Here is a 99,657-nt window from a genome sequence, read left to right on the forward strand (position 1 = left end):
ATGACTTCGGAACGGGCTATTCTTCCTTATATTATTTAAAACAACTACCATTGGATATAGTGAAAATTGATCGTAACTTTATTCGTGAATTCCATTATGATCATGCACAGCCAGAGCGAACGATTGTAAAATCTGTTATTGAAATTGCCCATAGTTTAAATTTAGCAGTAGTTGCTGAAGGGGTAGAAACAGTAGAGCAAGAAAGTTTACTACAATCTATGGGTTGTGATTATGTACAAGGATTTTATTATGCGAAACCTTTATCTGTAGGAGAGTTAAAAGAAAAGTTAATTACAGATTTTGAATAAAAAAGAGAAGCCGGTAGCTTCTCTTTTTTTAATTCATTTTTTGTGAGTTTTTCATTAGTACTGGATAAAGAATAAGACCTAGTACGAACAATCCGATTCCTAAGAAGAACGTTTTTAAATCAGCCGTTCCGGTTTTGATAACCCAAATAGAGTATACAAATGCTAATGTAGTAATGACCCCATCCTTTATTCGAGAGCCAGGCATTATATCATACGTTTCTCCTGTAATAACTAATTTGAATTGGTACAGCGTAGAAACAAGGTATGGAATTAAATAAGCTAATGTTGCTACAACGATAGCGAAATTATAAGCTTCTGACACAGTACCAGAAATCGTTGAGAATAAGAAAATTTGCGTCATCACATTTGTAATAAATAATGATTTTGAAGGACTACCTTTTTTATTTGTTTTCGCGAAAAACTTAGGGAAAAGTCCATTCTTTGCTGCCTGGTAAGGTACCTCTGAACTAACAACGATCCAGCCAACTGTAGATCCAAATAAAGATACAAGTGCAAGTAAAGCCATGACATATGCGCCTTTAGTACCAATTGCTAAATTTAACGCGTCTACTAATGGCTTTTGCGATTCTTTTAAAGCATCTTGCGAGAGTGCTCCCATTGTAAGTAGAGTAATTGACATGTAAATAAGAAGAGCGATAATTAATCCGAAAATGGTAGCCTTTTTTACATCGCGCTGAGATTTTGCACGGTTAGAAAGCATAACTGCTGATTCAATACCGATAAACGCCCAAAGTGTTGCGATAGCAGCTGAATTGATTTGTCCACCTAACGAAATGGATTGTCCCGCTTCATTCATAAATGTTTGACCGTCTCCGAAATTAGAGGCATTGAAAATGAATAATGTAATTACAATAAACATTGTAAATCCGATAATCTTTGCAATGGTAGCAAGAAGATTCATATTCCCAGCTCGGTCAATATTTTGAGAAAGAATATATTGAATTCCCCATAACATAAGGCTACATACGAGGAAAGTTAATCCTTTTCCGAGTTCTAGTGAAAATCCGTTCATTGAAAAGAGAATTTGCTTACTTTGTAAAACTGGAAAGAATGTTGATAAATATCCAGCAAAGGAAATAATAACAGATGCGGTTGCAGCCCAGTTCGCAGCCCAATATCCCCATGCCATACTATATCCTGCAACTTTACCCGCTTTTTTTGAAGGGAACATTGCTTGAGCGTAACTTTGTGGTCCTGCCTTTAATTCTGGCTTGCGAATTGCTAAATTTCCAAATACGAGTGCGATCATAAATACGCCAAGGCCTGTAATACTCCATGCAAGTGTAGAACCCATTGGACCTGATACTTGTGCTAAATTCGCTGGGAGCATAAATACGCCACCGCCAACCATATTTCCAATCACAAAAGCTGTTAAAATCCATAATCCCCATTTTTTCGTTTCCATTTTTGTTAACTCCTTTGTAGTAAGTTTTGCGTAAACATCATTTTTTACTAGCTTTTTGACAATAAAAAAAGAGCCATGTAGATAAAAAATACCTACATGGCTCTTCGCCTAACGTAGGTACAACGGGAATAACCCTTGTACCTACGCGTAATTTTTCCGCTAGGTTTCAAGGGTTACGTATGATGATGATGTTTTTGTGCAAATGTAACTACAATTGTTGTATAAGTAAGCATAGTTCTTTGCTCCCTTTCTCCTCTGATTTTGAAGTTAGTATACTACATGTTTTTTTGAATGAAAAGAAAAATATAAAAATTTTTATAAAAATACGTTTTAGAGATTAAATATTTACCTGTATTTTTCCTATACTGGAAAATAAGTGAGAGATTGGCAGAAGAGTGTAGCATGGTATAATACATATAGAATTAGAAGGTGACAAGGGGCTATTGTAGATGATGAGTAAGTATGAACAAATTTATACAGCAATCAGCAAGTCTATTGATAATAAACAATTAAAAGAGGGATGCAAAATCCCATCAGAAACTGAATTAATGAAGCAGTATGAAGCAAGCCGGGGTACGGTAAGAAAAGCTGTAGATTTATTACAAGAGCGTGGATATGTTCAAAAAATACATGGAAAAGGTGTTTTTGTTTTAAAGCGAAAAAACATTGAATTCAACTTTGGTGGTATTGTAAGTTTCCAAGAAGAAAATGAACGTTTAGGACGTCATTGTATTACAGAAGTCGTGGAAATGGAGAAAGTAAAAGCGACAAAAGAGGTTGCAAAGCTATTAAATGTGAAAGAGAAAACAGAAATAGATCACATTAAACGCGTACGAAATATTGATGGAGAAAAAGTAATTTTGGATATCAATCATTTTGTATCGGAATATATTCCTGGATTAACGAGTGAAATTGCAGCGAAGTCTATTTATAAATACATTGAGAAAGAACTAGATCTTCATATTAGTTACTCACAGAGGGTAATTGAAGTGCAGCCATGTACAGAGGACGATAGAAAGTATTTAGATTTAAATGGAACAGACTATGTTGTCGTTGTGAAAAACTTTACGCATTTTTATGATGGAAGTCAGTTCGAATATACAGAATCACGCCATCGTTTAGATATTTTTCATTTTTCGGATGTGGCGCGGAGGAAGTAAAGAGGTGGAACAAACTATTGTTTCATCTCTTTTTTTATAAAAAAATAACAAACTCGTATATACGAGTGTTGACTAACTTATATATACGAGTTAATATGTAATTGTAAACGGTATCAAAAAAAGAAAAGAGGGACGGGAATATGGGGAAAGACTATCGTCAAACAGCAGAGGAAGTGTTGCAGTATATTGGTGGGAAAGACAATATTGAACAAGCTGCACACTGTGTAACGAGGCTCCGTATCGCTTTAAAAGATGAAAGTAAAATAGATAATGATAAATTGCAGTCTATTTCATTAGTGAAGGGAGCGTTTCATAACGCTGGGGTATTTCAAATTGTAATTGGTCCAGGAGATGTGGATCGAGTATATGCGGAATTGATAACGCTTGCAGGTATGAAGGAAGCGACAGTAGCTGACGTGAAAGACTCTGGAAACCAAAAGTTAAATCCAGCTCAAAAGTTTGTAAAAGTATTTTCAGATGTATTTATGCCGATATTACCAGCAATCGTAACAGCTGGTTTACTAATGGGAATTAACAATCTATTAGGGGCGAAGGACTTATTTTTTGAAGGTAAAAATTTATTAGATGTGTATCCAAACTTAAGTGGGCTTTGGGATTTAATTAATATGATGGCGAATACAGCATTCGTATTCTTACCAGCACTTGTCGGTTGGTCAGCAACGAAGCGTTTTGGTGGTAGTCCGATATTAGGGATTGTTATGGGATTAATGCTTGTGCACCCAGCCTTACTAAACGCGTGGGATTATGGAAAAGCAGCGACTGGTTTAGATGGACAAAAGATTGAGTACTTCGATATTTTAGGATTATTTCAAATTGAAAAAGTAGGGTATCAAGGTCAAATTTTACCGGTTTTAGTAGCGGCATTCGTATTAAGTAAAGTGGAAATCTTCTTAAAGAAACATGTACCGAATGCAATTCAATTATTAGTTGTACCCATTACGACGATTGTCGTAACTGGTGTGTTAGCATTAGGAATTATTGGTCCAGTTACACGTCATATTGGAGATTTATTAACAGCTGGATTAGTAGGTGTATATGAAACAGTACCAGTAGTTGGAGCAGTATTGTTTGGAGCATTATATGCACCGCTAGTAATTACAGGCATGCATCATATGTTTATTGCTATCGATTTACAATTAATTGCACAGCACGGTGGTACATTCATTTGGCCAATGATTGCTCTTTCTAACATTGCGCAAGGTAGTGCGGCACTTGCGATGTTCTGGATTTCTAAAAATCAAAATGATAAAAGTATGGCATCTACATCAGCAATCTCAGCATATTTCGGTATTACCGAGCCAGCTATGTTCGGTGTAAACTTACGAAATAAATTCCCGTTCTATGCAGCGATTATAGGATCAGCTACTGCAGCTATATTTATTACGCTAAATGGTGTATTAGCACCTGCTATCGGAATTGGTGGATTACCAGCATTTATTTCTATCATTCCGAAATCGATTCCAATATTTATTGTTGGAATGATTATCGCGGTTGTCATCCCATTTACGTTAACGTGGTTATTTGCAAAACGAGCAAAACAGAAGTAGGAGGAAGTTAAATATGAAGGATTGGCATAAAAGTGTAGTTTATCAAATTTATCCGAAGAGCTTTAATAGCTATTACAATAAAGAAACCGGTGATATAAAAGGGGTTACAGAGAAACTAGATTATTTAAAAGAACTCGGAGTAGATTATATTTGGTTAACACCGATATACCAATCACCACAAAATGATAATGGATACGATGTAAGTGATTACTACAGCATTGACCCATCTTACGGAACGATGGAAGAGTTTGAAGAGCTTTTAGAAGAAGCAAAGGCACGTAACATTGAAATTATGCTTGATATCGTTGTAAATCATAGTTCGACGGAGCATAAGTGGTTTAAAGAAGCGAAGGAAGATAAAAATAGTCCATATCGTAATTACTATATTTGGCGCGATGAAAAAAATAATTGGCAATCTAAGTTTGGCGGATCTGCTTGGAAATATGATGAGAAGACAGAGCAATATTTTTTACATCTATTTGATGAGACGCAAGCTGATTTAAATTGGGAAAATGAAAAACTTCGTGAAGAAGTATATGATATGATGCGTTTTTGGCTTGATAAAGGGGTAACTGGATTTCGATTAGATGTTATTAATTTAATTTCAAAAGATCAACAGTTCTTAAATGATGATGGAAGTACGGCGACAAGCGATGGCCGTAAATATTATACAGATGGCCCGCGTGTTCATGAATATTTACAAGAGATGAACCGAAGTGTTTTTGAAGGGAAAGATGTGATTACAGTTGGAGAAATGTCATCTACGACAATTGATAATTGTATTAAATATTCAAACCCTGAGCGCAATGAATTAAGTATGACGTTTAGTTTTCATCATTTAAAAGTAGATTATCCGAATGGAGACAAGTGGACACAAGCAGATTTTGATTTTATTAAATTAAAAGAGATTATGTCTAATTGGCAAATTGAAATGCAAAAGGGCGGAGGATGGAATGCATTATTCTGGTGTAATCATGACCAGCCTCGTATTGTGTCACGCTTCGGTGATGATAGAAAGTACCGAAATGAATCTGCAAAAATGTTAGCGACAGCTATGCATATGTTGCAAGGCACCCCTTACATTTATCAAGGCGAAGAAATCGGTATGACGAATCCTAAATTCGAGTCCATTGAGCAATATCGTGATGTAGAATCGTTAAATATATACGATATAAAGCGAGAAGAAGGATTATCAAAAGAAGAAATTATCGGGATTTTAAAACAAAAATCTCGTGATAACTCCCGTACTCCGATGCAGTGGAATGAAAAGATGAACAGTGGTTTTACAACAAGTACCCCTTGGATTTCAGTGGCTGAAAACTTTACAGAAATAAACGTAGAGAAGGCATTAGAAGATAAGGAATCTGTATTTTATCATTATAAAAAACTAATTGAACTAAGAAAAACATACGATGTTATTACAGAAGGAGAATATGCTATTTTAGATGGAAATCATCCTAAGATTTGGGCATACACACGTACTGTAAATGATGAAATATTACTTGTTATCAATAACTTCTATGGAGAAGAAATAACGTATGCTGTACCAGCACATGTTCAATTAGATGGAATGAAACAAGAAATACTACTGTCGAATTATAAAGATTCCAGCAAGGATATTACAAACCTTAACTTAAGACCATATGAATCCATTGTATATCGTTATACGAAATAGAAAGGTTGTATGCCCGCGTGGCATACAACCTTTTATTTTAAGACCCCGCTATACAAAATGTTGACCTCGACCTCAGGTTTGAATTTTACTTTTGCATAATCTTTATTCCAATTTTTTTTCTTCCATAAGTCAGGATGATAAGCAATGAGATGTCTACCAATTCCGAAAGCATCACAATTTGCTTTTTGTAGTTTGTTTGTTATTTTTTTCGCTTCTTTCGTAAGTTGTTTTGATAGTTCCTTATCCAGTTTTTTTCTGGCTTCCATTTTATAAATATTATCTCTGGGGGCTTCAAGTGCTATTACTTTTAGTTGGAGCTTAATGTGAGCATAAACATTTCCTTTTTTATCTGTTGTTATTTTTAAGTCTCGTTTTAACTTTCGATTGCTAATTTCCATTGTTAAATAATCAGATGTCTTCTCAGATTCATCATTAGTAAGTTTTTGGGTTATACGGGCACTTGTTCCCATTTTTCCGGTTAATAATACGAATAAAACAGATTGTTTTAAAGGTAAATGCCCAGTTAATTTATCTTTGTTAAATAAAACCAATCCGTTTGTAACTACTTCTTTTCCTTTTATTTTTATAGAAGGGAGGGTAAAGTCTTTACCGGGATCTAACATTTTTGTAGCAGCTGTTTCTAAAGTTTCTTTTGGAAATACACTCATATCTTCTAAGCTTTTCACTTTTTTCTTTAGAAAATCTCCAATTAGTAAATTTCCTACTTTCTTTTTTTCTAGTATCTCGGACGTTTCACCATCTACTGCAATAAGTTTTACTAAAGCAGTTGGGTTTGTTGGGTCCCGAAAGCTGACATCTAAATAGGGTAGTATACCTTTTTTTAGAATTTTGGTTCCTAGTAATTGAACACCATATTTAAAATAGCGAATGTTCCCGGTCACATTTTTTTTTAGGGCATCGCTTGTATCCCTTATGTTATGCCCGGTTGCTGAATGTATTTCATTCTCGAACGAAGATTGCTCTCCGCTTGAACTTTTTACGAGTTCAAGCGTTTGCTGAAGCTTATTCTCTTCCGTAACATCATATCCAATGCTATAAGCTAATCTCGCTTCTCTTAATGGTTCTTGATCCCAACAGCCAGAAAGGAGGGAACTAGTACATAATATAAAAAGTAATTTAACTCTTTTTTTGAACATACTGTTCTCCTTTCTTCTTTCTTATTACTGAATAAAGTAGAAATAAAAGAGGGAGAACAACGATGAAAATATAGGTGAACTTATCAGTGAAAGTTGAAATTACTTTTAATTCTTCAGGTGTATCTATAAATAAAGCTACACTAAAGGCAATAATACCAACGATTGGAACAGCCTTTTTATGATTAGCAAGGTTGAATATATGTCCAATTCCTATAGAAGCGGCACAGTAATAACTAGCAATAGAAGCTACAACAGTTATCATCCAAATTGGTATGAATAATAAATCAGTTCGGTCTATAATCCCGATATGTAAGGAGCGTAATAAGTAAGCAACTGGTTCTGGAATAAGCTCAACTTGTTTTGGACTAAATACGATAAAACAAATCCAAACAGTAAAAGTATAAAAAAGTGTTACAAATCCATTAGCGATAGAAATGGCCTTCAGTTTTGCGACAGAACTCCCGTTTACTTTTGGAAAGGCAATAAGAATAATTTCAAAACCATACATAGCTGTAATTGTTTCTTTCGATGCTTGAATAATATTCCACCATCCAGCCTCTGTAATGGGAAAAATATAAGAAAAATCAGCCCGGGAAAGCCCTAGGGCAATTAAAAGTGCCATAGGTAAAATGAGAATAGAGGCCATGACATAAAATCGTACGATGACTTTAAACGTATTATAAGCTACATAACAACAAGCTATTGTAAATAGGATGAGAATGGCAGACCAAGGAGTTGCCTGTAATATCCAAACTTTAATGACATTACAAGCGCTTAACATAACTGTCATACCGATAAGAGTAAAATAAAAAACATAAGCAAAACCTAATAGTTTGCCAAATTTATTACCAAATAGCATACAAACACTTTCATACATATCTGCATCAGGAAATCGTTTTAAGAAAAGCCACATAAGTAAAATAATAAGCTGAATTGCAAGTCCAGCGATGAGCGCAGAAATCCATCCACCACCTTTTGCTATTGGGTGAAGGCGGTTTGGGAGAGAAAGTATACCCACTCCGATTTGGCATTGAATAACGAAAAAGGTAAATTGAACTAGCGAAATTTTACTTTGCGTGTTTGTCACCGTCCTCATCCTCTCTCGTTACATGTTGGCGCTGCATTTTTTTCGGTTTTGGATCATGAGGTCTTTCCCAAAATGACCAAATTGGTAGTCTTACGAAAGAATCTTTCATATCTTTAATCCGCATCGGGGCAACAGGAGAAAGATATGGTGTATGAAAAGAATGAAGCTGACATAAGTGAACGAAAGTTATAATTAGACCGAATGATATCCCTACATATCCGAATATGGCAGCAAGAATCATTAATGGAAAACGAAGAATTCGAACTGCTGAACTCATATCGTTTGATGGGACTAGAAAAGATGAGATTGCAGTTAAAGCTACAACGATAATCATTGTGTAAGAAACGAGTCCAGCTTTTACAATCGCATCCCCAATTACTAAACCACCTACAATACCGATCGTTTGTCCAACACGGCTAGGCAGACGAATACCAGCTTCCCGTAATAACTCGAAAATTAACTCCATTAAGAGCGCTTCAAAAATAGGAGGAAGCGGTACTTTCTCTAATGAAGCTTTAATTGTATACACAAGTTCGAGCGGCAACACATCAGGATGAAAAGCGACAGTTGCAATATATAAAGCTGGTAAGAGAAAGGCAATTAAAAAACTTACTAAGCGAATCATTCGGACGAAAGAACCGACAATCCAGCGGTTATTATAGTCATCTGGTGATTGATAGAAAGCGAATAATGTAACAGGTACGATGAGTGCTGTTGGATCTCCGTCAGATAAAATAGCAACTCGTCCTTCCATTAAATTTGCTGCGACTCTATCTGGACGCTCTGTATTTAATTGCTGCGGGAAGGGTGAGAAAGACGTATCCTCTATAAATTCTTGTATGTATCCTGGAGGCATAAGTGCGTCCGTTTTAATCGTTTCTAACCTTCTTTTTACTTCTGTAACGAGATCTTCATTCGCTATATTTTGCATATAAGCAATTGCCACTTTCGTGTGCATTTCTTCACCAAGTGTGAAATATTTAACGACGACATTTGGACTTTTTATGAGTTTACGAATAGAAGCTAAATTGGTTGCTAAATCTTCTACAAAACCAGTATGCGCTCCACGTACAATACCTTCATTATCAGGTTCTGTTATATCTCTCTTTAAAGATAAAGCCGTTTCGAAAATACAAAAACTGTCGACATGTTCATGAAAATATAAGGATTTTCCTTGTAATAAAAGCTGTATCCCATAATTCAAATTCGTTTCTTTTTTCATATTTAACGTGGAAAAAGCTTTCTCTAAAGATAAATCAGACCGCGTTAATAATGGCTCAAGAGCTAATTGATGAATTAAATTTGGATCTGATAAAGATTCGATATATAAGATCGTTCCTTTTCCGTTTTGAAAAGGGAGATCTAATTTTTTTATATCATCAGAATGGAAAAGTTTATTTTCAATGTAATTAATGTTCTCCGGAAGTGATGGAAACATATGCTTTTTGTTATTATCTTGTTGTGGATTCGCCTGTTCATCCATATCTTCCATCTCCTTTACATTGGAATTACATCTGTTAATTTTTGTTTTTTGTGAGAAAATTATGCTTGGATTTTTTTGAAAAAGTAGCTTGAAAGTTACGTAACGTCATCTTTTATACTATAGAAAATAGGATATAGGGGATGATATAGATGACTTTGAGGCATATGTGGGGATGGAAAGAAATTTTATATTTATTTGTGTTTGTATTCGTTATTGTCCCAGTAACAGTTGAATCTCTTTTTTATGAATATGCTTTAAAAATAATAGGGAACTCATTATATGCTGGAGTGTTAATGGGATTTATAATGGCGTTGATATTTACTACTGTAGTTTATCTTTTTTGTATAAAAAGATATCAACTTTCATGGAAAGATATTGGAATTCGAAAGCTTTCATGGAAAGATTTTTTATGGACAGTTATAACATTGATTACCTTAATTGTAGTTAGTATTGCTGTATTAATGATAATGGAGAAAATGGGTATTTCTTTTGAAAATAGTAAAACGGAGACGGTTCAAAATGATAAATCAATATATTCATTCTGTATCGCGGTAATTGGAGCAGCAGTTATATCACCAATTTATGAAGAGATTTTATATCGAGGTGTTTTTTATACATTTTTCCGTGATAAATATGGTACATGGGGTGGAGTGCTTATAAGTTCTATAATATTTACTGTTGTTCATATTCCAACATATAACACATTACCAGTGAATTTTTTTAGTGGAGTAGTATTTGCGTGGTTATATGAGAAAACAAATTCTATTTTATCAGCTATGATTGCCCACGCACTATTTAATTTCATAGCAGTACTTCTCACATTTGTGTCGAATTAAGAAGATATATAGGAGGGATACATATGGAAATAGCAGTAGAACGAGTTTTTACAAGAGAGATTTTAGCGGGGGCAGCAAAGGCATTTCATGTAACAGCGGAAGAGAAGCCACTTGGAGATTTTGAAAATTATATTTTTAAGGCGAAGGGTGATGGTGGTGAAGATTATGTATTACGTTTAACGCACTCTTCTCATCGTTCAAAAAAAGAAGTCGAAGCTGAACTAGATTTTCTACGGTATGTTGCGGAGAATGGGGCAAAGGTAGCAGGACCTCTTTACTCAGTGTCTCAAAATCTTGTAGAAGAAATAGGAGCGGAAGATGGCACTTTCTTTTTTGCTTCTTTATTTACATATGCAAAAGGTGAGCAAGTAAAAGGAGAAGAATCGCCTTATTGGGGGGAGACTTATTTTGAAGCATGGGGAAAAGCAATTGGTCAACTGCATCGCCTAACAATGAACTATCCAAAAACAGATTATCGTGATACGTGGGAAGAAGATGAAAGTGGCATTGTGAATGAATTAGAAGATGATCAAGTGAAAAGGATTGCAGCGGTATTAATGGATGAAATAAAGGCTCTGCCAATTGAAAGGGAAACGTTCGGTCTTATGCACGGTGACATTCATCCAGGTAATTTTCATTATGATGGAAAAGAGCTAACAATCTTTGATTTTGATGATGCGGCTTATAATTACTTTATACATGATTTAGCGATGGTTCTCTATTACTCTGTTTTATTTACACCGTGGACAGTGGAGGAGAAGACTGATTTTGCTCGTAAACAGCTACAAGTGTTAAGAAAAGGGTACGAATATGAACATAAGCTGGCGGATAGTTGGTATGAATCGTTACCGCTATTTTTACGCTTACGCGATATAGGTTTATATGGCACGCTCCAAAAGAAGTTTAAGGGGAAAGATATGCCAGATAACTTCCGGGAATTATCTAAAGAATTATATGAAAGAATTATAAGCAAAGAAGCGATTGTGAATATATAATACATTTTGTTCAAAATAAAGTATATAAAATAAATATATACTTTGTTTTTTTATACAAAAATATGTTTGTTTTATTAAAATAATATTGTCATAGATTCGGTATACATTTATAATTTTTATATATTCTGAAAATTCTTTATAAAGAAGGAGGGGGAATATTGGAGGCTATCGTAAATTGGATAAATAATATTGTTTGGAGTCCAGCACTTGTTTATTTATGTCTAGGAGTAGGGTTATATTTTTCCATTCGAACGAGGTTTTTACAAGTAAGGCATGTAGGAGAAATGGTGAAGCTGACATTTAAAGGAGAAAAATCAGAGGCTGGTGTTTCTTCGTTTCAAGCGTTAGCGCTTTCGTTATCAGGACGCGTTGGGACAGGGAATATCGCTGGGGTAGCAACAGCGGTTGCATTCGGTGGACCAGGAGCTGTATTTTGGATGTGGGCAGTAGCCTTTTTAGGAGCAGGATCAGCTTATGTAGAATCAACACTCGCGCAAATATATAAGACGAAACATCAAGGACAGTTCCGTGGTGGACCTGCTTATTACATTGAAAAAGGTTTAGGTGTGAAATGGTATGCATTAGTATTCGTTGCAGCGACAATTATTGCAACGGGGCTCTTATTGCCAGGTGTGCAAGCAAATAGTATTGCCGTAAGTTTAGAAACAGCTTTTGGAATTAACACTACCGTATCAGGGGCTTTATTAGTAGTTGTATTAGCTATTATCATCTTTGGTGGCGTAAAGCGAATCGTTAACGTTGCACAAGTTGTCGTACCGTTTATGGCAGTTGGTTATATTTTAGTAGCTTGCGTTATTGTTGCTATGAATATTGAAAAATTGCCAGAAGCATTTATGTTAATTATAAGAAGTGCTTTTGCATTAGAAGCGGCTTTCGGTGGTATTATCGGTTTAGCAATTTCTTGGGGAGTAAAACGTGGTATTTATTCCAACGAAGCAGGACAAGGGACTGGACCACATGCAGCAGCTGCTGCGGAAGTATCACATCCAGCTAAACAAGGTTTAGTGCAAGCATTTTCCGTTTACATTGATACATTATTTGTTTGTTCAGCAACAGCATTTATGATGATTATTACAGGCATGTATAACGTGTTTGATGCAAGCGGAAAAAACTTTATCGTAAATAAATTAAATGGTGCTCAGCCAGGACCAGGATATACACAGGCAGCGGTAGAATCTGTTTTCCCTGGATTTGGAAACGGTTTCGTTGCAATCTCGTTACTATTCTTTGCATTTACAACAATTATGGCGTATTACTACATTGCAGAAACGAATATCGCGTACTTAAATCGAGATAAAGACCGTCCTTGGCTGTCTATGGTACTAAAGTTTGTATTTTTAGGAGCTGTATTCTACGGCTGTATAAAAACAGCAGCAACGGCTTGGGCTTTAGGTGACATCGGTGTAGGAATTATGGCATGGGTAAATATCATTGCGATTTTACTATTACAAAAACCTGCACTAGTTGCATTAAAGGATTATGAAAAGCAGAAAAAGGAAGGAAAAGATCCAGTATTTGATCCAGGGCCATTAGGAATTAAAAATGCTGATTTCTGGGAGCATGAATACGGGAAAGATAAGAAAGAAGAAGTATCTTAATAGAATAGAAATGGAGAAGCAAAGGGACAATCCCTTTGCTTTTTTTATGGACAAAATAAGGCTGGAAGTTATTTTTTTGCCCATTTTTGAATATAAAAAGAATGTACATGCTTTGTTAGGGGAAGGGGGGAGTATGTTGATAGAGTTTCGTAATGTAAATAAATATTATGGTACCTTTCAAGTTTTAAAAGATATTAATGTACAAGTGAAAAAAGGTGAAGTGGTAGTAGTTGTTGGGCCGTCCGGATCAGGAAAAAGTACGTTGCTACGGTGTATAAATCAGTTAGAGACAATTACAGATGGAGCGTTAATTGTACAAGGTACGGAAGTACACAATGCAAAAACAGATATGAATGAATTACGCCGAAATATTGGAATGGTCTTTCAACATTTTTATTTATATCCACATAAAACAGTTCTTCAAAATATTACACTAGCACCGATTAAAGTAAATAAAGTTTCAAAAGAAGAAGCTGAGAAAACAGCGATGTTTTATTTAGAGAAGGTAGGAATCCCGGAGAAGGCTAGTGTATACCCACATCAACTATCTGGAGGACAACAGCAAAGGGTAGCAATTGCTAGGGGGCTCGCAATGCAGCCAGAAATTATGCTATTTGATGAGCCTACGTCTGCCCTTGATCCAGAGATGATCGGAGAAGTACTTGATGTTATGAAAACGCTAGCTAAAGAAGGGATGACGATGGTCGTTGTCACGCATGAAATGGGATTTGCGCGAGAAGTGGCAGATCGGATCTTATTTATGGATGATGGCAAGATCATTGAGGATACAACACCGGCGCAATTTTTTGCAAGTCCTGAACAAGAAAGGGCGCGTCTATTTTTAAGAAGAGTGTTAAATCATTAAAGGAGGAATTTCATGCTTAAAATGAAAAAGTTATTTACGTTAATCGTATTCTCATGTTTATTCGTACTTGTCGTTGCTGGATGTGGAAGTAAAAAAGATGAGGCGAAAGAAACGAATACGAAGCAAGGCGGGGCTGTGGAGCAAATTAAAAAGCGCGGGAAGCTAGTAGTTGGGGTGAAGAATGATACGAACTTATTTGGATTGAAAAATCCTTCAACCGGGCAAGTAGAAGGGTTTGATGTTGATATCGCAAAGGCGCTTGCGAAAAAAATCCTTGGAGATGAAAAGAAACTAGAATTAAAAGAAGTAACGTCTAAAACGCGTATTCCACTACTGAAAAACGGTGATATTGATGCAATTATCGCAACGATGACAATTACGGAAGAACGTAAAAAGGAAGTAGATTTTTCAGATGTATATTTTAAAGCAGGGCAATCGTTACTTGTGAAAAAAGGAAGCGATATTAAAAATATTGATGATGTGAAAAAAGGTGTGAAAGTGTTAGCGGTAAAAGGCTCAACGTCTACAAATAATATACGCCAAAAATCTCCAGAGTCGACTGTATTAGAATTTGAAAATTACAGTGAGGCATTTACGGCGTTAAAAGCAGGGAAAGGCGATGTTTTAACGACAGATAACGCAATTCTTTACGGCATGGCAAAACAAGATTCGAATTATGAAGTTGTAGGGAAAATTTTCACGGATGAGCCGTACGGAATTGCAGTACAAAAAGGTGCAGAGGATTTAACGAAAGAGATTAATAGCTTGCTAAAAGATATGAAGGCGAACGGGGAGTACGACAAATTGTATGAGAAATGGATTGGGCAAAAACAAGAGAAATAAAGTGATAGTTTCATTAATGGAGCTTTATTCTCATCGATAAATAGTAAGAGGATGAGGGGGATGCTCATCCTCTTCTTGTAAAGAAAGAGGGGAGAATATGTGCCTGATTTTTCTATATTGACGAATAATATTGATATGTATTTAGAGGGCTTTAAATATACAGTTATGTCTAGTGTAATTGCGTTAATAGGCAGCTTTATTTTGGGAGTCATTTTGGCTGTAATGCGTATTGCACCTATTCGTATTTTAAATTGGATAGGATCAGCTTTTGTAGAGTTTGTAAGAAATATTCCACTCGTATTAATTGCATTTATATTTTATTTCGCTTTACCTGTAATAGGAATTACTTTAAATGGTTTTGTAGCAGGGACAGTAACGCTTACCGTATATACGGCAGCGTTTATTGCGGAAGTTATTCGCGCTGGTATTCTATCAGTCGCAAAAGGTCAGATGGAAGCAGCACGGTCTTCAGGATTAACGTATGTACAGGGAATGTATTATGTTGTTTTACCCCAGGCGATGAAAATCGTAATCCCTCCTTTAGGAAATCAATTTCTCAATTTAGTAAAAAACTCTTCCATACTCGGAATTATCGCTGGTACGGATTTAATGTATCAAGGAGACTTAATTTCAACGAAGACATTTGTTACGTTCGACGTCTATATATTTGTCGGGGTGTTTTATTTAATATTAACAATTCCGCTCAGTATGCTAGTGCGTTATTTAGAAAAACGCTTAGCAAAGGAGGCGGTGTAAATGGATTTTAAGGGAGCAATAACAGGTGATCATATTCTGTTTTTATTAAAAGGATTACTTATAACGTTAGAGGTAGCGCTCGTAGCAATTGTACTTAGCTTTATTATTGGTAGTGTAATAGGGATATTGCGCTACATGAAAATACCTGTCGCCTCACAAGTATTAGGAATTATCGTTGAAGTAATTCGAAATTTACCACTACTTTTAATTATATTTTTCACGTATTTTGCACTCCCAGAAGTAGGATTGAAATTAGAAATTATAACAGCTGTGATTGTTGCTTTAACAGTATTTGAAGCAGCAATGATATCTGAAATTGTTCGAAGTGGTCTATTATCGATTGAAAAGGGGCAGATTGAGGCTGCAAGATCTTCAGGATTAACGTATGTTCAAGCACTTTGGCATATTATTTTGCCACAAGCATTAAGGAGAATGGTCCCGCCGCTTGTTAGTCAGTTTATTTCATTGCTGAAAGATACATCATTAGCAGTTGGTATATCACTGCCAGAACTTATGCATAATGCTCAAATTATTAGCGGACAGAATGTAAATTATATGATTCCAACGTTTATAGTAGTAGCTTGTATGTATTTTATCGTAAATTATAGTTTATCAATTTTATCGAGAAGATTAGAACTCCGTTAACCCTTACAATATATGTAAGGGTTTTTTCCTTGTTTATCCTTATTTCCCTCTAATTAGAATCTGAATCTCGTTATAATTCGATTTTTTATATTATTTTATCAGAAAAGTTTTAATTTTATATAGAAATTGTAACCGCTTTCGTGTATATTTTTATTATCAGAAAATTTTAACAAGATATAGGGGTATCGGTAGGGGGAGGATTTAGATGCAGCAACCAACAAATGAGAAATTACATCGTACGATGAAGAGTAGACATTTATTTATGATCGCATTAGGTGGTGTAATCGGAACTGGTTTTTTCTTAGGTTCAGGTTACACCATTAATCAGGCTGGACCAGGGGGAGCCATCCTTTCATATTTAGTGGGCGGATTTATTATGTATTTAACAATGCTTTGTCTTGGAGAGTTAACGGTAGCAATGCCAGTTTCAGGCTCTTTCCAAAAGTATGCGACGAAGTTTATTGGACCAGGAACGGGCTTTATGATCGGCTGGCTATATTGGCTTGGCTGGGCAGTAACAGTAGGACTAGAATTAACGTCAATCGGTTTAATGATGAAAAGATGGTTTCCGAATGTTGATGTTTGGGTATGGTGTCTTGTATTCGGCGTTATTTTATATGCTTCAAACGCTATCTCAGCAAAGAGTTATGCTGAATTAGAGTTTTGGTTCTCTAGTATTAAAGTAGTTACAATTCTTGCATTTGTTGTTCTTGGTGGTAGTGCATTATTAGGTTTTATATCATATGACGGAAAAGAAGCAGCACCTCTTTTCTCTAACTTTGTAAGCGATGGTGGATTATTCCCGAATGGACTAGCTGCTGTATTACTTACAATGATTACAGTTAACTTCTCGTTCCAAGGAACAGAGTTAATCGGGATTGCAGCGGGAGAAAGTGAAAATCCAGAAAAAACAATTCCACGTGCGATTCGTAATACAGTATGGCGTATTATGTTATTCTTCATTTTAACAATGACAATTTTAGTCGGATTAATTTCTTGGAAGGAAGCTGGCGTAATTGAAAGTCCATTTGTAGTTGTATTTGATAAAATTGGTATTCCGTACGCAGCTGATATTATGAACTTCGTTATTATTACAGCATTACTATCTGTAGCGAATTCAGGATTATATGCGGCAACTCGTATATTATGGTCACTTGCAAATGAAGGAATGGCACCAACTTCTTTCAAAAAAGTAAATAAACGAGGTATTCCAATTACAGCGCTAGTCGTAACGATTGCGGTAGCAGGGTTATCTTTATTCACAAGCTTCCTTGCAGAAGATACAGTATACATGTACTTATTATCTATAGCTGGTTTATCAGCTGTATCAAGTTGGATTATTATTGCTCTATCGCAACTTCGCTTTAGAAGTCAGTATATAAAAGGCGGAGGAAAGTTAGAGGACTTAAAGTATAGAACACCGTTATATCCAATTGTTCCTATTTTAGCTTTAATTACAAATAGTATCGTTGTTATTAGTTTAGCGTTTATTCCAGAACAACGAATGGCGTTATACTGTGGTATTCCATTTATCATTTTCTGCTATATATATTATTATATGAGTAAGAAAAGGAAGAAACCGATGAAAGTGGAGATGGAAAATACAAATGAAACTAACAATCAAACACGATGATATAGAAGCAGATTTATCGTATGGTCCATTAGCGATTGGAAAAGAAAATGGGTATTCACCGTTACAATTACTCGTTTCTTCTATCGCAGGATGTAGTGCAATTGTCTTTCGAACAATTTTAGAAAAGAAACGTATTACATACGATACGTTTACAATTGAAACGAAAATTGGTAGAAGTGAAGCTTTATCAAAACCAGTTGAAAGTGTTCATTTGCACTATAAAATTAAAGCACAAAACATTACAGAAGAGCAATTGGACAAAGCGCTACAACTTGCAGTGAAAAATTGCACGATTGTTCAATCGGTAAAAGATAGTATAAAGGTTACGGAAACAATTGAATTAATAAAGTGAAACATAAAAACGTGAGAATACGGCTCTCACGTTTTTATGTTTTTAACAGAGGGGGAAGTATTATGGGCTGTTTAGGCTGTAAATTAGCAAACGAAGAGGAAAAAATATATAAAGTATATGAAGATGAGTATGTAACATGCTTTTTAGATCATGAACCTTTCTATCCAGGACATACTTTAATTGTGCCAAAGCAGCATGTTGTTGAAGTGGACGAATTAGATGATGTTATAGCGAAATCAATTATGGATGCTTCTAAGCTGATTGCAAAAGCGATTAAATCATTATATAAACCAGATGGAATTACAGTTTGTCAAAATGGTGGAATCTTTAATGAGTTAACGCATTACCATATGCATGTCGTACCGAGATATAAAGAGCGCTCGTTTGCCGAGTTTTATATGGTACAACTAGGAGAAAAGAAGAATCATAACTTGGAAGAGACACAGAATTTGCTACAAGAAGCGATAGAGCAAATACTGCTTACTAAAAAGGCTTAAGAGGAATGTTCTTAAGGGAACAGCCAGTAGAATCCTAATAAACAAAAGCCCAATTTCTCAGTTAAAATAGAGAAATTGGGCTTTTTTATTATATTATTAAATTTTATATATAAACGGATTTTGTAGTGTCACAAAGTATATTGCCCATTCGTTATATAGAGTGAGAGGAGGAATTATATGAAAGTCACAAACAACGATTATGAAAAGATGGAAGAGCTATACGAGTTGTACGAGCAAAAAATTTATTATGTAGCGTATTCCATTTTAAATAATATTCAGCAGGCTGAAGATGCAGTTCAAGAGACGTTTATTACTCTTTATAAGAATTTGGAAAAGCTCCATAGCTTGAATACTGAAGAGCTTAAACGCTACATTTTGAGGATTGCGAAAAACAAGGCGATTGATAGTTATCGGAAAAATAAACGACATGAAACATTTCTAGAAGAATATGAAAGAGAATCAATAGAAGCAGTAGATGAAAATATCGAAGAGTGGGAAAAACGTAAAATGTCTGAGGTTCAAATTGATAAATTGCTAAAAGAGTTAAACGAATCTAACAGACAGGTGTTTAAGTACAAAGTCTTCTATAACTTAACGTATCAAGAAATTTCAAGCGTTATGGGAATAACTGAGGCTAATGCCCGCAAGCAGTTTGAACGCGCTCGAAAACGAGTCCAAAATATGATAGGAGGTATACAACATGACGAATTCAAAGAACTCCAAAGAAATATATGAACTTGCTGAAAAAATTGCTTTAGATGATTTTGATAAACTCGAAGAACAACATGAATTTTCACATACATATACGCGCAAAAAGAAATTGTTTATGGAGGAAATGAAGCTGAAAGATGGACAACCGCAGAAAAAGCGTAAAAGACATCGTATGTTAATCGCTGCAGCTTGCTTATTGATCGGCATGCCGACAACCGTTTTTGGTGCAGTAAAAGTCTATAATATGATTGTCCAAAAACAAAATTACGAAGTAAATGTGTCGGTAACAAATAAGGACACGAAAAAGGCTGACAAGTGGTATAAATTGAAAATCGATAAATTACCAGAAAATATGGAAGCAATTGATGACTCTGCTATGAAATATTCATTTAAAGATAACTACGCAAAGGGTGGATTTTCATTCATTCTTTGGAGAGTAGGAAAAGATTCGAGTTTTAAAACGCTGTACTCAAAAAGCTACGAAGAGAAAGAAATAAATGGCAAGAAAGCAGTGATTGTCCATAGAGACACCGGAGGCAAAGAATTACCGTTTAACAGACAGGTCTTTCTGCTTTTTGAGAAAGAGGGGATTATGTTAGAAAGTTTTATTGGAGCCGATGTAAATGAAGAACAAATGATGGATGTCTTAGCGAACATTTCACTTGAGCCCACATCAAAGGAAAAGGCATCATCTATATCAAATTATGATGAAGATCGTTTTAGCAAAGCGAAAGAATCAACAAAACCGAGCGTTATTCCTTTGAAAAAAAATAGCAAACAACTATTTAGCGTAGGTCAAACGGTTCCAGTAACCATAGATAACATTGGGAGTAACAGCAAACTTGAATATGTTATCGAAAAAGTGGAAATCTTTGATTCAATCAAAGATTTTAAACAAGAGAACTTTAATGAATTGGGACTAGAAATACTAAGCGAGAATAAGGCTTTAGATCAGACGAAAAAATTGCTACCGTACAAACGAGATGTATATAAAGTTGGAAATGGTAAAGATTCAATTGACGAATTAGTAGAGTCAAAGTCCGTTAATCTCAAATTTGTCTACCTGACAACAACAGTGAAAAACATTGATAAACAGGCGACAAAAGAAATCTATATGCATCCACGCATACAAATGCTTACATCTAAAAATAATGCATGGAACTATGCTGGAAAAGATGGGATTGCCGAAAAAAGTATTATGACGGGCGAAGTTGATTATTTAGAACCTCACGGAGATGGAAAAAGCTTTTATAATATTGGTAGTATCACACCAGGGAAAACGGTGAAAGTTAACTTAGGTTATTTTGTAGATGAAGATAAACTAGATTCAATCTTCCTTGATGCTTTCAATTACAGAGGGACTGGCGACACTGAAAATATGAATGCGAAACATCGTTGGTGGTTTGACATTCGTCAACAGTCAAACAACTAGGAACAACTAGACTAAAAAGCTGCTTATATTTAGCAGCTTTTTTCGTCTTCATACATATGTAAAATTTCTTTCGCGCGCATACGTAAACCATCTATTAATTCTTTCGGTTTTAAAACTCTTGCATCTTTTCCAAGTCTATAAAATAAAGGGGTAATAAAGTTAATTTCTCCTTTATCTATTGTTGAATGTATATATCCTGTTCCGTCTTCGTTTACTACCACGAATTCTTCAAGGTAAGGAACGCTTTTACATTGGCGCACGCCTTCTGTCGTTAATAAAACATGTAACTGGGTAAGAATGTTTATGACGTTAGAGTTAGAGCCGAACCATTCTTCTAAATTCATGAACGTACTTTCATTTTCTTCTGTTGATAATATAGAAAGAATACGATCAACACGATACAGTAATACTTTTTTTCTGCTGAAGTCATAGGATGGTAAGTACCATAGCCCATCGTGAGCGTATACACCGATAGGATGAACATGTTTTGTTTTTATCCCCGATTTAGATTCATATTGAAAGTGTAAATTTTTATTTTCGATAGCCGCGGTTAACACTTCGTTTAATAGAGGGGTATCAATTGTTCTCTTCGGATTCCAAAAAGCGATATAAGAACGTATTTTATCAACTTTTGCTTTCGCATCATGTTGTAGAGAGCTATACAGTTTATGCGTAACGGAGTTGATTTCTGTGTTAAAAGGCAAGTCCCTGTAGTAGCTTAAAGACTGAAAAGCAAAAAAGATGGATACTGCTTCTTCTTCGGTAAATAAAATAGGGGGAATGACTTTATTCGTTAATACTTTATATCCTCCATTGCGACCTTGTTCTGCATAAATAGGTAATCCCATATCGCTTAAATCTAAAATGTATCTATGGACAGTACGAACGGAAATATTAAATTCATCAGCTATTTCTTGAGCTGTAAATGTTCTTTTTGTAGAAGCGAATATAAGAATATCTAATAAGCGTTTAGCTTTTGACAAATGTATCACCTTTTTCTTTTTAAACATGACATAAATTGTCGTGTTTTATTGATAGTATATTGATTACATCATAATGTAATCAAGATGAGATGCAAGGAGGAAAAGAGATGTCACGTGAAGTTGTTTTATTTATAGCCGCTAGTTTGGATGGATATATTGCGAAAGAGAATGATGATTTAGAGTGGTTAATGGAAACCGAAGGAGAGGGAGATAACGGTTATACAGAAATGTATGAAACGATTGATACAATAATTATGGGAAAAAGAACGTACGATTATGTAGTAGAGCATACGGAAACATTCCCTTACTTAGATAAAGCATGTTATGTTTTTTCTCGTTCAGAAAAAGGTTCAGACGGAAACGTGGAGTTTGTAAATGAAGATGTAGTGGAGTTTACTAAAAGGTTAAAAGCACAAGAAGGATCTAAAATATGGATGGTCGGTGGAGGAAGTCTACTGAGTGAGTTCTTTAAAAATAATCTAATTGATGAATATATCGTTACGATTACACCGCATATATTAGGTTCTGGAGTTCCATTATTTCAAGACAAGAATCCAGAAATTAATTTAACTTTAACCGATACGAAACGTTTTGGGCAATTTGTAAATTTATATTATAAAGTAAAATGATACAAAAACACGACTACCATCAATAGTCGTGTTTTTGTATAGAGGGTAATGAAATGATAAAGCAAGACCCGTGATCGACTTCGCTCGTTACAGTAACATTCCCGCCGTGTAGTTCTACAATTTCTTTTACGATAGATAGCCCTAAACCAGTCCCGCCTGTAGCTCGTGATCTTGCTTTATCAACTCGATAAAAGCGGTCGAAAATGTGAGGGACGTCTTCAGGCGGAATACCTTCGCCTTCATCTTCAATTGTAATGGAAATACGTTTATGTTCTTCTGTAACAGAAATATTTATATGAGAATGTTCTTTTGAATGTCTATAAGCGTTATTTAAAATGTTTATTATAACTTGTTCAAATCGCTGTTCATCTAAATTTACTAGCAATGTAGGAGGACAAGAGAAAGAAACTTTAATGTATCTTTCTTTATACATGGCATTTACTTTTTTGGCTATGCGAGTCAGGAGTGTGTGTAAATATATGTTCTTTACTTGAATAGAAAAGTTATGTTGTTCCATTTGTGCAAGTGAAAATAAATCTTGAACTAAGTTCGTAATATAATCAGACTCATCTTTTATAATAGATAAATATCGCAAACGTTGCTCAGGAGATGTGGTTTCTTTTAAAGCGATGTCAGCATAACCTCTTACGTATGTTAACGGTGTTCGTAATTCATGAGCAACACTTGCTAGAAATTCACTTCGCTCTGTTTTCATATAATGTAAATCATTAGCAAGCGTTTGAATAGACGATGCTAGTTCACCAATTTCGTCATTTCGAGTAGTCGTTAACGAAACAGATAAATCGCCTTTACTCATTTTTTCAGTGGCATGTTTCATGTGTAACAATGGTTTTGTTAACAACCGTGATAATAGAAAGATGGTGATGACTGTTAATAGAAACGTAATGACTCCGGCAATAATGAATTGTCTCGTTAGCCCGTTAACCATTCCCTCGATTGATTCTGTTCCGAGAAACATATATACATAGCCTTCCGTTTTTCCAGCCACTACAATAGGGCTAACTGTACATATATAATTAGATGTTTTCCAATGATTCTCTATAATTGCTCCATCATGATCTGTCCGTGTTTGCATCTTTTCAATATGCTTTTTTATCGTAGTATTTATTTCATTGGATTTAGCTAGCACATCCTTATTTGCATTTGTAATAACGACAGTGGTTTCGGCTTCGGATTCCATTAGTGCAACATGGGAGATTGTTTGTTTATCAAAATACTTTTCAAGGACATCTCGGTGACTATTTCCACGCTTTAATAAAGCCGTCATTTCTTCATTTACTCTATTGTTGACAAGGCTATAATAAAGCAAGACAAATAGAACACTTTCGATTAAAAGTGTAACAATTAAAAAATAAAATCCGAGTTGAATAGAAATTCGCTTCATCGTTTTGCTCCTTACTCTAGAGTATCAACCCATCGATACCCGACTCCGTAAACAGTTTTTAAATGGTGATCAATAGGGAAATTTACTTTTCGTAATTTATCACGCAAATTACGAATATGTGAATCGACTGTTCTATCTTCTGTATTTGTATTTAGTCCCCAAATTCGTTCAATGAGCTGATCACGGCTTAATACGTAGTTCACATGACGTAAAAATAATCCGAGTAAAGAGAATTCGATTGGAGTGAGAAGAAGCTCTTCATTATAGACGGAAACGAAATGCTTTGCCTCATCCCATAAAATACCGTGATATTGGATTTGCGCGTGTTGATTCGTTCGCCTTAAAACAGCTTCAATTCTTGCGAAAAGCTCTTCTTCATGGAAAGGTTTCGTTACGTAATCATCCGCTCCAAGTTTTAACCCTTGAATGACATCTACTGTTTGATCACGGGCCGTTACCATAATGATAGGAACGTTACTAAAGGATCGAATTCTTTTGCACGTTTCCCAACCATCAATCTTTGGCATCATGATATCGAGTAAAACAAATTTGAAGTTTCGATTTTCTATATGTGAAATAGCTTCTTCCCCGGATACTGCACATACGCAGTTGTATCCGATTGGAGTAAGATAAAGCGTTAATAATTCAAGCATTCTCGGCTCATCATCTACGAGTAGTATATCGACCATAGAGTACCTCCGCATTTGTTGTTATTACTTAAATTGTAAGTCAAAATCATGAAGAAATGGTGCAGATTATTATGCATCTGCATAATTTCTTCAGAATTGCTTGTTATTGTAAAGTTGAAATTCCATTTTAGGTAATCATATTGGCTCGAAAACGATTTATACGGAGGCGGTATAGTGAAAAAGATGACCCGAATTTTTGGGATAACAATAATTACAGCAGTTGGTCTTGCTGCATGTGGACAAACGAAAACGGATCATAAAAATCATGAATCTAAAGAAGAGAAAAAAACAGAGCAAAAGGAAATGAAAATGAATCAGGAAGTAACTGCGCCGAAAGAAATGAACGAAGAGGCATCGAATGATTTATTAACGACAAGTTTAAAAAATGTAACGAGATTAAACACAAACGATCCTTTGCAAATGGCAGTATTAACTTCGCAAACGATATGGCCAGCAACGCATAAAGAGAATCAGCCAGGCGCTATTATTTTAGTACCAGTAAACGAGTGGCAATTAGGCATTGCGAGTGCGGATCTTATTCATCATCCGAATAACGGGCCGATTTTATTTATAGAAAAAGAAAAGGTACCTGAAATGACGTTAAAAGAAATACAACGATTAAATCCGCTCGGAACGAAAGATGGCACACAAATTATGGTGATGGGGGATGTAGGTGCATCTATCCTAGAGCAATTGAAAGAGTATAAAGTAAAGCAAATAAAAGAAACGGATCCAGCTATATTTGCTAAAGATGTGGATAAAGAATATGCCGATATAACAGGAAGCTATCCAAATAGTGTTATTATCGGTGCGTCTGAAGAAGAAGGGCGTTTATATACAACACCAGCTGTAAATTGGATCTCTCATATGCCAGAACCGCTTTTATATACAGAAAAAGAAAAGGTGCCAGAAGCGACGATAGAGGCATTAAAGATGAGAAAAGATAAAGTGAATATATATGTATTAGGACCAGAAAAAATTATTTCAAAAACGGTAGAAAAAGAGTTAAGTAAATATGGGAAAGTAACGCGTATTAGTGGTGAAACCCCAACAGAAAATTCCGTTGCCTTTGCGAAATTTAAAGATACAAAAACGAAATTTGGCTGGGGATTCACCAAACCAGGTCACGGTTTATCATTTGTTTCAAGTAAAACACCAGACTTAGCAGTTGCAGGAGCACCTTTTTCGCATATGGGTAAACACGCACCTGTTGTATTGTTAGAAGAAGGAAAAGCTTCACAACCAGTGTATGACTTCCTTGCTAGTATTCAGCCGAAGTTTAAAGATGATCCAACACTTGGACCGTATAACCACGGCTTCTTATTAGGAAGTACGAGTGATATTTCATTTGAAACACAAGGCATATTGGATGAGAGGTTAGAGATTGTTCAGGAAAGTGGTCAAGGGCACGGTGGACATTAATAAAAGGAGCAAAGGCGCTACTGAGGTAGCGTCTTTTTCTGTAGGAAACTTTTACATAGCAAAAATCTCTCTACTCGTTATATAATAGCCTTCGTGCAGTCGGCCAGGTTTTCTTATGGAGAAAATCAAATGAGAAAAGAGTAGAGGAGTGGTATTTTGTTTCAAACGATAAAAAATGATTGGTTCTCCAATGTGAGAGGGGATGTACTATCGGGAATTGTAGTTGCTTTAGCGTTAATTCCTGAAGCAATTGCTTTCTCTGTTATTGCAGGCGTGGATCCGACCGTTGGATTATATGCAGCCTTTTGTATTGCAGTTACCATTTCATTTGTTGGCGGACGAACTGGGATGATTTCAGCTGCAACAGGTGCAATGGCATTATTAATGGTAACGCTCGTGAAAGATCACGGTTTGCAATATTTATTTGCCACGACAATATTAACGGGGATTGTTCAAATTATTTTTGGCGTGTTTAAACTGAGCTCATTTATGAAGTTTGTTCCTAAATCCGTTATGAGTGGCTTTTTAAATTCACTTGGAATTTTAGTTTTTACAGCGCAATTGCCACATTTTAAAAATGCGACTTGGCAAATGTATGCACTTGTCGCATTAGGACTTGCAATTATATATGTATTTCCACGTATTACGACGGCGGTACCGTCTACACTTATTTCAATTATCATCGTGACAAGTATTGCACTTATGAGCGGATTACAGTTAAAAACAGTCGGGGATATGGGAAGTCTGCCAAAAGAATTACCGTTCTTTAGCATTCCTAACGTGCCTTTTACACTTGAGACATTAGGGATTATTTTACCGTACGCAGTTATGCTTGCAATTATCGGTTTACTAGAGTCATTATTAACAGCTTCAGTTTTAGATGATATGACGCATACGGAAAGTAATAAACATAAAGAGGCACGTGGTCAAGGTATTGCAAACATTGTCGCTGGTTTCTTCGGAGGAATGGCAGGATGTGCAATGATTGGACAATCTGTTATTAATATTAAATCAGGTGGACGAGGTCGTTTATCAACATTTGTAGCGGGCGGATTTTTAATCGTATTATTGTTCGTTTTAGGTGACTATGTCGTTCATATTCCAATGGCAGCTTTAGTTGCAGTTATGATTATGGTTTCAATCGGAACATTCGATTGGAACTCTGTAACAACGATTCATAAAGTACCAAAAGGAAATGCATTAGTTATGATCGTAACGGTTGTGATTGTCTTAATTACACATAATTTAGCACTAGGTGTAATTATCGGAACAGTAATTAGTGCGGTTTTATTTGCATTCAATATGGCAAAGATTCACGTGAAACATTTATATATTGAAAATAAGAAAATATACGAAATTCACGGTCAACTGTTCTTTGCATCTACAGCAGATTTTATAAATAACTTTTCATTCAATGAAGATGTAATAGAAATTGAGCTGAATTTTACCCACACACACGTATGGGACGATTCAGCGGTAGCCGCAATTGATAAAGTTATCATGAAGTATGAGCAAAGTGGCGTGAAAGTAAGTATAACGGGATTAAATGAACGAAGCTCGAAAATCATTTCAAATTTAGCTACTTATAATAAAAGAATTGCAAGTTAGAAGCCTCCTTTTTAGGGGGCTTTATTATATAATACGAGTAGGATAACGAAAAGGGGATTCAGCATATGTACAAACAAATTATATTAGCATGTGACGGTTCTGAACATGCACTTCGAGCAGCGGAACATGCAACATATATTGCGAAATTTAATGAAGAAACAAATGTTGAAGTTGTGTACGTAGTAGATAATAGAACGGCAAAATCGGATATTATACAAGGTCAAACAGATTTAGAAACAATATCGGCTAGCCGAAAAGATAAATTAAAAGAGATTGAAGGTTTATTAAAGAAAGAGAACATTTCTTATACAATTACAATATTACATGGCGATCCAGGAGATACGATTGTTCAATACGTAAATACAGGAGATATAGATCTTGTTATAGCTGGAAGTAGAGGATTAAATACATTGCAAGAGATGGTGCTTGGTAGTGTCAGTCATAAAATAGCAAAACGTGTGAAATGCCCGGTGATGATAATAAAGTAGTTTATAATTTAATGATAAAAAAGCACTACGTAAATTCGTAGTGCTTTTTGTAATTATTGAGGACACTCCCAATACTTCCCGAGAACAAGCCTACATTCTGGCGGTATTTCATTTTTTGTAGCAGCTTGGGATGTAAATGGAAGAGCAAAGTATGTAGTGGCGATCAGAGTAGTAAGCATAATTGCAACTTTCTTTTTCATAATGTAATAACCTCCTTTCTTAAAAAAACTGATAATTCTAATTTATTATACAATATTTTTCTATTTTTGGGAATATTTATTATATTTTTTTATGTATCGATAATTATTTGTATTTGAATTATAAAAGAAGAATCATATGGGAATAATATGAAAATGATTATATAATTGTTAACTTACAAATTTGTAAGTTAGTTGTTAGTGAAATCGATGTTATGAAAATTATTCCATTGGTAAAATAAACATATCGAAGGGGAGAGAGGGAGGATGAAAAAGATGAAAGCACTTCAAAATTTATCATATAGCCAAGGTGTCGGTCTTATTTGTTTAGGGGGATTTGCTGCATCTGTTACGTTAGCTGTTGTAATAAAGATGATTCATCAAATCTTTTAATAGTAGAGTCGGGAAGGAATTGGTTGCTATTAATAGCAAGAGAAGGATTATAAATAAAAAATAGCTCCTGGCATGTAAATTAGCGCCAGGAGCTATTTTTATTCTTATTTCTCTGTTTCTGCTTTATCACTTGTTACGCTAACTTTACCCCATTTGTATTGATCTTCTGGTGTATATTTATAATCTTTTACGCGGTTATTGACACCCTTTAGATCGAACTTATAATGAAGTGGAATCATTGGTACTTCATCATGGATTAGTTTTTGCCATTTATCATATACTTCTGTACGATATTTATCGTCAGCAGCTTTTGGAGAAAGACCTTCTTTTAATAACTCAGTATTTTTAGGGTTTGACCATCTTTGGTAGTTAAAGCTTGCATCAGGTCCCCAAAGGCCAGATGGATCTGGATCAGAACCAGTACCAAAAGCACCAGCATATAGATCGACTGCAGGATCATCTTTCTTCAGCTTATCATAGAAGGAGTTAAATTCATGTAAACGACCGTCAAGAAGTTCAACTTTAATGCCAATCTCTTTCCAAGATTGAATAAAGAATTTTGCAAGAGGTTCACTTACATCACTACCGCTCATTGATAAGAAGTTAAGTTTCACTTCTTTACCATTAGGGTCTTCACGGAAACCATCACCGTTTTTATCTTTATATCCAGCTTCGTCTAATAATTTTTTCGCTTTCTCAACATCTTTATCATAAGAACCTACTTTATTATTGTGGAACTTAGGTGAAGCTGGTGAAATTGGTGAGTTAGCAGGATAACGTAATCCGTGGTATAATTTTTCACCGATTTCTTTTCGGTCAATTGCATAAGCCATCGCTTGACGTAAACGAACATCTTTGAATGTATCTTTATCCATTACCATTTCACGTTTTTCTTTATCCATATGTCCAAATTTAAAGCCGATGTAGCTGTAGTATAAATCTGTTCTTCCAACTAGTTGTGCATTCTTTAATTTACTTACGTTCGGATATTGATCAGCACTTACTTCTGCGATGTCAATGTCACCATTTTTCAATGAAGCATTAACGATAGATGGATTTACAACTTTTAAGACTACATTTTTAAGTTTTGGTTTTCCGCCCCAATAATCATCGAAACGTTCAAATTCGACAGATTCTCCAGGAACGATTTTCTTAACTTTAAATGGTCCGAAACCAATTGGATTTTTACGGATTTTATCAGATTCTGCTAATTTATCAATTGGTACGTCTGCTAAGTATTTTTTGTGCAGAGGATATGTCCAAAGTCCAGTCTTTACAGAAGGATTTGGCTCTTTAAATGTAAATGAAATTGTTTTTTGATCAATTACTTTTACACCGGAAATTTTGTCAGTTTTTCCATCGTGATAATCAGTCATTCCTTCAATCATTTGCATTTGAGTATCATAGCGAGATCCTGCATACAGCTTACTACCAATTACAAGGTAAGAATATTCTAAATCTTCAGCTGTTACAGGGTTTCCGTCATGCCACTTTACGTTATCTTTAATTTTTAATGTAATTGTTTTTTTATCTGCTGATATTTCATAAGTAGCGGCACCTTCGTTATTGTATTCCCAGTTTTTATCATTGTCTAATAATGGTTCATCAAAGAAAGTAATGACTTGGTTGTCAGGATCACCTTCATATACAGCGAAGTTTAAAAGTCCTTCAAATGGTGTGTTAGAAACAAGCCCATATGTCAATGAGCCATCTTTAATTTCTTTCTTTTCGTTTTTAACGACTTCATTAAATTTGCTAGTGTCTACCTTTTTTGTACTGCTCGTTTTTTCACTACCTCCACTGCCCCCACACGCTGAAAGTAGTAATGTTGAAACTGCAAGTGTACTTAATACCTTGAAAAATTTTGGTTTGTTTGTCATTGTCTCCACCCCTTAACCTTTTCTTTGTCTCGCATCAGCTGAGCGACGTAGCGCTTGACCGATAAAATTTATACACAGCATCAACACTAAAATCATGAGTGATGCAGGTAACCAGATCCACCATTTTTCTTGTAGAACATCAGGATTTGTTGCATAACTAACAAGTGTTCCGAGGCTCGGTGTACTCTCAGGTAGACCAAAACCTAAGAAAGTTAGTCCAGATTCTATGCCAATGTTTCCAGCAAGGTTTAATGTAACGCTTACGATAATAATAGAGCTTAAGTTAGGTAATACTTGGAACATCATGATCTTCCAGTTTGGTGTACCTAATGTTTTGGAAGCAGATACATAGTCCAATTCTTTTTCGGTCAATACTTTTGAACGAATCAACCTGGCCTTTCCTGTCCATAGGAAGATACTCATGATCAAAATAAATACAGTAACATTAAAGACTGGAACAATTGTGATAAGTACGATAACAAGCATTAGGAAAGGTAAAATAAGTTTGAAATCAATAATACGCATAATGATGTTATCAACAGCTCCACCAAAGTAACCAGCGATTAGTCCGATAGAAAGACCAATCAAACAGGAGAGAATAGTGATTACAAGTCCAATGGTAAATGAATTTCTTGTTCCAATAATAAGTTGTCCAAAAATATCTCTACCACCGTAATCAGTTCCTAACCAATGTTCACTAGATGGTGGGGAGTAGATAGAAAATAAATCAACTTTTACAATATCCTCCTGCTTCATAATGAAGGAAGTTGTGTAAACGGCTATCAGTATGATTGCCAACAAGAAAAGTGAAAACATTGCTAATTTATCTTTACGAAATTCACGCCACATGACAGAAAAGCCAGAAGGACTTTTTTCGTAATGAACGACTTCAGTTTGTTTTTCGGGATTTGCTAACATAACGTTTCTTCACCTCCATTAATCAATACGAATACGTGGATCAACGATGCTTAGAATAATATCGGAAAGAAGAGTCCCGAGTAGCGTTGCGAATCCAGTAAATAAAACGAGTGCAGTTACGACACTAAAATCACGTTGAGAAATAGACTGCATAAATAATTGACCAATACCAGGATAACTAAAGATGCTTTCTAGAAAAATTGATCCTGCAACCACGCTTGTAATTTCGTATCCTAAGAACGCTGCAATTGGTAAGAATGAATTACGTAAAATATGTCTAGAATAAACCTTCGATTCTGGAACACCTTTTGCTTTTACTGTGCGTACAAAATCTTTATGTTTCGTATCGATAATTTCACTTCGTAAATATTGGATTGTACCCACTGTTGCAATTAATGCCCCAGATAAAGCTGGTAATATCATGTGATTCAATTTACTTAAATAGTAAGCGAATGTACCTGTTGCAACTTGAGGATCTACACTACCACCGGTTGGGAATATTGCAAGCTTAAATCCGAACAGGAAGAGCATGATTAATGCAAATATAAATAGTGGTGTAGCAAGTCCTAAATAGTTATACAGTGTAATGAGTCGATCTGCCCATGTATCAGTCCAACGTCCACTTATTACACCGAGTGGAATTGCAATCACGTAAGTAAGAACAAGGACAAGAATTGCTAACCAAATTGTATTTCCAAGTCGTTCACCAATTAAATCAGTTACTTTCATTTTATGTGCATAGGAAATACCAAAGTCACCTTGCACAGCATTTGTAACCCAGCGAACATATTGTGTTGTGACAGGATCATTTAAACCTAACTTTTCACGTTGTTCCTCAATAACCTTTGGATCTGCTTTTGGATTATTTACTGCTCTGCCGGTTAAGGCATCGCCTGGCATTGCTTTAGCTAGTAGAAAGACAAGTATACTTAACACGAATAATTGCGGGATCATTACTAAAAATCTCCGTAATATAAACTTCCACATGTTTTATCACTCCCTTATGGTAATGCCACCCGGTGCGTTGGCGAGATTGGCTTTAAATCATAAGCCCGACCGTTTTCATTGAAATAATTTTCGTATGATTTCTCATATTCAGAGCTTACTTGTTGACGGAGCTTACGCTGTCTCTCCCTGTTTTCAGGACGAATATCAGGAATTGCTGATATTAGGCGCTTCGTATAAATATGTTGCGGATTACTATAAATTTCTGCACTAGTTGCCTCTTCGACAATGCGTCCACGATACATAACACCGATACGATCACACATATGACGAATTACACCTAAATCATGACTAATGAATAAGTATGTTAGTCCGAGCTCAGCTTGTAGATCCTGCAAGAAGTTTAATACTTGTGCTTGTACAGAAACATCTAGTGCTGATACAGGTTCATCAGCGATAATAAGCTTCGGTTTTAATGTAAGAGCGCGTGCAATACCAATCCGCTGCCTTTGCCCACCGGAAAATTCATGTGGATATTTATAAATTGACTCTGGATTTAGACCAACTTTATCAAGATATTCTTGAACTGCTCTACGCTCTTCAGCAGGTGAGAGCTTCTCAAAATTTCGAAGAGGCTCAGCGATAATATCGAGAACACGTTTCTTCGGATTTAATGATGAATACGGATCTTGGAAAATCATTTGAATATCTTTTCGTTGTTCACGTAGCTCAGAGCGACTTAACTTTGTTAAATCTCTATTATTAAAATGAATACTACCCTCTGTTGCTTTCGTTAAGTGCATAATTGCTTTACCCGTTGTTGATTTACCACTTCCCGATTCACCAACGATTCCGTATGTTTCACCCGGTTGTAACTCAAAACTTACACCATCGACAGCACGCACGTAATCTAATGTGCGGCCGAAGAAACCACCTTTAATTGGGAAATGTACTTTTAAGTCTTCTACTTTAAGCAGTGCCATGAGTTACGTCATCTCCTTTCTTATCTTGGAAGTTGAAATGCTTGTAGCAAGTACAACGCACCCAATGGTCTGGTTTTACTTCGTGTAAAATTGGATTTTCCTCATGTTGATCAGGTCTAATCCATGGAATTCGAGCTTGGAAGCGACAACCTGTGCGAGGAAGCTTCGCTAACGAAGGAACCACCCCTTGAATTACATGCAATTTTTCTTTTTCAGCATACGCAGATGGAATGGAGTTTAATAGAGAACGAGTATATGGGTGAAGAGGGTTATTAAAAATCTCTTCAACTTTTCCTGTTTCTACAACTTGTCCAGCGTACATAACGACGATACGATCGGCTGTTTCTGCGACAACACTTAAATCATGAGTAATTAAAATGATGCCCATTTTCGTTTGTTCTTGAATAGATTTTAGTAGGTCTAAAATTTGTGCTTGGATGGTTACGTCAAGAGCCGTTGTTGGCTCATCCGCAATAATGAGTGCTGGGTTACAAGCAATTGCAATTGCGATAACAATTCTTTGTCTCATTCCGCCAGATAATTCGTGTGGGTATTGTTTATATGTAAGTTCTGGTTTTGGAATACCAACTTGATGAAGTAGTTCTAGGGTGCGTTCTTTCTTTTCAACTTTTGAAAGACTTGTGTGGTAGTCTAAGTTTTCTTCGATTTGTTTTCCAACTGTCATAAGAGGATCAAGTGCTGTAAGAGGTTCTTGGAAAATCATGCCGATGTTTGATCCGCGTACTTTATTCATTTCTGCGGTCGACATAGTTAGTAAATCCTTATCTCTATAGTTAAGCTGCCCTTGTAATTTTGTATTTTCTTCATTATGCAATCGCATAATAGAAAGGGCAAGTGCACTTTTTCCGCAACCAGATTCACCAACTATCGCGACAATTTCATTTTCATGGACAGTTAACGAAACATCATCTACTGCGGCATGATAGTGATCTTGTATGCGAAAGGAAGTCTGTAAGTTTTCAATGCGAAGAAGTGGATTCTTCATGGCTATCCCTCCATCTTTTCTGAAAAGACTAAATATTTTGTATGTTGTTGTTATTTTAATATAAATTGACAATGTTTGACAAGCATAAGTTGATAAAATATTCAAAAATCTTTTTATACAGAGATTGAACGCCGTTATATAAGGTGTTGAAGTTATTTGAAAACGCTAACATATAAAAAAAGGAGAATAAATCTTTTGTAAGAAAAAAGATTTATATGTAGAAAAAAGAGAGGTGTTCTGGAAAGAACAGCCTCTCTTTTTTTGATAAGAATAATATTAGTACTTAAGCTTGTTTTTGTTTTGCAGATCCTGTGTTTAAAGTAAGAGCAAGGAAGAACATTGCAAGTACACAAGATACAAGTAATAAGATGAATCCGCCATCCCATCCGAATGCATCTACGATAAAGCCCATAGCTGCGCTAGCAAAAGTAGCTCCACCTAGGTAACCGAAGAACCCAGTTAAACCAGCTGCAGTTCCAGCAGCTTTTTTTGGTGCTAAGTCTAGTGCGTGTAGGCCAATTAACATAACAGGTCCATAAATTAAAAATCCAATCGCGACAAGTGCGATACTATCAACCATTGGATTACCAGGAGGGTTTAGCCAGTAAACAAGAACGGCGATAAATACACCAACCATAAATAAAATACCAGCAGGTGCGCGGCGCCCCTTAAACAGTTTATCACTCATCCATCCGCAAAGAAGTGTACCTGGAATACCAGCCCATTCGTATAGAGCGTAAGCTGTACGAGAGCTACTATGAGTAAAACTTTTTTCCTCTACTAAATAAGTAGGAGCCCAGTCTACAACGCCGTAACGTACGAAATAAACGAAAACGTTCGCGATAGCGATGTACCATAAAAATTTATTGTTTAGTACGTATTTAAATAAAATTTCTTTTACTGAAAGTTCGCGTTCTCGATCTTTTACTTTTTCATCTGATGGATATTCTCCAGTATGTTCTTCAATAGAAGGTAATCCACAAGATTGAGGTGTATCTCTCATCGTAATTAATACATAAATACCAACTAAAATTGAAAGAATACCTGGGAAGTAAAAAATACTCTTCCAGTCATTTGCGAAGAAGTATAAGCCTAATGTCACAAGAGAAGGCATAAGAGCGCCACCGACATTATGAGCAACGTTCCAAATAGACATTTTTGTACCACGTTCACTAATAGAGAACCAGTGAACCATTGTACGCCCACAAGGAGGCCATCCCATACCTTGTACCCATCCATTTAAAAACTGAAGGACAAACATAAGTATAATGCTCGTTGTAATGAAAGAAAATGAGCCGAAAATAATATTAATGATACCTGATAAAAATAGCCCAGCTGCTAAAAAGTAGCGAGGATTACAACGATCGGATACGATACCCATAAGAAATTTACTTAATCCGTAAGCGATAGAAACTGCTGAAAGGATAACCCCAAGTTCCCCTTTACTAAATCCTTGTTCGATCAAGTATGGCATTGCAAGTGAAAAGTTTTTTCGAACAAAGTAATAACCCGCATAACCGATGAAGATGCCTAAGAATACTTGTAAACGTAATTTACGGTATTCGCTATCAACGCGATCAGCTGGTAAGCGTTCTGCGTGGGGCGCAGGTTTAAAGAATTGTGTAAAAAACATAAAATGAAAATCCTCCCCTAATTAATTCGAAGTGTTGTAAGGCAGAGAGAATATAAAAAGGCCATGAAATATAAAAAAGTTTCCTTTTTTATGATTCATAGCCGTATACTCCGATTCTCCGTGACTGTCAATATTAACTTCGTCGAAAATTATACAACTTTGTGACAAAAATGTAAACGTTTTTATAAATAAAAAGTGTTGACGGATTTTGTTCGTGGGATTAATATTTAAATACGTTAAATATTTTATTGCTTAAATAAGAGGTGGATAACATGCCAAATGATATGACGCATATCGATAAAATTCAAGCTCTTGCATTTTCGATTGGAAAGAAAATGCAGACGGAGTTATTAGAACAAATGCAAGCAACAGGACTTACACCACCGCAGTTTTATATTTTAAAGATTTTAGATCATTATGGTGCTTCAAGAGCGACAAAATTAGCAAAAAAGATGTATGTAAAGCCTAGTGCAATTACAGTGATGATTGATCGCTTAATTGATCAAGAGCTTGTAGAGCGCTATCACGACAAAGATGACCGTCGTGTTGTCGTCATTGAGCTGACAAAAAAGGGGAAAGCTAGAGTAGAAGAGGCAATGATCGCTCGTAATGAGCACATTGCAAAATATTTCTCACATTTAGAATTACAAGAAAGAGAAGATTTGTTACGCCTCTTTGAGAAGTTAGAAACAATTATTTGCGGGACACAAGAGAAAAAAGAGAATAACTAAGAGGAATTGAGGAGATTACATGGAGCAACAAGAAAACATAAATAGAAAGTTGCTGTTAATCGGTTTAATAATCGCGATGCTATTTGCTGCATTAGATGGAACAATCGTTGGTACAGCAATGCCGCGTATCGTCGGTGAACTAGGCGGATTAAGCTTAATGACATGGTTAACAACAGCTTATATGTTAACATCAACAACAGTTGTACCAATTGCAGGTAAATTAGCGGATTTACTTGGCCGTCGTAACGTATATATAACAGGGCTAGTTATCTTTATGGTTGGTTCGGCGTTATGTGGTATGGCAAATGGTATGACAGAATTAATTATTTTCCGTGGTATTCAAGGTCTTGGTGGCGGTATTATGATGCCAATGGCTATGATTATTATCGGAGATATGTTCACGGGCAAAGAACGTGCAAAATGGCAAGGTATTTTTGGTGCGTTATACGGTCTTGCTTCTGTAATTGGACCACAAGTTGGTGGTTGGATTGTAGATGCAGTGAACTGGAGATGGGTATTCTACATTAACTTACCAGTTGGTATTTTAGCAACAATCTTTATTGCAATGGGATTAAAATCACATAAACAAACAGGACCGATTAAAATTGATATTGCTGGAATCTTTACGATGATTCTCGGTGTTGTAAGCTTATTACTTGCATTAACATTTGGCGGGAAAGATTACCCATGGGATTCTTGGCAAATTATCGGGTTATTTGCATTAGCTCTAATTGGTATCGTTAGCTTTATTATCGTTGAAACGAAAGCAGAAGAACCGATTTTACCGATGCATTTCTTTAAAAATCGCACATTTACATTACTGAATGCGATTGGATTCTTTATGAGTATCGGAATGTTCGGTGCGATTATGTTCGTACCATTCTTCATGCAAGGGATTGTAGGAGTAAGTGCTGCGGAATCAGGAACAATTATGACGCCAATGATGATTACTATGATTGTGATGAGTATTATCGGCGGGCAACTTGTATTAAAAGTTGGTGTAAAACCACAAATTATTACGGGAATGCTTATAATGGCTGGAGGATTCTGGTTATTAACAACGATGGATATGCACACAACTAAATTAACTGCAACTTCTTATATGATGGTTATCGGTTTAGGAATGGGTCTTGTAATGCCAACATTAACATTAGCGTTACAAGAAAGTTTCCCGAAAAAAGACCTTGGTGTCGTAACATCATCAAGTCAGTTCTTCCGTCAAATTGGTGGAACATTTGGTATTACAATTTTAGGATCAATTATGAATAACACTTCAGGTACAACATTAACAAAGAATTTAGTACCTGTATTAGATACATTCCCGAAAGAAGCGGGACAAATGGTAACGAAATTTAAAGATATGATTCATACAGACCCACAAGGTTTATATTCGATGCTATTTAGTCCAGAGGCATTAAAACAAATGCCAGAAGCATTTGCTAACAGCATTGTACCAATCTTGAAAAACTCTTTAGTAGACTCACTTCATACTGTATTCTTAACAGGATTAGTATTTATCGTAGTAGGTGCCATCTTTACGATCTTCTTACAGAAGATTAAACTATCAGATCGTAAAAAAGATGCTGAAGAGCCAGCTACAGAGGAAAAAGAACAAACTGTATCATATTCGTAATGAAAAAGCATCGCCTTATGGCGGTGCTTTTTTTGAGTATAACCTTAAAAGCTTTTTCGTGAGAAATGATTGACGTATTTCTAGAAATGCGTTATATTATTTTCTGTAAACGGTTACATGAAATGGAGAGGGAAGAGAATGAGTACGATTAAAGACGTTGCGAAATTAGCGGGAGTATCTGTTGCGACCGTTTCCAGAGTGTTAAATAAAAATGGATATGTTCATGAAGATACATTAAAGAAAGTAGAGCGAGCAATTGAAATGCTAGATTATAAACCTAGTACAGTAGCGCGTTCACTGTATAATAAAAAATCTCGTTTAATTGGCTTAGTTGTTCCCAATATCGTGAATCCATTCTTTCCGGAAGTTGCACGTGCCGTAGAAGATGTAGCGCATAAGCAAGGATACACAGTTGTCCTTTGTAACTCTGATGAGAGTTTAGAGAAAGAAAAGCAATATATTGATGTACTTAGGCAAAATAATGTGGATGGATTTATTGTAGCAACAAATCCACAAAACAGTGTTAATTACATGAAGTTGTCTGTTCCGGTTGTTGCAATTGACCGTATGTTTAATGAGCGTATTCCTACTGTATATGCAGATAACTATGCAGGGAGTCAGGCAGCGACAAAGTTATTAATAGATAAAGGCTGTAAACATATTGCGCATATTCGCGGACCGCGTGACGTAAGCACCGCTAATGAACGCTTTGAAGGTTTTGTAGACGTTATTACGCAAAATAATCTTTCTTATATGATCGCAGAGAGTACATTTGATCCAGCTAATAGTGAGCGTGTAGCGGTGGAATTATTAGAAGAATACCCACATATTGATGGCATTGTTGCTGGAAATGATTTAATTGCAATAGGTATTGTAAAGGCTGCACTTCAAAAGGGGATTTCTATTCCGGATGATTTACAAATTATAGGATTTGATGGGATTTCTTTAACGGAGATGATGTATCCATCTATTACAACTGTTGCACAGCCAATTTATGAAATGGGGAAAATTGCAACAGAGCTATTGTTAGAGCAGATGGAAGGAAACGTATTAGAAGAGATACACTATCGTTTACCGATTGAAATTATAGAAAGAAATACAACGAAGTAAGGAGATGAAATAGATGCCAAATATTGCAGTAGTAGGTAGCATTTCAATGGATTTAGTGGCCGTTTCAAAAAAACGTCCGAAAGCAGGGGAAACAGTAATTGGTGAAGCATTTCATACAATTCCAGGAGGGAAAGGAGCCAACCAAGCGGTTGCTGCAGCTAGATTAGGCGCAAATGTGGCGATGGTTGGCGCGGTAGGAAACGATAATTATGGAACTGTAGTTAGGAAAAATTTAGAGAACGAACGTGTTTTTATCGATTATGTGGTACCGGTTACAGATACGGCGACAGGAATTGCTCATATCGTTTTAGCAGAAGAGGATAACAGTATTGTTGTCGTGCAAGGGGCGAATGCACTTGTAAATGAGTCGATTGTAGATCGTTCAAAAGATCTTCTTATAAAAGCAGATATGGTTGTTCTTCAACTAGAGATTCCACTTGAAACAGTAAAATATGTATTGGCTATTTGTGAGGAACACAAAATCCCGGTTATGCTAAATCCGGCACCAGCACAAGTGTTATCAGAAGATATTTTAGAAAAGGCAACTTATATTACGCCAAATGAACATGAGTGCCGCATCGTATTAGATGATTTCACATCACCAATTGAAGATTTACTGGCTAAATATCCAAATAAACTATTGATGACAGAAGGTTCTAACGGTGTACGTTTCCATAATGGGACGGAGATTGTACATGTTCCTAGCATTGCTGTTGATGTAGTGGATACGACTGGAGCTGGTGATACATTCAATGGAGCATTAGCAGTTGCGCTTTCTGAAGGAGAAGCACTGCAAAAAGCAATTCGTTTTGCGAATATTGCTGGTGGCCTTTCTGTAACGAAGCTTGGGGCGCAAGGCGGTATGCCAACGAGAGATAGAGTACGTGAAGTGCAGGTGATTGTTGGATGAAAAAGCATGGTGTATTAAACAGTGAGATTGCATCAGTCCTTGCTTCACTTGGGCATACAGATACGATTGTAATCGCAGACTGCGGGTTACCGATTCCTGAAGGAGTAAAACGAATTGATTTAGCCGTTGAGATTGGAAAACCTAGCTTTTTAGACGTATTGCAAGTGGTAGCTGATGATATGGCAATTGAAAAAGTGACGTTAGCAGAAGAAGTCATTAACAATAATGTGGAAGTAAATAAAGAGATTGAGCTGAAATTAATAGAGCCAGCGTTTGAATATGTATCTCATGAACAATTTAAAGAGCATACGAAGAAAGCGAAGGCGATTATTCGTACAGGAGAGGCTACTCCTTATGCCAATGTAATTTTACATGCAGGCGTGATTTTTTAATAAAAGGAAGTGATGGGAATGCGTATTGAAATGAAAAATATTTCAAAGGCGTTCAATGGCAATCCTGTTTTGAAGAATGCACAGTTTATGATTGAAACAGGAGAAGTTCATGCATTGATGGGGGAAAATGGAGCGGGTAAATCAACGCTCATGAAAATTTTAACAGGTGTATATAAAAGAGATGGTGGAACAATCACGATCGATGGGCAAGAACGAACTTTTAAAAATGCGAAAGAAGCTGAAGAGTACGGTATTGCATTTATACATCAAGAATTGAACATATTATCGAATTTAACAGTAGCTGAGAATATGTTTCTCGGTAAAGAGTTAATGTATGGGAAGACAGGTATTTTGCGTACGCGTCAAATGAACGCGATTGCGCAGCAGCAACTAGCGGAGTTAGGGTTACATGTAAAAGGCGCTATGTTGGCTGGGGAGTTATCGGTTGGACAACAGCAAATTATCGAAATTGCGAAAGCGTTAATGACAAACGCGAGCGTTATTATTATGGATGAACCGACAGCTGCATTAACAGATCGTGAAATTGAAACGTTGTTTACTGTCATTAATAAATTACGTAAAGAAGGCGTTTCGTTCGTTTATATCTCACACCGAATGGAAGAAATTTTTTCAATATGTGATGCCATTACGATTTTACGTGATGGGGAATACGTAGGAAAGAGGCTCATTCCGGAAACATCATTTGATGAAGTAGTGAGTATGATGGTGGGGCGCAGTATTGGTGAACGTTACCCAGAACGAAATAGTCAAATTGGCGATGTTATTTTTGAGATGCGTAACGGAACGAAAAAAGGGAAGTTTGAAAATGTTTCGTTTCAAGTTAGAAAAGGTGAAATCCTTGGTGTTGCTGGCTTGATGGGAGCTGGCCGTACAGATATTATGAAAGCGATATTTGGATACGAACCGTTAGATTCTGGCCAAATTTTCATAAGTGGACAAGAAGTAAAGATTGATAGTCCGATAGATGCGATTAGACAAAGAATAGCCTTTATTACAGAGGATAGAAAATCTGAAGGGTTAGTGTTAGATTTCTCAATTCGAGAAAATTTAGCTTTACCAAATTTAGAGAGTCTTTCAAAGGGAAGTGTCTTAAGTAACGAATTAGAACAACAGTTTACAGCGGATATGATGAAGCTACTTAATGTGAAAGCATCTAGTGGAGAGCAAGCAGTGAAATCTCTTTCTGGTGGAAATCAGCAAAAGGTTGTTATTGCAAAATGGCTAGGTATCCACCCGCAGTTACTCATTTTAGATGAGCCAACAAGGGGTGTAGATGTTGGAGCGAAAAAAGAAATTTACTCCATTATGAATAAGCTTACTGAGCAAGGCGATGCCGTTATTATGGTATCATCTGAGCTTCCAGAAGTTTTAGGAATGAGTGATCGCGTTCTTGTCATTCATGAAGGAAAAGTCGGAGGTATTTTAGAGAAAGATGGGGCATCACAAGAGTCTATTATGGCACTAGCTACAGGGGGAGAGTAAGAATGGCTAAGAAGGGGAATGTATTACAGCAACTCGGTTCTTTAATCGGTTTAGTATTAATTATCGTCGTAATTACAGCTTTAAATCCAGCATTTATTGAAATTCCAAATTTATTTAATATACTGCGTCAAGTATCGATTAATGCGCTTATCGCATTCGGAATGACCTTTGTAATTTTAACAGGGGGTATTGACTTATCGGTAGGTTCTATTTTAGCATTATCAAGTGCACTTGTTGCTGGAATGATGGCAAGTGGCATGGACCCGTTTCTTGCAATGGCAGTTGGATTAGTGGCTGGTCTTATAATGGGGATTGTAAACGGTATCATTATTGCGAAGGGAAAAGTAGCTCCATTTATTGCGACGTTAGCAACAATGACTATTTTTCGTGGGTTGACGCTTGTTTATATGGACGGACGTCCGATCACTGGTCTTGGTGATCATTTAATGTTCCAAATGTTTGGACGTGGTTATTTTCTCGGTATTCCGGTACCAGCTGTTACAATGATGATCGCTTTCGCAGTACTGTACTTCATTTTGAAGAAAACGACATTTGGTCGCCGTACATTTGCAATTGGTGGAAATGAAGAAGCAGCAGCACTATCAGGTATTAATGTTACGAGAATTAAAGTAATGATTTATGGTCTTTCCGGAATTTTGGCAGCGCTTGCAGGTATTGTCTTAACATCACGACTAGATTCTGCACAGCCAACTGCAGGTACTTCTTACGAATTAGATGCAATTGCAGCAGTTGTATTAGGTGGAACAAGTCTTTCTGGAGGAAGAGGCTGGATCGTTGGTACATTCATCGGTGTACTCATTATCGGTGTACTAAATAACGGTTTAAATTTATTAGGTGTATCTTCTTTCTTCCAACAAGTTGTAAAGGGACTTGTAATCTTACTAGCTGTATTAATTGATCGTCGAAAAGAAGCGTAATGGAGGGACAGTTCATGAAGAAATGGTTACTTATACTCGTTGCATGTATTATGGTCATTACTGCTGGTTGTTCAATGGAACCACCAGAATGGGCAAAGGATTCTAGCGATAAAGGTCGAAATAAAACTATTAAAGTTGGATTCTCTGTTTCAACTTTAAACAATCCATTTTTTGTGACTTTGAAAAAAGGGGCAGAAAAGAAAGCGAAAGAAAGCGGCATTGAATTGATTGCTGTTGATGCACAAAATGATGCAGCAAAGCAAACAAATGATGTTGAAGATTTAATTCAAAAAGGTGTCGATGTAGTTGTTATTAATCCAACCGATTCAGATGCTGTTGCTTCAGCAGTAAGTGCGGCAAATGCAGCAAATGTCCCTGTTATTACTGTAGACCGCGTTGCAAATTCAGGTAAAGTTGTTTCTCACATTGCCTCTAATAATATTGAAGGTGGTCAAATGGCTAGTGATTACATTCGTGAATTAGTTGGCGAGGGAGCAAATGTTGCTGAATTAGAAGGAATACCTGGCTCTTCTGCTGCTCGTGAGCGCGGGAAAGGATTCCATAATGTAGCGGATAAGTCTTTAAAAGTAGTTGCAAAACAAGCAGCTGATTTTGATAGAGCAAAAGGATTATCTGTTATGGAAAACATTTTGCAAGCAAATGGTGATATTAAAGCCGTGTTTGCGCATAACGATGAAATGGCATTAGGGGCACTTGAAGCATTGAAGTCTTCTGGAAAAACAGATGTAGTCGTTGTTGGTTTTGATGCAACAGAAGATGCTGTAAAGGCGGTTAAAGATGGGCGTATGGCTGCAACAGTTGCTCAAAAACCGGAATTAATCGGGGAGAAGGCGATGCAAACAGCAAAAGAGATCACGCAAGGTAAAAAAGTGGACAAATCTATTCCGATTGAATTAGAGCTTATTAAGAAAAACAAATAAATATAAAATGAAAACCAGGAAGGAAGAATAACAAATGAAATTCTTTATTGATACAGCAAACATTAACGAAATTAAAGAGGCAAATGCATTAGGCGTACTAGCTGGAGTAACGACAAACCCATCACTTGTAGCAAAAGAAGGTGTAGATTTCCACGAGCGTATTCGTGAAATCTGCAGCGTTGTAGAAGGTCCTGTAAGTGCAGAAGTAATTAGCTTAGAAGCTAATAAAATGATTGAAGAAGGAAAAGAATTAGCGAAAATTGCTCCAAACGTTGTTGTAAAAGTTCCGATGACAACAGAAGGTTTAAAAGCAGTAAAAGCATTCTCTGACTTAGGAATTCGTACAAACGTTACATTAGTATTCTCAGCAGTTCAAGCATTACTTGCAGCTCGTGCTGGTGCGACATACGTTTCACCATTCTTAGGTCGCTTAGATGATATCGGCCATAACGGTATGGACTTAATTCGCCAAATCGCAGAGATCTTTGCAATTCACGGCATTGAAACAGAAATCATTGCAGCATCTGTACGTCACAGTGTTCACGTAACTGAAGCAGCATTAAACGGTTCACATATTGCAACAATCCCAGCAAACGTAATTGCTTCATTAGTGAAGCACCCATTAACAGACCAAGGAATTGAAAAATTCTTAGCTGATTGGGAAAAAACACAAGAGAAATAATAGAAAATCAAGAATCCTAGTTTAATTGACTAGGGTTCTTTTTTTTATTTAAAAGAATTTTCATGCAATTTTGCATATTGTCTTTTAAATTTGTTATATAAACTATTTAATATATACAAATCACTCTTTATTTTTCATATTTTGATATAAGAAGATAGAGGGTCTGACCAGAAAACTGGAGGGCATGATTCTATAACAGAAAGCTTAACGTTTATAGAATTATGCTTTTTTATATAGGGAGGGTAGTAAACAGAGATTTCGACAAAAACGCACTTATTTATCTGAATTTTAAGTTTTATGTATAAAAGGAGAGAAATAGAATGAGAAGAAAAGCGCCATTTAAAGTGTTGTCATCATTAGCAATTGCGGCAATTATCGGATGCACATCTGTAATGAGTACTCCGCTAGCATACGCAGAAACGCCAGCAAAAGAGAAAGAAAATGTATCTACAACATCAATTGATTACAATTTAATTCAAGAAGATCGTTTAGCGGAAGCGTTGAAAGAAAGAGGAACAATTAATCCAGCATCATCTAAAGAAGAAACGAAAAAAGCTGTAGAAAAGTATATTGAAAAGAAACAAGGCGATCAGGCAAATAAAGAAATTCTTCCAGCAGATACTGCTAAAGAGGCATCTGATTATGTGAAAAAAGTAAAAGAAAAGAAAATGGAAGAAAAGGAGAAAGTAAAGAAACCTGAAAAAAATGTGAGTCCCGAGAAAAAACCAGAACCAAATAAAAAACAATTGAATGGACAAGTCCCAACTTCTAAAGCAAAGCAAGCGCCTTATAAGGGCTCTGTTCGAACTGATAAAGTATTAGTATTACTCGTTGAATTTAGTGATTATAAACATAATAATATTGATCAAACACCAGGGTATATGTATTCGAATGACTTTAGTAGAGAGCATTATCAAAAAATGTTATTTGGTAATGAACCGTACACATTATTTGATGGTTCAAAAGTAAAAACGTTTAAACAATATTATGAAGAGCAGTCTGGCGGAAGTTATACGACAGATGGATATGTAACGGAATGGCTAACTGTTCCAGGAAAAGCATCTGACTACGGTGCTGATGGTAGCAGTGGTCATGATAATAAAGGACCAAAAGGCGCACGTGATTTAGTGAAAGAAGCTTTACATGCAGCCGCTGAGAAAGGGTTAGATTTATCTCAATTTGATCAATTCGATAGATATGATACAAATGGTGATGGAAATCAAAATGAACCTGATGGTGTAATTGATCATTTAATGGTAATCCATGCTGGTGTTGGTCAAGAAGCTGGTGGCGGTAAATTAGGTGATGATGCAATTTGGTCACATCGTTCAAAATTAGCAGTAGATCCAGTAGCGATTGAAGGTACAAAATCAAAGGTAGATTACTTTGGTGGAAAAGTAGCGGCGCATGATTACACAATTGAACCAGAAGATGGAGCAGTAGGTGTATTTGCACATGAATTTGGACATGACCTTGGCTTACCGGATGAATATGACACGAAATATACTGGAATGGGTTCACCTGTTGAAGCATGGTCATTAATGAGTGGAGGTAGTTGGACAGGGAAAATTGCAGGAACAGAGCCAACTAGTTTCTCACCACAAAATAAAGACTTCTTACAAAAGAATATGGGCGGCAACTGGGCAAAAATTTTAGAAGTAGATTACGATAAAATTAAGGGTGGAGTAGGAGTTCCTACATATATTGATCAAAGTGTTACGAAATCCAATCGCCCAGGTGTTGTACGTGTTAACTTACCAGGTAAAAGTGTTGAAACGATTAAACCTGAGTTTGGAAAGCATGCATATTATAGTACAAGAGGAGATGATATGCATACAACACTAGAAACACCATTCTTTGATTTAACAAAAGGAACAAATGCAAAGTTCGATTATAAAGCAAATTATGAGTTAGAAGCAGAGTGCGATTTTGTCGAAGTGCATGCAGTAACAGAAGATGGAACGAAAACATTAATTGATAGACTTGGAGAAAAAATAGTCCAAGAGGATAAAGATACAACAGATGGAAAATGGGTGGATAAATCATATGATTTAAGTCAATTTAAAGGAAAAAAAGTGAAACTGCAATTCGATTATATTACAGATCCAGCTGTAACATATAAAGGTTTCGCGATGGATAATGTAAATGTAACTGTTGATGGACAAGTTGTATTTTCTGATGATGCAGAAGGACAGTCTAAAATGAATGTAAATGGTTTTGTTGTTTCTGATGGGACAGAGAAGAAAGCTCATTATTACTACTTAGAGTGGAGAAACTATGCGGGATCAGATAATGGATTAAAAGCAGGAAAAGGCCCTGTGTATAATACAGGTCTTGTCGTTTGGTATGCAGATGATAGCTTCAAAGATAACTGGGTTGGTGTGCATCCAGGTGAAGGATTCCTTGGTGTGGTAGATTCTCATCCAGAGGCACTTGTTGGCAACTTAAACGGAAGACCAACTTATGGTAATACGGGCATGCAAATTGCAGACGCTGCATTTTCATTTGATCAAACACCAGCATGGAGTGTAAATTCATTAACACGTGGGCAGTTTAACTATTCTGGGTTACAAGGTGTTACCACTTTTGATGATTCAAAAGTATATAGTAACAAACAAATTGCAGACGCAGGAAGAAAAATTCCAAACCTTGGACTTAAATTCCAAGTTGTTGGACAGGCAGAGGATAAATCGGCAGGCGCTGTTTGGATTAAGCGTTAATAACATAAAAGCACATTCTTCCTATGAAGAGTGTGCTTTTTAATTTGTACAGTAAGTTATTATTTTAGTTTATGTAATACAAATGTCTGTTCACATGTAGTGTATCAAATTATGTGGAGAAAGGAAATATTTCCGAGGAAATTGTCGAAGTATCGTCGGTATTTATACACTTTTTTTGTAAAAGAAGAACTGTAGTATTGCCATTATAGTTTAATTTATTTACATTGTTACTTGGCTATACACAAAAGTAATATATTCGGCAATAAAAGAGCGCTATTGGATAGTGCTCTTTTTTATGGATAGAAAGGAGTGAGTTAAATGGAAGAAATAATTGAATGTCCACAGTGTGAAGGGAATATTACTACGCAACATATTATTGATTTACCGCATCCTTTTTCATTCAGGTGTCCACACTGTAAGGTCAGGCTAAAAGAAATGAGGATCACACCATGCTTAATATTAGCGGCAATTTGTATCATTCCGCTGTTTATTATAATTGGAGAGAGTATTAAGGAATTACTAGTAAAATATTTTTCTAGTATAGACGATGTACCAACTGTACTTATTTTCTTCTTATTTTGTTATCCATTGTATTATCTCTATGAAAAATATAATGCCATATTGTTTATTAAATACGGATTATTGAAAGTTAAAAGTTGAATAGGAGATTATCACTATGTTGTGGAAAGTTTATTTAGTAATTGTAGCGATATTGGCTATTACTTCGTTAGTAAGAGGTATGTTTCAAACGCCAATTCAAAAGTTTGATTTTGTAGTGACTATCATTACATGGATTGGGCTATTTGGTTTTGTTTTTGGTGTAGAGATAGTAACCCCACTCGTTTGGAAGTGCATCTTCGTGTTTAGCGTTATTTGGACTTTTACTGCAGTTTTTGTTTTACGTTTATATGAAGAGAAGGATGAACCGCTACCTTTTATATTTAAATTAATTGGTATTATCCCAACTCTGCCATTATATTACGGACTATATCAATATGCATTTTAAAAAAAAGACAATGATGGAGTTATCCCATCATTGTCTTTTTTACTTTGCTTTTTGCTTTACTTTTTACTTTGCTTCTTACGTAAATCATACCGGCAAATGTTAATAAGAATGCAGTTCCAATAACGAAGCTGACGCTAGGTGATGCCCCGATTGCTCCAACTGTAAAGGATCCAGCAACAACTCCTAATGAGAAGAAAGCATAAAACAATCCGAATGCTTTTCCGCGTTTATCATCTGTCGTATTTTCAACAAGTAATGCATTTATTGATGGGAAAAGGATAGCGAATCCAATGCCATAAATCATCATAACGATAAAGAGCATACCTTTTGTTGCAAATAATCCAAGTAAAGATAACGCGAATGCCATTACTGCAATCCCAATTAACATTAGTTTTGAACGATTAAATCGATCGTAAATACGGTTTGTTGGCAGCAAGAAGAAGAGGATAGCGGTAATACCGAATACACTTAACATCATGCCTGTTGTAGATGCTTTAAGTGCCAATGCCTCAACTTTCACTGGTAGCATATACGTGACAATTCCTTGTGAAAACATTAGCGTGAAAGCACCAATATATGCTTGCAATAACGGTTCTGATTTCAATAGTTCAATCATATCTTCTTTGTTCATCATTTGTGTTCTTGAAGTATCTTTTCTTGATACGTTATTTGGTAAGAAGAATAGAGATACGATTGTACCAAGGACCATTAAAATAGAAATGGTAATGAACACCCACTCTATACCAGCAGTAGCTTTCATAATCCCACTGAAAGCGGGTCCTACAATTGCCGCTGTTCCAACAGCAGCACCAGATAGAGCCATTGCCTTACCTTGTCTTGCTGAATTTGTTTGTTTTGATAAAAACGTAAAGGCAGCAGGAATTAAAAATCCGTCACTAAAGCCGTGCATAAAGCGCACAACTAATAGTTGTTCACCACTTTGAACAACGGTGTATAACAAGACTATGAAACTCGTAAGCCCCATGCTTATATAAAGTATTTTTTTTGCACCAAATTTATCGACAGCAGCGCCAGCAATAATATTACCGATCATATTAGCGAATGAGTACATACCGACAACTAGCCCAATAATAAGAGGAGATCCTCCAAGACTTTGAGCGAATGTACTCATAATAGGTAATTGTGAAAATGTATCTAGAAACGCTACGATAACAATAAAGTAAATAAAATATTTCAAGCGATATTCACCTCTCCTATGCTATTATGGCATAATGCTAATTTTAACCGCAATGAAATTGAATTAACAGATGTGGAAAAAAGTACAAAGTGACAAAATATTGAACATTATTTGTTAAAATTTAGTGGAAATGAGATTGTTTTTTTGAAATATATGGATAAAAGTATTATAATAGATTTGTAAACTTCACCAGGTTAAGTATATACGTAGAGAGGGATGTATAAAATGAAAGCACTACTTTGGCATAATCAACGTGATGTACGAGTAGAAGAAGTACCAGAACCAACTGTAAGACCAGGAGCAGTTAAGATTAAAGTGAAATGGTGTGGTATCTGCGGAACAGACTTGCATGAATATTTAGCAGGACCTATTTTTATTCCAACAGAAGAGCACCCATTAACACACGTAAAAGCACCAGTTATTTTAGGTCATGAGTTTAGTGGTGAGGTAGTTGAAATCGGTGAAGGCGTTACTTCTCATAAGGTGGGAGACCGCGTCGTTGTAGAACCAATTTATTCTTGTGGTAAATGTGAAGCTTGTAAACATGGACATTACAATGTTTGTGAACAACTTGTTTTCCACGGTCTTGGCGGAGAAGGCGGCGGTTTCTCTGAATATACAGTAGTACCAGAAGATATGGTTCACCATATTCCTGATGAAATGACGTATGAACAAGGTGCACTTGTAGAACCAGCAGCAGTAGCCGTTCATGCAGTACGTCAAAGTAAATTAAAAGAAGGGGAAGCTGTAGCAGTATTTGGTTGTGGTCCAATTGGACTTCTTGTCATTCAAGCAGCTAAAGCAGCAGGAGCAACTCCTGTTATTGCAGTAGAACTTTCTAAAGAACGTCAAGAGTTAGCAAAATTAGCAGGTGCGGATTACGTATTAAATCCAGCTACTCAAGATGTACTAGCAGAAATTCGTAACTTAACAAATGGTTTAGGTGTAAATGTGAGCTTTGAAGTAACAGGTGTTGAAGTAGTACTTCGTCAAGCAATTGAAAGTACAAGCTTTGAAGGACAAACTGTAATTGTTAGTGTATGGGAAAAAGACGCAACAATTACGCCAAACAACCTTGTATTAAAAGAAAAAGAAGTTATCGGTATTCTTGGATACCGTCATATCTTCCCAGCTGTTATTAAATTAATTAGCTCTGGCCAAATTCAAGCAGAGAAATTAATTACGAAGAAAATCACAGTGGATCAAGTTGTTGAAGAAGGATTTGAAGCACTTGTAAAAGATAAAACACAAGTGAAAATTCTTGTTTCACCTAAATAATAGAGAATAGTAAAAAGTAGCCCTTTTCTAGAAATAGAAGAGGGCTACTTTTTTTCTATACAGAAAGGTGATAGACTTTCCTTTAACTACAGGTATTTTGTTTGGAAGGGGAAGTCTAATGCTTTCATTTATGTTGACATTGAAACGGATGTTAAAAGCTTGTTTACGAGCGTGGAAAGATAAAGAGTTTCAAGTATTATTCGTATTAACATTTCTAACATTAACATCTGGTACAATTTTTTATAGTACAGTTGAAGGATTACGTCCTCTTGATGCTTTATATTTTAGTGTGGTCACGTTGACGACTGTCGGTGATGGGAATTTTAGTCCGCAAACGGATTTCGGAAAGGTATTTACAATCTTATACATATTTGTTGGGATTGGACTAGTATTTGGATTTATTCATAAGTTGGCAGTTAATGTACAACTGCCAAGTATATTATCAAGTAGAAAAAAAGAGTAAAGCATGTGGATGCTTTACTCTTTTTTACATTAGTTTAGACAAGTATTTGCAGTAGCTTAACAATACTTTATTACAATATAAGTGCATTCAATCATTATATTCACTATGTATAAAGTTATAATGATATGAAAATCTGCATATTTTAATTTAGTGATAGAAATTTCATGAAAGGTGGGATATTCTAGTCATAGGTTAACCGGACGATATCATAGGATCCTAACAAAAAGTTTACAATAATTCAATTATAAAATGGAGGATTTCAGATGAAAAAGAAAGTACTTGCTTTAGCAGCAGCTATTACATTAGTAGCTCCGTTACAAGGTGTTGCATTTGCTCATGAAAATGATGGGGGAAGTAAAATAAAAATAGTTCACCGCTGGTCTGCTGAAGATAAGCATAAAGAAGGCGTAAACTCTCATTTATGGATTGTAAACCGTGCCATTGATATTATGTCTCGTAATACAACACTTGTAAAACAAGATCGAGTTACACAATTAAATGAATGGCGTACAGAGCTAGAGAACGGTATTTATGCTGCTGACTATGAAAATCCTTATTATGATAATAGCACATTTGCTTCACATTTCTATGATCCAGACAATGGAAAAACATATATTCCACTTGCAAAGCAGGCAAAAGAAACTGGAGCTAAATACTTTAAATTAGCTGGTGAGTCATACAAAAACAAAGATATGAAACAAGCATTCTTCTATTTAGGATTATCCCTTCATTATTTAGGAGATGTAAACCAACCAATGCATGCGGCAAACTTTACAAATCTTTCGTACCCACAAGGGTTCCATTCTAAATATGAAAACTTTGTAGATACGATAAAAGATAATTATAAAGTAACGGACGGAAATGGATATTGGAACTGGAAAGGTACAAATCCAGAAGAGTGGATTCATGGAGCGGCAGTAGTGGCGAAACAAGATTACTCTGGAATTGTAAATGATAATACGAAAGATTGGTTCGTAAAAGCAGCTGTATCACAAGAATATGCAGATAAATGGCGCGCTGAAGTTACACCAATGACAGGTAAGCGATTAATGGATGCACAACGTGTTACTGCTGGATACATTCAGCTTTGGTTTGATACGTACGGAGATCGTTAAGTATTTAAAAAAGGTCAAATCTCACAATAGAGTATTTGGCCTTTTTTATCACTATACAAAACATGGAGGTATGAATCGTGAAAAGTAAATTGCTAAAAAGTATACTTAGCGTTGGAATCGGTCTAGCGGCTTTATATAATGGATCCTCGGCTCAAGCGGAAGTGTCTACAAATAAAAATGATACATTAAAAGTTATGACACATAACGTGTACATGCTATCAACAAACTTATATCCGAACTGGGGACAAAGTGAGCGTGCTGATTTAATTGGGGCAGCGGATTATATAAAGAATCAAGATGTTGTTATATTAAATGAAGTATTTGATAATAGTTCTTCAAACCGTTTATTAGGAAATTTGAAGAAAGAATATCCAAATCAAACAGCGGTATTAGGTCGTAGTAACGGAAATGAATGGGATAAAACGTTAGGTAGCTATTCATCTTCAACGCCTGAAGATGGGGGTGTTGCAATCGTGAGTAAATGGCCGATCGTTGAGAAAATTCAATATGTATTTGCAAAAGGATGTGGGCCAGATAATTTATCAAATAAAGGATTTGTATACACGAAAATCAAGAAAAATGATCGTTTCGTTCATGTAATTGGGACGCATTTGCAGGCTGAAGATAGTATGTGCGGAAAAGCTTCACCTGCATCTGTACGTACAAATCAGTTAAAAGAAATTCAAGATTTTATAAAAAATAAGAATATACCAAATGACGAGTACGTCCTATTTGGTGGTGATATGAACGTGAACAAAGTAAATGCAGAGAACAATAGTGATTCAGAGTACGCATCCATGTTCAAAACATTGCACGCTTCTATTCCATCTTATACAGGACATACAGCAACTTGGGATGCGACGACAAACAGTATTGCGAAATATAATTTCCCCGATAGCCCTGCCGAGTATTTAGATTATATTATTGCAAGTAAAGATCATGCGAATCCATCATTTATAGAGAATAAAGTATTACAACCGAAATCTCCACAGTGGACTGTTACATCATGGCTCAAAAAATATACGTATGATGATTTTTCTGATCATTATCCAGTAGAGGCAACTATTTCTATGAAGTAGTCCTAAAAAAGTTTCTTCTTAAATAAGAAGAAACTTTTTTATTTTGTAGAGGAAATTTCAACTTTCTTTCCAATATGTATAAGACATATTGAGAAGAGGAGAGAAAAAATGTGGATAGAGGAATTTTTAAAGAAGTTCCATTACCGTGTGCATTTTTGGATGAAGTGGCTTTAGATAGAAATATTCAATCGATTATAGAATTAAGTGGAAATAAGAAGATTCGTATAGCGAGTAAATCGTTACGTTCAGTTCCGGTTATGCAAAAGATTTTAGTTGCAAATGATCGATTTCAAGGTATTATGTGTTTCTCACCTAGGGAGGCTTTGTTTTTAATTGAACAAGGATTCAATGATTTATTACTCGGATATCCTGCTTATGATGAAAGAGCTTTACATGAAATAAGTTTGCTAACAAAGCAAGGGCTCATTATAACTTGTATGGTGGATTGTGAAGACCATATTGTTTATTTAGAAAAAATTGCTGAGAAGTCTAAAGGGTGTTTTCGTGTTTGTTTGGATATTGATATGAGTAGTCGTTTTTTTCAATTTCATTTTGGGGTAAACAGATCACCGGTAAAAGATGTGCAAGGTGCTTTGAAAATAGTAAAAAGGGTGAAAGAATCATTATTTTTGATATTAGATGGTGTAATGGGATATGAAGCCCAAATTGCTGGGGTAGGAGATCACATACCGAATCAGCGAGTGAAAAGTAAAGTGATTTCGTATTTAAAGAAGAAATCGGTGTTAGAAGTTAAAGAAAGAAGAGGACATATCGTAAAAGAAATACAAAACCTAGGTATTGAACTAAGGTTTGTAAATGGGGGAGGAACAGGAAGTGTAAAAACAACCGAGCAAGATAAATCAGTTTCAGAGATTACAATAGGCTCTGCTTTTTATGCCCCGAAGCTGTTTGATTATTATAAAGAGGTGCAATTTCATCCAGCTGTCGGATTTGCTTTACCAGTTGTACGTAAACCAGCCCCGTATATTTACACTTGTCTAGGTGGGGGATATATTGCTTCAGGCGCAATTGGTAAAGATAAAGAACCTGAGATTTGGAGGCCAAATGGCGCCAAACTATTAGCTTTAGAAGGTGCTGGAGAGGTACAAACACCGATTTTTTATAATAGTGAGGAGCGGATAGAGATAGGAGATCCTATCTTGTTTCGCCATAGTAAAGCTGGAGAGTTATGTGAGCGGTTTCCATTTTTATATCGTGTGAAAGAAGGAGAGATTGTTGGGGAGTATGTAACATATCGGGGGGATGGCCAATGCTTTCTATAAAGGGACAGAAATGGAAAAATTGGACAGGGAATGTAGAAGGAACGCCGCATTATACGATGTATCCAGAAAGTATAAAAGATGTAGTAGAAGTTGTAGAGCTTGCACGAAAAGAAGGGAAGAAAATTCGTGTTGTCGGTTCAGGACACTCGTTTACACCTCTTGTGCAGACGGAAGAAATTTTAATTTCTTTAGATGAATTGAAAGGTATTGTGAATATCGATGAAGAGCAGATGGTTGCCGAAGTGTGGGCAGGAACAAAGTTACATGATTTAGGGAAGTTACTTGCAGAAAAAGGTTATGCGCAAGAAAATTTAGGGGATATTGATTCACAATCGATTGCAGGAGCGATTAGTACAGGGACTCATGGAACGGGTATTACCTTTGGTAGTTTATCAACACAAGTTATAGAAATTACCGCAGTTTTATCTACAGGTGAGAGTATAGTTTGTTCGGAAACTGAGAATGTGGAATATTGGAGAGCCTTTCAGTTATCACTTGGAATGTTAGGTATCATTGTAAAAATAAAATTGCAGGTTATTCCAGCCTATTCGCTCGTTTATAAAAGTGAAAAACAGTCATTATCTACTGTAATGAACAAGCTAGAAGAATATAAGAAGAATCGCCATTTTGAATTTTTCGTTTTTCCTTATTCTGATGAAGTGCAAGTGAAATTTACAAATGAAACAACAGGTAAAAAAAGTGATTTAAAATGGCATAAACTAAAGGTAGAGTTGCTTGAAAATAAGATGTTTTCTTTGTTATCTAAAGGATGTAAATGGTTTCCTTCTATAAGTAAAGGCGTAAGTCGATTATCGGCTAAAGCTGTACCGAATACAAAAATAATTGGTCCGAGTTACGAAGTATTTGCTACATCGCGTGCGGTTCCATTTTATGAAATGGAGTATAGTGTTCCTTCAAAGTATATGCGGGCCGTTGTAGAAGAAATTTCAAACCTTATTGAAAAGAAAAAGTATAAAGTGCACTTCCCAATTGAATGCCGTTATGTGAAAGGTGATGATATATGGCTCAGTCCAGCGTACGGAAGGGATTCAGCGTATATTGCTGTTCATATGTATAAAGGTATGAAGTATGCTGCTTATTTTGGTGAGGTGGAGAAAATTTTTCTAAAGTATGAAGGGCGCCCGCATTGGGGGAAAATGCATACGTTAACGTACGAAAAATTACAAAATATATATCCAGAATTGCATTCGTTTCTAAAGGTGAGAAAGTTACTAGATGAAGCAGAAGTGTTTTCAAATCCTTACACAGAAAAATTATTTACGATTATGAAAAAAAGCTGACAAAGTATTACTTGTCAGCTTTTTTTAGTATGATCGCATTTCTTGTTTGACTAATGTGCTCGTAAAATAGTAACTTATCACGACTAAATACATGTAATAAAACATGAATAATAAATAGACCGTTAATTACGAGTTGGAATAATAATATAACTACTAATACTAAAGGCTCTTTAAGATTTAAGATAGAGCTACTCGAAAGAATATAATTGATTCCGCCTAGAATGAAATAGAATATACCGTAGCGGATGAATAATTCTTTTAGTGTAATACGCTCTGCTTGTCCTTTAATGTAAATCCGAAGCAATGCTTTTCCTATTGTTCTTCCATTTGTAAAGTATGGAATGATAATAAAGTAAATGAAGACTGAACATGTAATGAAAAGAAGTTCGTATACATTTGTATAAGATTGGATGTTAGCGATAAATAGTGAATTTCCTTTGTTTTTAATGAACGGTACAACGATAGATAAGAAAATCCAATCAATTTGCATAGCGATGAGACGACGAATGAATCCGACTGGTTTCGTTTCTAAATCAATATGAATATCTAGCTCACTTGTTTTCGGAAGGAAATACGTAAATATTGGTGCAATGATAAAGCCAATTACACCGCCTAGTGTGTTTAAAAATAAATCATCAATATCAAATAAGCGATAGGCACAATTATAAATACCATATAATCCAGTTACTTGTGTTAATTCAAAGAACAGTGAAAGGCAAAAAGAAATACACACTGTTTGTAAGAAGCTACGTCGGAAATAATAACGTAAGTACATACCAAATGGAACGGTTAGTAGAACGTTAAAAGCGACTTGTAAAAACGCAGATTCCTTTAATAAATAGAAGTAGGTAGCTGGCTTCGTTAAAATTGCCGAGGTATGATTACTAATCTCTTGTATGAAATAAAATGGCGAGAGTTGCATATGTTGTGTATTAGCCGGTTGTAGGCTACATGTATCATATGTTTGTGGCAAAGGTAAGATAACAAGAAAATAAGCATTTAATACATAGAGTAATAGTGAATATAAAATAAATGAACGCCATTTATTCAAATAACCATATTTGCGATAATTAAATATTAAAAAAGGGATTAATAGAAACATCGCTAAAATAGGAAATAAAATAAATGCTGTTTTTATTGGAAATAAATATGCAGTCAAAATGAAGCTCCTTTCAATGAAAATTCGTTTATTATTATAACGTTAAAAGAACCTTAAAACAAAATTAAAATATTTCGAAATAGAAAAAATTACAAATCTCAATGGAATTAAGTTATAATAAATTTAATATAAGAATATTATGATTATCATTAGTTGAGAGAGGGTACAAGATATGCGATATGAGCTTTTTTCTGTAAGTGGGGATCATATTACAACTTTTGAAAGTGCATGGCATTTTCAGGAGGGAGAACAGATTTTTGTTCATGATGATCAAACAAAACGAAATTTTATTATTATCCGCCTAACGCATGATGTATTTCAACAAAATAAACATGTTATTCGTTTGTATTGTCAAGAAAAGAAAGTGTACGCATAAAAGGGCTCCTCTTACTGTACAGAAAGGTAAGAGGGTTTTATCATTATAAAGATATAAAAAAGCGAGTCATCCTAGTTTAATAGAATGACTCGCTTTTCGCTTTGTAAGTTTCATTTTATAAGAAAATAAGAGTAAGTACACCTACGATAATGCAATAGAAAGAGAAATATTTTAAATTCCCTTTTGCCATAATGTTCATAAACCATTTTAACGAAATATATGTCATGATAAATGTTGCGATAAACGCAACGACATATGGTACGAATAATGTATCTAGATTTGGATCTTTTGCAATGTCTGTAATACTTAGTAATAAACCACCTAAGCTAACAGGGATATATAGTAAGAATGAGAAACGAAGAGCTGTTTCTTGCTTCATACCAAGTAACATCGCTGCTACGATTGTTGCACCTGAGCGGCTTATTCCAGGAATTAGTGCGCAAGCTTGTGCTAATCCTACGATAATTGCATCTTTCATAGAAAGATCGCCATCATTTTTACGTCCACGCAAGTTTCTAATAATCCAAAGGCCGACAGCAGTAATAAGAAGGGAAATCCCAACCATCTTCACGCCTTTTAAGTACTGGTCGATATAGTCTTTAAATAAAACACCAATAACACCTGCTGGAATGGTCGCAATAACAAGGTAAATAATAAAGAAGAAATCTGATTTTGCGTCTTCTGCTCTTGTAAATATATAAGATAAACCATTCTTCGTTAGACGAATTAAATCATTTCTATAAATAAGTAATACAGCTAATAATGAAGCTGAATTAACAAGTAGTTCGAAGCTAAACCCTTCTATTTTTAGTCCTAGCAAATGCTGTGCTAAAACGAGGTGACCACTTGAAGAAATCGGAATTGGTTCTGTTAGTCCTTGGAACAAACCAAGAATTAAATATTTTAAAATGTAGTAAAATTGTTCCATAATAACCTCCTTGTTTATTAGTCGAAAGAAACAACTTGTCCATTATAACAAAGATACGGATGAATATTGAGAAGAAATAAATATTCGAAATATAATAAAAATCCCTTATAACGGTATAAGGGATTTTTATTATTAATGAGAAACTACTGTGTCTTCAAGACTTTTCGCTAATTGAACATCGACTTTCTCAGCATCATGGATGTGATTCATAATAGTAGTATTTAACTTTTGGAACATTTGTTGTGTATTAGCGAATTCACGTAATATATCATCATTACAAGATTTTTGGTTTTCAATAGCTTTAATAACATTTGTAGCACCGCTTTGTAACGTTTGAATCATAATTAAAATGTTTTCAATTCTAGCGTTTGTATCGGCACTCATTTCTACACCTTCATCGACTAAATGTAAATTATCTTTTGTATTATCGTATGCTTTTTCAATTTCTTCTTGAATTTTTTTCGTTAAGTTACCGATGTTTTTTGTACTTTCGGCTGTACTTTCCGCTAGTTTTCTTACTTCATTGGCAACGACAGCGAATCCTTTGCCGTGCTCTCCAGCACGCGCAGCTTCGATACTCGCATTTAATGCAAGTAAATTTGTTTGCGCTGCAATGTTTTGGATGACTTCTACAATTTGCTCGATTTCTTTTGAACGCTCACTTAGATGATTCATACTATTAGACGTGCGCTGAGATTGTTCACCTAATTTGTTAATTACAATAAGTAAACGGTGGACAGATTCTTTCCCTTCATTAGAACAGTCGATAATTTCTTCAATAGATTGAATTAAGCTTTGTTCTTTTTGTAACATTTCGTTATTTAATTCATTGGAATGCGTAGTACGCGTTGAAACATTTTCGAAACATGAGTTTAATTGTTGAACTAAATTTTGGAGTGTATGGTGCTGGTTATTTACAAGTTTATGTTCTTGAACAACGCTTTGTACATGATCGTGGATAGAAGAAATAGTCTCTTGTTGTTCGATATCTTTTTGTTTTAATTCTGCTTCTAGTTCTTGTATACGACTTTCTAATTGATCAATTTTATGTTGGAGTGATTTTTTTTGCGTAAACATATATTTATTTCAACCGCCTTTAGAAGTTATATTTTCTCTATATTTGGATTTTAGCATCTTTTATAATTTTTAAATATAGGAATTGTTAAATATTTAATAATCTATTACATTTTATTCATAATTCCCTTTTTTTCGTCATGAAAAATAAACTGTATTTAATGGTATTGTAAACAAACTGTAAAATAAATCATGTATAACTGTATAAGAAGGGAGTCGGATTATGAACTATTTTAAGCGAATCAGTAGTCTAGTATTAGCAGGAATTATCGGTCTTTCTAGTACAGTCGCTGTAAAAGCAGAGTCAAACGACGAGAAACTTAACAACATGCAACAGCAATTGCAGCAAAACGATGCAGATATGCAAAAGAAAGAGCAAGAGAAGCAAGCTGTTAATAAAGAAATTCAAGGTATCGAAAACGAACTACATAATTTAAATAATACAATTGCAAAAAATAAAGAGGATCAAGCTGCTATTCAACGTAAAATCGATGAAACACATAAGCAGATTGAGCAAAAAAAGAATGAAATTGTCGTTTTAGAGGATAAAGTCCTTGCTCGTAAGGATATTATGAGAAAACGTATGGTTTCTGTTCAAAACAGTTCAAATACAAGTTTAGTAGTAGAAGTTGTAGTAGAGTCAAAAAACTTTGCAGATTTCTTACAACGTATGAATGCAGTTTCTACTATTCTAGAAGCAGATAAAGAAATTTTACGTCTACAAGAACAAGATCTTCGTCAAATTGAGGAAGATAAGAAAACAATTGACGAGAAAGAAGCGTCTTTAGTAGTAGACAAACAAAAATTATCAAAAGCACAGGCTGAGTTGCAAGATAACTTGAAAAAGCGTCAAGATAACTTACAAACAGTTCAAGCTAAATATAATGCGATTGCAAGCCAACTTAATTTAGCAGCAGAAGAAAAGGCTAAAATTGAGTCAAATATGAAGGCAGTTCAAGAAACAATTGCTCGTGAGCAAGAAGCGGCAAGAATTGCAGCAGAAGAGCGTGCTAAAGCAGAAGCAGCTGCAAAGGCTGAGCAAGAAGCATTAGCTAAGGCACAGGCAGAAGTTGCTGAACAGCAAAAGCAGAAGCAAGAACAAGCTAGTAAGCCAGCTCAATCTAAAAATAATAATTCAAATATAGAACCTGCACAACCTGCTAAACCAACTGCTGGTGGAAAAGAACTTTATGTACATGCAACAGCTTATACAGCAGATCCAGGTGAAAATGGCTATGCACCAGGTCAACAAGTATATTCTGCATGGGGAGGCTATAATCTAACTGCAAACCCAGGAATGAAATTGATTGCGGTGGACCCATCTGTTATCCCATTAGGTTCTCGTGTATATGTTGAAGGATACGGAGAAGCAATTGCAGCAGATACTGGTGGCGCGATTAAAGGTCACAAAATTGATGTTTTAATGCCAGATAAGGCTTCGTCTAGTAAGTGGGGCAGAAAAAATGTTAAGCTTACAATTTTAAACTAACACGTAATCCAACTTTACAATACGTAAAGTTGGATTTTTTTACAAAAATAATGTTAAGTTGAGTTTACATTTTGTTAAGGAAAGCATACAATGTAATCGAGAGGTGGTAAAATTGACCATTTTAAATAGAGTGAAGGAATTAAGAGCTCGGTTTAATTTTTCGCAAAGTGTATTAGCAGAAAAGGTTGGAGTGACGAGGCAAACAATCGCTGCAATTGAAAAAGGGGATTATGTTCCTTCCTTGTTATTAGCACTTACGATTTGTGATGTATTTCAGTTAAAGATGGAAGATGTGTTTGTTTTGAATAAGGAGGGGGAAGAGGATGAATAGACTCGTATTTTCTTATATGCTAAATGTACTTTTAATGGTATTAGCAGGTTGGGCGTTTATTGAGTTGTATTATTTTACTATCGAAGTTGCTAACTTTATTCAAACGGAGAGAGTACCATTTGAAGTTTCATTGAGTTTAATGCCGCTAACATTACTTTTAATATTTAGTATTGTATCGACTGTTCTTTATAAAATTCAAAAGAAAAAATATAAAAAGCTCTCGTATTGGATGTTTCCACTATTATTTCCTCAAGAAGATGAACGAGAAAAGGCAATTACAGAAAAGGCTTGTCGTACTACATTTATGTCACTATGGTACGTGTTGCCCTGTGCGGTTGGTTTTTTAACTCTTTCTCCAATTGCTAATCTATACGTTCCTGCATATCCGGTATATATTGCATTTAGTATTTTCTTTATTCAAATGACGATTTTTCACGTATCCTTATATCGAAATAAAATTGCTTAAAAAGAAACCTTCTTGCATCGGCGAGAAGGTTTCTTTTCAGCTTACACTTGTACATATAGCAATATTATCTTATCATTTTATATAGAGTAAGATTTTGTAAGGGAAAGGAATTGTATATGAATAAGCAAAGAATTTATAGTATAGTAGCAATCCTTCTATTTGTTGTAGGTGGTGTGTTAATTGGAAAGCCATTTTATGATGGATATCAGGCTGAAAAGAAACAGACTGAAAATGTACAGGCTGTTCAAAAGATGGATTATGAAAAACATGAGACGGAATTTGTAGATGCTTCGAAAATTGATCAACCAGACTTGGCAGAAGTAGCGAATGCATCATTAGATAAGAAACAAGTAATTGGTCGTATTTCGATCCCGAGTGTTTCATTAGAACTTCCTGTTTTAAAATCTTCTACTGAGAAAAACCTATTATCAGGTGCAGCAACAGTAAAAGAAAATCAAGTAATGGGAAAAGGGAATTATGCATTAGCAGGGCATAACATGTCTAAAAAAGGTGTTTTATTTAGTGATGTAGCCTCTTTAAAAAAAGGTGACAAAATTTATTTGTATGATAATGAAAACGAATATGAATATGCGGTTACTGGTGTATCTGAAGTAACTCCTGATAAGTGGGAAGTTGTCGAGGATCATGGGAAAGATGAAATAACGCTTATTACATGTGTATCTGTTAAGGATAATTCTAAGCGTTACGTTGTTGCTGGTGATTTAGTAGGAACGAAGGCGCAGAAATAAAAAAGATGAGGGGAAATCCCCTCATCTTTTTTTAATCCATCCATTTCACTAGTTTCTTAGAAATTAGTAATAAAACACAACCTAATACAATTGCTACAGCTCCGATTACGGTAAATACTTCAGCGTATCCAAGTGAAGTTGTGAAGCTTGCCAGTTGTCCACCTAAAATGTTGGCGATTCCTGAGCTTGCTAACCATACTCCCATTAATAAAGAAGCAAGTTTTACTGGGGCAAGTGCACTGACCATTGATAGTCCCACAGGTGATAAGAATAGCTCACCTAACGTATGGAAAAGATACGTAAAGACGATAAATAGTAAGTTTGCTTTTTCTGTAATGTTATGTTCATCACTACCTGTTTTTAATGTAGCGATAACGAGAATAATATAACCGATACCGAGCAAGATCATACCAAGTCCCATTTTAGTTGGGATTTTTAAATCCCCGCGTTTGCGAGTTGCAAGTTTTGCCCATAATGCCGAAATGACTGGAGCAAGTAAAATAATAAATAATGGATTGACCGATTGGAACCAAGATGTTGGAACTTCCCATCCGAACACAGAGCGGTCTACAAATTTGTTTGTATATAATGTTAATGAACTACCAGCTTGTTCAAAGCCAGCCCAGAAGAAGACAACAAAGCATGTTAAAATGACGATAACTGCGGTACGTTGTTTTTCTTTTTTTGTTAACGGTGTATCTCCTACTGATGGTTGTCCATCTGTTGTTTGTAAATCGCGAGTTGGTTTTTTACCGATATCACCAAGGAAGCGATTTGATAGTGTTGTAAATAAAATTTGTCCAATGATCATTCCGATTGAAGCGGCTAAGAATCCGTAACGGAATCCGTAATGTACAACGCCATCAACCGTTGTTTTGAATAAATTTTCTGATAAAAATCCGCAAACGAGTGGAGCTAAAAATGATCCGACGTTAATACCCATATAGAAAATGGTAAATGCACTATCACGTTTTGGATCGTTCTCTTCATATAATTCCCCAACCAGTGTAGAGATGTTCGGTTTGAAGAATCCGTTACCGATAATAATAAGCGCTAATCCGAGGTATAGGCCGAATTGGTTTTGCATGGCAAATAGTGTAAGGTTACCGATTGCCATTGTTATACCACCAATTGTGATCGCTTTTCGTCTACCTAGGAACCGGTCTGTTAAGTATCCACCAATCATTGGTGTGAAATAACAGGCTCCAGTATAAAATCCGTAAATGGAGAGTGCCCATGCGGGACTAAACCCAAGACCACCGCTTACTAAAGCTGTCGTTAAATATAATGTTAATAATCCTCGTAATCCATAGTAACTAAATCTTTCCCACATTTCTGTAAAGAAGAGTAAGTATAAACCTGGAGGATGTTTCTTTTTTCTTTGTTGTTCTCTTTCTAGTTGTATCGCTGATTCCATGTTATTTTCCTCCTGACACAAACAAAAACAAAGTTAATAATTTTGTACATTTAATATTTTACCTTATTAACTATTATAAGTCAATAAAGGTTGATTTTTCAGAAGAAATTGGAAAAGAGAGATAGCTATAGAATGGGTGTTTCTTTTATGTTAGACTATGGACTATGTTTTCTTTGTAAGGATGCGGTTTATTGCACTTTTTTATATGTGAAATTGATTTCATAAAAGATGAAATTAAAGAAGGAGAAAGAAATGAAATTGTTACAGAAAAAAGAAATTTTACTTATTAGTCTTATGTTATTCTCGATGTTCTTTGGAGCGGGGAATCTTATATTCCCACCTTTCCTTGGGTATGAAGCAGGGGAACATGTGTGGGTTTCATTAGTAGGTTTTATTATATCAGCAACAGGTCTTCCTATATTGGGCGTTATTGCGATTGCGAAAGCAGGAAGTTTTCAAGCGCTAGCAGGTAGGGTTCATTCTTCATTCGCCATTATTTTTCCGTGTATCGTGTATTTATTTATTGGGCCAGGTCTTGGTATACCACGTGCAGGAAGTTTAGCTTTTGAAATGGGGCCAGGTCAGTTCTTCACAGAATCAGGAAGTATAGTTTTATTATGTTATACGGTTATTTTCTTTAGTATTGTGTACTGGCTAAGTTTATCACCGTCTAAATTAATGGGATTGTTCGGAAAGGTTTTAACACCATTATTATTAGGTATGATTGCCCTTATCTTTATAAAGAGCATGTTTACATCAGTAGGTAATGTAAAAGAGCCTGCTGGAAACTATGGACAAGCTCCTATGTTCCAAGGGTTTTTAGATGGATACTTAACGATGGATGCATTAGCAGCTTTGATTTTTGGGATTGTTATTGCAAATGCTTTACGTGCAAAAGGTATTGAAGATGATAAAGGTTTAGCGAAGTATATGAGTATTGCTGGAATTGGTGCAGGACTATTATTATCTATTATTTATGTCATACTTGGATATGTTGGTTCAATTAGCGGTTCGTTAGGTACATTTGATAATGGGGCGAACGTATTAGCACAAGTGATGACGACGTTATTTGGACAAGCTGGAGTCGTTTTATTAGGTCTTATTTTTACGATCGCATGTTTATGTGTTTCAATTGGACTTGTTACATCTTGTAGTCAATTTTTCGCAAGTGCATTTCCGAAAGTAACTTATAAAGTTTGGGCATTTATATTAAGTTTTGTTAGTATGATTTTAGCTAATTTAGGATTAACACAAATTTTAAAAGTATCAGTACCGATTCTTGGATTTATTTATCCAGTTGCATTAACGCTTATTATTTTAGGGTTATTCCATAAATATATTGGAAAGTATGCATACGTATATGCAGTAACAGTTGGGATTGTAGCGGTATTTAGTGCAATCGATATTTTCAATAAAAATGTGATGATGAATCAGTGGACGTTAGTATTGAAATACATTCCGTTTTATACAGAAGGTGTGGGATGGATTGTTCCGGCTATTATAGGTGTTTGTATTGGCGTTATCGTGAGTATTGTTTTAAATAAGAAGAAATAAGCAAGAGGTGTTTTCCTATTTCGGAAAACACCTTTCTTTTTTTGAAAAATAGTATTGAAAATGAATAGACTAAGAGTATGATAAAGATAATTGGTAATATATAGGTTGAGTGGAAAAATCAGTGGTGAGGGGAGAGCTTATGAAGGAAGATTTAAATAAGAAAATAGAAGCACTCGAAACGACAATTGAAACGATGCAAGAAGCTCTTTTTGAATTGAAAGCAAAACAAAGAGAAAGAGAAGTAGAAAATGCTCAGCAACATGTTGGTAAGGAAAAGAAAGAATATATTGAAACGGTGATGGAGGAAAAACGAAAAGAAGAAGTAGTTACAATAAAAGAGTCTGTGCAAGAACGTGAGATAAAACAAGTGGATATATCTGCTGTTAAACCAGAACCCTTTAATATTATTAGGTTTTGCCAAACTTGGTTACCACGCATATTTGTTGGCATTATGTTACTTGGAGTAATATGGTTATTTAAAGCAGGGGTAGATGCCGGATTATTAACACCAGCAATACGAATTGTGTTTGGTATTGTCCTATCTATAGGTTTTTATTATGTAGGGGATATTCAAATTAAACGAGAGCGGCAAGCGTTAGGATTAGTATTAGCAGGAGGAAGTATAACGGGTATAGTTTTAACGACATTTGCGGCACATTATTTATATGGCTTTATTCCAGCAAGTGTTGCGTTTGTATGTAATATTGCATGGGTCATTTTAGGCATTTATGTAGCGAAGAGGTATCAATCGGAATATCTTACTATCTTCGTAGCGGTAGGAGCTTTCTTCGTACCATTCTTATTAAATAGTACGACTCCTAATCCTTATATTTTCTTTGGATATGAGACGATACTAACACTTAGCTTATTATGGTATGCGTTGAAAAATCGTTATCAGTATTTATATATGATTTCTTATGCTGTTGCTGCTATCGTCCTTTTCGTCTTCTTCGCTATTATGTCAATGTTAGTAGAGGATTTGCAAATACAGTTAACGGTTGTTTATGGTTTGATTCACTTGCTATTATTTTGGCATATGTTTACGGAGAGAAGTTTTATAGTAGAGCCACGCTTGGCGATATTTAGTGCGAATGCAGTTTTCTTTATATTAGCTATTTCAAAAATACCTGAATTTACAACATGGGGATTAATGATTAGCGCACTCGTGCACGCTATTATGTTCGTGTTTGAATATAGGAAAAATCGACATTCTACATTTACAAATCTTTTATTTGGTTTCGCAATGGGTGCATTTAGTTTAGCGATTTTATATGAGTATAGTTTAGTGAATGCAGCAATTGTATTATTATTACAAGGTTTCCTCGGAATGGTGACTGCAATTAAAGTAAAACAACAGATAAAATTGTATGTTAGTGCGACGATTTACGCGATTGGAATGATACAGACTATTTTTAGTCCATTTGATCATTTCATTTCAGCTGGGTTCGTTGCTCATATTATTTTAATAGGTACATTTTTTTACTGCATGAAACAAGCGAAAGATGTGTTAAGGGGCTTTGGAAAATATGTTTATTCTATAGCACTCTATTGGTTTATGGTTATCGTATTTATCGCAATTACTAGAGTTGGTGAAGTGCTTTCTACAGATGGAAGTATAATAAGCGTATCTGTATCGTTATTATGGATGGTATATGCATTATTTGCCGTTTGGCTTGGACGGAATAAAAATATGAATGAAATATTGTATGCCGGCTTAGTCGTGTTAGTCGTAACGATAGGGAAACTATTCCTTTTGGACTTACCAGAAGTATCGATGATGATCAGGGCAGTGTTATTCTTAATAGTAGGTAGTATAGGTATCGTTATTTCAAGGATGTTTTTCTCAAAAGAAGAGAAGTAAAAAGAAGGCAATCCGTATTGGATTGCCTTTTTTATTATTTCTTATCAATTGTTACAGCTTCACTGTATTTCGCTGTCGTATTTTGGCGTAGACGAAGCGTTGCTTGTCCAGTCGTATTTGGATTGATTTGTACATTTACAATCTTCTCAGCAGAACCTAAGCTGTTTGTTGTGAAAGAAAATGCATTGCTATATCCGAAAGTAGAGGGCCAAGTACCATTTGTATTTTGAACTTTTGCTACTTGTGTACCACCAGTAGCGAATATACCTAAAGAGTAATTAGTGTATGTTGTGTTTGGTAATAAGTTATTTACTTGGATTTTGATTTGGAACACTTCATTGTTTGGTAGAGTGCTAGGGTGTGTAACTACGTAGTCGTTTGCTGTTACGGCACCGTTATAACCGTATGAACCTGCTTTAAAAGTATTTGTATTAAACCATTGATAACCTGCATTTGGTGCACTCCAAGGTTCAGGTTGTGGCTCAGTTGATAAGCTTGGTTGTTCAAATGTTTGTAAAGTGGTAGGTAAATCAAGTTGTAAACCATTTACTTGATCTAAACTTGTAAAAGTTTCTTTATTCGATAGCCAATTTACGATATTTTCTAGTAAAATAGCATCGTTTTCTTCTTTATAACCATCGTAAGTTTTCTTTGTTTGGCCAGAATCTTCACGAACGTATTTTGGCGTCGCATCTTCAACTGGAGAAGAGTCACCGATAAAGGCAGCTTTTCCAAGTCCTACTTTAGCGATAGCAGCATAAGGACCCTCTGCAATACCACCGCCGTTATAAACACCGCTATCAACAGCATTATTCCATTTTGCCGGGTTTTCTGGAAGATAAACAAGGCCTTTTGCTAGTTTTGGGTTTGTAATGGCTAGAGTAGAACCAGCATGCATTGCTACAGATGAAACACCTTTTGTAATTCCGAATGATTGTTCAGGTGACACAATATTTTTAGCAGAAACATCACCAATTGCATTGTAGCGGAAGCGAATACCAAAGTTGTCAGATAGCCAATCAGAGCTTTCTACTCCTTGCATAGCTTGTGAATTTGTTTCCTCGCTAGACATTCCTTTTGCTGGATTATCCCAAGCGCCGCGTCTATATCCATTAAAGACTTCAGAAGAGTCCCAGCGATTTTTATTACGATCTGCATTATAATGATCTGCAATAAAGAAGATACTACCGCCGTTTTTCACATATTGTAACATTGCATCTTGTTCAGATTTCTTGTAAGGAATATTGGCTTCTGGGACGATAAATACATTGTAGTCTTTTAAATCTTCATACGTAATCGGTGTTGATTTGCGAAGTTCTTTTACATGATATCCGTTTTGGGCAATACCGTTTCCGAAGTCAGAAAAGCCGCCATCAATAACCCAGTCAGCTGTCCCGGCAGTTTGACCGTGTGTATTATCGAATAAGACTTTCTTCCCGCTATTTTGATTTACAACTTTTGCAGCAATTTCAGGAGCTGGGTCTACTGAGCTTTCGGCATAAGTAGACGGAATGAATGAAGCTCCTATACTTAGTGTAATTGCTGTTGCTAAAGAAAATGTAATCCATTTTTTATTCTTCATAGAAGAATCCCCCTAATAAACATATTTGCTTTAATAATGTAATCTATTTTTTTCAGGAAAGAAAGATAGAAAATATTAAATAGTGTAAAGATAGCGTTAATTTGATTGAGAAATATTTGTGTGAATAATGAAAAAATCCCTTCCTAGTAAATAGGAAGAGATTTTGGGCTTAACTAATTTTTGAATTAGGTGTTTCATCAATTTTATGGAACCCTTTCATATAATACACGATAGCTAAACCAATAAGCCAAATTGGGCCAACAATTAATGCAATTCTTGTATCTTCTGAATACGCCATTATACCTAATACTAGTGCAAGGAAAGCGAGTGAGAAATATGAACTTAATGGATATAAAGGCATTTTATATGATAGCTTGTCCTTTTTATCAGATTGCAATCCTTTACGGAATTTAATTTGAGCGATTAAAATGATGCCCCAAGTCCAAATTGCCCCGAAAGTTGAAATACTAGTGAGCCATGTAAATACTTTTGCAGGTACAAGATAGTTTAATATAACACCAACGAGTAAAACGATGGCTGTTGCTACAATTCCTTGACTTGGAATACCGTTTTTATTTAAACGACCGAATCTTTCAGGAGCTTTTTTCTGCTGAGCTAATGTAAACAGCATACGGCCTGTACTAAATAAACCACCATTACAAGAAGAAAGAGCTGCTGTTAATACGACAAAGTTAATAATCCCTGCTGCTTTTGCGATACCGATTTGCTGGAATGTTAATACGAATGGACTTCCTTTCTCACCAAGTTCGTTCCATGGATAAATTGCCATCATAACGAATAGAGCCCCAACGTAGAATAGCAATATTCTCCAAAATACGTTATCGATTGCTTTTGCGAGTGTTTTTTTCGGATTTTGAGCTTCACCTGCTGTAACACCAATTAATTCAACGCCTAAATAAGCGAATAACACCATTTGTAAAGAGAGCAATAACCCAGAAAAACCATTTGGGAACCAGCCACCATGTGACCAAAGGTTTGAAATACCAGTAGCGATACCGCCGTTTCCAAATCCGAATAAAATAATACCAGCTCCAATAATTATCATACAGATAATTGTGACAATTTTTATGAGAGCAAACCAAAATTCAAGTTCTCCAAATACTTTTACGGATAAGAAGTTGAAAGCACTCATTAATAATAGAGCGAGTAACGCCCAAGTCCAGCGTGGGATATCTGGGAACCAGTACTGCATGTAGATACCAGCTGCTGTAATTTCAGCCATACAAGTAACAACCCATAAGAACCAGTAGTTCCAACCGGTAATGTAGCCAGCTAGTGGTCCAAGGTAATCAGAAGCATATTTACTAAAAGAACCGGCAACAGGTTGTTCAATTGCCATTTCTCCGAGCGCTCGCATAATGAAAAAAATAACGAGTCCAGCGATCATATAACCTAGTAGAATAGAAGGGCCAGCTAGCTTAATAGCAGAAGCGGATCCTAAAAATAGTCCAACGCCAATAGCTGAACCGAGTGACATTAAAGTAATATGTCGTTCTTTTAAACCTCGATTTAAAGTTCCAGATTTGTTTGTGTGCTGCATAAGAAGAATCCTCCTTGTAGAGTGAACGATATTTGAATACGTTTACTAAATATTTAACTATTTCAAATTATAAAACATTTCTATCTGTTATGCTACAAAAATAAACATAGTTAACTGTACTACATCTGTACTTGTCAGACTTAAACTTAAAATTCGAACTATTAGTGAATATATTGACTCTTCTTTTTATTGATTGTTAAGATTAAGTATTATATTTTCTCACATACTAGTAAGAAAAGAATGTGTGATAATAATTCAGATGTAGGAAGGGTACATAACCATGTTTCAATTACAAAAATATAACACTTCTGTGAAGCAAGAGCTTTTAGCTGGCATCACAACTTTTTTTACATTTGCGTATATTCTTGTCATCAATCCGAAAATATTATCTGATGCAGGTGTACCATTTGATCAAGCTTTTACAGCAACTATTATTGCGACGGTTGTAGGGACACTATGTATGGCGTTTTTAGCTAACTATCCAATTGTTATTGCTCCAGCTATGGGAATGAATGCGTATTTTGCTTATTCTGTTGTTCAACAGGCAGAGGGGATTACATATGTCATTGCATTTTCGGCAGTATTTGTAACAGGTATCATTTTTCTTTTATTATCTTTCACTTCATTTAGGCAAAAGCTAATTGTCGCAATTCCTGATAGTTTAAAACATGCAATTGCAGGTGGAATTGGACTATTTATTGCTTTTATTGGATTACGCCTTTCTGGAATTATCGTTGATCATCCATCTAATTTAGTTACGATTGGTGATTTTCATTCTCCAGCCGTTATTTTAACTTTAATTGGTCTAATATTAGCGGCGGTATTAATGGCATTACGTGTGAGCGGTGCATTATTTATTAGTATGATTGTGACGGGAGTTATCGCCTTCTTTACAGGGCAACTGAAGTTTACGGATAAAATTGTTGCGATGCCTCATTTACCAGAAGGTATTATTGTTTCAAACCCAATCAACGCCTTTTCAGATGTAATTGAATACGGATTATATGGTGTTGTATTTTCATTTTTACTTGTACTGTTATTTGATACAACAGGTGCATTACTTGGTTTAATTAAACAAGCAGGTTTAATTACAGATAATACAGAGAAACGTTTTGGTAAAGCGTTTATTGCAGATGCAATTGGCGGGACTACAGGCTCTATCTTTGGAACGAGCCCAACAGCAGCGACGATTGAATCGTCAGCAGGTATTGCTGCAGGTGGTAAAACAGGATTAACAGGTATTGTCGTTGTTGGCCTAACGATTATAACGGCATTCTTCAGCCCTGTCATTGCTTCTTTATCAAGTGTAGCCGCTATTACAGCTCCTTCATTAATTATTGTAGGTAGTTTAATGGCGCAAAGTCTTCGTGATATTAATTGGAATGAATTTGATGATGCATTACCAGCATTTTTAATTTTCGTTGGTATTCCGTTAACGTCTAGCATTGCGAATGGAATTGCAATTGGATTTCTAGTATATCCAGTCTTAAAGATTGTGAAGGGGAAAGGGATGGAAGTACATCCGTTACTATACTTATTTACAATTTTATTTGGATGTCATTTATTCTTATAATATAGATATAGGATAGGGAGCTTCTTATGAGAGGCTCCTTTTTTGTGTATAATAAAGTGAAAATCAAATTAATGGCGTAAAATATAAATTACTTAATGGAATATATATGTTACAATATGGGTAGAGGAGGAACATGAATGGCTGTCAGTAAAATAAAAGTCGCGCGTGTTCAGTTAGATTTAACACAGCAACAATTAGCAGAAAAAGTAGGCGTTACAAGGCAAACGATTAGTTTAATTGAGAAGGGGAAATACAACCCGTCTTTAGATTTATGTTTGAAAATTTGTTATGCGGTAGACAAAACATTAAATGATTTATTTTGGGAGGAAGAGGAGTGAGGGGATGAGAATCGTGAAAGATGAACGTTTAATGATTGAGGGGCTAAAACATATTAGACTCGTTTTCATCTTACAAAATATCGTCATACTAGGTATTGTTTTTTATCGCTACGTTTTGCAAGATGCAGGATATGAAAGTGTTTCAGATTTATTAATGGTATTTATGTGCGGGATAATAGTTATTAATTTTTTAAACTTAAAAAATTCGGTGGAAGTGTATGAGCATACGGGCGGAGTATCGCGTAGTTATTTTATGAAGCTATTATTCATTCCGGTAGGTATTATTATTGGTATTTTAGCTATTTGTATCGTTGTAACACCGGATATTTCGATAAAGGAAATTAGTATAACAGGAATTATTATGCTTGCTTGTTTTTTAGTTCCTAGTTTGTTTATATACATATATATGAAGAGAATAAAAAGTGAAGATTGAAATATAAGAAAAGCTTTCCCATATTGCGGAAAGCTTTTCTTATATTCTTTTATACAGTACTTTATGAAGGCCAATCGGTTCAATTTCAAAGATTTCACCATGTTCCTGGAAGCCTAAGCGCTTGTAATAGTCAGCTACAGTAATTCGGCCATTACACCATAATATATTTGCTTGGCGTTCTTGCAAGACTTGCTCCGCCTTCTGAATTAAGGAGCTTCCAGCACGTTTGTTTCGAAATTCAGGTAGTGTGGCCATTCCTCGTAGACGATAATGAACACCTGCTAGTAAGTCAGGATATATTTCTTTTGAGAAGGAAGCGATACTAATCAGTTCATCGTTTATAAATGCGCCTAAGTGAAAGGTGTCTGTTTCATAGTCGGAAGAGTATTTACAATCTGCTAATGTTTGATTCGGGCGTAAAATTTTTTGACGTAATACGTAGGTTTCAGATCCCTCAATATTTTTCACGGTAATCATATTAACATCCTTTCTTATAAGGCATTTTCTGTTAGTTGTATAAAGAAATAGGCAGGTGCGGCGAAAAGTCCGAGTATGCTAGCAGTTCCGAGAAGGAGTGAAAGTAAGAGGCAAGAGTATTTTATTCCATTCGATTTTTTCCATCCGTAACTACAAATTTCAATGCTAACACCGATGAGAATAATGGCAACGAGTATTTCCGCCAATAATAAAAGAGCTAAAGTTACAATAGACATAATGTGATCCATCCTCATAATATGTGATAGTAACATTTTACCATATTAAATGGAAAAAAATGCCCCTCAATTATGTGAGGGGCATTTTCTATTCTAATATGTTTTTCAACGTATCAATATGTTCTTTTGAACCTGTGACAAGCAATGTATCACCATGTTGTAGTCTCGTATCACCATGCGGGATTAATGCTTTATTACCGCGGTAAATTTGAATAACGAGTACATCGCCTAAAAACGGAAGGCGACGTAGTGCAACACCGTTATATGTATTGCTGCGTAGTTCAACTTCACGAACAGTTTCGTTTGCTGTTGTAATTAAGCGAACGAGACTCGGTTTATCAATTAGTGCACGTAACAGAATACGTGTAGAGTTAATTGTTGAGAATACGGCGATATGTTCTTGCGTTGCTTTTTCTTGTAGAAGCGGATCTTCTACACTTGCAATAACATGTTCAACACCTAGTTCTTTTGCATGTTCTGCTAATAATAAGTTTTGTTCGTCATCGCTGGTTGCAACAACAACGCGGTCTGCGTTAAATGCTGTTTGTTCAGTTAATGATGCGATTGTGATGTCATCTAATTTTACGATAGGGAAGTCATGCGATGTCGCTTCCTCATCATTTATTTTATTTTGACGCATCATATATAGTGTTACGTCATAATCTTCTCGTTTTAAATCAAGTGATAACGGAAGGGTAATTCTGCTTGCGCCAATAATAGAAACTTTTGGTTTTGGTGTTTCTACTTTTGGGAACATTTTTTTAAATACTATAGGTGCAAAAATACAAGTAATAACTGCGCTTAAAATAAGGGAAGCAGATAAACTTGGACTGATGATTCCTAGTTTTTCACCAATTTGTGCAGCTGCAATAACTAAAGAAAGTGTCGATGTTAATAAGATGGCACTTCCTAATACGATATTACGTGGATACCATTTTCGTAAGACGAGTGATGGTAACAGCTTCGAGATAAAGAGTCCCACAATTAAAATTGGGATCATTAGCATACTAGAAGGTTCTTTAAAAATAGACCAAACCTCTAAGTTTACACCAACCATCACGAAGAAAATAGGAATGAAGAAACCATATCCGATGGAATCCAGTTTTTCAACCATATCTTCATTTGGTGATAATAACGATACGAGTACCCCTGCTAAGAAGGCGCCTAAAATATTTTCAGCTCCAACAGATTCAGATAAACCAACTAATATTAAGATGAGTGCAAAAACAGCTCGTGTATCAATTTGTACACTACCAGCTTTTAAGCTATCTAAGTATGGAATATTTTTAAAGCGTTTTGCAACGAAGTAAATAACAATACCAGCGCCGAATAGGAGAAGAAGAAGCCACATGCTTTGGCCGCTTTCGGAATTTAATCCGACGAATACAGCGAGTAAAATCATTGTAACTAAATCTGCAATAACAGCGACTAATAAAATGATTTGTCCGATTGCCGTTTTTCCTAAGTTGTTTTCTTTTAATGTTGGTACAACAACACCTAAAGAAATAGTTGAAATAATTAAAGTCATAAACATTGCATTATCCACAAATCCTAGCCATACGAATAGTAATGATAGGGCATAAGATAAGATGAAAATAAATAAGAAGATAATGCTTGCTGCTTGGAATGTGTTTGGTTCGTTTGTCGTATTCTTTTTCCCTTTTTGTTTAAAGATAGAAAAATCAATTTCTAAACCGCTTAAGAACATTAAGAAGATAAATCCTAGTGTCGATAAGACTTGAAGCCACATATCTGGCTCAATAATATTAAACCCACTTTTACCTACAAAGATTCCTGCGATGATTTCTGCAACAACGACAGGAAGTGCTTTTAATTTAAAGCGTTGTAACAAAAGGGGAACGAAAAACGCGATTGCAACGACAACCATAAGTGATAGAACAGAAGTATGATGTTCCATTGCGTTCTCTCCCTTCAAATAAATATAGTACCTATTTAGCCATATAATAGGTAGAAAAGCAACGCATATGGATTCGATTTCATAAAGAAAGAGTTTTCTTAACATTTGTCATAATAAGTATATTTTTCATGATTCTGTTGTTAATTCCGTAATGTGGATGTAATAGGAGAGGGGATAAAAAAAGACTGCTGAGATTTCTCAGCAGTCTTTTTCATGTACATTACATTGAGAAGAAGATCCATACAGTTAAACCAACTGTTGCAGTTGCAACGAAGAAACTGTATATCATTGTAAGGATTTGAACTCTGCCTTCTCCTTCTTTTAAATGCATGAACATAATTAATTGTAACAACGCTTGCGCAACAGCCATTACGATAATAGTTGTTAAGATCGTTGAAAGTGGCAAGTTTGTATAAAGTGCCACGTATAACGCTAGAAACGTTAGTGCAAGCGATAAAATAAATCCGAAAACGTGTGACCAAGGGAATCCGCTATGCGCATGCCCGTTTGCTTGGTTGTTATTTTGATCCATTTACGCCACCATCCCGTTCAAGTAAACTAGTGTGTAAATAAAGACCCAAACTAGATCAAGGAAATGCCAGTATAAGCTGATAATGAATACTTTACGCGCTGTAACTGGTGTTAAACCTCGTTTTAAAATTTGGATAATAACACAAGTTGCCCAAATGATACCACCTGTTACGTGGGCTCCGTGCGTTCCAAGAAGAACGAAGAATGCAGATAGGAAAGCACTTGTTTGAATTGTTGCGCCTTCACCGATGTACATAATGAACTCTTCGATTTCAAAGAATAGGAAACCTGCACCTAAAAGTAATGTAAGGATGAACCATCCAAGCATTGCTTTTTGGTTGTGCTTACGCATTTCGTGAATTACGATACCACATGTGAAACTACTTGTTAAAAGTAGTAATGTTTGAATTAAAAGCGTTTTAAGTTCAAACAGTTGCGCTGGAGTTGGGCCATCAGCCGTACGACCAGCAAGTACTAGATAAGAGGCGAAAAGTGTTGCGAACAGCATAATTTCAGCCCCAAGAAAAATCCAGAATCCTAGGATATTCAATCTGCTTTGCTCGGATTGATATTCCAAAGGTAAGCTTTTATCTAAAGCCGCCATATCATTTCACCTCTCATGCTATATGTTCTGTTTCTTTAATTTCATCAACGCTTACGTAGTAGCCATCATCATAATCGAATGAACGATAGATTAAGCAAGCTAAAATACCAACGCCGCCGATTGCTGCAAGCCAGAACCAGCTAAATACTAATGCAAAACCTGCAAGACCGAAGAATAAAGACGCAATAATAGGCACGCCAGAGTTACTTGGCATGTGAATTGGTTTAATATCTTCTGCTGCTGGTGTAACTGTTTCTCCGCGTTTTTTCATGTACCAGAAAGCATCAGCTTCTTTGATTTCAGGAAGTTTCGCGAAGTTGTAATGTTGTACAGGAGATTGAGTTGCCCATTCAAGTGTACGGCCATCCCATGGATCTCCAGTTGTGTCACGTTCACCGTGACGAGCACTCCAAATTACGTTGTAACAAAGAAGTAGGAAACCAATACCCATCATTACTGCACCAACAGATGCGATTTGGTTTAGCCATCCCCATCCAAGACTTTCAGAGTAAGTGTACATACGACGAGTCATACCGTCTAAACCTAAGAAGTACATCGGGAAGAAACAGATATTGAATCCGCTCATAAAGATCCAGAATGTCCATTTACCTAGACGTTCATTTAACATATGACCAGTCATTTTTGGATACCAGAATGTGAATCCAGCAAGCATAGCGAATACTGTACCTGCGATTAATACGTAGTGGAAGTGAGCAATTAGGAAGTAGCTGTTATGGTACTGATAATCAGCTGCTGCCATACCAAGCATAACCCCTGTAACCCCACCGACTACGAAGTTTGGAATAAATGCCAATGACCAAAGCATTGGAACTGTAAAACGAATACGTCCTTTATACAGTGTAAACAACCAGTTAAAGATCTTAACCCCGGTTGGAATCGAAATCGCCATTGTCGAAATCGAGAAGAATGAGTTAACCGCTGGACCTGCACCCATCGTGAAGAAGTGGTGAAGCCATACGACGAAACTTAGTAAAGAAATTGCAACCATTGAGTATACCATCGCACTGTAACCGAATAGACGTTTACGTGAGAATGTACTAATGATTTCAGAGAAAATACCGAATGCCGGTAAAATAACGATATATACTTCAGGGTGACCCCATACCCAGAATAGGTTGGCCCATAACATTGGCATACCGCCGCTCGCCATCGTAAAGAAGTGAGCATCGAATAGACGGTCAAATGTCATTAATGCAAGAGCAACTGTTAATACTGGGAAAGCGAAAATAATGATAATCGTTGTAATTAAGATTGACCAAGTAAACATTGGCATTCTCATTAAAGTCATACCAGGTGTACGCATTTTTAAGATAGTAACAAGGAAGTTAATACCCGTCATTAACGTACCGAGACCTGAAATCTGTAATGCAATTGCGTAGTAGTTATTTCCTACACCAGAAGTAAACTCTGTACCTGCCATTGGGAAGTAAGAAGTCCACCCAGCGTCTGGAGAACCACCGATTACGAAAGCGATGTTGAATAACATTGCTCCGACAAAGAATAACCAGAAACTTAAAGCATTTAAGAACGGATATGCAACGTCACGAGCACCAATTTGTAATGGTACTACAAGGTTCATTAATCCCATAACGAATGGCATCGCCATGAAAAGAATCATAACTGTACCGTGTGTTGTGAAGATTCCGTTATAATGTTCAGCATTTAAATAAGTTGTTTCTGGGAATGTTAATTGTGCACGGATCATTAAACCGTCCATACCACCACGGAATAACATAATAACCGCAGAAATTATATACATGGCCCCAATCTTTTTATGGTCAACAGTTGTTAACCATTCGTCCCAAAGCCATTTCCATTTTTTATACTTTGTTAGTACGAAAATGATTGCTAATGTCACAAGAACGATAGAAGCGTCTGCACCGTAAATAATCGGGTCACCTGTGACAAAGAATTCATCAAGCTTCACTGTGTTCACTCCAATCTGTTGGAATAATAGCTATTATTTTTTGTTTTTGTAGTAGTTGTAATCACAATACTCAAGTGATTTTGGATCTACATAACTTAAGTGGTGACTAGAGAATGTCATACGACCAACTACACCAGGTTTAACAATTTCGTTGTACTTATCTTCTGTTAGTTTAGGAGCAGTTTGTTGTACTTCTTTAACCCACTTGTCATACTTCTCTTTAGTTTTTGCTTCAACTTCGAATTCCATGTGAGTGAATCCTTCACCAGAGAAATTCGCGCTACGGCCTAGGTAAGAACCTGGCTTATCAGCTTGTAAATAAAGATCCATAATCATACCATCCATAGTGTACTTCATACCACCAAGTTCTGGTACCCAGAAAGCATTCATTGGACCGACAGAAGTCAGTTTGAATTGAATTGGTACACCAGCAGGGATGTTTAAATAGTTAACGGTTTCAATTTTTTCCTCTGGGTAACTGAATAACCATTTCCAGTTTGCAGATGTAACATAAATCTCAACTGGTTTAATATGTTTGGACTCTGCCGGAACCTCTTCCGAAGCATAAGTTGCTTTTACTGTTGGAATCGATAATGCAATAACGATAATAACAGGAACAAGCGTCCAAATGATTTCTAATAATGTGTTACCGTGTTGTTCAGGTGGCTCATAGTCCATATTCTCTGGTTTTTCACGATAACGAATCAAGATGACTGTAAACAAGATGAATACAATTGCGATAATTAATGACATAAGCAAGAATGACCAAACAATTAAATCATACTGTGCTTTTGCAACAGGTCCTTGCGGATTTAATACTGCGAGTTTCTTATCACAGCCGCCGAGGAACAGAAGTAATGATAACGGAAGAAGCGAAGCCAGCTTCCAAAACGTTTTCTTTAGTTGCACGATTGAAAATCTCCTTTCTCCTTGGATTGAAACTATGCCAATAAAACAATATAAACCTATTAATTTATAGATGGCAATAGTTTTTGTGATATTGTTAAAAAATAGACACAAATGCACACTTTTTAAGGTGAATATCATTTGTAACTTGATAACATTGTAAACCATTTTCCAGTGAAAAACGTGATTGTGAAAATTTTAAGATAAATAAAGTTATACCAAGATATCCAAGAAATAGAAAAAAGCTATCTTATGATAAGAAAGATAGCTGAATATTGTGTATATTTAGTTTACTTCTTTTTTTAGACTTATTTGTTGTTCAAATGTGACAACTTTTTTATATTTTAATTGGTATAAAATGTAACAAATGATCATAAATGGAATACCACAATAAAGAGCAATTCTCTGATCTGGGATGAAAGCTAAACTAACAAATGTAATGAAATTGAGTGAGAATGCTAAGATTGGAACGATTGGATAAAGCGGTGTGCGATATTTTAAATCGTTAATGTCTCCGCCGTTTTTTAAGAAGTTTCTACGGAAGAAAAACTGTGAAGCTGCGATTGACATCCACACTACGACAGCGGCCATAGCTGCAATAGATGTTAAAACTAAAAATACAGTATCTGCTGCAAATATACTTGTTAATAGAGATAAACTTGCAAAGATTAGACTGAAAATTAATGCGTTTAGTGGCACACCTTTTTTCGTTAACTTCGTAAAAGCTGGACTTGCCATTCCTTGTTTTGCCATCGCCCAAAGCATACGAGAATTTGCGTATAGACCAGAGTTGGCTACGGATAATACTGCTGTAATAATAACAAAGTTCATAATGTCAGCTGCATATGGAACACCAGCTACATCAAATACAAGTACAAATGGGCTTTCGACTAGATTAGCCTCTTGCCATGGGAGTAAACCTACAACAACTGATATTGCTAGGACGAAGAAGAAGAGAGTTCGCCAAATGGTATTTTTAATCGCTTTTGGAATTGTTTTTTCAGGGTTTTCACTTTCTCCTGAGGCAATCCCGATTAATTCTGTTCCTTGGAAGGAGTAATTTACTGTAATCATCGTAAGAAGAACAGCTAATGCACCGTTTGGAAATAATCCGCCATTTTCAGTGAAATTGTGAAGCATTGGCGCTGGTTTTCCGTTAAAGTCTAGTAGACCGAACATAACTGCACCACCGAGTACGATGAAAACAACAATGGTTGCGACTTTTACACTTGCGAACCAAAATTCTGCTTCTGCATATGCTTTTGCTGATAATGCGTTTACAAGAAAGAGTGCAGCTGCAAATGTAACACACCAAATCCACGAAGAAACGTCTGGAAACCAACGCTTCATTAAAATACTTACAGTTGTTAACTCTACCCCAACTGTAACAGCCCAATTTAACCAATACATCCAACCTACAACAAATCCAAAACCAGGTGAAATAAATTTACTTGCATAGCTTTGGAATGAACCTGCTTCTGGCATAGCAACTGATAATTCACCAAGACATAACATGGTTAAATACATAACAAATCCACCGACTAAAAATGCAAGAATAGCACCACCAGGACCGGCGTTATGGACGATTTGACCAGATCCCATAAATAGGCCAGTTCCAATAACACCACCAAGTGCAATCATAAATAGGTGTCTACTTTTCATTGTTCGTTTTAAATCTGTTTGTTCTACTTGTTGATTCATATGCCCCTCACCTCGTTATTTTCTTGTATGTATGAATTGATTTTCATTCCGAGTTTTTAATCATTAGTGGGGGATGTGGCACATACTCGGTTTATTTATTATGAAATGAATGGAGTATGTAAAAATACGAACTATGACTAAATACTCTAAGAATGTTTTTATTAACAAGGTGATATCTTCACTATGTTAATTATTTAGATTTTAGCAAAAATATTCAGAAAAGTATATTGTTTTTTCTTTTTATTAAAAATAATTAGAATTTTATAACGATGGAAGTGTGAACAATAATTCACAGAATCTTTCTAGCAAACTAGTAAGAAGAAAGGTACAATGATAGGAGGTATGTCTGTAAAATAATAATTAATGGAGTTTTGTTTAAAATGAAAAAGTTAAAATATCTTTTTGTTTTTGGAATTATATTTGCTGCCGCGCTTTTTATAGGGAAAGATAAAATTATGCAAAAGGCGCAAGTGTTCCGTTTAGAGTTTCTATCTGAAATGAAAGAAGCGACTATGATTGAAAATGTTCCGTTTATAAAACAGTTACCAGAATTACCTCGTGGATGTGAAGTTACAAGTTTGGCTATGTTGCTGCAATACAAAGGTATACAAGTAGATAAGATGCAACTTGCTAGCGAGATTCATCGTGTTCCATTTGAGCAAAATGGTTTGCGTGGAAATCCTTATGAGGGATTCGTTGGAAATATTTATACGAAGACAGAGCCGGGATATGGTGTATATAATCAACCTATTTTTAATTTAGCAGAAAAATATATTCCTGGAAAAGTAGTTAATTTAACAGGTAGAGACGTGCAAGATATGTATAAAGTAGTTAGTTCTGGGTCGCCAGTATGGGTCATTATTAATACAACGTTTAAACCACTAGCTGAGAGTAGTTTTGAAACATGGAATACAAGCTCTGGCGAAGTGAAAATTACATATTTTGAGCATAGTGTAGTAGTAATTGGATATGATCAAAACTTTGTGTATGTAAATGATCCTCTGAAAAATAATCCGCGTTTGGCTGTTCCGCGAGCAGAGTTTGAGAGAGCTTGGGAGCAAATGGGCAAACAAGCAATCACTATTTTATAATAATGAAAAAGTCATCTTTTTGATGGCTTTTTATTTTTAAGTGTTAGTGATAGAAAATTCAGAACATTCTTTTAAAAGTTAACAATTCACGTTATAATAACATTTAACTTAGTGAAGAAGGGATGAAGAGAAATGGATGTGGCAAAGGAACTTGTTTTATTAAAGAATCAGTTGATTGAGTGGAGAAGGCATTTTCATAAGTATCCAGAGTTATCTTTTCAAGAAGAAAAAACATCACAGTTTGTATTCGATATACTTCGGGAAATTCCGCATTTAGAAGTGTCAAGACCTACTAAATATAGTGTAATGGCAAGGTTAATTGGTAAACAATCTGGTAAAACTATCGCGGTTCGTGCTGACATGGATGCTCTTCCTATTCACGAAGAAAATGAATTTGATTTTATTTCTACATATCCAGGTGTGATGCATGCATGTGGCCATGATGGACATATAGCGATATTACTTGGGGTTGTACATAAGTTAGTAGAGGAAAGAGAGAAGGTTAAAGGAGAGGTTCGTTTTCTCTTCCAACATGCAGAAGAAAACTTTCCTGGCGGTGCAGAGGAAATGGTTGCAGCGGGTGTAATGGAAGGTGTGGATTATATTATTGGTGCTCATCTTTGGGCAGCGTTAGAGGTTGGTAAAATAGGTGTAATTTATGGTGCTGCAATGGCTGCCCCAGATGTTTTTAAAATTACGATAGAAGGAAAAGGTGGACATGCTGGAATCCCTCATGAAACAGTGGATAGTATTGCAATCGGTACACAAGTTGTTGCGCAACTTCAGCAAATTGTATCTCGCCTTACAGATCCGTTAGATTCTCTTGTAGTATCTGTTACGCAATTTCATGCTGGGACAACCCATAATGTAATTCCAGAACAAGCGGAGATTGAAGGGACAGTGCGGAGTTTAAGACATGAGTTGCGAGAAGTAACAGAGAAAAGGATTGAACGGATTGTGAAGCATATGACGGAAGCTTACGGGGCGAAATATACATTTTCTTATGAATATGGATATCGACCGGTAGTAAATGATTATGAAGTTACAGAGGTTATTGAGCAAACAGCATTGCAGCTTTATGGAAGGGAACAAGTTACTCGTTTACAGCCGACGATGGCTGGGGAAGATTTTTCGGCGTTTTTACAAAAGGCGCCAGGGACATTCTTTTTTATCGGAGCGGGAAATAAAGAGAAAGGAATTATATATCCTCATCATCACCCTCGTTTTACGATTGATGAAGATGCATTACCGATTGGAGTGGAAGTCTTTGTATCATCTATTATGAACTTTATAAGTAAAGGAGAATGAGATGAAAAAAATACACGTATTAGCGCTTATTCCAGTTTTTTGTTTAGTTGTTGGACCCATATTTGCTAATTCAGTTACTCCTTACGTATTAGGGATGCCATTTTTATTATTTTGGGTATTATTATCGGTGCTCATTACGTCTCTTTGTATGGGACTTGTGTACGTATTTGATCCTGCTAATAAGGGGGATGTGAAATGACCGCGTTACTTATCATTATATTATTTTTGTTTCTCGCACTATTTTTAGGGATTCGGGCACAACATGGAAAAGATATGAATTTAGAGCAATGGTCAGTTGGTGGAAGAGGATTTGGCACTATTTTTGTTTTTCTTCTAATGGCAGGTGAGATTTATACGACGTTCACATTTTTAGGCGGAAGTGGATGGGCGTATAGTAAAGGAGCGCCTACGTTTTATATTTTAGGTTATGGTGCATTAGCTTATATTTTATCTTACTTTTTATTGCCACCAGTTTGGAAGTATGCGAAAGAGCATAATCTTGTTTCACAGCCAGATTTTTTTGTGAAGAAATATAAGAGTCAGACACTTGGCATTATCGTTTCTATCATTGGGGTTATTTCGATAATTCCCTACCTTGTTTTACAGTTAAAAGGGTTGGGGATTATCGTTTCGGAAGCATCTTACGGGAGGGTATCACCAGTTATTGCAGTTTGGATTGGTGCGATTGTCATAACGATATATGTAATGGTTTCAGGTATACACGGCTCTGCTTGGACGGCCGCTTTGAAGGATATTATGATCCTGTTTATCGTTATGTTTTTAGGTATCTATTTACCGTACCATTATTATGGAGGGTTTCAGCCGATGTTTGAAGCTGTAGAAGCAGCGAAGCCAGGATTTTTATCTTTACCTGATGAAGGAATGAGCATTTCTTGGTTTGTTTCTACTATTATATTAACAGCTCTCGGTTTCTATATGTGGCCCCATACATTCGCTTCTGCTTTCTCTGCAAAAAATGAAAAAGTATTTCGTAAAAATGCAGCAATTATGCCACTGTATTCTTTAGTATTACTTTTCGTATTCTTTGCAGGTTTTGCAGCTATCTTGCAAGTTCCTGGATTAAAGGGAGGGGATGTAGACCTTTCGTTATTCCGTCTGGCTCTTCAAACTTTTGATCCGTGGTTTATTGGGATTATTGGTAGTGCTGGAGTTTTAACCGCATTAGTTCCAGGTTCTATGCTTGTCATGGCTGCTTCTACATTATTAGCAAAAAACATTTACCGAACAATGGTCCCATCAGCTTCAGATAGACAAGTTGCTAAAGTGGCGAAGTTATTTGTTCCTGTAGTAACTCTTGTAGCTGTTTTGTTCACTTTTAAAGGTGGAGAAACAATAGGAGCACTACTTTTAATGGGATATAGTATAGTGACACAACTTTTCCCTGCACTTGTATGTAGTTTGTTTCCGCGGCAAGTTATTACGAAGCAAGGGGCAATTGCAGGAATGGGGATTGGGTTGTTAGTGGTCGCATATATTACCTTATCTGGCTCAACTATAGCTACGATGTTTCCGGGTTTTCCACAATACATAAAAGATTTAAATGTAGGTATAGTTGCATTGTTAATGAATATGATTGTGATGTTTATCGTTAGCGGATTCACGAAAAATGTATCTATAAAGACAGACAATATAATAGTAGAAAAGTAATCCGTGTGTTAGAGCTATCTTTGAAAAGAGATAGCTCTTTTTTGTATATATTTTCTTCTATTAGCGGAATCTAACTAAAAACTTGTTGAAAAGGAAGTTAGGTGGGGGAATTGTTAGAGTTAAAAGGTAACTTATTTGAAGTTATGAAAGAAATTAGGGATGAGTTAGGTTCGCCTAATGATTTAACAATTAGGGAGGTGGCCCTTGCTGGTAGTTTTACACGCTGTGCTGTTATTTTTTTATGTGGGTTAACTGATAAGGATAATGTTTATAAATATGTAGTTCGTACACTTCAATATGAAGAAGTACATAAAGAAGAAGCTGTTGTTCAAACATTATTGGATCGTTTTATTTCTATTGCGGAAGTCGGTAAGAAGACAACGTTTCCGGATATTATAAATGCGATTTTAGCAGGAGATACGGTTATATTAATTGATAATATTCAAACCGCTATCGTGGTTAATAGTAGAGCATGGGAAAAAAGAAGTTTAGAACCGCCGGTAACAGAAGATTTAATACGTGGACCGAGAGTTGGATTAAATGAAGATATTAACGTGAATAAAATGTTAATTCGCCGTAGTTTACGTGATCCGAAATTGAGATTTCAATCTTATATTATGGGGAAGAGATCCCAAAAAGAAGTGACTTTAATATATATAGAAGACATTATTAATCCTTACATTGTAAAAGAGCTAGATCGGCGTCTTCGATCAATCGTGACAGATGTCGTTTTTGAGACGGGTACGATTGAGCAATTAATTCAAGATAATAATTTGTCACCGTTTCCGCAGTTTTTGAATACGGAAAGGCCTGATAATATTGTGGCCTCATTAGCGAAAGGAAAGGCAGCTATTTTGGTGGATGGCTCACCATTTGCTCTTATAGCCCCGCTAGTATTTGTTGATATTTTTCAATCTGTGGAAGATCACTATGAGCGTTGGGTAATTGGAACTTTATTAAGAATTTTGCGGATGGGTTCTGGTATAGTTGCAGTTTTAATGCCGGCGATGTATGTAGCGCTCGTCTCATACCACCAAGGACTTATTCCTTCTAAACTGGCGTATTCAATTGCTGGGGCAAGGGAAGGTGTGCCGTTTCCTGCCTATATAGAAACATTAATGATGGCATTAACGATGGAGTTAATACGAGAAGCGGGAATTAGGTTGCCGAAACCGATGGGGCAAACAATTGGGATTGTAGGTGGTCTTGTAATTGGAGAAGCAGCGGTGAACGCAGGAATTGTAAATCCGTTTTTAGTTATCATTATTGCGGTTACAGCTATTGCTACCTTTTCTCTCCCTGTATATAGCATTACGATTACGTTTCGTATTTTACTTTTCGTATTTGTATTAGCAGCGACTGCTTTTGGTTTGTATGGAATTATTTTAGCGCTTATTGCACTTGCAGTTCATATTACGAATTTAAAGAGTGTTGGTGTCCCGTATACAACGCCTATTGCTCCTGCATTTTATAAAGATTGGAAAGAAGAAATTGTCCGCATGCCAAAATCGATGCTGAAAGATAGACCAGAGTATTTACAAACGAAAGATTCTACAATACGTCCAAAGGAGGGAGAATAATTGAAACCATTTGAGTATGGCGATGAAGAAATTGGATCTCGGGAACTTGGTTTTGCGGTATCGTCAACAATTATTGGTATAGGTGCACTATCTATGCCACGAGATATCGCTATGCAAACTTTATTTTCAGATGGTTGGATTATTTTACTTCTTGGCGGATTGATATGTGCGTGTTTAGGTTGGTTTGTGACTCGGGTGGCTATTTTATTCCCAAAACAAAACTTTGTTCAATATACGAGTGAGCACTTGACGAAGCCTGTTGCATACACCATTAGTATTATCTTAGTGTTAACATTCGTTGCATTGACAGCATATGAGGCCCGGAAAATTGCAATTATTTCACAAACGTATTTGTTTAGTGATACACCAATACAATTGTTATCTTTCTTTTTTTTGTTAGTTGTTATTTATGGAATTGCTGGATCTAGAGCTGCTTTATTAAGGTTAAATGTATTATTCTTACCTATCGTTTTAATTGCGATCGTACTGCTGTCTTTATTGAATGTGAACTTAATGGAAGTAGATAATTTACTACCTGCTTTTCAAACGGGCATCAGTCAATATGCTGTTGGAGTTAAAAATTCTATTTTTACGTTTATTGGATTTGAGGTAGCTTTATTTTATGCAGTGATGTTAAATGAGACGGCAAAAAAGGCTCCGATGGCAGTGGCAAAAGCCGTGATGGTAAACGTGTTGTCTTACATTTTAATTTATTTAACTTGTATTAGTGTTTTTACATATATGACAACCCGGGGATTAACATATCCAACGATTGAATTAGGGAAAGAGATTGAAATTGGTGGGGGTTTTTTAGAAAGATTCGATGCGATTTTCTTTACGACTTGGATTATTACGATTTATAACACGACAGCAATGTATTATGACGTTGCATCTTTATTGTTTTGTGCCATGTTTCCGAAGGTTAAGAAACATATCTTTATTTTCGTAAGTGCTCCTATGATTTTTATGTTGAATATGATCCCTGGTAATTTAAATACTTTATCAAATTACGGAACGTATTTAGCTTGGATAGATATGGGCTTTGTCGTGTTAGCACCTTTGTTAGTTTTTATTGTATATAAAATAAAAAGAAGGAATGGTAGAAATGAAACACCTTCTTAAAATTATAATGCTCATAGTGTTAGCCGGATCGATGAGTGGATGCTCTGAGCTAGAAGAAATAGAAGAAAGAGGGTTTGTAGTAGGTGCAGCTTATGATATTGTGAAAAAAAAGAAATCGAATCCGATTATGAAAGGGACGTATCAGATGGTACTTCCCAGTAAGTTAGCGCAGCAAGGTGGACAAGGTGGTGGGGATAGCGAAAATTATATTAATGTTAGTGCGAAAGCGGATAGTGTCTTTGAGCAAATACGAATTATCGCCAAAAAAATTAGTCGCTCATTATTCTTTCCTCATATACAAGTGATAATTTTTTCTAAAGATTTATTAGCGAATCCATATGTTTTACAAAATACGTTAGATGTATATATTCGTGATCATGAGATGAGACGGAATATTCGTTTGTTCGTTTCTGAGAAAGATGCAGAAGCTATTTTGAAGCAGAGTGCGAAGCCTGAAAATTTACCGGCGCAGTATATTGATATGTTAGCTGAACATCCTCCGAAAAATGCTCAAATGGTTGAGGCTGCAAGAATTGGTGAGGTGCAGCAAAAAATGATTGCTAACAGAAGCTTCGTATTACCTATTCTTGAACTAACGAAACAAGGGGTACAAATGAACGGGGCAGCGTTGTTTCGAGGGAAGGATAATAAGTGTGTAGGTAGTTTGACTGGAGAAGAAACATTTGGAATGAATTATATAATAGGTAAGAAAATTGGAGGATTCTTTACTGTTCGTAAAAAAGACCAGCTTATTACATATGAAATTCATAAGATGCATCGAAAGATTAAAGTATCTACAGAAGATGCCACAAAACCGAAGTTTGATATTCATTTATCTTTTGAAGGCACTTTAGCGGAGGTGCACTTTAGTGATCATAAACAAATTATGAATGAAAGTCGATTGAAGAAAACAATTGCGGAGGAAATGGAGAAGCGTATCCAAAAATCGATTAAGCTTGTTCAAAAAAAATATAAGGTAGATGTACTAGCCTTAGGAGAAGTATATAAGCGGCATAATTATAAAGAATGGAAGAAGATAGATAAGAATTGGGATCAAGGTGAAAATTACTTTAGTAATGCTGAGGTTACTGTTCATGTTCATCCGACAATTGAGCATTCAGGTTCAGCCTTACCGAAAAGAGTGAAATAAGGTGATGTAAGTTGTTTACTGGTCTAGGGATTAGTTGCACGATATTAATGGCGGTTCTTCCGGGAGCTATATACTTTCTTCATAAAAAAATTTCAACGTATGGAGCGCAGCCGTGGAAAGAAAAAAAGAAACCTGAATGATTTTCAGGTTTCTTTCGCGCAAAGCAAATGTGAAGGGGATACCTTCTATGTATGCTTCGCTTTTATACAAGCCCTAACCAATGTACCAATTGTGTAGAGAGGAATGTCACAACAATGGCGATAACGGTAGGGATTGCAAACGATAAGAATGTCCATTTTGCACTTTTTGTTTCTTTATATATGTTAACCAGTGTTGTTCCACATGGGAAATGAAGAAGTGAGAACAACATTGTGTTTAACGCTGTTAACCAAGTCCAACCATTTTCTAAGAATAGATTTTTAATTTGATTAAAATCATCTATTTCAGTTAAAGCTCCAGTTGATAAATAAGACATTAATAAAATCGGGATAACAATTTCATTAGCTGGTAGTCCAAGAATGAACGCAGCTAGAATAAAACCGTCAAGTCCTAACATTTTAGCAAATGGATCTAGGAAGTTTACAAAATACATAAGTAAGCTTGTGTCACCGATGAAAATGTTAGCAAGTAACCAAGTTAATGCAGCCGCAGGGGCAGCTACAACGACAGCTCGTTTTAAAACATAAATAGATTTATCGAGTGTTGCACGTACAATTGTGTTCCAAACTTTTGGCTTACGGTACGGTGGTAACTCAAGAGTGTAGTGAGTTGGCACGCCTTTTAAAGCTGTTTTTGATAGTACCCAAGAAACAGTTAATGTCATAATAACACCAATTACAACCATCCCAACTACAACGCCGGCAGTAACTAATGTTTGCATGCTACCTGTATAACCAGCAGCCATAAATAATGAAGCCATTAAAATTAACATAGGCCAGCGACCGTTACAAGGAACGAAGTTGTTTGTTAAGATTGCAAGCATACGTTCACGTGGTGATTCAATAATACGTGTTGACATAATAGCGGCTGCATTGCAACCGAAGCCCATTGCCATTGTTAAAGATTGTTTGCCATGTGCACCGGAGCGTTTGAATAAGCGGTCCATATTAAATGCAACACGTGGTAAGTATCCGTAGTTTTCTAATAGTGCGAACATAGGGAAAAAGATTGCCATAGGTGGTAACATAACGCTAATAACAGCACCGATACCACGGAATAAGCCAAGTATTAAAATGCCATGTAACCATTCAGGTGCATGTGCTGCCTGGAACCAAGATGTTAAATATCCTTCGGCCCATCCGAAGAATTCAGCAATCATATCAGACGGTACGTTAGCGCCTGCAATTGTAAGATAAAAAATAATAGATAAAATACCGAGCATAATTGGGAATCCCCAGATGGGAGATGTGAAAATTTTATCTAGTTTTTCAGAACGATATAATTTATCAGTATTTGTATATTGAACAGACTCTTTACATATGCTTGCAGATGTTCGATAAATATCTCCGACAATATCATCTCGTATATCTTCTTTTGAGAGTGCTTGTGCATGTTGAATAATATAGTCTAATGGAAGAGCCTTACTGGCTGAGTGAGATTCCATTCATTACGACCTCCCTTACAAGTGGTTCATTATGGTGTTTTTGAAGTGTAGTTAAGAAATTTTTATCTCCATCTAATATACGTAACGCAATCCAACGTGCTGGATACGTATCACCGAACACTTTATAAATTTGTGGTTCTAATTCTTGAATCATACTTTCGATTTTTTCACTGTAAGAAACCTTAATTGGTGTCGGAATTAGTTTTTTATTTGCTACTTTAGCGATAACACTTAGCAAATGCCCAATACCTACTCGGTTACGAGCAGAAATCTTAACTACAGGTACACCGAGCGATTTTGCTAATTTCTTTTCATCAATAACGATGCCTTTTTTCTCCGCTTCATCAATTAAGTTGATACAAATGACTACGTTGCTTGTCATTTCCATCACTTGTAGTGCTAAATTTAAATTTCTTTCCATTGCAGTTGCATCTATAACAACGACAGTTACTTCTGGTTTTTCAAATATAATATAATCTCTTGCTACTTCTTCATCCGCAGAATTGGAATATAGTGAGTAAGTTCCAGGTAAATCTATTAATGTATATTTACTTCCGTTATGTTCGTATTCCCCTTCAGCTTTTAAAACAGTTTTTCCCGTCCAGTTTCCAGTATGTTGTTTTAAGCCTGTTAAAGTATTAAATAATGTACTTTTCCCGGTGTTCGGGTTGCCAGCTAAAGCAATGCGATGTTTGCTCATCTGAAATCATCTCCTATTAATACCCCGAAAATAAGGGAACTTTCTTCCTTGCGTAGTGCAATAGTTGTATTGCTTACTTGATAAGCGACCGGATCTCCAAGTGGACTGCGCTGTAATACTTTAATCGTTGCCCCCGGGATAAATCCTAAATCTAATAAACGTCGTTTCATAGTTCCTTCTAATTGTATCTTCTCAATTTGTACAAACTCTCCTGTTTTAAATTCGGAAAGTGGTTTTGTATTAGCCGATACCATAAAAGTTACCTCATCTCTATATTGTTAGTTTGAGTTTAAAAAGTTTCCTTAGGTAAACTTTTTGTTAGTAATATAGTAGACTACATTGGATGATGCTGTCAATTGGTACTTTAAAAATATTCATTTATTTTTAGAATTGTTCCAATTTATTTAGTTGTACTAAAAAATATTACTGAAATTCTGTTGAATGTAAATGAAGTAAGCGTGTAAAAGTTAAAAAATATAATGGGTTTGTAAATATATTTTTAACTAAAAGGGGAAAAGAGCAAAAAACATTTACATTGAATTTACATTGTTAAGAATAAATTTACATTACTGCTTAATTAGTGTGGATTTTGTTGGGTTCTTTAACTATAAATGTTGGGATTCCTAGCTTTTAAAGATTATTATCGTCATTTACTTAAAATTAAAAATTGCTTAACACTCACATAATATTGTTGTCCTACAATGAATTTGTGTTCGAAAGAAAATGAATTCGAAAAGCGATAATCCAAATGGGGGTACAAGACATGGTTATGAAAAAAGGTATTAAATTTTCTTTAGCGGCTTTAGTGGTGGCAGGAGCGTTAGTTGGATGTGGGAAAGCAGATGATACAGCTAGTAAAGAAACTGCTAAAGGAAGCGATAATACAAAACAAGAATTATCAGGTACGATTGCAGCAGCTGGTTCTACAGCTCTTCTACCTCTTGCGGAGGAAGCTGGAAAGAAATTCATGGAGAAAAATTCAAAAGTTTCTATTCAAGTTCAAGGTGGCGGTAGTGGAACTGGGATTAACCAAGTAGCATCGGGTGCAGTACAAATTGGTAATTCAGATGTTCCATCAGGAGATAAAATAAAAGATGCTGAAAAAGCAAAAGAATTAGTAGATAACAAGGTTGCGGGTATCGCATTCGCACTTGTCGTAAATAAAGATGTAAAAGTTGATAACTTAACAGTACAACAAGTACAAGATATCTTCACTGGAAAAGTAACAAACTGGAAAGAGGTAGGCGGGAAAGATGAAAAAATCAACGTAATTAACCGTCCGGCTTCATCTGGTACACGTGCTACATTTGAAAAGACAGTTATGAAAGACGCGAAAATTAATGATGGAACTGGTACAACACAAGATTCTAACGGTGCAGTAGAGCAAGCGATCAATTCTACGCCAGGGTCAGTAAGTTATTTAGCAATGTCTTACATGGTTGGCGATAAAAAAGGTGCACTACAAACAGTGAAAATTGATGGTTCTGAACCGAAAGTTGAAAACATTTCGTCTGGTAAATATCCATTCTGGTCTTACGAGTACATGGTAACAAAAGGTGAAGCGAAAGAAGCAACGAAAGCTTACATTGACTATGTAAAAGGTAAAGACTTTGAAAAGCAAGTAGAAGATATGGGTTACATTCCAATGTCTAAATTAAATAAGTAATAAAATTTTATGGGGCTGGCTGCAAGGCCAGTCCTGTTCATTTCAATCTATGAAGTGGGGTCTGACCTGTGATGAAGGGGAAAAAACAAATTAATTACGTAAAAAGTGAGTATATAGGAAGATCGCTTGTTACGTTTTGTGGTATTTTTATTGTTTTAATTACATTAGCTATTATTGCGTTTATTTGCGGTAAAGGTATTCAATCTTTTACACAAAGCGGTATCTCATTTACTGAGATGTTAACATCGACAAAGTGGAATCCAAATGCTGACGAAGGAACCTTTGGGGCTTTGATTTTCATTGTAGGTTCAACAGTAGTTTCGTTAGGTGCGGTTATTATTAGTGCACCAATTGCTATAGCTCTTGCTATATTCATGAATTTAATTTCGCCGAAGTTTGGAAATAAAGTATTGAAGCCCGTTTTAGAATTATTAGTTGGTATTCCTTCGGTTGTATACGGATTATTAGGGGTTACGATTTTAGTGCCGCTATTACGTGATTCGTTCGGGGGAGTGGGCTTTAGTTTAATTGCAGGTATTGTTGTATTAAGTATTATGATTTTACCTACTATTGCTAGTATCGCTTCTGATGCAATACGCTCTGTTCCATTTGATTATTTAGAAGCTTCTTACGGTCTAGGGTCAACGAAATGGCAAGCGGTTAGCCGAGTGATTGTTCCTGCTGCGAAAAAAGGAATTTTAACAGGTGTTGTTTTAGGTTTAGCGCGTGCTTTTGGTGAAGCGTTAGCGGTTCAAATGGTAATCGGGAACACAATTAAATTACCAGAAGGAATATATAGTCCGACAGCAACGTTAACTGGTATTTTGACAATGGACATGACAAATACATTGAACGGAACTGCTTGGAACAATGCGTTATGGACTTTAGCGATGATTTTACTTGTTATTTCATTCCTGTTTATTTTAGTAATTCGAGCGATTGGGCAAAGAGGTGAGCGATAATAATGAACGCAAGAACGGTAAATAAAATTTGGACAGGTATCTTTTACGCAGTTGCAGCTTTAGTTGTAGCTCTGCTAGTATTCTTAGTGTTTGAAATTTTGCAAAAGGGATGGGGATTTTGGGATCCTAATTTCTTGTTTGGAGAACCAAGTAATACAAGAGCTGGTGGTGGGATTGGTCCACAGTTATTCAATTCCTTCTACATGCTTGTTATAACGCTTGTTATATCTATTCCTCTTGGGTTAGGTGCTGGAATATATTTAGCAGAGTACGCAAAACAAGGGCGTTTTTTAAATTTTGTTCGTTTGTGTATTGAAACAATGGCGTCTTTACCTTCTATTGTTGTTGGTTTATTCGGTTTGTTAGTGTTTGTTACAATGACAGGCTGGGGATACACAGTAATGGGTGGTGCTCTTGCTTTAACTATTTTAAACTTACCAGGTTTAACACGTGTTTGTGAAAATGCAATTTCAGAAGTTCCTCATAATGTAAAAGAGGCAAGTCTTGGATTAGGTGCAACGAAGTGGCAAACGATTGCTCGTATTATTATTCCGTCGTCATTACCGCAAATTATTACAGGTGTTATTTTAGCGGCGGGTCGTATATTTGGGGAAGCGGCCGCACTGATTTACACAGCGGGTTTAACATCCCCGATTTTAAATTCAGCAGCGGACTTTTCAAGTCCTGCGCATCCTTTAAATCCATTTAGACCAGCTGAAACATTAGCGGTTCATATTTGGAAGTTAAATTCTGAAGGAGTTATTCCAGATGCGAAGTTGATCGCGACAAAATCTGCAGCTGTATTAATTATTATGGTATTACTATTCAACGTTATTTCGCGCTTGGTAGCATCTGTATTGCACAAACGTTTTACAGGAACGAAAAGAAAAAGTAAAACGACGAAGAAAGTAAAAGCAGCATAAATGATAAAGAGAACTCTCTATTTATACGTAGGGGGTTCTTTTGTATCTTAATATAGAAGGAATGGATGTAATGATTGTTGAATTTGTAATTGATTATATAGATAAACAGTGCGGATGAGAGGGGAAGTTAATTTGTTTTTTCTGCAAATGTCAGGTTTTCCGGGGGCGGGAAAATCCACAGTTTCTAAGTATATAGCGAAGTTAACAGGTGCTGTAATTGTAGATCATGATGTTTTGAAATCGGCATTGTTACAATCATTAGAAATGAAAGGGATTGAATCGACGATTGTTGGAGGTGTATCATACGATATTGAATGGGTATTGATTGATTCTTATTTAGAACAAGGGCATAGTGTGATATTGGATAGCCCATGTCTATCCCGCATTTAACGGGCAGTAAGACCCCCGCCTCAAAATTCAGCGAAAGCAAAGAAGTTAGGTGGGGGATCAACTGCCCGTAAAAGCCCGATTGGTTCAACTAATAATCAGTGGGGGATGAACAAAACCCCACTGATTAAAGTTTCACTTTATATGAAGGAATGATTGAAAAAGGAATGAAGCTATCTAATAAACATGGTGTGAAGTATAAATATATCGAATGTTACCTTAATGATATGGAAGAGATTAATAATAGGCTACAAACACGTAAGCGTATGGTCAGTCAGATTGGAAGAGTGGATTCGGAAGTAGCTTTTAAAAAGTGGTTAGATGGTAGTAAAAGACCTTCGAATACTGAATATCTTATTATAGATTCTGGTGAACCGCTAGAGCGATATGCTCAAAAAATGATGGATTATATCGGTAAGTAGAGAAAAAGCGTTATCTTCATTCATGAAGATAACGCTTTTTCTTTTAAATATCAGGTGTTTCTGTGGAAGTGCTTATTTTTCTGCGAGAGCGTCTTTTTCTCCCGATTTTATCTAATAATTCATACATAACTGGAACGACTACTAATGTAAGAACGGTTGAGACCGCTAAACCACCGATAACAACGACTGCCAAACTTTTTGATACCATGCTTCCTGCTTGTGATTGACCAAATAGGAGAGGAAGCATCGCGACGATCGTCGTTATAGCTGTCATAATAATTGGGCGTAATCTAGTGGAACCCGCTTCTAGTAAGGCATCTCTTGTTTCCATCCCGTGTTCTCGATTTTGTTGCACTCTTTCTATTAATACAATAGCATTTGTAACGACAATCCCGATTAACATTAATGCGCCAATCAAAGAATTTATATCAACGGGTGTTCCTGAAATGATTAATCCTAAAATCCCGCCAACAGCAGCTAATGGCAAGGAGAATAGAATTGCAAAAGGAGCGCGCGCCTGTCCGAAGGTGATAACCATAATTAAATATACAATCCCGATTGCAATCCCCATAATTTTGAATAAATCTGTGAAGTTTTCTTGCATAGATTCAGTTGCGCCTGCAATAGTTACTTTTGCGCCGTTAGGTAAGTCTAGGTTAGCTATCGTTTCGTTTACTTCTGCGCTTACTTTACTTAAATCTTCATTTGAGGCCTCAGCAGTAATTTGAATCGTTTCTTTTCCGTCTTTATGGAAAATTTCTGTTTGAAGTTGCTTTTCTGAAATAGTTGCAATGTCTTTTAAAGGAATTGGTCCATTAATAGGTGATAATATGTTTGTGTTTAAAATGTCTTCTCGTTTAGTAATGTTTTCTTTTTTGTGTTCTATCATAATAGTTGTTTTTTCATTATTGATTGAAACTTCACCAATAGGTGATTTCTTCATAAGGAATGCCACTTGTTGAGCTGCTAATTCTGGTGTTAATCCTAGTTGTTCGGCCTTTGTTTGATCAATATGGATCTGCCATTCTTTCTTAGAGTCTTCTAAATTCGTTTTTACTTTAGAAAGAGCATCCATATCTTTTAGTTTTGTTTCGACGAGAGTAGCAGCCTCTTTTAAATTCGTTTCGTTAGTAGCTGTTACGTTAAATTGCAAATTGTTGCCGCCGCCAGAGCTTGAATAACTTGTTTTTATATAATCTAGTTCAGCAGGCTCAAAAGCTTTATGTTCTTTCTTTAACTCTTTAATATATTGATCAATATCAGAGCCTTTCTTGAAGACTACAAATATACTGGCAAGATTATTTTTTGTCGTTTGCCCCCATTGTGCATCTTCTGCGCTAGATCCCATTCGTAAAATAACATCCGTTACATCCGAGTTAGAAAGTAACTTCTTTTCGAAATCGAAAGCTTTTTGTTTTTGCGTTTCAGGAGCGTAATCAGCTGGGAAAGTCATGTTAATAGATAACATTGTGTCGTCTTCAGATTTTATATTCGCTTTCGGTAGTAATACATAGGCTGCAATCGATCCTGCGAATAATAAAAAAGAAGTAAGTAGAATAATGAATTTATGCGAAAGAGCCCACTTTAATGTAGCGACATATCGTGGTGAAGAACTTGGCTTTCTATGCTTTGTTTTTTTGAGTAGTAAAAAAGCCATAAGTGGAACAACTGTTAGTGCGACGATTAAGGAAGATAATATAGAATATACAACTGCTAATACCATAGGTAACATTAATTTTCCGATTACTCCGGATACGAGTCCGATAGGTAAGAAAACAGCGACTGTTGTTAAAGTAGAAGAAGTAATTGCAACGGCGACCTCTTTCGTTGCGTCGAGAATAATATCTTTAGAGAAAGGTTCTTTTTGTAAACGACGGAAAATATTCTCAATGACAACGATGCTATCATCGACGAGACGTCCAACGGCAACTGCTAAACCACCAAGAGTTAGGGTGTTAAGTGTGATGTTAGATTGGTGTAGTAAAAAGAGTGTTAATAAAATAGATAATGGAATACTGACAACAGCGATGAGTGTCGTTCGGAAGTTACGCAAAAAGATTAAGATAATTAGAGTTGCAGCAATTGCCCCAAGGATGACTTCCTTTCCCATGCTAGTAACAGCGTTTTCAACTTGTTCATGAGTTGAGGCTAAAAGTTTAATAGAAAACTGATCTTTATATTGTTTACTTATATCTTTGATTTTTTTATCGATTTCTTTTCCGATTGCAACCGCATTTTTGCTTGGCTCTTTCATGATGATTAATCCAGTGCCTTCTTCTCCGTTTATATGTGAGATTGTATCGTAGTGTTGTTTCAGTTCAATTTGAGCAACATCTTGCAATTTTACTTGAGGTGCAACGGTAATGTTTTTAATAGCATCTACATTTTTGATATCCCCAATGACGCGAAGGTTATATTCTTCTTTATTAACGGTAACGGCTCCAGCTGGAGTGGAAGTTTCTTTTCCTTGTAAAACTTTTAATACTTGTTCTGTTGTTACGTTTTTATCTTTTAATTGATTTGGGTCTAGTACGATAGATAATTCAGAAGTTGATTTTCCGAAAAACATAACGTTAGCAACGCCATCAATGCTTTCGAGTTGTGGTACGATTTCTTTTTCGATTTGTTTTTCATCTGCTTTTGAAAATCCATTTTGTTTCTGGATTGCAATTTGAGCGAGTGGAATCATAGAAGTATTTAATTGGCTCACTACGGGTTTTGTTGCATCTTTAGGTAGTCTAATTGTATTAATGGCTTTTTCGACCTCGCGTGCTGCATCCTTCATATTTGCTTTGGATGTATACGCGATATCAATGCGTGATAATCCCTCGTGTGTAGAAGAGGTGATGCTATCGATATGTTCTAAATTGCGAAATTGTTTTTCAAGAGGATCTGTTATTTCTTTCGTCATTGCTTCAGCGTCAAGTCCTGGAGATAAGGTTGTGACAGTGACTGCAGGATTATCGATGCTTGGTAAAAATTCCATAGGTAATTTGGAACCGGAATAAACGCCGAGTATGGAAATGAGAAACACCATGATGATAACAGCGGCGCGGTTTTTTAACGAAAACTTTGTTAACCTATCCATAAAGTAATTCCTCCATCGGTTTATTTATAGTTGAGTACGTCCTTTCTTACTGTATAACAAAAAATGGATATTTTTCATTAATTAAATGTAAAAAAATTCTAACAATAATCTTAAGTTAATGTTTTTAGTACAATTTTGTTGTTTATCCCACTATTCGCTGGACGCTTAGACCCTCGCTTTAAAATTTGGTTGGATTCGAGCGGTCTGATCCGTTAATAATCTTCGGGAAGAACAAAATCAAAAATCAGCATGTTCGCTTTATTAT

General features: G+C 35.8%; 91 protein-coding genes and 3 pseudogenes (1 of these 94 running past the window's edge). 61 read left to right on the top strand and 33 right to left on the bottom strand.

The features are described 5' to 3' along the window. On the top strand, nt 1–308 hold the 3' end of the coding sequence (locus MHB74_RS03305) for a putative bifunctional diguanylate cyclase/phosphodiesterase (RefSeq protein WP_061676375.1). It extends 1,399 nt beyond the left edge of the window; the window shows 308 of its 1,707 coding nt (coding positions 1,400–1,707); its start codon lies beyond the left edge, outside the window; its stop codon occupies nt 306–308. 28 nt (nt 309–336) lie between these two features. Here MHB74_RS03305 and MHB74_RS03310 read toward each other — a convergent pair whose 3' ends face one another. Beyond that, on the bottom strand, nt 337–1,734 hold the full coding sequence (locus tag MHB74_RS03310) for an amino acid permease (protein ID WP_061676374.1): 1,398 nt from the start codon (nt 1,732–1,734) through the stop codon (nt 337–339). 449 nt (nt 1,735–2,183) lie between these two features. Here MHB74_RS03310 and treR point away from each other — a divergent pair, with 449 nt between their 5' ends. The 3 genes from treR (at nt 2,184) to treC (ending at nt 6,137) form a co-directional block, all read left to right on the top strand. Further along, nucleotides 2,184–2,894: a trehalose operon repressor gene (treR, locus tag MHB74_RS03315; protein WP_061676373.1), complete on the top strand. Its 711-nt coding sequence runs from the start codon at nt 2,184–2,186 to the stop codon at nt 2,892–2,894. Between the two features lie 140 nt (nt 2,895–3,034). After that, a complete protein-coding gene (treP, locus tag MHB74_RS03320) occupies nt 3,035–4,462 on the top strand; it encodes a PTS system trehalose-specific EIIBC component (RefSeq protein WP_061676372.1) in 1,428 nt (475 codons plus the stop codon). A gap of 13 nt (nt 4,463–4,475) precedes the next feature. After that, the gene (treC, locus tag MHB74_RS03325) at nt 4,476–6,137 is read left to right on the top strand and encodes an alpha,alpha-phosphotrehalase (RefSeq protein WP_061676371.1); all 1,662 of its coding nucleotides are present in this window, start codon (nt 4,476–4,478) and stop codon (nt 6,135–6,137) included. 32 nt (nt 6,138–6,169) lie between these two features. Here the strand turns inward: treC and gerKC are convergent, their stop codons facing one another. From gerKC to gerKA, 3 genes are read right to left on the bottom strand one after another with little or no spacing between them, the layout of a single operon-like run. Then, nucleotides 6,170–7,294: a spore germination protein GerKC gene (gene gerKC, locus MHB74_RS03330; RefSeq protein ID WP_061676370.1), complete on the bottom strand. Its 1,125-nt coding sequence runs from the start codon at nt 7,292–7,294 to the stop codon at nt 6,170–6,172. Next, nucleotides 7,275–8,381, bottom strand: a complete 1,107-nt coding sequence (locus tag MHB74_RS03335) for a GerAB/ArcD/ProY family transporter (RefSeq protein WP_061676369.1) — start codon at nt 8,379–8,381, stop codon at nt 7,275–7,277. The genes gerKC and MHB74_RS03335 overlap by 20 nt, the downstream gene beginning before the upstream one ends. Then, nucleotides 8,362–9,873: a spore germination protein GerKA gene (gene gerKA / locus MHB74_RS03340; protein ID WP_412783799.1), complete on the bottom strand. Its 1,512-nt coding sequence runs from the start codon at nt 9,871–9,873 to the stop codon at nt 8,362–8,364. The genes MHB74_RS03335 and gerKA overlap by 20 nt, the downstream gene beginning before the upstream one ends. Nucleotides 9,874–10,013: 140 nt before the next feature. Here gerKA and MHB74_RS03345 point away from each other — a divergent pair, with 140 nt between their 5' ends. The 12 genes from MHB74_RS03345 (at nt 10,014) to MHB74_RS03400 (ending at nt 21,048) form a co-directional block, all read left to right on the top strand. Beyond that, nucleotides 10,014–10,700 carry a CPBP family intramembrane glutamic endopeptidase gene (locus MHB74_RS03345; RefSeq protein ID WP_061676367.1) on the top strand — a complete coding sequence of 229 codons (687 nt, stop codon included), beginning with the start codon at nt 10,014–10,016 and terminating at the stop codon, nt 10,698–10,700. Nucleotides 10,701–10,723: 23 nt separating this feature from the next. Then, on the top strand, nt 10,724–11,695 hold the full coding sequence (locus MHB74_RS03350; RefSeq protein WP_061676366.1) for a phosphotransferase enzyme family protein: 972 nt from the start codon (nt 10,724–10,726) through the stop codon (nt 11,693–11,695). 158 nt (nt 11,696–11,853) lie between these two features. Beyond that, nucleotides 11,854–13,314, top strand: coding sequence for an alanine/glycine:cation symporter family protein (locus MHB74_RS03355; protein ID WP_061676365.1), 1,461 nt, complete (start codon nt 11,854–11,856; stop codon nt 13,312–13,314). A gap of 136 nt (nt 13,315–13,450) precedes the next feature. Next, the gene (locus tag MHB74_RS03360; RefSeq protein WP_242242660.1) at nt 13,451–14,179 is read left to right on the top strand and encodes an amino acid ABC transporter ATP-binding protein; all 729 of its coding nucleotides are present in this window, start codon (nt 13,451–13,453) and stop codon (nt 14,177–14,179) included. A gap of 12 nt (nt 14,180–14,191) precedes the next feature. After that, complete coding sequence (gene glnH, locus MHB74_RS03365; protein WP_061676363.1) at nt 14,192–15,022, top strand: glutamine ABC transporter substrate-binding protein GlnH; 831 nt, start codon at nt 14,192–14,194, stop codon at nt 15,020–15,022. 99 nt (nt 15,023–15,121) lie between these two features. Further along, nucleotides 15,122–15,778 (top strand): amino acid ABC transporter permease, encoded by a 657-nt coding sequence (locus MHB74_RS03370; protein WP_061676362.1) that lies wholly within the window; start codon nt 15,122–15,124, stop codon nt 15,776–15,778. Beyond that, nucleotides 15,779–16,423 carry an amino acid ABC transporter permease gene (locus MHB74_RS03375; RefSeq protein WP_061676361.1) on the top strand — a complete coding sequence of 215 codons (645 nt, stop codon included), beginning with the start codon at nt 15,779–15,781 and terminating at the stop codon, nt 16,421–16,423. Between the two features lie 205 nt (nt 16,424–16,628). Further along, a complete protein-coding gene (locus tag MHB74_RS03380; RefSeq protein ID WP_061676360.1) occupies nt 16,629–18,056 on the top strand; it encodes an amino acid permease in 1,428 nt (475 codons plus the stop codon). Beyond that, a complete protein-coding gene (locus tag MHB74_RS03385; protein ID WP_061676359.1) occupies nt 18,031–18,408 on the top strand; it encodes an OsmC family protein in 378 nt (125 codons plus the stop codon). Before MHB74_RS03380 ends, MHB74_RS03385 begins: the two co-directional genes overlap by 26 nt. A gap of 11 nt (nt 18,409–18,419) precedes the next feature. Then, entirely contained in the window at nt 18,420–18,905 is a 486-nt protein-coding gene (locus MHB74_RS03390) for an HIT family protein (RefSeq protein ID WP_098373963.1), read from the top strand. A 177-nt stretch (nt 18,906–19,082) separates the two neighbouring features. Beyond that, nucleotides 19,083–19,640, top strand: coding sequence for an RNA polymerase sigma factor (locus MHB74_RS03395; protein WP_061676357.1), 558 nt, complete (start codon nt 19,083–19,085; stop codon nt 19,638–19,640). Further along, a complete protein-coding gene (locus tag MHB74_RS03400) occupies nt 19,606–21,048 on the top strand; it encodes an anti-sigma factor (protein ID WP_061676356.1) in 1,443 nt (480 codons plus the stop codon). The genes MHB74_RS03395 and MHB74_RS03400 overlap by 35 nt, the downstream gene beginning before the upstream one ends. A 29-nt stretch (nt 21,049–21,077) precedes the next feature. Here MHB74_RS03400 and MHB74_RS03405 read toward each other — a convergent pair whose 3' ends face one another. Further along, nucleotides 21,078–22,058, bottom strand: coding sequence for a helix-turn-helix transcriptional regulator (locus tag MHB74_RS03405; RefSeq protein WP_141658019.1), 981 nt, complete (start codon nt 22,056–22,058; stop codon nt 21,078–21,080). 80 nt (nt 22,059–22,138) lie between these two features. Here MHB74_RS03405 and MHB74_RS03410 point away from each other — a divergent pair, with 80 nt between their 5' ends. After that, entirely contained in the window at nt 22,139–22,660 is a 522-nt protein-coding gene (locus tag MHB74_RS03410) for a dihydrofolate reductase family protein (protein ID WP_000085843.1), read from the top strand. Nucleotides 22,661–22,679: 19 nt separating this feature from the next. Here the strand turns inward: MHB74_RS03410 and MHB74_RS03415 are convergent, their stop codons facing one another. Together MHB74_RS03415 and MHB74_RS03420 are read right to left on the bottom strand one after the other, a co-directional pair. Continuing rightward, nucleotides 22,680–24,065 carry a sensor histidine kinase gene (locus MHB74_RS03415; protein ID WP_061676354.1) on the bottom strand — a complete coding sequence of 462 codons (1,386 nt, stop codon included), beginning with the start codon at nt 24,063–24,065 and terminating at the stop codon, nt 22,680–22,682. An 11-nt stretch (nt 24,066–24,076) separates the two neighbouring features. Continuing rightward, the gene (locus MHB74_RS03420; RefSeq protein ID WP_061676353.1) at nt 24,077–24,754 is read right to left on the bottom strand and encodes a response regulator transcription factor; all 678 of its coding nucleotides are present in this window, start codon (nt 24,752–24,754) and stop codon (nt 24,077–24,079) included. Between the two features lie 174 nt (nt 24,755–24,928). Between MHB74_RS03420 and MHB74_RS03425 the strand changes: the two genes are divergently transcribed. From MHB74_RS03425 to MHB74_RS03435, 3 genes are all read left to right on the top strand, one after another. After that, entirely contained in the window at nt 24,929–26,176 is a 1,248-nt protein-coding gene (locus MHB74_RS03425; protein WP_061676352.1) for a cell wall-binding repeat-containing protein, read from the top strand. Nucleotides 26,177–26,332: 156 nt separating this feature from the next. Then, on the top strand, nt 26,333–27,784 hold the full coding sequence (locus MHB74_RS03430) for a SulP family inorganic anion transporter (RefSeq protein WP_061676351.1): 1,452 nt from the start codon (nt 26,333–26,335) through the stop codon (nt 27,782–27,784). A gap of 65 nt (nt 27,785–27,849) precedes the next feature. Then, complete coding sequence (locus tag MHB74_RS03435; protein ID WP_061676350.1) at nt 27,850–28,272, top strand: universal stress protein; 423 nt, start codon at nt 27,850–27,852, stop codon at nt 28,270–28,272. Between the two features lie 53 nt (nt 28,273–28,325). Here MHB74_RS03435 and MHB74_RS03440 read toward each other — a convergent pair whose 3' ends face one another. After that, nucleotides 28,326–28,472 (bottom strand): hypothetical protein, encoded by a 147-nt coding sequence (locus MHB74_RS03440; protein WP_170956816.1) that lies wholly within the window; start codon nt 28,470–28,472, stop codon nt 28,326–28,328. Nucleotides 28,473–28,736: 264 nt separating this feature from the next. Here MHB74_RS03440 and MHB74_RS03445 point away from each other — a divergent pair, with 264 nt between their 5' ends. After that, on the top strand, nt 28,737–28,862 hold the full coding sequence (locus MHB74_RS03445) for a DUF4027 family protein (protein WP_000738299.1): 126 nt from the start codon (nt 28,737–28,739) through the stop codon (nt 28,860–28,862). Nucleotides 28,863–28,966: 104 nt separating this feature from the next. On the opposite strand, the gene opp4A is transcribed toward MHB74_RS03445, so the two are convergent. From opp4A to glpT, 6 genes are all read right to left on the bottom strand, one after another. Next, nucleotides 28,967–30,742 (bottom strand): oligopeptide ABC transporter substrate-binding protein, encoded by a 1,776-nt coding sequence (gene opp4A / locus MHB74_RS03450; RefSeq protein ID WP_061676349.1) that lies wholly within the window; start codon nt 30,740–30,742, stop codon nt 28,967–28,969. Between the two features lie 12 nt (nt 30,743–30,754). Continuing rightward, nucleotides 30,755–31,660, bottom strand: a complete 906-nt coding sequence (locus MHB74_RS03455) for an ABC transporter permease (protein ID WP_061183804.1) — start codon at nt 31,658–31,660, stop codon at nt 30,755–30,757. 18 nt (nt 31,661–31,678) lie between these two features. Continuing rightward, entirely contained in the window at nt 31,679–32,647 is a 969-nt protein-coding gene (opp4B, locus tag MHB74_RS03460; RefSeq protein ID WP_033708606.1) for an oligopeptide ABC transporter permease, read from the bottom strand. Between the two features lie 14 nt (nt 32,648–32,661). Further along, nucleotides 32,662–33,588 (bottom strand): ABC transporter ATP-binding protein, encoded by a 927-nt coding sequence (locus MHB74_RS03465; RefSeq protein ID WP_061676348.1) that lies wholly within the window; start codon nt 33,586–33,588, stop codon nt 32,662–32,664. Next, the gene (locus MHB74_RS03470; protein WP_061676347.1) at nt 33,575–34,594 is read right to left on the bottom strand and encodes an ABC transporter ATP-binding protein; all 1,020 of its coding nucleotides are present in this window, start codon (nt 34,592–34,594) and stop codon (nt 33,575–33,577) included. The genes MHB74_RS03465 and MHB74_RS03470 overlap by 14 nt, the downstream gene beginning before the upstream one ends. A gap of 283 nt (nt 34,595–34,877) precedes the next feature. Continuing rightward, nucleotides 34,878–36,227 (bottom strand): glycerol-3-phosphate transporter, encoded by a 1,350-nt coding sequence (gene glpT, locus MHB74_RS03475; RefSeq protein WP_061676346.1) that lies wholly within the window; start codon nt 36,225–36,227, stop codon nt 34,878–34,880. Nucleotides 36,228–36,499: 272 nt separating this feature from the next. Between glpT and MHB74_RS03480 the strand changes: the two genes are divergently transcribed. The 12 genes from MHB74_RS03480 (at nt 36,500) to MHB74_RS03535 (ending at nt 48,793) form a co-directional block, all read left to right on the top strand. After that, nucleotides 36,500–36,958 (top strand): MarR family winged helix-turn-helix transcriptional regulator, encoded by a 459-nt coding sequence (locus MHB74_RS03480; protein ID WP_061676345.1) that lies wholly within the window; start codon nt 36,500–36,502, stop codon nt 36,956–36,958. A gap of 19 nt (nt 36,959–36,977) precedes the next feature. Then, nucleotides 36,978–38,591 carry an MDR family MFS transporter gene (locus tag MHB74_RS03485; protein WP_048525035.1) on the top strand — a complete coding sequence of 538 codons (1,614 nt, stop codon included), beginning with the start codon at nt 36,978–36,980 and terminating at the stop codon, nt 38,589–38,591. 138 nt (nt 38,592–38,729) lie between these two features. Further along, the gene (rbsR, locus tag MHB74_RS03490) at nt 38,730–39,701 is read left to right on the top strand and encodes a ribose operon transcriptional repressor RbsR (protein ID WP_061676344.1); all 972 of its coding nucleotides are present in this window, start codon (nt 38,730–38,732) and stop codon (nt 39,699–39,701) included. Nucleotides 39,702–39,714: 13 nt separating this feature from the next. Next, nucleotides 39,715–40,611: a ribokinase gene (gene rbsK / locus MHB74_RS03495; RefSeq protein WP_061676343.1), complete on the top strand. Its 897-nt coding sequence runs from the start codon at nt 39,715–39,717 to the stop codon at nt 40,609–40,611. After that, entirely contained in the window at nt 40,608–41,003 is a 396-nt protein-coding gene (gene rbsD, locus MHB74_RS03500) for a D-ribose pyranase (protein ID WP_061676342.1), read from the top strand. The genes rbsK and rbsD overlap by 4 nt, the downstream gene beginning before the upstream one ends. 18 nt (nt 41,004–41,021) lie before the next feature. After that, complete coding sequence (rbsA, locus tag MHB74_RS03505; protein ID WP_061676341.1) at nt 41,022–42,506, top strand: ribose ABC transporter ATP-binding protein RbsA; 1,485 nt, start codon at nt 41,022–41,024, stop codon at nt 42,504–42,506. A 2-nt stretch (nt 42,507–42,508) separates the two neighbouring features. Beyond that, a complete protein-coding gene (locus MHB74_RS03510; protein ID WP_061676340.1) occupies nt 42,509–43,444 on the top strand; it encodes an ABC transporter permease subunit in 936 nt (311 codons plus the stop codon). A 14-nt stretch (nt 43,445–43,458) separates the two neighbouring features. Continuing rightward, complete coding sequence (gene rbsB, locus MHB74_RS03515; protein WP_000758988.1) at nt 43,459–44,385, top strand: ribose ABC transporter substrate-binding protein RbsB; 927 nt, start codon at nt 43,459–43,461, stop codon at nt 44,383–44,385. A gap of 34 nt (nt 44,386–44,419) precedes the next feature. Further along, nucleotides 44,420–45,067 carry a fructose-6-phosphate aldolase gene (gene fsa, locus MHB74_RS03520; protein WP_000667665.1) on the top strand — a complete coding sequence of 216 codons (648 nt, stop codon included), beginning with the start codon at nt 44,420–44,422 and terminating at the stop codon, nt 45,065–45,067. Between the two features lie 320 nt (nt 45,068–45,387). After that, nucleotides 45,388–47,787, top strand: coding sequence for a M6 family metalloprotease immune inhibitor InhA2 (inhA2, locus tag MHB74_RS03525; RefSeq protein WP_061676339.1), 2,400 nt, complete (start codon nt 45,388–45,390; stop codon nt 47,785–47,787). Between the two features lie 318 nt (nt 47,788–48,105). Further along, complete coding sequence (locus MHB74_RS03530) at nt 48,106–48,447, top strand: hypothetical protein (RefSeq protein ID WP_061676338.1); 342 nt, start codon at nt 48,106–48,108, stop codon at nt 48,445–48,447. Nucleotides 48,448–48,463: 16 nt separating this feature from the next. Continuing rightward, nucleotides 48,464–48,793: a hypothetical protein gene (locus tag MHB74_RS03535; RefSeq protein WP_061676337.1), complete on the top strand. Its 330-nt coding sequence runs from the start codon at nt 48,464–48,466 to the stop codon at nt 48,791–48,793. Between the two features lie 19 nt (nt 48,794–48,812). Here MHB74_RS03535 and MHB74_RS03540 read toward each other — a convergent pair whose 3' ends face one another. Beyond that, nucleotides 48,813–49,991: an MFS transporter gene (locus tag MHB74_RS03540; RefSeq protein WP_061676336.1), complete on the bottom strand. Its 1,179-nt coding sequence runs from the start codon at nt 49,989–49,991 to the stop codon at nt 48,813–48,815. A gap of 225 nt (nt 49,992–50,216) precedes the next feature. On the opposite strand from MHB74_RS03540, the gene bdhA reads away from it, so the two are divergent. The 6 genes from bdhA (at nt 50,217) to MHB74_RS03570 (ending at nt 56,510) form a co-directional block, all read left to right on the top strand. Further along, nucleotides 50,217–51,269 (top strand): (R,R)-butanediol dehydrogenase, encoded by a 1,053-nt coding sequence (gene bdhA, locus MHB74_RS03545; RefSeq protein WP_000645834.1) that lies wholly within the window; start codon nt 50,217–50,219, stop codon nt 51,267–51,269. 118 nt (nt 51,270–51,387) lie between these two features. After that, nucleotides 51,388–51,732, top strand: coding sequence for a potassium channel family protein (locus MHB74_RS03550; protein WP_061676335.1), 345 nt, complete (start codon nt 51,388–51,390; stop codon nt 51,730–51,732). 263 nt (nt 51,733–51,995) lie between these two features. Continuing rightward, complete coding sequence (cerA, locus tag MHB74_RS03555) at nt 51,996–52,847, top strand: phospholipase CerA (RefSeq protein ID WP_061676334.1); 852 nt, start codon at nt 51,996–51,998, stop codon at nt 52,845–52,847. Nucleotides 52,848–52,924: 77 nt separating this feature from the next. Then, entirely contained in the window at nt 52,925–53,926 is a 1,002-nt protein-coding gene (sph, locus tag MHB74_RS03560; RefSeq protein WP_061676333.1) for a sphingomyelinase C, read from the top strand. Nucleotides 53,927–54,036: 110 nt separating this feature from the next. After that, nucleotides 54,037–55,209: an amino acid deaminase/aldolase gene (locus MHB74_RS03565; RefSeq protein ID WP_061676332.1), complete on the top strand. Its 1,173-nt coding sequence runs from the start codon at nt 54,037–54,039 to the stop codon at nt 55,207–55,209. Further along, nucleotides 55,197–56,510, top strand: coding sequence for a D-arabinono-1,4-lactone oxidase (locus tag MHB74_RS03570; RefSeq protein WP_061676331.1), 1,314 nt, complete (start codon nt 55,197–55,199; stop codon nt 56,508–56,510). The genes MHB74_RS03565 and MHB74_RS03570 overlap by 13 nt, the downstream gene beginning before the upstream one ends. Nucleotides 56,511–56,517: 7 nt before the next feature. Here MHB74_RS03570 and MHB74_RS03575 read toward each other — a convergent pair whose 3' ends face one another. Then, nucleotides 56,518–57,669, bottom strand: a complete 1,152-nt coding sequence (locus MHB74_RS03575) for a VanZ family protein (protein ID WP_061676330.1) — start codon at nt 57,667–57,669, stop codon at nt 56,518–56,520. Nucleotides 57,670–57,841: 172 nt separating this feature from the next. On the opposite strand from MHB74_RS03575, the gene MHB74_RS03580 reads away from it, so the two are divergent. Continuing rightward, on the top strand, nt 57,842–58,045 hold the full coding sequence (locus MHB74_RS03580) for a hypothetical protein (RefSeq protein ID WP_001268328.1): 204 nt from the start codon (nt 57,842–57,844) through the stop codon (nt 58,043–58,045). 115 nt (nt 58,046–58,160) lie between these two features. On the opposite strand, the gene MHB74_RS03585 is transcribed toward MHB74_RS03580, so the two are convergent. Further along, nucleotides 58,161–58,973, bottom strand: a complete 813-nt coding sequence (locus MHB74_RS03585; protein WP_000434784.1) for an undecaprenyl-diphosphate phosphatase — start codon at nt 58,971–58,973, stop codon at nt 58,161–58,163. A 132-nt stretch (nt 58,974–59,105) separates the two neighbouring features. Further along, a pseudogene (locus MHB74_RS29185) lies at nt 59,106–59,624 on the bottom strand (methyl-accepting chemotaxis protein); the annotation flags it as partial. 646 nt (nt 59,625–60,270) lie between these two features. Between MHB74_RS29185 and MHB74_RS03595 the strand changes: the two are divergent. The 4 genes from MHB74_RS03595 to MHB74_RS03610 all read left to right on the top strand — a co-directional run bounded on the left by MHB74_RS03595 (nt 60,271) and on the right by MHB74_RS03610 (nt 63,082). Next, complete coding sequence (locus MHB74_RS03595; protein WP_061676328.1) at nt 60,271–61,536, top strand: 3D domain-containing protein; 1,266 nt, start codon at nt 60,271–60,273, stop codon at nt 61,534–61,536. A gap of 112 nt (nt 61,537–61,648) precedes the next feature. After that, on the top strand, nt 61,649–61,867 hold the full coding sequence (locus tag MHB74_RS03600) for a helix-turn-helix transcriptional regulator (protein ID WP_000154011.1): 219 nt from the start codon (nt 61,649–61,651) through the stop codon (nt 61,865–61,867). Further along, a complete protein-coding gene (locus MHB74_RS03605; RefSeq protein WP_061676327.1) occupies nt 61,860–62,333 on the top strand; it encodes a hypothetical protein in 474 nt (157 codons plus the stop codon). Before MHB74_RS03600 ends, MHB74_RS03605 begins: the two co-directional genes overlap by 8 nt. Before the next feature lie 116 nt (nt 62,334–62,449). Further along, complete coding sequence (locus MHB74_RS03610; protein WP_061676326.1) at nt 62,450–63,082, top strand: class A sortase; 633 nt, start codon at nt 62,450–62,452, stop codon at nt 63,080–63,082. 31 nt (nt 63,083–63,113) lie between these two features. Here MHB74_RS03610 and MHB74_RS03615 read toward each other — a convergent pair whose 3' ends face one another. Then, on the bottom strand, nt 63,114–64,499 hold the full coding sequence (locus MHB74_RS03615; RefSeq protein WP_061676325.1) for a peptide MFS transporter: 1,386 nt from the start codon (nt 64,497–64,499) through the stop codon (nt 63,114–63,116). Nucleotides 64,500–64,751: 252 nt separating this feature from the next. Here MHB74_RS03615 and brnQ1 point away from each other — a divergent pair, with 252 nt between their 5' ends. Next, nucleotides 64,752–66,053 (top strand): branched-chain amino acid transport system II carrier protein BrnQ1, encoded by a 1,302-nt coding sequence (brnQ1, locus tag MHB74_RS03620; protein ID WP_061676324.1) that lies wholly within the window; start codon nt 64,752–64,754, stop codon nt 66,051–66,053. Between the two features lie 139 nt (nt 66,054–66,192). Then, complete coding sequence (locus tag MHB74_RS03625; protein ID WP_061676323.1) at nt 66,193–67,914, top strand: DUF2339 domain-containing protein; 1,722 nt, start codon at nt 66,193–66,195, stop codon at nt 67,912–67,914. A 34-nt stretch (nt 67,915–67,948) separates the two neighbouring features. Here MHB74_RS03625 and MHB74_RS03630 read toward each other — a convergent pair whose 3' ends face one another. Continuing rightward, nucleotides 67,949–69,496, bottom strand: coding sequence for a hypothetical protein (locus tag MHB74_RS03630; RefSeq protein WP_061676322.1), 1,548 nt, complete (start codon nt 69,494–69,496; stop codon nt 67,949–67,951). 169 nt (nt 69,497–69,665) lie between these two features. Further along, entirely contained in the window at nt 69,666–71,057 is a 1,392-nt protein-coding gene (locus MHB74_RS03635; RefSeq protein WP_061676321.1) for an amino acid permease, read from the bottom strand. 280 nt (nt 71,058–71,337) lie between these two features. On the opposite strand from MHB74_RS03635, the gene MHB74_RS03640 reads away from it, so the two are divergent. From MHB74_RS03640 to MHB74_RS03650, 3 genes are all read left to right on the top strand, one after another. Next, complete coding sequence (locus MHB74_RS03640; protein ID WP_061676320.1) at nt 71,338–72,630, top strand: NCS2 family permease; 1,293 nt, start codon at nt 71,338–71,340, stop codon at nt 72,628–72,630. 137 nt (nt 72,631–72,767) lie between these two features. Beyond that, entirely contained in the window at nt 72,768–72,968 is a 201-nt protein-coding gene (locus MHB74_RS03645) for a helix-turn-helix transcriptional regulator (protein WP_000301181.1), read from the top strand. Nucleotides 72,969–72,972: 4 nt separating this feature from the next. Next, nucleotides 72,973–73,401: a hypothetical protein gene (locus tag MHB74_RS03650; RefSeq protein WP_061676319.1), complete on the top strand. Its 429-nt coding sequence runs from the start codon at nt 72,973–72,975 to the stop codon at nt 73,399–73,401. Between the two features lie 39 nt (nt 73,402–73,440). On the opposite strand, the gene MHB74_RS03655 is transcribed toward MHB74_RS03650, so the two are convergent. From MHB74_RS03655 to MHB74_RS03690, 8 genes are all read right to left on the bottom strand, one after another. Continuing rightward, complete coding sequence (locus MHB74_RS03655; protein WP_061676318.1) at nt 73,441–73,878, bottom strand: GNAT family N-acetyltransferase; 438 nt, start codon at nt 73,876–73,878, stop codon at nt 73,441–73,443. A 14-nt stretch (nt 73,879–73,892) separates the two neighbouring features. Continuing rightward, entirely contained in the window at nt 73,893–74,150 is a 258-nt protein-coding gene (locus tag MHB74_RS03660; protein WP_000926994.1) for a DUF4022 family protein, read from the bottom strand. A gap of 52 nt (nt 74,151–74,202) precedes the next feature. Beyond that, nucleotides 74,203–76,032, bottom strand: coding sequence for a monovalent cation:proton antiporter family protein (locus MHB74_RS03665; protein WP_061676317.1), 1,830 nt, complete (start codon nt 76,030–76,032; stop codon nt 74,203–74,205). Nucleotides 76,033–76,252: 220 nt separating this feature from the next. Beyond that, a complete protein-coding gene (gene qoxD / locus MHB74_RS03670) occupies nt 76,253–76,564 on the bottom strand; it encodes a cytochrome aa3 quinol oxidase subunit IV (RefSeq protein ID WP_000372611.1) in 312 nt (103 codons plus the stop codon). Further along, nucleotides 76,565–77,167 carry a cytochrome aa3 quinol oxidase subunit III gene (qoxC, locus tag MHB74_RS03675; protein ID WP_000729314.1) on the bottom strand — a complete coding sequence of 201 codons (603 nt, stop codon included), beginning with the start codon at nt 77,165–77,167 and terminating at the stop codon, nt 76,565–76,567. A 13-nt stretch (nt 77,168–77,180) separates the two neighbouring features. Next, nucleotides 77,181–79,115 carry a cytochrome aa3 quinol oxidase subunit I gene (gene qoxB, locus MHB74_RS03680; RefSeq protein WP_000762374.1) on the bottom strand — a complete coding sequence of 645 codons (1,935 nt, stop codon included), beginning with the start codon at nt 79,113–79,115 and terminating at the stop codon, nt 77,181–77,183. Nucleotides 79,116–79,148: 33 nt separating this feature from the next. Next, complete coding sequence (locus tag MHB74_RS03685; RefSeq protein ID WP_046957295.1) at nt 79,149–80,024, bottom strand: cytochrome aa3 quinol oxidase subunit II; 876 nt, start codon at nt 80,022–80,024, stop codon at nt 79,149–79,151. A 282-nt stretch (nt 80,025–80,306) separates the two neighbouring features. Continuing rightward, entirely contained in the window at nt 80,307–81,722 is a 1,416-nt protein-coding gene (locus tag MHB74_RS03690) for an amino acid permease (protein WP_061676316.1), read from the bottom strand. 380 nt (nt 81,723–82,102) lie between these two features. Here MHB74_RS03690 and MHB74_RS03695 point away from each other — a divergent pair, with 380 nt between their 5' ends. From MHB74_RS03695 to MHB74_RS03725, 7 genes are all read left to right on the top strand, one after another. Then, nucleotides 82,103–82,813 carry a C39 family peptidase gene (locus MHB74_RS03695; protein ID WP_061676388.1) on the top strand — a complete coding sequence of 237 codons (711 nt, stop codon included), beginning with the start codon at nt 82,103–82,105 and terminating at the stop codon, nt 82,811–82,813. A 132-nt stretch (nt 82,814–82,945) separates the two neighbouring features. After that, a complete protein-coding gene (locus tag MHB74_RS03700; RefSeq protein ID WP_061676315.1) occupies nt 82,946–84,121 on the top strand; it encodes an amidohydrolase in 1,176 nt (391 codons plus the stop codon). Between the two features lies 1 nt (nt 84,122). Next, a complete protein-coding gene (locus MHB74_RS03705) occupies nt 84,123–84,320 on the top strand; it encodes a DUF3311 domain-containing protein (protein WP_061676314.1) in 198 nt (65 codons plus the stop codon). Further along, entirely contained in the window at nt 84,317–85,789 is a 1,473-nt protein-coding gene (locus MHB74_RS03710) for a sodium:solute symporter family protein (protein WP_061676313.1), read from the top strand. Before MHB74_RS03705 ends, MHB74_RS03710 begins: the two co-directional genes overlap by 4 nt. Before the next feature lie 101 nt (nt 85,790–85,890). After that, the gene (gene gerLA, locus MHB74_RS03715) at nt 85,891–87,369 is read left to right on the top strand and encodes a spore germination protein GerLA (RefSeq protein ID WP_098373987.1); all 1,479 of its coding nucleotides are present in this window, start codon (nt 85,891–85,893) and stop codon (nt 87,367–87,369) included. After that, nucleotides 87,370–88,491, top strand: coding sequence for an endospore germination permease (locus MHB74_RS03720; protein ID WP_061676311.1), 1,122 nt, complete (start codon nt 87,370–87,372; stop codon nt 88,489–88,491). After that, the gene (locus MHB74_RS03725) at nt 88,475–89,641 is read left to right on the top strand and encodes a Ger(x)C family spore germination protein (protein ID WP_061676310.1); all 1,167 of its coding nucleotides are present in this window, start codon (nt 88,475–88,477) and stop codon (nt 89,639–89,641) included. The genes MHB74_RS03720 and MHB74_RS03725 overlap by 17 nt, the downstream gene beginning before the upstream one ends. 202 nt (nt 89,642–89,843) lie before the next feature. Here the strand turns inward: MHB74_RS03725 and MHB74_RS03730 are convergent, their stop codons facing one another. Genes MHB74_RS03730 through MHB74_RS03740 form a run of 3 tightly spaced genes read right to left on the bottom strand, consistent with a single transcriptional unit; the run spans nt 89,844 to nt 92,198 of the window. Beyond that, complete coding sequence (locus MHB74_RS03730; protein ID WP_061676309.1) at nt 89,844–91,244, bottom strand: nucleoside recognition domain-containing protein; 1,401 nt, start codon at nt 91,242–91,244, stop codon at nt 89,844–89,846. After that, nucleotides 91,222–91,944, bottom strand: coding sequence for a FeoB small GTPase domain-containing protein (locus MHB74_RS03735; protein ID WP_061676308.1), 723 nt, complete (start codon nt 91,942–91,944; stop codon nt 91,222–91,224). Before MHB74_RS03735 ends, MHB74_RS03730 begins: the two co-directional genes overlap by 23 nt. Next, nucleotides 91,941–92,198: a FeoA family protein gene (locus tag MHB74_RS03740; RefSeq protein ID WP_000252989.1), complete on the bottom strand. Its 258-nt coding sequence runs from the start codon at nt 92,196–92,198 to the stop codon at nt 91,941–91,943. The genes MHB74_RS03735 and MHB74_RS03740 overlap by 4 nt, the downstream gene beginning before the upstream one ends. Before the next feature lie 509 nt (nt 92,199–92,707). Here MHB74_RS03740 and MHB74_RS03745 point away from each other — a divergent pair. The 5 genes and pseudogenes from MHB74_RS03745 to MHB74_RS03765 all read left to right on the top strand — a co-directional run. Beyond that, the gene (locus MHB74_RS03745) at nt 92,708–93,610 is read left to right on the top strand and encodes a phosphate ABC transporter substrate-binding protein PstS family protein (protein WP_000245096.1); all 903 of its coding nucleotides are present in this window, start codon (nt 92,708–92,710) and stop codon (nt 93,608–93,610) included. A gap of 71 nt (nt 93,611–93,681) precedes the next feature. Beyond that, a complete protein-coding gene (pstC, locus tag MHB74_RS03750) occupies nt 93,682–94,572 on the top strand; it encodes a phosphate ABC transporter permease subunit PstC (protein ID WP_000676675.1) in 891 nt (296 codons plus the stop codon). A gap of 2 nt (nt 94,573–94,574) precedes the next feature. Next, nucleotides 94,575–95,495, top strand: a complete 921-nt coding sequence (gene pstA, locus MHB74_RS03755) for a phosphate ABC transporter permease PstA (protein ID WP_061676307.1) — start codon at nt 94,575–94,577, stop codon at nt 95,493–95,495. 132 nt (nt 95,496–95,627) lie between these two features. Next, a pseudogene (locus MHB74_RS03760) lies at nt 95,628–95,870 on the top strand (AAA family ATPase); the annotation flags it as partial. A gap of 152 nt (nt 95,871–96,022) precedes the next feature. Continuing rightward, nucleotides 96,023–96,304 (top strand): annotated as a pseudogene (locus MHB74_RS03765) (AAA family ATPase); the annotation flags it as partial. Between the two features lie 43 nt (nt 96,305–96,347). Here the strand turns inward: MHB74_RS03765 and MHB74_RS03770 are convergent. Continuing rightward, complete coding sequence (locus tag MHB74_RS03770) at nt 96,348–99,392, bottom strand: efflux RND transporter permease subunit (RefSeq protein WP_061676305.1); 3,045 nt, start codon at nt 99,390–99,392, stop codon at nt 96,348–96,350. Between the last annotated feature and the right edge of the window lie 265 nt (nt 99,393–99,657).

It is taken from the genome of Bacillus sp. FSL K6-0069, from assembly GCF_038007785.1.
Classification (GTDB): domain Bacteria; phylum Bacillota; class Bacilli; order Bacillales; family Bacillaceae_G; genus Bacillus_A; species Bacillus_A mobilis.

Excerpts from the sequence above, each read along its gene's own strand:
- MHB74_RS03310 (WP_061676374.1), bottom strand. The coding sequence starts at position 1,734 with ATGGAAACGAAAAAATGGGGATTATGGATTTTAACAGCTTTTGTGATT.
- treR (WP_061676373.1), top strand. The coding sequence starts at position 2,184 with ATGATGAGTAAGTATGAACAAATTTATACAGCAATCAGCAAGTCTATT.
- treP (WP_061676372.1), top strand. The coding sequence starts at position 3,035 with ATGGGGAAAGACTATCGTCAAACAGCAGAGGAAGTGTTGCAGTATATT.
- treC (WP_061676371.1), top strand. The coding sequence starts at position 4,476 with ATGAAGGATTGGCATAAAAGTGTAGTTTATCAAATTTATCCGAAGAGC.
- gerKC (WP_061676370.1), bottom strand. The coding sequence starts at position 7,294 with ATGTTCAAAAAAAGAGTTAAATTACTTTTTATATTATGTACTAGTTCC.
- gerKA (WP_412783799.1), bottom strand. The coding sequence starts at position 9,873 with ATGGAAGATATGGATGAACAGGCGAATCCACAACAAGATAATAACAAA.
- MHB74_RS03345 (WP_061676367.1), top strand. The coding sequence starts at position 10,014 with ATGACTTTGAGGCATATGTGGGGATGGAAAGAAATTTTATATTTATTT.
- MHB74_RS03350 (WP_061676366.1), top strand. The coding sequence starts at position 10,724 with ATGGAAATAGCAGTAGAACGAGTTTTTACAAGAGAGATTTTAGCGGGG.
- glnH (WP_061676363.1), top strand. The coding sequence starts at position 14,192 with ATGCTTAAAATGAAAAAGTTATTTACGTTAATCGTATTCTCATGTTTA.
- MHB74_RS03375 (WP_061676361.1), top strand. The coding sequence starts at position 15,779 with ATGGATTTTAAGGGAGCAATAACAGGTGATCATATTCTGTTTTTATTA.
- MHB74_RS03380 (WP_061676360.1), top strand. The coding sequence starts at position 16,629 with ATGCAGCAACCAACAAATGAGAAATTACATCGTACGATGAAGAGTAGA.
- MHB74_RS03385 (WP_061676359.1), top strand. The coding sequence starts at position 18,031 with ATGAAACTAACAATCAAACACGATGATATAGAAGCAGATTTATCGTAT.
- MHB74_RS03395 (WP_061676357.1), top strand. The coding sequence starts at position 19,083 with ATGAAAGTCACAAACAACGATTATGAAAAGATGGAAGAGCTATACGAG.
- MHB74_RS03400 (WP_061676356.1), top strand. The coding sequence starts at position 19,606 with ATGACGAATTCAAAGAACTCCAAAGAAATATATGAACTTGCTGAAAAA.
- MHB74_RS03405 (WP_141658019.1), bottom strand. The coding sequence starts at position 22,058 with ATGTTTAAAAAGAAAAAGGTGATACATTTGTCAAAAGCTAAACGCTTA.
- MHB74_RS03410 (WP_000085843.1), top strand. The coding sequence starts at position 22,139 with ATGTCACGTGAAGTTGTTTTATTTATAGCCGCTAGTTTGGATGGATAT.
- MHB74_RS03415 (WP_061676354.1), bottom strand. The coding sequence starts at position 24,065 with ATGAAGCGAATTTCTATTCAACTCGGATTTTATTTTTTAATTGTTACA.
- MHB74_RS03420 (WP_061676353.1), bottom strand. The coding sequence starts at position 24,754 with ATGGTCGATATACTACTCGTAGATGATGAGCCGAGAATGCTTGAATTA.
- MHB74_RS03435 (WP_061676350.1), top strand. The coding sequence starts at position 27,850 with ATGTACAAACAAATTATATTAGCATGTGACGGTTCTGAACATGCACTT.
- MHB74_RS03440 (WP_170956816.1), bottom strand. The coding sequence starts at position 28,472 with ATGAAAAAGAAAGTTGCAATTATGCTTACTACTCTGATCGCCACTACA.
- MHB74_RS03445 (WP_000738299.1), top strand. The coding sequence starts at position 28,737 with ATGAAAAAGATGAAAGCACTTCAAAATTTATCATATAGCCAAGGTGTC.
- opp4A (WP_061676349.1), bottom strand. The coding sequence starts at position 30,742 with ATGACAAACAAACCAAAATTTTTCAAGGTATTAAGTACACTTGCAGTT.
- MHB74_RS03455 (WP_061183804.1), bottom strand. The coding sequence starts at position 31,660 with ATGTTAGCAAATCCCGAAAAACAAACTGAAGTCGTTCATTACGAAAAA.
- opp4B (WP_033708606.1), bottom strand. The coding sequence starts at position 32,647 with ATGTGGAAGTTTATATTACGGAGATTTTTAGTAATGATCCCGCAATTA.
- MHB74_RS03465 (WP_061676348.1), bottom strand. The coding sequence starts at position 33,588 with ATGGCACTGCTTAAAGTAGAAGACTTAAAAGTACATTTCCCAATTAAA.
- MHB74_RS03470 (WP_061676347.1), bottom strand. The coding sequence starts at position 34,594 with ATGAAGAATCCACTTCTTCGCATTGAAAACTTACAGACTTCCTTTCGC.
- glpT (WP_061676346.1), bottom strand. The coding sequence starts at position 36,227 with ATGTTTTTTACACAATTCTTTAAACCTGCGCCCCACGCAGAACGCTTA.
- MHB74_RS03480 (WP_061676345.1), top strand. The coding sequence starts at position 36,500 with ATGCCAAATGATATGACGCATATCGATAAAATTCAAGCTCTTGCATTT.
- MHB74_RS03485 (WP_048525035.1), top strand. The coding sequence starts at position 36,978 with ATGGAGCAACAAGAAAACATAAATAGAAAGTTGCTGTTAATCGGTTTA.
- rbsR (WP_061676344.1), top strand. The coding sequence starts at position 38,730 with ATGAGTACGATTAAAGACGTTGCGAAATTAGCGGGAGTATCTGTTGCG.
- rbsK (WP_061676343.1), top strand. The coding sequence starts at position 39,715 with ATGCCAAATATTGCAGTAGTAGGTAGCATTTCAATGGATTTAGTGGCC.
- rbsD (WP_061676342.1), top strand. The coding sequence starts at position 40,608 with ATGAAAAAGCATGGTGTATTAAACAGTGAGATTGCATCAGTCCTTGCT.
- rbsA (WP_061676341.1), top strand. The coding sequence starts at position 41,022 with ATGCGTATTGAAATGAAAAATATTTCAAAGGCGTTCAATGGCAATCCT.
- MHB74_RS03510 (WP_061676340.1), top strand. The coding sequence starts at position 42,509 with ATGGCTAAGAAGGGGAATGTATTACAGCAACTCGGTTCTTTAATCGGT.
- rbsB (WP_000758988.1), top strand. The coding sequence starts at position 43,459 with ATGAAGAAATGGTTACTTATACTCGTTGCATGTATTATGGTCATTACT.
- fsa (WP_000667665.1), top strand. The coding sequence starts at position 44,420 with ATGAAATTCTTTATTGATACAGCAAACATTAACGAAATTAAAGAGGCA.
- inhA2 (WP_061676339.1), top strand. The coding sequence starts at position 45,388 with ATGAGAAGAAAAGCGCCATTTAAAGTGTTGTCATCATTAGCAATTGCG.
- MHB74_RS03530 (WP_061676338.1), top strand. The coding sequence starts at position 48,106 with ATGGAAGAAATAATTGAATGTCCACAGTGTGAAGGGAATATTACTACG.
- MHB74_RS03535 (WP_061676337.1), top strand. The coding sequence starts at position 48,464 with ATGTTGTGGAAAGTTTATTTAGTAATTGTAGCGATATTGGCTATTACT.
- bdhA (WP_000645834.1), top strand. The coding sequence starts at position 50,217 with ATGAAAGCACTACTTTGGCATAATCAACGTGATGTACGAGTAGAAGAA.
- MHB74_RS03550 (WP_061676335.1), top strand. The coding sequence starts at position 51,388 with ATGCTTTCATTTATGTTGACATTGAAACGGATGTTAAAAGCTTGTTTA.
- cerA (WP_061676334.1), top strand. The coding sequence starts at position 51,996 with ATGAAAAAGAAAGTACTTGCTTTAGCAGCAGCTATTACATTAGTAGCT.
- MHB74_RS03570 (WP_061676331.1), top strand. The coding sequence starts at position 55,197 with ATGCTTTCTATAAAGGGACAGAAATGGAAAAATTGGACAGGGAATGTA.
- MHB74_RS03580 (WP_001268328.1), top strand. The coding sequence starts at position 57,842 with ATGCGATATGAGCTTTTTTCTGTAAGTGGGGATCATATTACAACTTTT.
- MHB74_RS03585 (WP_000434784.1), bottom strand. The coding sequence starts at position 58,973 with ATGGAACAATTTTACTACATTTTAAAATATTTAATTCTTGGTTTGTTC.
- MHB74_RS03595 (WP_061676328.1), top strand. The coding sequence starts at position 60,271 with ATGAACTATTTTAAGCGAATCAGTAGTCTAGTATTAGCAGGAATTATC.
- MHB74_RS03605 (WP_061676327.1), top strand. The coding sequence starts at position 61,860 with ATGAATAGACTCGTATTTTCTTATATGCTAAATGTACTTTTAATGGTA.
- MHB74_RS03610 (WP_061676326.1), top strand. The coding sequence starts at position 62,450 with ATGAATAAGCAAAGAATTTATAGTATAGTAGCAATCCTTCTATTTGTT.
- MHB74_RS03615 (WP_061676325.1), bottom strand. The coding sequence starts at position 64,499 with ATGGAATCAGCGATACAACTAGAAAGAGAACAACAAAGAAAAAAGAAA.
- brnQ1 (WP_061676324.1), top strand. The coding sequence starts at position 64,752 with ATGAAATTGTTACAGAAAAAAGAAATTTTACTTATTAGTCTTATGTTA.
- MHB74_RS03625 (WP_061676323.1), top strand. The coding sequence starts at position 66,193 with ATGAAGGAAGATTTAAATAAGAAAATAGAAGCACTCGAAACGACAATT.
- MHB74_RS03630 (WP_061676322.1), bottom strand. The coding sequence starts at position 69,496 with ATGAAGAATAAAAAATGGATTACATTTTCTTTAGCAACAGCAATTACA.
- MHB74_RS03635 (WP_061676321.1), bottom strand. The coding sequence starts at position 71,057 with ATGCAGCACACAAACAAATCTGGAACTTTAAATCGAGGTTTAAAAGAA.
- MHB74_RS03640 (WP_061676320.1), top strand. The coding sequence starts at position 71,338 with ATGTTTCAATTACAAAAATATAACACTTCTGTGAAGCAAGAGCTTTTA.
- MHB74_RS03645 (WP_000301181.1), top strand. The coding sequence starts at position 72,768 with ATGGCTGTCAGTAAAATAAAAGTCGCGCGTGTTCAGTTAGATTTAACA.
- MHB74_RS03650 (WP_061676319.1), top strand. The coding sequence starts at position 72,973 with ATGAGAATCGTGAAAGATGAACGTTTAATGATTGAGGGGCTAAAACAT.
- MHB74_RS03655 (WP_061676318.1), bottom strand. The coding sequence starts at position 73,878 with ATGATTACCGTGAAAAATATTGAGGGATCTGAAACCTACGTATTACGT.
- MHB74_RS03660 (WP_000926994.1), bottom strand. The coding sequence starts at position 74,150 with ATGTTACTATCACATATTATGAGGATGGATCACATTATGTCTATTGTA.
- MHB74_RS03665 (WP_061676317.1), bottom strand. The coding sequence starts at position 76,032 with ATGGAACATCATACTTCTGTTCTATCACTTATGGTTGTCGTTGCAATC.
- qoxD (WP_000372611.1), bottom strand. The coding sequence starts at position 76,564 with ATGGATCAAAATAACAACCAAGCAAACGGGCATGCGCATAGCGGATTC.
- qoxC (WP_000729314.1), bottom strand. The coding sequence starts at position 77,167 with ATGGCGGCTTTAGATAAAAGCTTACCTTTGGAATATCAATCCGAGCAA.
- MHB74_RS03690 (WP_061676316.1), bottom strand. The coding sequence starts at position 81,722 with ATGAATCAACAAGTAGAACAAACAGATTTAAAACGAACAATGAAAAGT.
- MHB74_RS03695 (WP_061676388.1), top strand. The coding sequence starts at position 82,103 with ATGAAAAAGTTAAAATATCTTTTTGTTTTTGGAATTATATTTGCTGCC.
- MHB74_RS03700 (WP_061676315.1), top strand. The coding sequence starts at position 82,946 with ATGGATGTGGCAAAGGAACTTGTTTTATTAAAGAATCAGTTGATTGAG.
- MHB74_RS03705 (WP_061676314.1), top strand. The coding sequence starts at position 84,123 with ATGAAAAAAATACACGTATTAGCGCTTATTCCAGTTTTTTGTTTAGTT.
- MHB74_RS03710 (WP_061676313.1), top strand. The coding sequence starts at position 84,317 with ATGACCGCGTTACTTATCATTATATTATTTTTGTTTCTCGCACTATTT.
- MHB74_RS03725 (WP_061676310.1), top strand. The coding sequence starts at position 88,475 with ATGAAACACCTTCTTAAAATTATAATGCTCATAGTGTTAGCCGGATCG.
- MHB74_RS03730 (WP_061676309.1), bottom strand. The coding sequence starts at position 91,244 with ATGGAATCTCACTCAGCCAGTAAGGCTCTTCCATTAGACTATATTATT.
- MHB74_RS03735 (WP_061676308.1), bottom strand. The coding sequence starts at position 91,944 with ATGAGCAAACATCGCATTGCTTTAGCTGGCAACCCGAACACCGGGAAA.
- MHB74_RS03740 (WP_000252989.1), bottom strand. The coding sequence starts at position 92,198 with ATGGTATCGGCTAATACAAAACCACTTTCCGAATTTAAAACAGGAGAG.
- MHB74_RS03745 (WP_000245096.1), top strand. The coding sequence starts at position 92,708 with ATGGTTATGAAAAAAGGTATTAAATTTTCTTTAGCGGCTTTAGTGGTG.
- pstC (WP_000676675.1), top strand. The coding sequence starts at position 93,682 with ATGAAGGGGAAAAAACAAATTAATTACGTAAAAAGTGAGTATATAGGA.
- pstA (WP_061676307.1), top strand. The coding sequence starts at position 94,575 with ATGAACGCAAGAACGGTAAATAAAATTTGGACAGGTATCTTTTACGCA.
- MHB74_RS03770 (WP_061676305.1), bottom strand. The coding sequence starts at position 99,392 with ATGGATAGGTTAACAAAGTTTTCGTTAAAAAACCGCGCCGCTGTTATC.